This is a genomic window from Massilia sp. KIM (assembly GCF_002007115.1).
Classification (GTDB): Bacteria; Pseudomonadota; Gammaproteobacteria; order Burkholderiales; family Burkholderiaceae_D; genus Telluria.
Window position 1 is genome coordinate 57,672 of the sequence record NZ_MVAD01000004.1, and the last position, 113,941, is coordinate 171,612.

The 113,941-nt window shown below is 66.9% G+C and carries 95 protein-coding genes and 2 tRNA genes (2 of these 97 only partly in view); 36 read left to right on the forward strand and 61 right to left on the reverse strand.

Annotated elements, in window-relative coordinates:
* Positions 1-197, forward strand: partial view of a D-2-hydroxyacid dehydrogenase family protein gene (locus tag B0920_RS22820; RefSeq protein WP_078034991.1) — the 3' portion only. It extends 796 nt beyond the left edge of the window; 197 of the gene's 993 nt are visible here — the last part of the coding sequence; the start codon falls outside the window, past its left edge; its stop codon occupies positions 195-197.
* A 190-nt stretch (positions 198-387) separates the two neighbouring features.
* On the opposite strand, the gene B0920_RS22825 is transcribed toward B0920_RS22820, so the two are convergent.
* Positions 388-1,143: an L-asparaginase gene (locus tag B0920_RS22825; protein WP_078034992.1), complete on the reverse strand. Its 756-nt coding sequence runs from the start codon at positions 1,141-1,143 to the stop codon at positions 388-390.
* A gap of 137 nt (positions 1,144-1,280) precedes the next feature.
* Between B0920_RS22825 and B0920_RS22830 the strand changes: the two genes are divergently transcribed.
* Together B0920_RS22830 and B0920_RS22835 are read left to right on the forward strand one after the other, a co-directional pair.
* Positions 1,281-1,766 (forward strand): asparaginase domain-containing protein, encoded by a 486-nt coding sequence (locus B0920_RS22830; protein ID WP_078034993.1) that lies wholly within the window; start codon positions 1,281-1,283, stop codon positions 1,764-1,766.
* A gap of 90 nt (positions 1,767-1,856) precedes the next feature.
* Complete coding sequence (locus B0920_RS22835; RefSeq protein ID WP_078034994.1) at positions 1,857-3,482, forward strand: catalase; 1,626 nt, start codon at positions 1,857-1,859, stop codon at positions 3,480-3,482.
* 38 nt (positions 3,483-3,520) lie between these two features.
* On the opposite strand, the gene B0920_RS22840 is transcribed toward B0920_RS22835, so the two are convergent.
* The 3 genes from B0920_RS22840 to B0920_RS22850 form a co-directional block, all read right to left on the reverse strand.
* On the reverse strand, positions 3,521-4,417 hold the full coding sequence (locus B0920_RS22840) for a recombination-associated protein RdgC (RefSeq protein ID WP_078034995.1): 897 nt from the start codon (positions 4,415-4,417) through the stop codon (positions 3,521-3,523).
* Between the two features lie 88 nt (positions 4,418-4,505).
* Positions 4,506-5,651 carry a DNA polymerase IV gene (gene dinB, locus B0920_RS22845; RefSeq protein WP_078035331.1) on the reverse strand — a complete coding sequence of 382 codons (1,146 nt, stop codon included), beginning with the start codon at positions 5,649-5,651 and terminating at the stop codon, positions 4,506-4,508.
* 27 nt (positions 5,652-5,678) lie between these two features.
* Positions 5,679-6,731 (reverse strand): aldo/keto reductase, encoded by a 1,053-nt coding sequence (locus tag B0920_RS22850; protein ID WP_078034996.1) that lies wholly within the window; start codon positions 6,729-6,731, stop codon positions 5,679-5,681.
* An 80-nt stretch (positions 6,732-6,811) separates the two neighbouring features.
* Between B0920_RS22850 and B0920_RS22855 the strand changes: the two genes are divergently transcribed.
* Together B0920_RS22855 and B0920_RS22860 are read left to right on the forward strand one after the other, a co-directional pair.
* Positions 6,812-7,783, forward strand: a complete 972-nt coding sequence (locus tag B0920_RS22855; protein ID WP_179119270.1) for an AraC family transcriptional regulator — start codon at positions 6,812-6,814, stop codon at positions 7,781-7,783.
* 51 nt (positions 7,784-7,834) lie between these two features.
* Positions 7,835-8,827 carry a GlxA family transcriptional regulator gene (locus B0920_RS22860; RefSeq protein WP_078034998.1) on the forward strand — a complete coding sequence of 331 codons (993 nt, stop codon included), beginning with the start codon at positions 7,835-7,837 and terminating at the stop codon, positions 8,825-8,827.
* 8 nt (positions 8,828-8,835) lie between these two features.
* Here the strand turns inward: B0920_RS22860 and B0920_RS22865 are convergent, their stop codons facing one another.
* Both B0920_RS22865 and B0920_RS22870 read right to left on the reverse strand, forming a co-directional pair.
* A complete protein-coding gene (locus B0920_RS22865; RefSeq protein ID WP_078034999.1) occupies positions 8,836-9,261 on the reverse strand; it encodes a cupin domain-containing protein in 426 nt (141 codons plus the stop codon).
* Between the two features lie 49 nt (positions 9,262-9,310).
* Positions 9,311-9,793 carry a carboxymuconolactone decarboxylase family protein gene (locus B0920_RS22870; protein ID WP_078035000.1) on the reverse strand — a complete coding sequence of 161 codons (483 nt, stop codon included), beginning with the start codon at positions 9,791-9,793 and terminating at the stop codon, positions 9,311-9,313.
* A 262-nt stretch (positions 9,794-10,055) separates the two neighbouring features.
* Here B0920_RS22870 and B0920_RS22875 point away from each other — a divergent pair, with 262 nt between their 5' ends.
* The 4 genes from B0920_RS22875 (at position 10,056) to B0920_RS22890 (ending at position 13,185) form a co-directional block, all read left to right on the forward strand.
* On the forward strand, positions 10,056-11,102 hold the full coding sequence (locus B0920_RS22875) for a LysR family transcriptional regulator (protein WP_078035001.1): 1,047 nt from the start codon (positions 10,056-10,058) through the stop codon (positions 11,100-11,102).
* 178 nt (positions 11,103-11,280) lie between these two features.
* A complete protein-coding gene (locus B0920_RS22880) occupies positions 11,281-12,036 on the forward strand; it encodes an SDR family oxidoreductase (RefSeq protein ID WP_078035002.1) in 756 nt (251 codons plus the stop codon).
* A 4-nt stretch (positions 12,037-12,040) separates the two neighbouring features.
* Positions 12,041-12,532 carry an Ohr family peroxiredoxin gene (locus B0920_RS22885; RefSeq protein WP_078035003.1) on the forward strand — a complete coding sequence of 164 codons (492 nt, stop codon included), beginning with the start codon at positions 12,041-12,043 and terminating at the stop codon, positions 12,530-12,532.
* A 29-nt stretch (positions 12,533-12,561) separates the two neighbouring features.
* On the forward strand, positions 12,562-13,185 hold the full coding sequence (locus tag B0920_RS22890; protein ID WP_078035004.1) for a response regulator transcription factor: 624 nt from the start codon (positions 12,562-12,564) through the stop codon (positions 13,183-13,185).
* A 64-nt stretch (positions 13,186-13,249) separates the two neighbouring features.
* Here B0920_RS22890 and B0920_RS22895 read toward each other — a convergent pair whose 3' ends face one another.
* Positions 13,250-15,049: a S8 family serine peptidase gene (locus B0920_RS22895; protein ID WP_229455910.1), complete on the reverse strand. Its 1,800-nt coding sequence runs from the start codon at positions 15,047-15,049 to the stop codon at positions 13,250-13,252.
* 778 nt (positions 15,050-15,827) lie between these two features.
* Positions 15,828-18,041: a TonB-dependent receptor gene (locus tag B0920_RS22900; protein WP_078035006.1), complete on the reverse strand. Its 2,214-nt coding sequence runs from the start codon at positions 18,039-18,041 to the stop codon at positions 15,828-15,830.
* A 365-nt stretch (positions 18,042-18,406) separates the two neighbouring features.
* Here B0920_RS22900 and B0920_RS22905 point away from each other — a divergent pair.
* From B0920_RS22905 to B0920_RS22915, 3 genes are all read left to right on the forward strand, one after another.
* Positions 18,407-18,482 (forward strand) — tRNA-Val (locus B0920_RS22905).
* Positions 18,483-18,521: 39 nt separating this feature from the next.
* Positions 18,522-18,598, forward strand: a tRNA-Asp gene (locus B0920_RS22910).
* 473 nt (positions 18,599-19,071) lie between these two features.
* Positions 19,072-19,989 carry an MBL fold metallo-hydrolase gene (locus B0920_RS22915; protein ID WP_078035007.1) on the forward strand — a complete coding sequence of 306 codons (918 nt, stop codon included), beginning with the start codon at positions 19,072-19,074 and terminating at the stop codon, positions 19,987-19,989.
* 1 nt (position 19,990) lies between these two features.
* On the opposite strand, the gene B0920_RS22920 is transcribed toward B0920_RS22915, so the two are convergent.
* Complete coding sequence (locus B0920_RS22920) at positions 19,991-21,175, reverse strand: diguanylate cyclase (protein WP_078035008.1); 1,185 nt, start codon at positions 21,173-21,175, stop codon at positions 19,991-19,993.
* Positions 21,176-21,421: 246 nt separating this feature from the next.
* On the opposite strand from B0920_RS22920, the gene B0920_RS22925 reads away from it, so the two are divergent.
* Positions 21,422-21,907: a cyclic nucleotide-binding domain-containing protein gene (locus tag B0920_RS22925; RefSeq protein ID WP_078035009.1), complete on the forward strand. Its 486-nt coding sequence runs from the start codon at positions 21,422-21,424 to the stop codon at positions 21,905-21,907.
* Entirely contained in the window at positions 21,904-23,073 is a 1,170-nt protein-coding gene (locus tag B0920_RS22930; RefSeq protein ID WP_078035010.1) for an AI-2E family transporter, read from the forward strand. Before B0920_RS22925 ends, B0920_RS22930 begins: the two co-directional genes overlap by 4 nt.
* On the opposite strand, the gene B0920_RS22935 is transcribed toward B0920_RS22930, so the two are convergent.
* The 5 genes from B0920_RS22935 to B0920_RS22955 all read right to left on the reverse strand — a co-directional run bounded on the left by B0920_RS22935 (position 23,070) and on the right by B0920_RS22955 (position 31,632).
* Positions 23,070-24,131 carry a glycoside hydrolase family 43 protein gene (locus tag B0920_RS22935; protein WP_078035011.1) on the reverse strand — a complete coding sequence of 354 codons (1,062 nt, stop codon included), beginning with the start codon at positions 24,129-24,131 and terminating at the stop codon, positions 23,070-23,072. The genes B0920_RS22930 and B0920_RS22935 overlap by 4 nt on opposite strands.
* A gap of 201 nt (positions 24,132-24,332) precedes the next feature.
* Complete coding sequence (locus B0920_RS22940) at positions 24,333-26,552, reverse strand: YgiQ family radical SAM protein (protein ID WP_218669409.1); 2,220 nt, start codon at positions 26,550-26,552, stop codon at positions 24,333-24,335.
* Positions 26,553-26,716: 164 nt separating this feature from the next.
* Positions 26,717-27,001: a DUF4404 family protein gene (locus tag B0920_RS22945; protein ID WP_078035013.1), complete on the reverse strand. Its 285-nt coding sequence runs from the start codon at positions 26,999-27,001 to the stop codon at positions 26,717-26,719.
* A gap of 283 nt (positions 27,002-27,284) precedes the next feature.
* Positions 27,285-29,429 carry a M3 family metallopeptidase gene (locus tag B0920_RS22950; RefSeq protein ID WP_229455912.1) on the reverse strand — a complete coding sequence of 715 codons (2,145 nt, stop codon included), beginning with the start codon at positions 29,427-29,429 and terminating at the stop codon, positions 27,285-27,287.
* Positions 29,430-29,502: 73 nt separating this feature from the next.
* Positions 29,503-31,632, reverse strand: a complete 2,130-nt coding sequence (locus tag B0920_RS22955) for a M3 family metallopeptidase (RefSeq protein WP_078035015.1) — start codon at positions 31,630-31,632, stop codon at positions 29,503-29,505.
* 249 nt (positions 31,633-31,881) lie between these two features.
* Between B0920_RS22955 and B0920_RS22960 the strand changes: the two genes are divergently transcribed.
* The gene (locus B0920_RS22960; protein ID WP_078035016.1) at positions 31,882-33,174 is read left to right on the forward strand and encodes a GMC family oxidoreductase N-terminal domain-containing protein; all 1,293 of its coding nucleotides are present in this window, start codon (positions 31,882-31,884) and stop codon (positions 33,172-33,174) included.
* Here the strand turns inward: B0920_RS22960 and B0920_RS22965 are convergent.
* From B0920_RS22965 to B0920_RS22975, 3 genes are all read right to left on the reverse strand, one after another.
* Positions 33,168-33,371, reverse strand: a complete 204-nt coding sequence (locus B0920_RS22965; RefSeq protein ID WP_078035017.1) for a SlyX family protein — start codon at positions 33,369-33,371, stop codon at positions 33,168-33,170. The genes B0920_RS22960 and B0920_RS22965 overlap by 7 nt on opposite strands.
* 53 nt (positions 33,372-33,424) lie before the next feature.
* Positions 33,425-35,575, reverse strand: a complete 2,151-nt coding sequence (locus tag B0920_RS22970; RefSeq protein WP_078035018.1) for a DUF4214 domain-containing protein — start codon at positions 35,573-35,575, stop codon at positions 33,425-33,427.
* A gap of 135 nt (positions 35,576-35,710) precedes the next feature.
* Positions 35,711-37,780, reverse strand: a complete 2,070-nt coding sequence (locus B0920_RS22975) for a UvrD-helicase domain-containing protein (RefSeq protein WP_078035019.1) — start codon at positions 37,778-37,780, stop codon at positions 35,711-35,713.
* 204 nt (positions 37,781-37,984) lie between these two features.
* On the opposite strand from B0920_RS22975, the gene B0920_RS22980 reads away from it, so the two are divergent.
* Positions 37,985-38,470: an SRPBCC family protein gene (locus tag B0920_RS22980; protein WP_078035020.1), complete on the forward strand. Its 486-nt coding sequence runs from the start codon at positions 37,985-37,987 to the stop codon at positions 38,468-38,470.
* Between the two features lie 16 nt (positions 38,471-38,486).
* On the opposite strand, the gene B0920_RS22985 is transcribed toward B0920_RS22980, so the two are convergent.
* The 3 genes from B0920_RS22985 to hemE form a co-directional block, all read right to left on the reverse strand.
* Entirely contained in the window at positions 38,487-39,926 is a 1,440-nt protein-coding gene (locus tag B0920_RS22985) for a dihydrolipoyl dehydrogenase (protein ID WP_078035021.1), read from the reverse strand.
* 100 nt (positions 39,927-40,026) lie between these two features.
* Positions 40,027-42,036 (reverse strand): primosomal protein N', encoded by a 2,010-nt coding sequence (locus B0920_RS22990; RefSeq protein WP_078035022.1) that lies wholly within the window; start codon positions 42,034-42,036, stop codon positions 40,027-40,029.
* A 548-nt stretch (positions 42,037-42,584) separates the two neighbouring features.
* Complete coding sequence (hemE, locus tag B0920_RS22995) at positions 42,585-43,670, reverse strand: uroporphyrinogen decarboxylase (protein WP_078035023.1); 1,086 nt, start codon at positions 43,668-43,670, stop codon at positions 42,585-42,587.
* Positions 43,671-43,784: 114 nt separating this feature from the next.
* Between hemE and B0920_RS23000 the strand changes: the two genes are divergently transcribed.
* From B0920_RS23000 to B0920_RS23010, 3 genes are all read left to right on the forward strand, one after another.
* Entirely contained in the window at positions 43,785-45,731 is a 1,947-nt protein-coding gene (locus tag B0920_RS23000) for a S9 family peptidase (protein WP_078035025.1), read from the forward strand.
* Positions 45,728-49,864 carry a DEAD/DEAH box helicase gene (locus tag B0920_RS23005; RefSeq protein ID WP_078035026.1) on the forward strand — a complete coding sequence of 1,379 codons (4,137 nt, stop codon included), beginning with the start codon at positions 45,728-45,730 and terminating at the stop codon, positions 49,862-49,864. Before B0920_RS23000 ends, B0920_RS23005 begins: the two co-directional genes overlap by 4 nt.
* Positions 49,865-50,025: 161 nt before the next feature.
* Entirely contained in the window at positions 50,026-51,936 is a 1,911-nt protein-coding gene (locus B0920_RS23010; protein ID WP_078035027.1) for a DUF885 domain-containing protein, read from the forward strand.
* 350 nt (positions 51,937-52,286) lie between these two features.
* Here the strand turns inward: B0920_RS23010 and tatC are convergent, their stop codons facing one another.
* The 26 genes from tatC to B0920_RS23140 form a co-directional block, all read right to left on the reverse strand.
* Positions 52,287-53,042 carry a twin-arginine translocase subunit TatC gene (gene tatC / locus B0920_RS23015; RefSeq protein ID WP_078035029.1) on the reverse strand — a complete coding sequence of 252 codons (756 nt, stop codon included), beginning with the start codon at positions 53,040-53,042 and terminating at the stop codon, positions 52,287-52,289.
* Positions 53,042-53,572 (reverse strand): Sec-independent protein translocase protein TatB, encoded by a 531-nt coding sequence (gene tatB, locus B0920_RS23020; protein WP_078035030.1) that lies wholly within the window; start codon positions 53,570-53,572, stop codon positions 53,042-53,044. The genes tatC and tatB overlap by 1 nt, the downstream gene beginning before the upstream one ends.
* Positions 53,573-53,581: 9 nt before the next feature.
* A complete protein-coding gene (tatA, locus tag B0920_RS23025; RefSeq protein ID WP_078035031.1) occupies positions 53,582-53,815 on the reverse strand; it encodes a Sec-independent protein translocase subunit TatA in 234 nt (77 codons plus the stop codon).
* Between the two features lie 103 nt (positions 53,816-53,918).
* Positions 53,919-54,293, reverse strand: coding sequence for a histidine triad nucleotide-binding protein (locus tag B0920_RS23030; RefSeq protein WP_078035032.1), 375 nt, complete (start codon positions 54,291-54,293; stop codon positions 53,919-53,921).
* A 151-nt stretch (positions 54,294-54,444) separates the two neighbouring features.
* Entirely contained in the window at positions 54,445-54,783 is a 339-nt protein-coding gene (locus tag B0920_RS23035) for a phosphoribosyl-ATP diphosphatase (protein ID WP_078035033.1), read from the reverse strand.
* The gene (gene hisI / locus B0920_RS23040) at positions 54,780-55,190 is read right to left on the reverse strand and encodes a phosphoribosyl-AMP cyclohydrolase (protein WP_078035034.1); all 411 of its coding nucleotides are present in this window, start codon (positions 55,188-55,190) and stop codon (positions 54,780-54,782) included. Before hisI ends, B0920_RS23035 begins: the two co-directional genes overlap by 4 nt.
* Positions 55,191-55,193: 3 nt before the next feature.
* Positions 55,194-55,955, reverse strand: a complete 762-nt coding sequence (gene hisF / locus B0920_RS23045; protein WP_078035035.1) for an imidazole glycerol phosphate synthase subunit HisF — start codon at positions 55,953-55,955, stop codon at positions 55,194-55,196.
* A 298-nt stretch (positions 55,956-56,253) separates the two neighbouring features.
* Positions 56,254-57,030, reverse strand: coding sequence for a 1-(5-phosphoribosyl)-5-[(5-phosphoribosylamino)methylideneamino]imidazole-4-carboxamide isomerase (gene hisA / locus B0920_RS23050; RefSeq protein WP_078035036.1), 777 nt, complete (start codon positions 57,028-57,030; stop codon positions 56,254-56,256).
* 39 nt (positions 57,031-57,069) lie between these two features.
* Positions 57,070-57,711 (reverse strand): imidazole glycerol phosphate synthase subunit HisH, encoded by a 642-nt coding sequence (gene hisH / locus B0920_RS23055; protein WP_078035037.1) that lies wholly within the window; start codon positions 57,709-57,711, stop codon positions 57,070-57,072.
* Between the two features lie 7 nt (positions 57,712-57,718).
* A complete protein-coding gene (gene hisB / locus B0920_RS23060) occupies positions 57,719-58,309 on the reverse strand; it encodes an imidazoleglycerol-phosphate dehydratase HisB (RefSeq protein WP_078035038.1) in 591 nt (196 codons plus the stop codon).
* Between the two features lie 55 nt (positions 58,310-58,364).
* Positions 58,365-59,456: a histidinol-phosphate transaminase gene (hisC, locus tag B0920_RS23065; protein ID WP_078035039.1), complete on the reverse strand. Its 1,092-nt coding sequence runs from the start codon at positions 59,454-59,456 to the stop codon at positions 58,365-58,367.
* Positions 59,453-60,286 (reverse strand): site-specific DNA-methyltransferase, encoded by an 834-nt coding sequence (locus B0920_RS23070; RefSeq protein ID WP_078035040.1) that lies wholly within the window; start codon positions 60,284-60,286, stop codon positions 59,453-59,455. Before B0920_RS23070 ends, hisC begins: the two co-directional genes overlap by 4 nt.
* Positions 60,283-61,620, reverse strand: coding sequence for a histidinol dehydrogenase (gene hisD / locus B0920_RS23075; RefSeq protein WP_078035041.1), 1,338 nt, complete (start codon positions 61,618-61,620; stop codon positions 60,283-60,285). The genes B0920_RS23070 and hisD overlap by 4 nt, the downstream gene beginning before the upstream one ends.
* 2 nt (positions 61,621-61,622) lie before the next feature.
* Complete coding sequence (hisG, locus tag B0920_RS23080) at positions 61,623-62,294, reverse strand: ATP phosphoribosyltransferase (protein ID WP_078035042.1); 672 nt, start codon at positions 62,292-62,294, stop codon at positions 61,623-61,625.
* Positions 62,295-62,304: 10 nt separating this feature from the next.
* Positions 62,305-63,558 carry a UDP-N-acetylglucosamine 1-carboxyvinyltransferase gene (gene murA / locus B0920_RS23085; RefSeq protein ID WP_078035043.1) on the reverse strand — a complete coding sequence of 418 codons (1,254 nt, stop codon included), beginning with the start codon at positions 63,556-63,558 and terminating at the stop codon, positions 62,305-62,307.
* Between the two features lie 2 nt (positions 63,559-63,560).
* On the reverse strand, positions 63,561-63,797 hold the full coding sequence (locus B0920_RS23090) for a BolA family protein (protein WP_078035044.1): 237 nt from the start codon (positions 63,795-63,797) through the stop codon (positions 63,561-63,563).
* 19 nt (positions 63,798-63,816) lie between these two features.
* Positions 63,817-64,584 carry an ABC transporter permease gene (locus B0920_RS23095; RefSeq protein WP_078035045.1) on the reverse strand — a complete coding sequence of 256 codons (768 nt, stop codon included), beginning with the start codon at positions 64,582-64,584 and terminating at the stop codon, positions 63,817-63,819.
* Positions 64,584-65,501, reverse strand: a complete 918-nt coding sequence (locus tag B0920_RS23100; protein ID WP_078035046.1) for an ABC transporter ATP-binding protein — start codon at positions 65,499-65,501, stop codon at positions 64,584-64,586. Before B0920_RS23100 ends, B0920_RS23095 begins: the two co-directional genes overlap by 1 nt.
* Positions 65,502-65,649: 148 nt before the next feature.
* Entirely contained in the window at positions 65,650-65,925 is a 276-nt protein-coding gene (locus B0920_RS23105) for a lipid asymmetry maintenance protein MlaB (protein ID WP_078035047.1), read from the reverse strand.
* Positions 65,925-66,566 (reverse strand): phospholipid-binding protein MlaC, encoded by a 642-nt coding sequence (locus B0920_RS23110; RefSeq protein WP_078035048.1) that lies wholly within the window; start codon positions 66,564-66,566, stop codon positions 65,925-65,927. Before B0920_RS23110 ends, B0920_RS23105 begins: the two co-directional genes overlap by 1 nt.
* Positions 66,567-66,642: 76 nt before the next feature.
* Entirely contained in the window at positions 66,643-67,422 is a 780-nt protein-coding gene (locus tag B0920_RS23115) for a VacJ family lipoprotein (protein WP_078035049.1), read from the reverse strand.
* On the reverse strand, positions 67,419-67,892 hold the full coding sequence (gene mlaD / locus B0920_RS23120) for an outer membrane lipid asymmetry maintenance protein MlaD (protein WP_078035050.1): 474 nt from the start codon (positions 67,890-67,892) through the stop codon (positions 67,419-67,421). Before mlaD ends, B0920_RS23115 begins: the two co-directional genes overlap by 4 nt.
* A gap of 43 nt (positions 67,893-67,935) precedes the next feature.
* Positions 67,936-68,715 carry a lipid asymmetry maintenance ABC transporter permease subunit MlaE gene (gene mlaE / locus B0920_RS23125; protein ID WP_078035051.1) on the reverse strand — a complete coding sequence of 260 codons (780 nt, stop codon included), beginning with the start codon at positions 68,713-68,715 and terminating at the stop codon, positions 67,936-67,938.
* On the reverse strand, positions 68,712-69,515 hold the full coding sequence (locus tag B0920_RS23130) for an ABC transporter ATP-binding protein (protein WP_078035052.1): 804 nt from the start codon (positions 69,513-69,515) through the stop codon (positions 68,712-68,714). The genes mlaE and B0920_RS23130 overlap by 4 nt, the downstream gene beginning before the upstream one ends.
* A 414-nt stretch (positions 69,516-69,929) precedes the next feature.
* Entirely contained in the window at positions 69,930-70,547 is a 618-nt protein-coding gene (locus B0920_RS23135; RefSeq protein WP_078035053.1) for an FMN-dependent NADH-azoreductase, read from the reverse strand.
* A 110-nt stretch (positions 70,548-70,657) separates the two neighbouring features.
* On the reverse strand, positions 70,658-71,863 hold the full coding sequence (locus tag B0920_RS23140) for an NAD(P)/FAD-dependent oxidoreductase (protein WP_078035054.1): 1,206 nt from the start codon (positions 71,861-71,863) through the stop codon (positions 70,658-70,660).
* An 81-nt stretch (positions 71,864-71,944) separates the two neighbouring features.
* Here B0920_RS23140 and B0920_RS26410 point away from each other — a divergent pair, with 81 nt between their 5' ends.
* Positions 71,945-73,459 (forward strand): PLP-dependent aminotransferase family protein, encoded by a 1,515-nt coding sequence (locus B0920_RS26410; protein ID WP_078035055.1) that lies wholly within the window; start codon positions 71,945-71,947, stop codon positions 73,457-73,459.
* Between the two features lie 4 nt (positions 73,460-73,463).
* Here the strand turns inward: B0920_RS26410 and B0920_RS23150 are convergent, their stop codons facing one another.
* The 5 genes from B0920_RS23150 to B0920_RS23170 form a co-directional block, all read right to left on the reverse strand.
* On the reverse strand, positions 73,464-74,927 hold the full coding sequence (locus tag B0920_RS23150) for a glutamate synthase subunit beta (protein WP_078035056.1): 1,464 nt from the start codon (positions 74,925-74,927) through the stop codon (positions 73,464-73,466).
* A 168-nt stretch (positions 74,928-75,095) separates the two neighbouring features.
* Positions 75,096-79,817 (reverse strand): glutamate synthase-related protein, encoded by a 4,722-nt coding sequence (locus tag B0920_RS23155; protein ID WP_078035057.1) that lies wholly within the window; start codon positions 79,815-79,817, stop codon positions 75,096-75,098.
* 248 nt (positions 79,818-80,065) lie between these two features.
* The gene (locus B0920_RS23160; protein WP_078035058.1) at positions 80,066-80,776 is read right to left on the reverse strand and encodes a transposase; all 711 of its coding nucleotides are present in this window, start codon (positions 80,774-80,776) and stop codon (positions 80,066-80,068) included.
* A 335-nt stretch (positions 80,777-81,111) separates the two neighbouring features.
* Entirely contained in the window at positions 81,112-81,792 is a 681-nt protein-coding gene (locus B0920_RS23165) for a response regulator transcription factor (protein ID WP_078035059.1), read from the reverse strand.
* On the reverse strand, positions 81,789-82,991 hold the full coding sequence (locus B0920_RS23170; RefSeq protein ID WP_229455915.1) for a sensor histidine kinase KdpD: 1,203 nt from the start codon (positions 82,989-82,991) through the stop codon (positions 81,789-81,791). The genes B0920_RS23165 and B0920_RS23170 overlap by 4 nt, the downstream gene beginning before the upstream one ends.
* Positions 82,992-83,136: 145 nt before the next feature.
* Here B0920_RS23170 and B0920_RS23175 point away from each other — a divergent pair, with 145 nt between their 5' ends.
* Entirely contained in the window at positions 83,137-83,385 is a 249-nt protein-coding gene (locus tag B0920_RS23175) for a DUF3297 family protein (RefSeq protein ID WP_078035061.1), read from the forward strand.
* Positions 83,386-83,717: 332 nt separating this feature from the next.
* On the opposite strand, the gene B0920_RS23180 is transcribed toward B0920_RS23175, so the two are convergent.
* Entirely contained in the window at positions 83,718-86,840 is a 3,123-nt protein-coding gene (locus B0920_RS23180; RefSeq protein WP_078035062.1) for a DEAD/DEAH box helicase, read from the reverse strand.
* 234 nt (positions 86,841-87,074) lie between these two features.
* Here B0920_RS23180 and B0920_RS23185 point away from each other — a divergent pair, with 234 nt between their 5' ends.
* Together B0920_RS23185 and B0920_RS23190 are read left to right on the forward strand one after the other, a co-directional pair.
* Complete coding sequence (locus B0920_RS23185) at positions 87,075-89,438, forward strand: Tex family protein (RefSeq protein WP_078035063.1); 2,364 nt, start codon at positions 87,075-87,077, stop codon at positions 89,436-89,438.
* Between the two features lie 20 nt (positions 89,439-89,458).
* Positions 89,459-89,905, forward strand: coding sequence for a GNAT family N-acetyltransferase (locus B0920_RS23190; protein ID WP_078035064.1), 447 nt, complete (start codon positions 89,459-89,461; stop codon positions 89,903-89,905).
* A gap of 3 nt (positions 89,906-89,908) precedes the next feature.
* Here the strand turns inward: B0920_RS23190 and B0920_RS23195 are convergent, their stop codons facing one another.
* On the reverse strand, positions 89,909-90,187 hold the full coding sequence (locus tag B0920_RS23195; RefSeq protein ID WP_078035065.1) for a hypothetical protein: 279 nt from the start codon (positions 90,185-90,187) through the stop codon (positions 89,909-89,911).
* Between the two features lie 158 nt (positions 90,188-90,345).
* On the opposite strand from B0920_RS23195, the gene grxD reads away from it, so the two are divergent.
* On the forward strand, positions 90,346-90,663 hold the full coding sequence (gene grxD, locus B0920_RS23200; RefSeq protein WP_078035066.1) for a Grx4 family monothiol glutaredoxin: 318 nt from the start codon (positions 90,346-90,348) through the stop codon (positions 90,661-90,663).
* Entirely contained in the window at positions 90,656-91,249 is a 594-nt protein-coding gene (locus B0920_RS23205; protein WP_078035067.1) for a UbiX family flavin prenyltransferase, read from the forward strand. Before grxD ends, B0920_RS23205 begins: the two co-directional genes overlap by 8 nt.
* 53 nt (positions 91,250-91,302) lie before the next feature.
* On the opposite strand, the gene B0920_RS26100 is transcribed toward B0920_RS23205, so the two are convergent.
* The 3 genes from B0920_RS26100 to B0920_RS23215 all read right to left on the reverse strand — a co-directional run bounded on the left by B0920_RS26100 (position 91,303) and on the right by B0920_RS23215 (position 93,363).
* Complete coding sequence (locus B0920_RS26100; protein ID WP_179119271.1) at positions 91,303-91,476, reverse strand: hypothetical protein; 174 nt, start codon at positions 91,474-91,476, stop codon at positions 91,303-91,305.
* Positions 91,477-91,602: 126 nt separating this feature from the next.
* Positions 91,603-92,037, reverse strand: coding sequence for a hypothetical protein (locus B0920_RS23210; RefSeq protein WP_078035068.1), 435 nt, complete (start codon positions 92,035-92,037; stop codon positions 91,603-91,605).
* A 273-nt stretch (positions 92,038-92,310) separates the two neighbouring features.
* Complete coding sequence (locus tag B0920_RS23215; protein ID WP_078035069.1) at positions 92,311-93,363, reverse strand: MBL fold metallo-hydrolase; 1,053 nt, start codon at positions 93,361-93,363, stop codon at positions 92,311-92,313.
* 129 nt (positions 93,364-93,492) lie between these two features.
* Between B0920_RS23215 and B0920_RS23220 the strand changes: the two genes are divergently transcribed.
* The 8 genes from B0920_RS23220 (at position 93,493) to B0920_RS23255 (ending at position 102,643) form a co-directional block, all read left to right on the forward strand.
* Positions 93,493-93,894 (forward strand): MerR family DNA-binding transcriptional regulator, encoded by a 402-nt coding sequence (locus tag B0920_RS23220; RefSeq protein WP_078035070.1) that lies wholly within the window; start codon positions 93,493-93,495, stop codon positions 93,892-93,894.
* 121 nt (positions 93,895-94,015) lie between these two features.
* Positions 94,016-95,200 (forward strand): isovaleryl-CoA dehydrogenase, encoded by a 1,185-nt coding sequence (locus B0920_RS23225; protein WP_078035071.1) that lies wholly within the window; start codon positions 94,016-94,018, stop codon positions 95,198-95,200.
* A gap of 236 nt (positions 95,201-95,436) precedes the next feature.
* Positions 95,437-97,269, forward strand: coding sequence for a bifunctional isocitrate dehydrogenase kinase/phosphatase (gene aceK, locus B0920_RS23230; protein WP_078035072.1), 1,833 nt, complete (start codon positions 95,437-95,439; stop codon positions 97,267-97,269).
* Positions 97,262-98,461: an acetyl-CoA C-acyltransferase gene (locus tag B0920_RS23235; protein ID WP_078035073.1), complete on the forward strand. Its 1,200-nt coding sequence runs from the start codon at positions 97,262-97,264 to the stop codon at positions 98,459-98,461. The genes aceK and B0920_RS23235 overlap by 8 nt, the downstream gene beginning before the upstream one ends.
* Positions 98,462-98,516: 55 nt before the next feature.
* On the forward strand, positions 98,517-99,185 hold the full coding sequence (locus tag B0920_RS23240) for an SDR family oxidoreductase (RefSeq protein WP_078035074.1): 669 nt from the start codon (positions 98,517-98,519) through the stop codon (positions 99,183-99,185).
* Between the two features lie 25 nt (positions 99,186-99,210).
* Positions 99,211-100,338, forward strand: coding sequence for an acyl-CoA dehydrogenase family protein (locus tag B0920_RS23245; RefSeq protein WP_078035075.1), 1,128 nt, complete (start codon positions 99,211-99,213; stop codon positions 100,336-100,338).
* Between the two features lie 122 nt (positions 100,339-100,460).
* Complete coding sequence (locus B0920_RS23250) at positions 100,461-101,537, forward strand: MORN repeat-containing protein (protein ID WP_179119272.1); 1,077 nt, start codon at positions 100,461-100,463, stop codon at positions 101,535-101,537.
* Between the two features lie 14 nt (positions 101,538-101,551).
* Positions 101,552-102,643: an MORN repeat-containing protein gene (locus tag B0920_RS23255; protein ID WP_143745891.1), complete on the forward strand. Its 1,092-nt coding sequence runs from the start codon at positions 101,552-101,554 to the stop codon at positions 102,641-102,643.
* A 10-nt stretch (positions 102,644-102,653) separates the two neighbouring features.
* Here B0920_RS23255 and B0920_RS23260 read toward each other — a convergent pair whose 3' ends face one another.
* The 3 genes from B0920_RS23260 to B0920_RS23270 all read right to left on the reverse strand — a co-directional run bounded on the left by B0920_RS23260 (position 102,654) and on the right by B0920_RS23270 (position 108,840).
* Complete coding sequence (locus B0920_RS23260; RefSeq protein ID WP_078035078.1) at positions 102,654-103,715, reverse strand: LD-carboxypeptidase; 1,062 nt, start codon at positions 103,713-103,715, stop codon at positions 102,654-102,656.
* A gap of 281 nt (positions 103,716-103,996) precedes the next feature.
* On the reverse strand, positions 103,997-106,840 hold the full coding sequence (locus B0920_RS23265) for a TonB-dependent receptor domain-containing protein (RefSeq protein WP_078035079.1): 2,844 nt from the start codon (positions 106,838-106,840) through the stop codon (positions 103,997-103,999).
* Positions 106,841-107,043: 203 nt separating this feature from the next.
* On the reverse strand, positions 107,044-108,840 hold the full coding sequence (locus tag B0920_RS23270) for an ABC transporter substrate-binding protein (protein WP_078035080.1): 1,797 nt from the start codon (positions 108,838-108,840) through the stop codon (positions 107,044-107,046).
* A gap of 203 nt (positions 108,841-109,043) precedes the next feature.
* Here B0920_RS23270 and B0920_RS23275 point away from each other — a divergent pair, with 203 nt between their 5' ends.
* The 3 genes from B0920_RS23275 to B0920_RS23285 all read left to right on the forward strand — a co-directional run bounded on the left by B0920_RS23275 (position 109,044) and on the right by B0920_RS23285 (position 113,139).
* Positions 109,044-110,282 (forward strand): nucleoside recognition domain-containing protein, encoded by a 1,239-nt coding sequence (locus B0920_RS23275; protein WP_078035081.1) that lies wholly within the window; start codon positions 109,044-109,046, stop codon positions 110,280-110,282.
* A gap of 8 nt (positions 110,283-110,290) precedes the next feature.
* Complete coding sequence (dacB, locus tag B0920_RS23280; RefSeq protein ID WP_078035082.1) at positions 110,291-111,796, forward strand: D-alanyl-D-alanine carboxypeptidase/D-alanyl-D-alanine-endopeptidase; 1,506 nt, start codon at positions 110,291-110,293, stop codon at positions 111,794-111,796.
* 206 nt (positions 111,797-112,002) lie between these two features.
* On the forward strand, positions 112,003-113,139 hold the full coding sequence (locus B0920_RS23285; protein WP_078035083.1) for a diguanylate cyclase: 1,137 nt from the start codon (positions 112,003-112,005) through the stop codon (positions 113,137-113,139).
* 6 nt (positions 113,140-113,145) lie between these two features.
* Here the strand turns inward: B0920_RS23285 and B0920_RS23290 are convergent, their stop codons facing one another.
* Both B0920_RS23290 and B0920_RS23295 read right to left on the reverse strand, forming a co-directional pair.
* Positions 113,146-113,757, reverse strand: coding sequence for a M15 family metallopeptidase (locus B0920_RS23290; protein ID WP_078035084.1), 612 nt, complete (start codon positions 113,755-113,757; stop codon positions 113,146-113,148).
* Positions 113,754-113,941, reverse strand: partial view of a LysR family transcriptional regulator gene (locus B0920_RS23295; RefSeq protein WP_078035085.1) — the final stretch only. Its footprint extends 718 nt past the window's final position; 188 of the gene's 906 nt are visible here — the last part of the coding sequence; its start codon lies off the right edge, out of view; it ends in the stop codon at positions 113,754-113,756. The genes B0920_RS23290 and B0920_RS23295 overlap by 4 nt, the downstream gene beginning before the upstream one ends.

Consider the following 113,941-nt stretch of genomic DNA (forward strand, 5'->3'; position numbering starts at 1 on the left):
ATGTATTCACCAGCGAGCCGCTGGCCGCGGATGCGGAACTGCTGCGGATTCCGACCGTGCTGGCGACGCCGCACCTGGGCTATGTGGAGAAGGACAGCTACGAGATCTACTTCCAGATCGCGTTCGAGAACGTGCTGAAGTTCGCGCAGGGGCAGCCGGACAATATCCTGAATCCGGAGGCCTTGGGGAAGCGTTGAGCTCGGGGCCTCGTTTCGTCGACATGCTTGACGGCGGGCCGCCCAAGCCTTCGCCCGAACTCAGGCAGGTGGCGTTGAGATAAGCTTCGACTCTGTCGTCAGCCGCCATACCGTCGTTCCGGCGCAGGCCTGGGCGGCCCCGCCGTAACCCAAGTTCCTCGCGCAGTGAAAAGGCCGGCTTGCACCACCCTCAGCGCAGCTCGGGCTCTCCCGTCAGATTCGGCTTGCGCGCCGGCATGACGTGGGTGCCCGTCCACAAGCCCGCCCAGCCCGGCGGCCAGCCGATGTCCGGCCCCGCATAGACCTTCAGGCCCGCCCGCACCGGCACCACCGGCACCGGCGGCGCTTCGACCAGGCCGCCGCCCGCGGGCCGCTCCATGTTCAGGCTGTACATGTATCCCGGCAGCAGCAGCTCGCAGGCCTGGGCGAACCAGGCCGTGTGGTCCTCGTCCCTTCCCAGCGCCTGCGCCAGGCCCTGCGGGTCGAATTTCGCCAGGGCATGGATCAGCTCATCCGTGCTCGCCCCGGGCAGATCGCCCCAGCCCATCACCGGATTGTTGTTGTAGTCCGCCCCCGAGCCATACCAGCCTTCGCGCCAGGTGCGCTGCATCCAGTTGCGCGGCCCGGTGAACAGGTGCCAGCGCCAGTGCAGCCCCGAGGGCTTGGGCCAGGAATACAGGTAGAGCTTCTGGTAACCCGCCTTGTGCAGTTCGCGCACCACGGCCATCAGGCGCGCGTGCGGCATGCGGTCGGGCGGGGCGCGGCGGAACAGGATGGGTTCGCCATCCGCGTGCTGCACCTCGTCGCTCGAGAGGTTCAGGTCCAGGGTGCGCGCCTCGTTCCCGAACCGGGCCGAAATCCAGCCCGTCAGGAGGTTGACGTGGGTGATCACGCCATAGCCTCGATGGCGGTGGAAGATGACGGTTCCGGGTGCGACTGCTTTCATGGGGAAACGTAAGGGATGGAAGGAAAGACGAGCAGTGTACTCATCCGATCCGACCGATTCTAGCGCAGTCACATATGGATACACTACCGTTTGCGGCTATCATGAACGACCTTTTTTTACCGCGTTTATAAACGATCATGACTTTGCGACTCATCGCCACCGGTGGCACTTTCGACAAGCATTACAATGAACTGAACGGCGTGCTCGGCTTCGCCGACAGCCATTTGCCCGAGGTAATCAAGCGCAGCCGCATGACCATTCCGGTCGCGCTCGACGTGCTGCCCCTGCTCGATTCGCTCGACATGCAGGACGCCGACCGCCAGCGCGTGCTGGCTTCCTGCCAGGCGGCCACCGAGAAGGCGATCGTCATCATCCACGGCACCGACACCATGCGCGAAACCGCGGCGGTGCTCGGGGCGGCCAAGCTCGACCAGACCATCGTGCTGACCGGCGCCATGATCCCCTACGAGATCGCCAATTCCGACGCCCTGTTCAACCTGGGCTTCGCCTGCGGCGTGGCCCAGGCCCTGCCGGCCGGAGTCTACGTTGCCATGAACGGCCAGGTCTTCCCCTGGGATAACGTGCAGAAGAACCGCGCCGCTGGCGTGTTCCAGAACCTCTAAGCGTCCGGCTTGCCACAGGGCAGCCGCGCGCTGCCCCTTTCCCTGCCTTCCTATACTCGCCTCTCCGATCGAAGCAGCAAGGAGAGAACAATGAACGAGCAGCGCCCCACCCTGACCACCCGCCAGGGTCACCCGGTCCGCGACAACCAGGCCATGCGTTCCGTCGGCGAACGCGGACCGGCCACGCTGGAAAATTACCAGTTCATCGAGAAGATCACCCACTTCGACCGCGAGCGGATTCCCGAGCGCGTGGTGCACGCGCGCGGCACCGGCGCCCATGGCGTGTTCGAGGCCTACGGGACGATCGGCGACGAACCGGCCAGCAAGTACACACGTGCGCGCGTGCTCAACGAGGTCGGCGTGCAGACGCCGGTGTTCGTGCGCTTCTCGACCGTGATCGGCGCCAGGGAGTCGCCCGAGACGGCGCGCGACCCGCGCGGCTTCGCCATCAAGTTCAAGACCGTGGACGGCAACTGGGACCTGGTCGGCAACAACCTCAAGGTCTTCTTCATCCGCGACGCGATCAAGTTCCCCGACATGATCCACGCCTTCAAGCCCGACCCGGTCACCAACCAGCAGGAGCCCTGGCGCTTCTACGATTTCATCTGCAGCCACCCCGAGGCCCTGCACATGGTCACCTGGGTCAAGAGCCCCTGGGGCATCCCGGCCAATTACCGCGAGATGGAAGGCTCGGGGGTGAACACCTACAAGCTGGTCAACGACCAGGGCGTGGCCCACCTGGTGAAGTTCCACTTCCAGCCCAGGCAGGGCGTGCGCAACCTGACTGCCAGCCAGGCCGCCGGAATCCAGGCCCAGGACACCAGCCACGCCACCCGCGACCTGTACGAGGCGATCGCGCGCGGCGACTTCCCGGAATGGGAGTTCTGCGTGCAGATCATGAGCGATGGCGAGCACCCCGAGCTCGATTTCGATCCGCTGGACGACACCAAGCGCTGGCCGGAAGACCGCTTCCCGCTGCTGCCCGTGGGCCGCCTGGTGCTGAACAAGAACCCGGACAATGTGTTCGCCGAGACCGAGCAGTCGGCCTTCGGCACCGGGGTGCTGGTGGACGGGATCGACTTCTCGGACGACAAGATGCTGCAGGGCCGGACGCTCTCGTATTCCGACACCCAGCGCTACCGGGTGGGGCCGAACTACCTGCAGTTGCCGATCAACGCGCCGCAGGAAGCGGCGAGCGCGCGCACCAACCAACGCGACGGCCAGATGACCTACTACGTCGATGGCCGCGGCGAGGACAAGCACATCAACTACGAGCCCAGCATCGTGGGCGGCTTCCAGGAAGCGCCCACACCCGACAAGGATTACCACCAGTGGGTCGAGGGCCACCTGGGCCGCTACCAGACCACGCGCACGGCGGACGATTACCGGCAAGCGGGAGAGCGCTACCGCAGCTTCGAGGAATGGGAACGCGAGGACCTGGTGAACAACATCGGGAGCGACCTCGCGAAGTGCCCGAACGCGATCCAGCTGCGAATGGTGTGGCACTTCTGGCACTGCGACGAGGATTACGGCCGACGCGTGGCGCAAGTGGCCGGGATCGACCTGGAGCGCGCGAAAGCACTCGCGCCGCTGCCGGGCAAGCCGGCGCCGCACCAGGATCGGGAAGGGCCGACCTATTCGGACGGCAAGCCGGAACGCGGCGCTGCGGGCAGCAAGGAACCGGCCACCAGCGAGGAAGTCGCGGCCTCGAAGTGAGGCCGCGGGCGCCCGGCCGGCCGGGCGCTAGTGGCGGATCAGGCCTTGGCTTCGCCGCCCAGGGCCTCGACCACGTCGGCCAGCAGCTTGGCCAGTTCGCCGGTCATCAGGACGATGTCGTTGTCGAAACGCTCGTCGTCGCTGTAGGTCGGCGCTTCGCCTTCCTTGATCACGTCCAGCGGCTTGACGCCCTTGATCGCCAGCGACTCGGTCAGCACGAAGCTGATGCGGTCGTTCCAGGTCATGGCCAGGCGGGTGCACTGCTTGCCGGCCGCGATGTGGCGGCGGATGTCGTCCGGTTCCAGGGTGTGCTTCACGTAGCGCACCGCGGCGCGGCTTTCGCCGGTGGCGCGCAGTTCGGTGTCCTGGTCGATGGTGAAGCCGTAGGGCGCTTCGTCGGCTTCCAGCCAGCCGGTCATCACCGCCACCGGCGAGCGCTGCACGCGCAGCGATTCGAGCGGCATGCGGTCCACCGCCTTGAGCAGCAGCTTGATCACGTCGTCGGCCTTGGCCGGGCTGGCCGCGTCGACCACCAGCCAGCCGTTGACCGGGTCGATCCAGACCCAGACGTTGCTGCGGATCGAGAACGCGCGCGGCAGCAGTTCGTCGGCCACGCGCTCCTTCAGTTCCTTCATCGCCTTCTTGCCCGGCGGGAAGCCCTGCTGCTCTTCCAGCTCGGCCGCCTTGGCCTTGGCCACCTGGTTGATGACCGACGAGGGCAGCAGCTTCTTCTCGGTGCCCAGCATCATCAGCATCTGCTTGTTGACGACGTGAACCAGCTTGCCGTTATTGCGTGGCGAATCCCAGCCCTGGCGCAGCAGTTCGTTGCTGCTGGCGGGCGTGAAGGCCTGGGACTGCAGCGCCTCTTCCAGTTGTTCCGGGTTGAATGCCCAGGGAGCGGGCAGGCGATAGATCTGAAGATTCTTGAACCACATACGCTGTTATCCGATTGTTTCAGTATTTCAAGGGAACGACATTCTACGCTGCTCAGCCCAAAATTGCGCCAACGAAAAAGTCAAAAGCTCAAGTTGTTGTCGACTCGTCCACGCTGTCGTCGAACAGCCGGAGCTGCTCGACGATCTCGGTCTCGCTCAGGCGCACCCCCACGCCCAGCAGGCGCACGGGGCGGCTGGCGCGCAGCCAGCCGGTTTCCATCAGGCGGGCATAGGTCGGAATATGTGGCGCATAGCCAACACACTCGACGGTGGTCTGCTGGAAGTCGTTGAACTTGATCTTTACGAACAACTTGTTGATGAATTTTTCAGCATTGTTGCGCTTGATGCGGCCAAGCAGGTGCTCGACCAGTTCGGGCAGCAGCTTCAGGCAGGCGGCCAGGTCGGGCACGTCCGGGGTATAGGTTTCCTCGGTGCTGATCGACTTGCGCTCGCGCGAGGTGTTCACCTCGCGGTGGTCGATGCCGCGGCACAGGTCGTAGAGACGGGCGCCGAAGCTGCCGAAGTGCTCGTGCAGCTTGTCCAGGCTCCAGGTCCGCATGTCGCCGCAGGTCTGCAGGCCGAGCCGGTGCATCTTGTCGGCCGTGACCTTGCCCACGCCGTAGAGCTTCTTGACCGGCAGCACGGCGACGAAGGCATCCACTTCCTCGGGACGCACCAGGAACAGGCCGTCCGGCTTGTTCCAGTCGCTGGCGATCTTGGCCACGAACTTGTTGGGCGCCACGCCGGCCGAGGCGGTGATGCCCACGGTCTCGAAGATGCGGCGCCGGATCTCCTGCGCGATCAGGGTGGCGCTGCCCTTGCAGTGCGGGGAATTGGTGACGTCGAGGTAGGCCTCGTCGAGCGAGAGCGGCTCCACCAGCTCGGTGTAGTCGCGGTAGATGTCCATGATCTGGCGCGAGGCGATGCGGTACTTTTCCATCGCCGGCGGCAGCACCAGGAGCTCGGGGCAGAGCTTCATGGCCTGGGCCGTGGCCATGGCCGAATGGATGCCGTAGGCCCGTGCCTCGTAGTTGCAGGTGGCGATCACGCCGCGCTGGTCGGGACGGCCGCCCACCGCCAGCGGGCGTCCGCGCAGCGACGGGTCGTCCCGCATCTCGACGGATGCGTAGAAACAGTCGCAATCGCAATGGATGATTTTCCGGACCGGGGCGTTCACTCGCGGGAGCGCCCCGGGCGGGATGCCGGGGCCGACTACTGTAATTGCATACAGTATCGTCCGAAACGCGCCTCCTTGCAAGAATCATCGCCCTCCTGCGCCGCCCTCCCCTCGGCGCAGGAAGGCTTCGCGGTGGCTGTTGGTCATGGCGTGGATCCAGGCCGGGTAGGCCGCCGGCAGCGCGCTGGCGGCGTCCAGTTCGGCCAGCACCTCCGGTTCCAGCGCCAGCTCCAGCGCCTTGAGGTTGTCCAGCAGCTGCTCCGGACGGCGCGCGCCGACGATGGCCGAGCTTACGCCCGGACGCGCCAGCAGCCAGGCCAGGGCCAGCTGGGCCGGGGCGGCGCCGATGCGCCCGGCCACCGCGCGCAAGGCGTCGGTGACCCGGTGGCCGTGCTCCCGCTCCACCGGCGGGAAGTCGATGTGCACCCGCCGCGCATCCGGGTCGCTGCTGCCGCCGCGCCCGAACTTGCCCGACAGGAGGCCACCCGCGAGCGGACTCCAGGCCAGCACGCCCAGGCCGGCGTCCACCGCCTGCGGCAGGATCTCGCGCTCGATGTCGCGCACCGCCAGCGAATAGCAGTTCTGGACCGAGACGAAGGACGACCAGCCGTGCAGGGCCGAGAGGCCGAGCGCCTTCGCCACCTGCCAGCCGGCCAGGTTCGAGCAGCCGATGTAGCGGATCTTGCCGGCGCGGACCGCGTCGTCCAGGGCGCGCAGGGTTTCCTCCAGCGGCGTCAGGGTGTCGATGTTATGGATCTGGTAGAGGTCGATGTGGTCGGTGCGCAGGCGGCGCAGGCTGGCCTCGAGGGCGCGCATCAGGTGCGGGCGCGACTGGCCGGCGTCGTTCGGCCCCTTGCCGGTGGGCGCGTGGAACTTGGTGGCCAGGACCACGTGCTCGCGCCGTCCCTGCAGCACCTGCCCGAGCAGGCTCTCGGATTCGCCGTTCGCATACACGTCGGCGGTGTCGATGAAGTTGATGCCGGCGTCCAGCGCCACGCCGACCAGGCGATCGGTCTGCGCCAGATCCAGGCCCCCGACCTTGTCGTAGGGCGGGGTGGCGGCGCCGCCGAAGGTCATGGCGCCCAGGCAGAGGCGCGAAACGATGGTGCCGGTGTTGCCGAGTCGTCGGTATTGCATGAGGCGTGCTCCAGTGAGATCGATGGGGGAAAGTGTAGAATCGGCCCGTCTTCCCTACCATGCTGTCCCGTCCATCCTTCATGCGCGCGCGTCCCGACTTCGCCGGCGATCCCCTGTCCGACCTGCTGGCCCTGCTGCAGGTGCGCAGCGGCGTTCCGCTGCGCATGACGGCCGGCGGAGCGTGGTCGCTGCGCTTTTCCGGTGACGGCAGCCTGAAGTTCATCGCCCAGGTGCGCGGACGCCTGTGCGTGCAGGTCGAGGGCGAGCCTGCTTCGTTCTGGCTGGAGCCCGGCGACTGCCTCCTGCTGCGCGGCAGCCGCCCCTACGTCGCCGGCACCGACCCGGCGCTGGCGCCAGACGACGGCGCGGCCCACTTCGCCGCCCTGCGTGAGCACGCCGGCGCGGTCCAGTGGGGCGAGGGCGAGGAACTGGAGATGGTGGCGGGCCGCTTCGAGATCGATCCGGCCCAGCGCGAGGTGCTGGAACAGCTGGCGCCGCCCGCCCTGTACCTGCGCGCCGCCTCCAGCGCCGCGCCGGCCCTGCAGGCCCTGCTGCAGCTGTACCGGGAGGAAGCCCGTGCGCCCGCGCTCGGCCAGCGCGCGCTGGCCGACGGGCTGGCGCGCATGGCGCTGGTGCAGGCCCTGCGCGCCCAGGAGGCGCCGGCCGGCTGGCTGGGCGCACTGCGCGACCCGAAGATCGGCGCCGCCCTGCGCCTGCTGCACGCCGAACCGGCGCGGCGCTGGACCGTGCAGGAGCTGGCCGCCGGGGTGGCGATGTCGCGCTCGGCCCTGGCGCTGCGCTTTCGCCGGCTGGTCGGCTGCGCCCCGCTGCACTACCTGCAGCAATGGCGCATGCGCCTGGCGCGCCAGATCCTCCTTTCGGAAGAGCTGCCGGTCTCCACACTGGCTTGGCGGCTGGGCTATGCGTCGGAAAGCGCGTTCAGCGCAGCGTTCCGCAAGGCCACTGGCCATGCGCCCGGCGGCTATCGTGATGCGATGGCCGAGGCGCATGTGGAAAGCCCTGACTGGCAAGCCAGGGCGAAGTTCCTATAATGATTCAATGGGCGTCGTGTATGCCCGCCCCGTAATCCATTCCCGACCATCATGAGTGCTGTCCCCGCAACCGCAGCGGCGCTTGCGCCGCACCGCATCGTGTTCGCCGTCTACGAAGGCGTCTGCCTGCTCGACCTGGCCGGCGCCCAGACCACCTTCTGGTGCGCCTCGCGCCACCTCGAGCAGCGCGGATTGCCGGGCTATGCGCTGAGCACCGCCAGCATCGACGGCGCCAGCGTCGGCACCGCCGAGGGCCCGATGCTGGCCACGGAGCGCCTGGGCGCGCCGGACACCGTGGCGGACACGGTGCTGGTGCCGGGCAGCGCCGTGATCGACAAGGTCATGCAGGACCTGGGACCGCTGATCGACTGGCTGCGCGGGACCGAGGCGCGCCGCATCGCTTCGGTCTGCACCGGCTCCTTCGTGCTGGCCGCGGCCGGCCTGCTGGACGGCCGCCGCGCCACCACCCACTGGGCGCTGTGCGAGCGACTGGCCGCCCTCCACCCGCGGGTGGAGGTGCTGCCAGAAGCGGTCTACGTGCGCGACGACCCGGTCTGGACCTCGGCCGGGGTCACCACCGGCATCGACATGGCCCTGGCCATGGTCGAAACCGATCACGGGAGCGAGCTCGCGATGGCGGTGGCGCGCGAGCTGGCGGTGCACGTGCGGCGCGCCGGCGGCGAGTCGCAGCACAGCAGCCAGCTGGCGCTGCAGGCCGGCGACGGGGTCCAGTTCGACGGCCTGCACCGCTGGATCGCCGCCAACCTCGCCGACACCGAACTGAGCGTGTCCGTGCTGGCGCGCCAGGTCTTCATGAGCCCGCGCAACTTCGCGCGCGTCTATCGGCAGAAGACCGGCCTCACACCGGCCAAGGCGGTCGAGCAGTTCCGGCTGGAGGCCGCGCGCCGCCTGCTGCAGCAGTCCGACCGCAAGCTCGAGCAGATCGCCGAGGATTGCGGTTTCGGCGACGCCGAGCGCATGCGCGCCAGCTTCCTGCGCCACCTCGGACTGTCGCCCAGCGCCTATCGCCGCCAGCACGCCTGAAGCAGGGCCTACTTCTTGTCCTGCACGGGGATGAAGAAGTCCTTGCCGGTTTCCTTGACCAGGAAGACCAGGAACTTCGCCGGCTTGGTCTTGCTCGCGTTGCGGCCCACGGTGTGCAGGTCGTGCGGGCCTTCGTAGAAGGTCTGCCCGGCCTTGAGCAACTGCTCCTTGCCGCCCTTCACGCCCATGACGATCTCGCCTTCCAGCACGTAGATGAAGCCGTGGGCGTCGTGGCGGTGCACCGGGTCGGCCGCGCCGGGCGCATAGTCGACGGTGATGATCAGGACTTCCTTGCCGGGATGCTCGGCCAGGGCCTTGGTCATCAGGGACTTGACGGTGACCGGCTCCGCCGCTCGCGCGCTCTGGCTGAAGGGGCCGAGCAAGAGGCCGGCCATCAGGGCCAGGATAGTGCTGAAGCTGCCGATGAATGACATGATGTCTCTCCTGTATGGAAAAACCCGCGCGGATGCGCGGGCCGCCGGCTTACGCCAGGCCTGCCTTGTTCAGGCCGAAAGCCGCGTCGTAGGAGCCCGGCACCATGGTGAAGGCCACGTTGACGCGGTTCCAGGCATTGATCGCCATGATCTCGAAGGTGAGGTCGGAGAGCTCCTTCTCGGACAGCTGCCCGCGCACGCGGTCGTACAGCTCGGCCGGCACGCCCAGCGGGGCGAGCGTGGTCAGGGCCTCGGTCCAGGCCAGGGCGGCGCGCTCGCGCGGCGCGAACAGGGTCGATTCGCGCCAGATCGCCACGTGGTGCAGGCGCAGCTCGCGTTCGCCGTGCATGCGCGCGACCTTGACGTGCATGTCGACGCAGAAGCCGCAGCCATTGATCTGCGAGGCGCGCAGGGCCACCAGTTCGCGCAGGCTTTCTTCGATGCTGCTGGCCTGTTTCACGGTGTTGTTGAACTCAAGGAACTTCTTGAACAGCTCGGGCGACTGCTCCATGTAATTGATACGTTGGGTCATCGTGTTCTCCTGTGTCGGGCAGCGGCCCGCCCCCGGTTCGGTCCGGAGCGCCGTCTGCGTGTATCGCAAGACGAGGCCAGTGTAGAAAGCGGACCCGGTTCGCGGTAGATCCGCGCCAGGCCGCACACTGGTGCACATCAGGCACCAATCGGCGGCTGCTGGCATGAATGCGGGTTTTTTTGTCATTGCCGCGCCGCTTTCCGCTCATTACCATGATCTTGTCGAGCCGCCGTGGGCGGCGATCCAGGGAGAGAGCAAGCAGATGGAAGCCACGGTGCTCCACGCGGTCATCCGCGCCAACGCCCAACGGACAGGGCCACCCGCGCGCGAGCGCGGCGACGCCCTGGCATCCAGCTACGCCGCCACCTATGCCGGCGTGCTGGCCTTCATCGCGGTGGCCCACGAGGGCAGTTTCGCGCGCGCCGCCGAGCGGCTCGGAATCGGACGCTCGGCCGTCAGCCGCAGCGTGCAAAAGCTGGAAGACCAGCTCGACACCCGTTTGTTCCTGCGCACCACGCGCAGCACTTCGCTCACCAGCGAAGGCGCGCTGTTCTACGAGAACTGCCGGCCCGGCGTCGAACGCATGCTGCAGGCGATCGAGGAAATGCAGGACCTGCGCGCCGGCCCGCCGCGCGGCCAGTTGCGCGTGAGCGCACCGGTCGGCTTCGGGAGGAAGGTGGTGGCGCCCCTGCTGCGCGGCTTTCGCGAACAGTATCCCGACGTGGCGATCGACTTCCTGCTCGACGACGGCGCGCCCGACTTCATCGCCGACCGCATCGACGTCGCCTTCCGCAACGGGCGCCTGGACGACAGCCAGGCCATCGCGCGCCAGCTGATCCCGATGCAGATGCTGGTGTGCGGCAGTCCGGCCTACTTCGCGCGCCAGGGCGCGCCTCAACGGATCGAGGATCTCGAGGAACACCGCTGCATCAACTTCCGGCTCTCGCCCAATCGCATGCGCGACTGGGAATTCAAGGTGGATGGCCAGGCCAGGAACCTGTTGCCCAAGTGCGGCCTGAGCTTCAATGACGCCGAGCTGGTGCTGGAAGCGGTACTCCAGGGAGAAGGCCTGGCCCAGCTTCCCGGTTACCAGGCGGATGAGCACCTGCGCAGTGGCCGGCTGCGGGCCTGCCTGACGCCCTACGCCCCGGACGAACGCGGCCACTACATCTGCTACCAGAGCCGGCGCCACCTGCCGGCGCGGGTCCGGGTCTTCGTCGACTACATGATCGCGGCGGTGCGGGCGCTCAAGCTGCACTGCGTACCCGGCTTCGATCCCGAACTCGACGCCGCGCTCGACTGCGCCTGAGCCCGCGCGGCGGTCCGCTCGCATTGGTGCGCGGCGGACAACAAAGTGGGGACTGCCACGGGTCTACCGGCTTCGCCCCTTCCTGCCTACACTGAATGCATTGCGATCGCGTCGCAAACGGCGCCCTGGACGCACCCGGGCGCCGGCAACACCTCATCACTCCACAGGGAAGAAGATCATGAAAATCGTCGTCATCGGAGGCTCCGGCCTCATCGGCAGCAAGCTGTGCGCCATCCTGCGCGCTCGCGGCCACGCGGTGCAGTCCGCCTCGCCCGGCACGGGCGTGAACACGGTCACCGGCGAGGGCCTGGACGGCGCCCTGCGCGGCGCCGACGTGGTGGTCGACGTGGCCAATTCGCCCTCCTTCGAGACCCAGGCCGTGCTCGACTTCTTCGACGCCTCCGGCCGCAACCTGCTGGCGGCGGAAGCGCGCGCCGGCGTCAGGCACCACGTCGCGCTGTCGGTGGTCGGCACCGACAAGCTGGAAGAAAGCGGCTACTTCCGCGGCAAGCTGCTGCAGGAAAAGCTGATCCGCGAAGCCGGCATCCCCTACACCATCGTGCGCGCCACCCAGTTCATGGAATTCCTGGGCGGGATCGCGCATTCGGGCACCGAGGGCGGCACCGTGCGCATGCCGCCGGCCTCGCTGCAGCCGATCGCCGCCGACGACGTGGCCGAGGCGATGGCCGACGCGGCCCTCGCGGCGCCGGTCAATGGCGTGGTCGAGATCGCCGGCCCGGAGCGCCAGAGCATGGGCGAGATGATCGGCCGCTACCTGCGCGCCACCGGCGACGAACGTCCGGTGGTGACCGACGACGATGCGCGCTATTTCGGCGCCAGGCTGGACGACGATCAGCTGGTGCCGCATGGCCAGGCGCGCCTCGGCAAGATCGGGCTGGACGCGTGGCTGGCGCGCCAGGGCGCCGGGAACTGAGACGATGGCCCCCCTCAAGGCGCCGCCGCTCCAGCTGCTGGAGCGCTATCGGGGCGAGGAATTCCTGCCCTTGTACACGACCACGGTGGCGGTGACGGGGGGAGAAACCGGCCACGGTCGCGCGTCGGGCGTGGCGCGCTCGGATGACGGGCAACTGGAGCTGGCGCTGCGCCTGCCGGACGCGCTGGGCGGTCCGGGCACCGGCCCCAATCCCGAACAGCTGTTCGCCGCCGCCTACGGGGCCTGCTTCCACGGCGCGCTCAACCTGCTCGCCGAGCGCGCCGGCCTGAGCGTCGAGCAGGCGCGCGTCGACGTGCGGGTGGCCTTCGGCCGCGATCCGGTGGACGGCCTGTACATGCTGACGGCGGACGTCCGCATCAGCCTGCCGGGAGTCGAAAGGCGGGTGGCGGAAGGCCTGGTGCGCAACGCCGAACGCCTGTGCCCCTATACCAAGATGACACGCCAGGGCGCCGCAGGCACCGTAGCCCTGGTCTGAACGGCCGCAAGGCCATCGAGGACACGATCATGCAACAGCTTTCGCATCACGTTCATATCATGCACGCCGAACCGCTCGTGAGCGCAGGCCTGCATGCCTTCCTTGCCGGCCGGGACGACTGGACGGTCACGCTCGACGCCAAGACGCCCCAGGGGCGCCGCAGCGCCCGCGTATTGGTGTGCGACCACGCCACGGGCATCGCGCTGGCGCGCCAGGCAGTCCATGGAGACGCCTTCGTGCTGGTGGTCACCTCGCTCGACAAGGAGTGGGACGTCCAGGTGGCCCTCGCGAACGGCGTGCACGGCTACCTGCTGCAGGACTGCGACGCCGACGAGCTGGCGCGCGCCGTGCGCGTGCTGCTGCATGGCCAGCGCTACCTGAGCGCGCCGATCGCGGCCAAGGTGGCCGACAGCGCGCGCCGCACCAGCCTGACTGCGCGCCAGATCGACGTCCTGCAACTGCTGGGCGAAGGCTGCTGCAACAAGCAGATCGCGCGCCGGCTGGGGATAGGGGTAGGCACGGTGAAGACCCACGTCAAGGGCCTGATGGCGCGCCTGGATGCGACCGCGCGCACCCATGCGGTGGTGGTGGCGGCCCAGCGCGGGCTGATCACGCCGGGGCGGCGCGGGATCGTGCATCCTTATCCGATATAAAAAAAGCGCGGCCGGGGCCGCGCTTTTTTTCATCACCATGCGCCTGGCGGCGCCGTGAAGGGACTTACCAGCTCAGCTTCAGGGTGTACTTGCCGCTGGTCGCCCCGGTGCCGCCGCTGTAGTACACGACGCGCACGTAACGGGTCGAGGCCGCGGTGCCGGTGTTGGCCGAGCTGGTGCTGTCGACCGCGCCGGTGCCGTTCTCGCTGCTCGCCAGCAGGGTGCCGGCGCTGTTGTACACGTACAGGTCGTAGTCCGAGCTGGCGTTTGGCGTCATCACCGCGCTCAGGGTCTTCCCGGCGGGCAGGTCGACACGGAAGTAGTCGGTGTCGGTGCTGCTGCCGAAATAGCCGTTCACGGTGGTGCCGCTGGTGCTCACCAGGTTGGCGGTTCCCAGCGTGTTGTTCGACTCGGTCTCGTTCACGGTCGGGCCGGTCGGGGTGGTGCCGCCGCCGATCGCCGCGTTGACGGCGGCCGTGGCGTCCACGATGCCGGTGCCGCAGCCCGAGCAGCTCGCCGGGAAGGCGCGCGCGGTCGACTTGAGGCTCGATTCGATCTGGTCCGGGGTCAGGGTCGACTTCACCGACAGCATCAGCGCGGCCACGCCGGCCACGTGCGGGGTGGCCATCGAGGTGCCCTGGTAGCCGGCGTAGTTGTCCGAAGCCGGCGCGTTGGTGCCCGAGTTCAGGGTCGAGATCACGCTGTAGCTGCCGTCGCCGCCGGGCGCGGCCACGTCAATCAGGGTGCCGTAGTTCGAGTACGAAGCGCGGCCGCCGGTCTTGCCGGTGGCGGCCACGGCCACCACGCCCGAGCAGTTGGCCGGGCTGGCGTTGCTGACGTTCATGGCGTCGTTACCGGCCGCCACCACCACCACCGCGCCGCGCGAGCGGGCGCCGTTGATCGCGTTCTGGGTGGTCGCGTCGCAGGCGCCGGTGCCGCCCAGCGACAGGTTGAGCACGCGCGCCTTGTTGGCGTTGGCCGGCACGCCGCTCACGCTGCCGCCCGAGGACCAGGTGATCGCGTCGGCGATGTCGGAGGTGTAGCCGCCGCACTTGCCGAGCACGCGCACCGGCACGATCTTGGCGTTGTAGGCCACGCCGGCGACGCCGACGCTGTTGTTGGTGCGCGCTGCAACGGTGCCGGCCACGTGGGTGCCGTGCCAGCTCGAGTTCTGGGCGCGGGTCGGCTGGCCGCCGCCGCATTCGCCCACGGCGATGGCGTCGCCCGGGTCGCTGGCGTCGCTGTCGCGGCCGTTGCCGTCGTTGGCGATGAAGGTATCGGTGATGAAGTCATAGCCCTGCAGCAGCTGGCCGCTCAGGTCGGTGTGCGGACGGTAGCCGGTGTCGATCACCGCCACCACCACGCCGCTGCCGGTCGACTTGTCCCAGGCGGTGGGCAGGCGCAGGCCGCCCACCGAATCCGTGTAGTGCCACTGCTGGCTGTACATCGGGTCGTTGGCGGTCGCCATGTGGGTCATGATGCGGTCCGGCTCGGCGTATTCGATCGAGGGGTCGCGCGCCATCATCTCGGCGGCCAGCGCGCGCACGTCTTCGAGGCGGCGCTTGCCATTGAGCTTGAAGATCTGGGCGCCGGTCGAGATGACGTGGCTCTCGCGCACGGTCATGCCGAACTGCTGGCCGGCGCGGTCCAGCTTGGCCTTACGGTCGCCGCTGACGGCCGCGGCGCGCGCCAGGCCGCCCTTGGCGGCCGGGACCGCATCCTTGTACTTGACGATGATGCGGTCGGTTTCCATCAGCCCCACGGCCTTGGCCGAAGCCTGGGCGCCGTTGCCGTTGCCATTTCCATTGCCGACACCCGCCACGGCCGAGACCGAGGCGAGGGCCAGCGAGACTGCTGCACACATCTTCAACATTGCCGGATGAAACGAATGCGATTGCTTCATGGTTCTTCCTTATGTTTTCCGTCAAGCGATTGCTCGCCTGTGTAGTTGATGTAACCGGTCAAAGCCGGTGCCGTCTGAATGCGGCGAACCCAGCGTATCGTGAAAGGAAGAGTGCGCGCAGCGGAAAACGAGGCGAATTCGGCGTATTCACAACACCGGAAACGTCACCAAAATCAAAAACATGGTTTCTTCGGAAAAACGTAAAAGACACAAAATTTTTGATGCAACGTTTGTGCATATCTTGCACGTCACATGCCGCCTGATCTTAAAAGTCGGACAATATTTAGATGACACTATTGGTTGTCATCAGGCGCAAACAATGGTCTTCCCTCTGTTTGTGACGCAAATGAGATGCGCGGCACGGGAGCGTGGTAATGGGCGGGGGAGCGTGGCAATGGGCGGGGGAGCGTGGTAATGGGCGGGGGAGCGTGGTAATCGGCAAGGGACCGTGGTGACCGGCACGGAACCGAGGTAAACGGCACGGGAAAGAGGCAAACAGTACCGTACCCGATCAAGGTAAACAGCACGCGACCGTAAACGACGTCGTCCCCGCGCAGGCGGGGACCCAAGTGCTGTCAGCGCTGTCGCAGTGCCAGCAAACTTGGGTCCCCGCCTGCGCGGGGACGACGGTGATTTCACCAGCTCGTATCCCCGCTTGCGCGGAACGACGGTGACTTCACAAGCCCAGGTCCCCGCTTGCGCGGGAACGAGGGCTTACTTCGAGGGATGGTTCAGGAAATCAGAAATTGCCCTTGAACTGGACACCCCACTGGCGCGGCTCGTTGGTGAAGCCGGTCAGGTTGTTGAAGTCGATCGCGCCGGTGATGCGGCGCTGGTCGAGGATGTTGCGGCCGAAACCGGCGATCTCGTACTTGCCGTTGCCGAAGATATAGCCCACGCGCAGGCCGCCTTCGGTCAGGGGCGCGCCGGTGAACTCGGTGGCCTCGTACAGGAAGAAGTTGATCTTGGTGCGGTAGGACCAGTCGGTGAACACGTACAGCTCGCCATCGCGGAAAGGCACGCCGTAGCGGGCGGTCGCGTTGATGGTCCAGCGCGGCGCCTGCGGCAGCGGGTTGCCGTTGATGACGACGCGGCCGGCGGCGTTCAGCGGATCGGTCACGGTGCACTGGGCGCACTTGTTGACCGACAGGCTGCCGTCGCGGATCTGGGTGTAGTTGTAGCTGGCGCCGGCCGAGACACGCAGGGCCGAGCTCACCGCCGCTTCGAAGTCGAATTCGGCGCCCTTGCCCTTGGTCTTGTCGGCGTTGATCAGGCGGTTGACGTTCGAGTTGCCGCCCACCACGGTCAGCTGCTGGTCTTCGACGGTGTAGTCGTAGATCGAGAACGAGGTGCGTGCGCGGCGGTCGAACAGGTCGGCCTTCACGCCCAGCTCATACGACTTGATGGTCTCGGAATCGGCCACGGTGATCGGCACCGATGCCGAAGCGGCGGCCACGCTCGGGGCGCGGAAGCCGGTCGCTGCGCGGCCGTACAGGTTGACGTTCTCGGTCAGCTTGTAGGTGGCCGACAGGTCCCAGTTGACCTTGTCCTGGCTGGTCGACACCGAACCCGGGCCGATCTGGACCACGTTCTCCGAGAACACGGTGCGGAAGTCCTTCTCGTCCTTGGTGTAGCGGATGCCGCCACGGACGGTCCAGGCCGGGTTGATCACGTAGGTGGCCGAGGCGAAGGCCGCCCAGGCCTTGTTCTCCTGGTTCGAGATCAGGCGCGAGGTGCGGGCGCCGCTGTCGCTGTTGAAGTTGTCCTGGCCGCCGGTGGCGTCTTCGTTGAAGTAGTACACGCCTGCCTGCCAGTTGAACGGGCCGGTGCTCTTCGATTCGACGCGGAATTCCTGGGTGTACTGGTCGAGGTCGGAGAGGAAGCCGCCGGTTTCGACCTGGAAGGGGATGAAGCCCGGGCCGGCCGGAGTGCCGGCGTCGATGTCGCCGCGGCTATAGTAGTCGCTCACGTGCTCGAAGCCGGTGATCGAGAACAGCTTGACCGCGCCCAGGTCCCAGCTCAGGCGCAGGTTGGCGCCATTGGTCTTGAGGCGCTGGAAGTTCTGGGCGTTGGTGACGATCGAATCGAGGTCGGTGCCGTCGGCGAAGGTGTTGCTGCCCTTCTTGATCAGGTTGGCGCGGAACAGGCGCGCGCTGCCCTGGGTCTGGCGCTGGTGCACGTTGATCAGGGCGTTGAAGCTGCCGCCCGGGTTGTACAGGAACTGGACGCGCTCGGCGTGCTCGTTGTAGCCGTCGAGTTCGTTACGCAGACGGGTCTTGGCGGTGTCGCTGTAGTTCTTGACGTAGTCGTCGCGGTGCTGGCCCAGGACCGACACGCGCATCGCCCACTTGTCCGACAGCGGCACGTTGACGGCGCCGTCGGCGTTCACGGTGTTGTGGGTGGCGGCCGACAGGTTGTAGTAGCCTTCGGTCTTGCCCAGCTTGGGCTTCTCGGATTCAAATTTCACCACGCCGGCCGGGGTGTTGCGGCCGAACAGGGTGCCCTGCGGACCGCGCAGCACTTCGACGCTGGCCACGTCGAAGATCGGGTAGCCCTTCAGGATCGGGTTCTCCTGCACCACGTCGTCGTACACCAGCGAGACCGGCTGCGAAGCGAAGGTGTTGAAGTCGGTGTTGCCGTAGCCGCGGATGTAGAAGCGCGGGAAGGTGCGGCCATTGGACGATTCGACGTTCAGGCTCGGCACCTTGCCGGCCAGCAGGCGAATGTCCTGGCCGCCCGAGATCAGCACGTCGAGCTTTTCGCCCTTGAGCGCGGTGACCGACACCGGGACTTCCCGGATGTTCTCGGTACGGCGCTGGGCCGTGACCGTGACGGTCTGCAGTTCAGGAGCGGCGCTCTGCGCCACGGCCTCGGCCAGCGGCAAGGCCGACAGCGCCAGCACGGCGCCATGCGCGGCGATGACGCGCTTGTGCATCTTGGACATCTTGATCATGGATGTTTCCTAACGATGGTGAAAAAAGAACCGATGTCCCCGTTTCTCTTCTTCTTGGCGCCGCTGCTGTGGCAGCGCCCGGCGGGTATGCTCCCGCCCTTCGGGCATTGCATCTTGGCGATGTCTTAAGCTTGCCCACTTGGCAAAGGCGGTATTGTCCGCCATCGGCGTGACCCGCGGCAAGTAAATATCTGTAGCTTAGGTCTCCTTACAACACTCTTTCCGAGGGGGGATGACGGATCCGGCTAAGCGTTTTTCTAATTTTTTTCGAAAAACTCTTGCGCACCCCGAAAAGGAGCCTCTATAATTCGGGCCTCTTCGGACGCGATGACAAGCGTCAGACAGAAACCTCTGAAAGAGAGAGCGGGCGCTTAGCTCAGTTGGTAGAGCGGATCCCTTACAAGGATTAGGTCGGGAGTTCGACCCTCTCAGCGCCCACCAGCATCAGATGGTTGATCGAAGTAATGATCAGAGTAAAACGGAGCGGTAGTTCAGTTGGTTAGAATACCGGCCTGTCACGCCGGGGGTCGCGGGTTCGAGCCCCGTCCGCTCCGCCAGCATCAAAGAGAAAGGGTCCGATTCGTCGGACCCTTTTTCTTTTTCCGCGTCCGGTCGAAATTCCGCCAGTTATTCCTTGAGTTAGCCCTAAGACCGTCGTTCCGGCGCAGGCCGGAACCCAAGTTTGCGTGCGCGGCCGTGCAAATAAACTTAGGTTCCGGCCTTCGCCGGAACGACGGTTTTTCGGCTAACTAAGGACGTGGTGGTGCTACCTTAGCGCGCCTGGGGCAAACTCACGGCGCACCGGGACCAACTGCGGAACTGGGTGTTCCTCCTATACGCCAGTTCTATTCCTCAAGTTCCATCCCCTACCCCATCGGTGCCATTTGGTGCAAAACGCGCACCAGTGTGAGCCCGTCCGCATGCCTACCGCACAACCGGGCCCGTCTCTACCATGAAGTCATCCGGTGATCCCGCCGTGATCCCCGCCCGGCGCCAGTTTCGCGCCGGGCCGACTTCTGAGGAGAATCCCATGTTTCATCTCGACGATACCGTCCGTCCCGCCAACCAGCACCGCGAGGAACTGGTCCCGTCCCGTTACGCCCTGCAGATCGGCGAACTCGACGTGCTCGTGATCAGCGACGGCGTGCTGCCCCTGCCTGCGACCACCATGGCGACCAACGTCGACCCGGCCGAGCTGGCGACCTGGCTGGACAACAACTTCCTGCCGCACGAAGGCTTCGACTGGCCGCTGAACGTGATGGTCGTGCGCAGCGGTGAACGCATCATCCTGATCGACGCCGGCCTCGGCAACCAGTTCGCCGGCTTCCCGCGCGCCGGCCAGTTCCCGGCCCGCCTGGAGGCGGCCGGCATCGACCTGGCCAAGGTCACCGACGTGATCATCACCCACATGCACATGGACCACGTGGGCGGCCTGCTGGTCGAAGGCGTCAAGGAGCGCCTGCGTCCGGACGTGCGCATCCACGTCACCGAGACCGAAGTGAAGTTCTGGGACCTGCCGGATTTCAGCCAGACCGTCATGCCCCAGCCGGTGCCCGACGTGCTGCGCTCGACCGCGGCCGCCTTCATCAAGGCCTATCGCGACAAGCTGCAGGTCTTCAAGGACAAGGTGGAGGTGGCGCCCGGCGTGAGCGCGCGCCTGACCGGCGGCCACACCCCGGGCCACTGCGTGGTCGACCTGGAATCGGAAGGCGAGCGCCTGACCTTCGCCGGCGACGCCATGTTCCCGGTCGCCTTCGACAACCCGGAATGGCACAACGGCTTCGAGCACGATCCGGTGGAAGCGGCGCGCGTGCGCATCGACCTGTTCCGCGAAATGGCGGCCAACGGCGGCTTCCTGGTCGCCACCCACCTGCCCTTCCCCTCGGTGGGCCGGGTCGCCGCCGACGGCGACGCCTTCCGCTACGTCCCGGTGATCTGGGACTTCTGAGTCAGGCGCGGCGGCGGCCCGGCTCCCCGATCTCGACCCGGTCGCGGCCGTCGCGCTTGGCCGCATACAGCGCGTGGTCGGCGCGCGCCAGCGCCCCGCTCAGGTCTTCGTTCGGATCGAGCAGCACCACGCCGATGCTGACCGTCATGGTGTACGAGGGGCCGCTGGTGATCACGGTGGCCGCGCGCACCGCCAGGCGCAGGCGCTGCGCGGCCTGGACCGCCTCGTCCAGCTGGGCGCCGGGCAGGATCATCGCGAACTCTTCTCCGCCCAGGCGGCCGATGGTCTCGTGCTCGCGCAGCACGTCGCGCGCGGTGCGGGCGAACACCACCAGCGCCTCGTCGCCGCTGGCATGACCCCAGCGGTCGTTGAGCTGCTTGAAGTGATCGATGTCGATCATCATCAGCGCGAGCGGCTGGCGCTGGCGCTGCGCCGCCAGGCGCGCCTGCTCGGCGCGCTCCAGGAAGGCGTGGCGGTTGGGCAGGCCGGTGAGAAAGTCGGTGGTGGCCAGGCGCTCCATCTCGGCGTCGTCCTTCTGCTTGCACAGCAGCAGGAAGCCGAAGCCGTTGACGATCATCAGGAGGTAGCCCATCAGGTAGGCGAATTCGCCGGCCATGCCGGGGCCGAACAGCGCGTTCCCCCGCAGGCCGTCGAGGGCCGACAGCGCCACCGCAGCCGCGAACAGGGCGTCGTTGACGCCGATGATCAGCTGCAGCGGCGAGGCGCTGCGCAAGCCGGCCGCATGGCGGGTGGCGAAGCGGCGCGGACGCAGCAGGATCCAGGCCATGGTGGCGGCGTACAAGGCCACCACGCCCGCCACCATTCGGCTCAACTCGGCGTGGGTGGCGCCCATGCTGCCCGCCGCCAGCACGACCGCCGACGACAGGGCCGTGATCGGCAGCAGCAAGCGGCCCCAGCGTGTAAAACCGAAGAACACGCAATAGGCGGCCACCTCGACCGAGACCGCCAGGATCCAGGCCACTCCTTCCAGCCCGGGCGCCAGCGCCAGCCCCAGGTGGGGACGGGCCCAGCCCAGCAACTGGCTGATCCCCATGCCCAGGCGCGCCCACATCCACAGGCGCAGGCCCGGGCTGGGCGCGCCGCCGTGGGTATACCCGGCCATCAGCACGGCAAATGCAATATTGCCGATGCCCAGCGCCAGGGTAAAAGTCTGCGTATCGATCACTGCCCGTCCTTATGGGGGGTGTAGCCTGCCGTCACGCAGGGATAGCCACGCAACAGATAAAAATATGGCAATATGTGTTGCAGTAGGGAATTTATCTTACACGCTTTCCCTAGCAAGGTGCGCACGCCAGCCATATTTTGAACCGCTGGCAACAAGGGCGCCCCGCTGCGCACGTTTTCTAATGCGCAGCAGCATGCGATAGCGGATAATCAACAGACAACATTTCTTGCCCGCATTGGAGCGATCGTGATCTTCGGTTTTCTCAAGCCCCCTCAGATGTCGCCACGCCTGCACCGCCTGAAGAATTCGGCGTTGTTCAGCTCGTTGACACCGCTGGAACTGAAGATCGTGGACGGCCTGATGCACGAGCGCCGCTACCTGACCGACGAGATCGTGTTCGACGAGGGCGAGGAAGGCCAGGCGCTCTACCTCCTGATGAGCGGACGGGTGCGCATCAGCCGCCAGCACGAGGGCGCGACCCAGGTGGTGGCCGAGCTCGAGCCGGGCGGCTTCTTCGGCGACCTGGCCCTGCTCGACAACTCGCCGCGCAACGCCCAGGCGCGCGCCATCGAGCCCTGCGAGATGGCGGTGTTCTTCCGCAACGACTTCCTCGGCCTGATGGAAACCGACGCCGTGATCGGCTACAAGATCTCGCTGGCCCTGGCGCGCCACATCGGCCGCCGCCTGCGCGAATGGATGGGCACCGGCCGCCCTCAGCTGGAAGCGCTATGAACACCGGAGAGCGCGCCGGTCCGGTGGTCTGGACCGGCATCATCGCCGCCACCTGCCTGCTGCTGCTGGTGGTCCAGCAGATGCTGTGGCTGGCCCTGCCCTTCATCTTCGGCACGGTGCTGCACTACATCCTGCTCGGACCGATGCAGCGCATGGTGCGCGCCGGCTACGGCCGCAACGTCGCCGCCCTGTGGATGTGCGTGCTGTTCTTCGCGGTCGCCTCGCTGGCCCTGGCCGCGGCCCTGACCTGGAGCAGCGGGCCGGAAGAGGATTCCTGGGAAAAGACCGTCGGCCTCTACCTCGAGGGCGGCGTGGCCTTCGTGCACAACACCATGGCCCTGCTGGAGCGCAGGTTCCCGGTGCTGGCCGAGATGCACCTGACCTCGACCGTGAACCGCGCCTTCCGCACCTACACCGACAACTTCGCCCAGGAGCACCTGGGCGAGATCCTGGTGGGGGTGGCGACCTGGGTGCCCTCGCTGCTGCTGGCGCCCTTCCTCACCTTCTTCTTCCTGCGCGACGGCCTGCGCTTCAAGAAATTCCTGGCGCGCGCCGTGCCCAACGCCTACTTCGAGCGCACCCTCTACCTGCTGCACGAGGTCGACCAGACCGCGCGCCGCTACTTCGAGGGCCTGCTCAAGCTGACCGTGCTCGACACCGCCGTGCTGGCGCTCGGGCTGTGGACCATCGGCGTGTCCTCGCCCCTGCTGCTGGGGCTGATCTCGGCGGTGCTGGCCTGGGTGCCCTTCGTCGGCTCGGTGGCCGGCTGCCTGCTGGTGGTGATCGTGGCCTCCACCGACGCGCCCAACAATCCCTTCGTGGCCTATGGCGCGATCGGCGTGTTCGTGCTGGTGCGGCTGCTGGACGACTTCGTGTTCATGCCGCTGACCCTGGGCCGCAGCCTGCGCGTGCATCCCCTGGTGACGGTGCTGATGATCTTCGTGGGCGGCGCGCTGGCCGGCGTGGTGGGACTGATGCTGGTGCTGCCGCTGCTGGGCGTGGTGATGGTGGTGGGCGAGACCCTGGGCCGGCTGGTGACCAACCCGCGCCTGCGCGCGCGCCACCGCTACGCGCTCAAGCTGCGCGAGCGCCAGGCCAGCGTCGACCTCGACGTGTCCCACGAGCGGCGCGCCCGCCAGCCCAGGCCGGGCAAGTCCCAGGCCTAGCCTCCGGCGAGGGGCCGCGGCGGCACTGCTTCCTTCGTCATCACCACCGGACGGATCGTGCCGTCCGGGTTGAAGTGGAGCTGTTCGATGGCCATCTCGCGGTGGTGGCCGTTGTCGTCGCCCAGGGGGCGGCGGTGGTAAGCGATGACCCAGTCGTCGGTGCCGGGGATGTTGACCACCGAGTGATGGCCCGCCCCGCGCGCCAGCTTGCCGTCCTGTTCGAGGATGGTGCCGATGCGCTTGAAGGGGCCGAGCGGCGAAGGGCCCATGGCATAGGCCACGCGGTAGTCCGGACCGGTCCAGCCGCCCTCGGACCACATCAGGTAGTAGACACCCTTGCGCTTGACCATGAAGGAGCCTTCGACATAGGCCGGGTCGGGCGTGATCTCCTTGTAGACCTGGCCGTCCGGGAAGGGGACGAGGCTGAGCAGGTCCGGGGCCAGCCTCACGATGTTGGCGTGCTTCCAGCCGCCGTAGATCATGTAGATCTGGCCGTCGTCGTCCTTGAACACCATCTGGTCGATCGGCTGGGCGCCGTTGTGGATCTGGCCGATCAGCGGCTTGCCCAGCGCATCCTTGAACGGCCCTTCGGGACGGTCGCTGACGGCGACGCCGATGCCGCCCAGCTGCTCATTGCTCTTGATGTCGTTGGCGCCGAAGAAGAGGTAGTACTTGCCCCGGTGTTCGATCGCCGAGGGCGCCCACACCGCATAGGCGGCCCAGGAGACGTTTTCCACGTCGAGCACGCGCTCGTGCCTGGTCCAGCGCACCAGGTCGGGCGAGGAGAAGGCGTCGAGGAAGGTCTGCTTCAGGTACGGTTCCCAGATCAGCTTGGACTGGGCGCGCATGCGCTCCTGGGCGGGGGTGAAGGACGAGGGCCTGGGGGGCTTGCCGGCGTGGTCGGAATAGGTCGGATAGATCCAGTACTTGCCGCCGAAGATGCGGATTTCCGGGTCGGCGTACCAGCCGGGGACGATCGGGTTGCCGGCATGGGCGGCGCCGGCGGCGAGCATGAGGGACAACAGGGCCGTGCGCAGGGAAAGGCGACGCGTGTTCATCGGGCTCCTTTTAGGTAGTGTTAGCCTCCAAACGTCATCCCCGCGAAGGCGGGGATCCAAGTTCTGCATGCGTAGTCGAGACGCAAACAAACTTGGATCCCCGCCTTCGCGGGGATGACGGGTAGATGCTAACAAGGATGTCGCCGCTGCGGGTTTAGTAAACGTTGGCGTGCGGCGCCCCCCTCAAAGGCTGGCCCGAACTTACTTGCGCCCTGCCCGCGGCTTGGTCTTGATGGTCGCCAGGATCGACGGCTTGGACTTGGATGACGCCGCCACCACCGCCGCCGGCGCACGTTCGACCCTTACCTGCACCTTGTCCCGTCCAACGCGGCCGGCTTGCGGCCCGCGCTTGGCGATCTCGCGCTCCGACAGCGGCACGTTGCCCGGCACCGCGCGCTTGCGGTCGCGCGCGTTCGCTCCCTGCTCGAAAGCCGCTTCGGCGCCCGCCGGCGGAATCAGGTGGCGCTCGCCGGTGCCGATCAGGTCCGACCGCCCCATGCGCTTGAGCGCGTCACGCAGGATCGGCCAGTTCTCCGGATCGTAGTAGCGCAGGAAGGCCTTGTGCAGCTTGCGCACCTTGCCGCTCTTGGCGGTTTCCACCACTTCCGACTCCTCGGTCACCTTGGCCAGCGGGTTCTTCCCCGAGTGGTACATGGTGGTCGCCATCGCCATCGGCGTGGGCGTGAAGGTCTGCACCTGGTCGAGTTTGAAGTTGTTCTTCTTCAGCCACAGCGCCAGGTTGAGCATGTCCTCGTCGGTGCAGCCCGGGTGGGCCGCGATGAAGTAAGGGATCAGGTACTGCTTCTTGCCCGCCTCCAGCGAGTACTTGTCGAACAGGCGCTTGAACTCGTCGTAGGCGCCGATGCCCGGCTTCATCATCTTCGACAGGGTGCCCTGCTCGGTGTGCTCAGGCGCGATCTTGAGCAGGCCGCCCACGTGGTGGGTGACCAGCTCCTTCACGTATTCCGGCGAGCGCACCGCCAGGTCGTAGCGCAGGCCCGAGCCGATCAGGATCTTCTTGATGCCCGGGATGGCGCGCGCCTTGCGGTACAGCGAGATCAGCTTGCTGTGGTCGGTGCCCAGGTTGGAGCAGATGGTCGGATACACGCAGGACAGGCGGCGGCAGCTTTCCTCGATCTTCTTGTCCTTGCAGGCCAGGCGGTACATGTTCGCGGTCGGCCCGCCCAGGTCGGTGATGGTCCCGGCGAAGTTCTTGGTGGTGTCGCGAATGAGCTCGATCTCGCGCAGGATCGACGGCTCGGAGCGGCTCTGGATGATGCGCCCTTCGTGCTCGGTGATCGAGCAGAAGGTGCAGCCGCCGAAGCAGCCGCGCATGATGTTGACCGAGTAGCGGATCATTTCCCAGGCCGGGATGTGGGCCTTGCCGTAGCTCGGGTGCGGGGCGCGCGCATACGGCAGGTCGTAGACGTTGTCCATCTCGTCCATGGCCAGCGGCAGCGGCGGCGCATTGAGCCAGACGTCGCGGTCGCCGTGCTGCTGCACCAGCGCGCGCGCATTGCCCGGATTCGACTCGAGGTGGAACACGCGCGAGGCGTGCGCGTACATCACCGGGTCGACGCTCACGGTCTCGAAGGAAGGCAGGCGCACCACGGTCTTGCGCGCCTTTTCACGGGCGGCGGCCTGGCGCTCCTCGCGCGTCATGATGACCACCGGCTTGACTTCCGGCTCCGGCTGGGCGTTCTCGGTGGCGCAGGCCTTGGTGTCTTCCTGGGCCATCGCGTAGGGGTTGGGGTGCGGATCGACCCGGCCCGGCACGTCCACGCGGGTCGAGTTATGCACGCTCCATTCCTCGTCCGGCAGCCAGCCGTGGGGCACCAGGAAGGCGGTGCCGCGCAGGTCGCGGATGGTCTTGATGTTCTCGCCGGCCGCGATGCGGCGGGTGACGTCGACCAGCGCGCGCTCGGCATTGCCGAAAATGAGCAGGTCGGCCTTCGATTCGAACAGCACCGAGCGGCGCACCTTGTCCGACCAGTAGTCGTAGTGGGCGATGCGGCGCAGCGAGGCCTCGATGCTGCCGGCGATCACCGGCACGCCAGGGAAGGCTTCGCGGGCGCGCTGGCAATACACCGTCACGGCGCGGTCGGGGCGCTTGTTCGGCTCGGCGTTCGGGGTATAGGCGTCGTCGGAACGGATCTTGCGGTCGGCCGTGTAGCGGTTGACCATCGAATCCATGTTGCCGGCGGTAACTCCCCAGTACAGGTTCGGCTTGCCCAGCGCGCGGAAGGGCTCCACCGAGGTCCAGTCCGGCTGGCTGATGATGCCCACGCGATAACCTTGCGCTTCCAGCAGGCGGCCGACCAGCGCCATCCCGAAGCTCGGGTGGTCGATATAGGCGTCGCCCGTGATCAGGATGATGTCGCACGAATCCCAGCCCAGCGCATCCATTTCGGCGCGGGACATCGGGAGAAAGGGCGCGGCAGGGGCGCGGCTGGAACGCTTGGGGACGTTCGCGAAAAGGTTGGCTGGGGAGTTCATTGGCCGGTATTGTACCGGAAAACCGTTTTCGGGGCGTTCTTCGCCCCGAAAAATGGCTTACTTATCAATGACTTGTGGCATCTCGCGGCTTAAATTCCCATGTTCGCCAGGATATTGCCGAGCTCGCGCAGGCCGGTGGCGACCTTGGGATGGTTGGCGTTGAAGCGGGCCGCCAGTTCCTGCGAGCGTGAGGACAGGCCGAAGGTATTGGCGTCGAGCTGCTGCTCGGCGCGCCGTTCCAGCACCTTGTCGATATCGCCGTCGAGCTGGCGCAACAGGGTTTCGAGCTCGGGGTCGACGTCCTCGGTTTCCTGCAGGTGGCGGTGCAGGCTGCGCAGGCGGGTTTTCAGGTCCGCATCGTTGTCGTTTTGCATCGTGTCCTCCGGTGGTGAGCACGATTGCATTTTACGGCATGTGGGGGGTGGGGTTGGGGACGGGTGTGGATGAGTGGGGTTGCGGACGGCTGTGGATGAGTGAGGGTGGTGTGGCGTGGTGAAAGGAGACGTTGCAGGTTTGCAATGAACTTGGGTCCCGGCCTGCGCCGGGACGACGTTGTTCAAGGGTGCTGGAGAGTTCGTTACCGCTTTAGCCCGCTGCCCAAAGACCGTCATCCCGGCGGAGGCCGGGATCCAAGTTCTTTAACAAACCGATAACGCTTCAATTACCGGTCAACCCGCGCCGCTCCAGCAGCGGCTCGATCACCGCATCCTTGCCACGGAAGTTGCGATACATCTGCATCGCATCCATGGTCCCCCCGCGCGACAGCAGCATCTTGCGGAAATGGTCGCCGTTCTTGCGCGTCAGCCCGCCATTCTCCTTGAACCAATTGACGGTATCCGCATCCAGCTTCTCCGCCCACAGGTAGCCGTAGTAACCAGCCGAATACCCGCCCGAGAACACGTGCGAGAAATAGGTCGTGCGGTAGCGCGGCGGCACCAGGGCAAAGTCCACGCCCGCCTTCTTGAGCGCCTCCGCCTCGAAGGCCAGCACGTCGGTCGGGATCTGGTCGGGGCTTAGCTGGTGCCAGGCCTGGTCGAGCAGCGAGGCCGCCAGGTATTCGGTGGTGCGGAAGCCCTCGTTGAACTGCTGCGAAGCCTGGACCTTCTCCAGCAGCTCCTTGGGCATCGGTTCACCGGTCTGGTAGTGCTTCGCGTAGTTGGCCAGCACTTCCGGCCAAGCCATCCACATCTCGTTCACCTGGGACGGGAACTCGACGTAGTCGCGCGGCACCCGCGAGCCCGAGAAGCGCGGGTACTGCACGTTCGAGAACATGCCGTGCAGCGCGTGGCCGAACTCGTGGAAGGTGGTGCGCACTTCGTCGTAGGTCAGCAGGGTCGGCTCGCCCGCCGCCGGCTTGGCGACGTTCAGGTTGTTGGCGATGACCGGCTTCTTGCCCAGCAGCTTGTTCTGGCCCACCCATGCGTTGGCCCAGGCGCCGCCGCGCTTGTTCGGGCGCGCATACGGGTCGAAGGTGAAGATCGCGAGCTGCTTGCCGTCGGCGTCGAAGACGTCGAACACGCGCACGTCTTCGTTATAGGTCGGCAGGTCCTTGCGCTCCTTGAAGCTCAGGCCGAATTCCTTGTTGGCGGCGAAGAAGACGCCATCCACCAGCACGCGGTTCAGCTCGAAGTAGGGACGCAGCTGGCCGGCGTCAAAGGCGTAGCGCTGGGCGCGCACCTTGTCGCTGTAGTAAGCCCAGTCGTGGGCGGCGGCCTGGAAGCCACCGTTCTCCGCATCGATCACCTTCTGGATCTCGGCCGCTTCCTTGCGCGCGTTGTTCACGGCCGGCTTGGCGAATTCGGCCAGCAGCTTGTTGACGGCCTCGGTGGTCTTGGCGGTCTGGTCTTCCAGGTTGTAGGCGGCGTGGTTCGGGTAGCCCAGCAGGCGCGCGCGCTCGGCGCGCAGCTTGGCGATCTTCAGCACCACCTCGCGGTTGTCGAACTCGCCGCCGCGGCTGCCGCGCGCCATCGAGGCGGCCAGCAGCTTCTCGCGGGTGGCGCGCTTGCTCAGCACCGACAGGCCGGCCTGCTGGGTGGTGTTCACCACCGGCACCACGAACTTGCCGTCCAGGCCGCGCTTCCTGGCCTCGGCGGCGGCGGCGTCGATCGCCTTCTCCGACATGCCGGCCAGCTCGTCGCGGCTGTCGACCACCAGCGCCGAGGCGTTGGCTTCCTTCAGCACGTTCTGGGCGAACTGGGTCTGGAGCGCGGCCAGCTGGCTGTTGTAGTCGCGCAGCTTGGCCTTGTCGGCCTCGGACAGCTTGGCGCCGGCGCGCACGAAGTCGGTGTGGTAGCGCTCCAGCAGATAGGCCGATTCCGGGTCCAGCTTGAGCTGCTTGCGCTTGTCGTACAGGGTCTTGATGCGCTGGTAGAGCTTCGGATTGAGGCGGATCGCGTCGTTGTGCGCGGCCAGCTTGGGCGAGAGCTCCTTCTGCAGGGCGATGATGGCGTCGTTGGTGTAGGAGCCCGACAGGGTGCCGAAGACCGTGCTCACGCGGTCCAGGAGGCGGCCCGAGCGCTCCATCGCGACGATGGTGTTGTCGAAGGTCGGCGCAGCCTTGTTGTTGGCGATCGCCTCGACCTCGGCGGCCTCGATGCGCATGCCTTCGGCGAAGGCCGGCGCGAAGTGCTCGTTGCGGATCTTGTCCCAGGCCGGGTAGCCGTACTGCAGGCTGCTCTCCTGGGCGAAGGGATTGGAGGCCTCGAGCTGGACGGTTCGGTCGGCCGATGCGGGGGCGGCCCAGGCCGGGAAGGCGGCGGCGACGCTGGCGGCGGCGACCAGCATGATGTGTGGACGATTCATGGTGTCTCTTGGTGGTGTGGTATGAAATGGTGGCCACCGGACCGCCCTGCGTGGCGGCCGGTGGCGTGGCGCTTCAGTTGCCGGTCAGGCCGCGGCGTTCGAGCAGCGGTTCGATAACGGCGTCGCGGCCGCGGAAGTTGCGGAACAGGTCCATGGCTTCGGCGGTGCCGCCGCGCGACAGCAGGGTCTTGCGGAAGTGGTCGCCGTTCTTGCGGGTCAGGCCGCCGTTTTCCTTGAACCACTCGACGGTGTCGGCGTCCAGCTTCTCGCTCCACAGGTAGGCGTAGTAGCCGGCCGAGTAGCCGCCGTTCATCGAGTGCGAGAAATAGGTCGTGCGGTAGCGCGGCGGCACCGGCGCGAAGTCCACGCCCGCTTCCTTGAGCGCCTTGGCCTCGAAGGCCAGGACGTCGGTCGGGATCTCGCTCGGCGTCAGCTGGTGCCAGCGCTGGTCGAGCAGCGAGGCGGCCAGGTATTCGGTGGTCATGTAGCCCTGGTTGAACTTCTTCGAGGCGACCACCTTGTCCAGCAGCTCTTTCGGCATCGGCGCGCCGGTCTTGTGGTGCTTGGCGTAGTTGGCCAGCACCTCGGGCCAGATCGCCCACATCTCGTTGACCTGGGACGGGTATTCGACGAAGTCGCGCGGCACGTTGGTGCCCGAGAAGTGCGGGTACTTCACGTCCGAGAACATGCCGTGCAGGGCATGGCCGAACTCGTGGAACATGGTGCGGACCTCGTCATAGGTCAGCAGGGTCGGCTCGCCGGCCGGCGGCTTGGGGATGTTCTGGTGGTTGCCGACCACCGGGCGGCGGCCCAGCAGGTGCGACTGCGACACGTACTCGTTCATCCAGGCCCCGCCCTGCTTGTTGCCGCGCGCGTAGGGGTCGAACAGGAAGATCGCCAGTTGCTTGCCGTCGTGGTCGAAGACGTCGAACACGCGCACGTCCGGATCGTAGACCGGCAGGTCCTTGCGTTCCTTGAAGGTGATGCCGTATTCCTTGGTGGCGGCGAAGAAGACGCCGTCGACCAGCACGCGGTTCAGCTCGAAGTAGGGACGGAGCTGGTTCTCGTCGAAGTTATACCTGGCGGCGCGCACCTTGTCCTGGTAGATCGGCCAGTCCCAGGAGGCGACCTGGAAGCCGCCCTTGCTGGCGTCGATCACCTTCTGGATCTCGGCCGCTTCCTTCTTCGCGTTGTTGACCGCCGGGCCGGCCAGTTCGCTCAGCAGCTTGTTGACGGCGGCCGGGTTCTTGGCGGTTTCCAGTTCCTGCGAATAGGCCGCGTAGTTCGGGTAGCCCAGCAGCGCGGCGCGCTCGGCGCGCAGCTTGGCCAGGCGCAGCACCAGCGGGCGGGTGTCGAATTCGCCGCCGCGGCTGCCGCGCTGCAGCGAGGCGTTCATCAGGCGCTCGCGGGTGGCGCGGTTGGTGAGGGTGGCCAGCGGCGGCTGGCTGCTGGTGTTGACGATGGCGATCGCGTACTTGCCCTTCTGGCCGCGTTTCTCGGCTTCGGCGGCGGCGGCGCTGATCTCGGCTTCCGACATGCCGGCCAGTTCCTCGCGGGTGTCGACGATCAGGGCCGAGGCGTTGGCTTCCTTCAGCACGCGCTGCGAGAAGTCGGACTGGAGCGAGGCGATCTCGCTGTTGTAGGCCTTGAGCTTGCCCTTGTCGGCTTCGGACAGGTTGGCGCCGGCGCGCACGAATTCCTTGTAGTAGCGCTCCAGCAGGTGCTTGGCCTCGGCGTCCAGCTTCAGGCTGGCGCGCTTGTCGTGCAGGGTCTTGATGCGCTGCCACAGCTTCGGGTTCAGGTAGATCGCATCGTAGTGGGCCGCCATCTTGGGCGACATCTCGCGGTCCACCGCATCCAGGCGGTCATTGGTGTTGGCGGTCTGCAGGTTCGTGAACACCGGCACCACGCGGCTGAGCAGCTGGCCCGAGCGTTCCATGGCCACGATGGTGTTGTCGAAGGTCGGCGCGGCCTTGGCGTTGGCGATCGCCTCGACTTCGCGCAGGTGCTCGCGCATGCCGGCCGCGAAGGCCGGCAGGAAGTGCTCGTCCTTGATCTTGTCGAAGGCCGGGTAGTTCAGCGGCAAGCTGCTTTGCTTGGCGAAGGGATTGGAGGCTTCGAGGCTGGGCGCGGCCGGGGCCGCGACCGCCGCATGCGCGAGGGCGATGCCGGCGGCGACGATGAGCAGGTGTGGACGGTTCATGAGATCTTTCTCGGACTCGTAAGGGAGGAGCTGAAGGCTCGGGCTCGACAGCTATGCGCCGGGAATCATAGCAGGCTGTGTGCATGTCGTCACACGAAAAGATGTATGCATTTGCCGCGTCAAGACAGCCCGTATTTACGGGCGTAATGACGCGTATGGACGGGGCGGATGGCGCCCCGGCGTGGCCCCGGCGGCGCGCCCGCCGCCCGCCTGTGCTAGCATCCAGCGGCCCGCATCCCCTACTCCGGCATGGACTTTTCTTCGCATACCTTCGACGCCATCGTGGTCGGCACCGGCCCCGGCGGAGCCAGCGCCTCGCGCGAGCTGGCGCGCGCCGGCCTGCGCGTGCTGATCCTGGAACAGGGCGGCGCCGCGCCCCTGGCCGGCACCCTGGCCCAGATGGCGTCCATGGCGGCCCGCCCGGGCAGCGGCGCCTTCGTGCACCGCGACGCCTCGCTGCTGGTGGGCGGCACCACCCTGGGCGGCAGCACGGCCGTCAACTTCGCCACCGCCGCGCCGCCTCCCGCCGCCATGTTCGCCGCCCACGGCATCGACCTGGAACCCAGCCTGGCCGCCCTGCGCGCCGAGCTGCCGCTGGCGCCCCTGCCCGACAGCCTGGTGGGGCCGATGGCGGCCCGCATCGCCCAGGCGGCGCGCGCGCTGGGCCTGGACTGGCGCAAGCTGGACAAGATGATCCGTCCCCAGGCCTGCCGCAGCGGCTGCTGGCGCTGCGCCTACGGCTGCCCTTTCGGGGCCAAGTGGAGCGCGCGCGACCTCGTCGAGGAGGCGCGCGGCCACGGCGCCGTGCTGGCGCCCCATACCCGGGTGCTGCGCGTGCTGATGGAAGGGGGCCGCGCGCGCGGCGTCGAGGCGCTGCACGAAGGCCGGCTGCTGGCCCTGCGCGCGCCCCTGGTGGTGCTGGCCGGGGGCGGCATCGGCAGCCCGCGCATCCTGCATGCGTCGAACCTGGGGCCGCGCCACGCGCCATTCTTCAGCGATCCGGTGGTGGCGGTGATGGGCAGCGTGGCCGACATCGACGGCGGCGCCGAGGTGCCGATGGCGGCCGGCCTGCACCTGCCGGAGCAGGGCATCGCCCTGGCCGACCTGACCCTGCCGCGCCCGATGTACCAGGCCTTCGCGCTCCAGGTCGGGCGCGTCGACCGCCTGCTGGCGCACCGGCGCACCCTCTCGATCATGGTCAAGATCCGGGACGAGATCGGCGGCGGCGTGGGACCGCGCTGGGCCGACAAGCGCCTCACGGCCGGGGACCGCGCGCGCCTGGAGGAAGGCAAGGCGATCGCGCGCCGCATCCTGGCCCAGGCCGGGGCCAGGCAGGTGTTCGCGACCCATCACTTCGCCGCCCATCCGGGCGGCAGCGTGCGCATCGGCGCGGGCGTCGACGCCGACCTGCGCGCCGCTCCCGGCCTGTACGTGTGCGACGCCTCGGTGATCCCCGGTCCCTGGGGCCTGCCGCCGACCCTCACCCTGCTGTGCCTGGGCAAGCGCCTGGGAGGACACCTGGCCGGCGCCTCGAATCAGTAGTGCGGGGGTTTCTCGTTGAGCGGGGTCTGGCGCCCGTCCTGCAGGGTGCGCACGTGCTCGGCCAGCTTGGCCACCATCGCTTCGAGCTGGTCGATGCGGCGGCCCTGCTGGTAGATGGTCTGGTTCAGGGTCTCCACCAGGTCTTCCTGGTGGGCGAGCTTGATTTCGATGTCGACGAAACGGTCTTCGTGGTCCACGGCGGCTCCCGCGCAAAGCCGGCATTATGCCAGCCGCGCGCGGGAAGCAGCGTTCAGGCGGCCGGCAGCGGGAAATCGACGCCGTGCACGATGCTGCCGATCACCTGGGCCTGGTTCTCCGGGCTTTCGGAGAAGAAGGCCAGCACTTCGGCGCGCGTGGACTGCTTCAGGCCATTGACCCAGAAGTCGAAGCCCGCGCCCTCGGCCGGGCGGTGCAGCACGTGGGCATACAGCTTGGTCACGAAGTTCTCGTCCGACGGGTCCGACATGTACATGTCGATGAATTCTTTGTCGTTGATGAACAGCTTCGCGATGTCCTGGCCCGTGTAGTTGCCGGTGTCGAGCGCCTTGATCCAGAAGGCCATGCCGGCCTTGTCCGGTTCGCGGTCGAAAGCGGCGCGGTACAGGCGGTAGGTCAGGCCGGTGACCTCGCCCTCGCCGACGTCCAGGCCGACCATGGTGTCGTTGAAGCGGATGCGTTCGACGTTGACCAGGTTGTCGCTGCCCAGCGCGCCGGACTTGTCGGTCACGGTCACGCCGAACACCCCGCGCTGGACCGTGAAGTCGGCGCGGTTGCCGTTGTAGACCACGGTGTCCAGGCCGGCCCCGCCATTGATCGCGTTGTCGCCGGCGCCCGGGGTGAACACGTCGTTGGCCGCAGTGCCGTTGGCGTTCAGGGCGCTGTTGACCTGGAAGCTGTGGCTGGTCTGGGCGCTGGTGGCGTTGCCGGCGGCGTCCTCGGACGCGGCGCGCACCTGGTAGTTGGCGTTCGGCAGCAGCAGCTTGTCGATGCGCCAGCTGCCGTTGGCCTGGACCGTGGCGCGGCCGAGCTCGATGCCGGCGTTCACCTCGACCAGCAGGATCGTGCTGCCGACCTCGCCGGTGCCGGAGAAGCTCGCGGCATTGCTGCCGGCGGCCAGCGCCATCACCGAGGTCGGCGCGCTTGGTGCGGTGGCGTCGACGTGGAAGCTGGCCGGCTGGCTGACGACGGACACGTTGCCGGCGGCGTCGGTGGCGGTCGCGTACACGCTGTAGTTGCGGCCGTCGGGGAAGGCGGTGCTCGTCACCACGCTCCAGATGCCGCTTTCGTTGGCCTTGGTTTCGCCGACCTGGGTGGTGCCGGCGTAGATCTTGATGATGGCGTTGGCCTCGGCCTGGCCGCTCACCAGGGGCTTGTTGCCGGTGGCGAAGCCGGCCGCGTTCTTGGTCACGGCCAGGGTCGGCGCGGCCGGCGCCGTCTGGTCCGAGGTCAGCTGGGCGCGCTGGTAGCTGCCGTCCGTGAAGCGCAGCACTTCGACGCCCGAGAGGCGGATCGTGCCCTCGTTGGCGTTGAAGGCCAGCAGCTCCCCGCTGGCGTTCTCGCTGAAGCTGTAGGCGCTGCGGCTGCGGGCGAACACCGCGGTGTCCTCGCCGGCGCCGCCGACCAGCACGTCGTTGCCGCCGCCGCCCTCGAGCACGTCGTTGGCCGCGCCGCCGGTCAGCACGTCGGCGCTGCCGGTGCCGGTCAGGTAGCGCGCGCCGGTGGCAGAGTTGATCCCCAGGCCGCCCTTGAGCCCGTCGCCGCCGTAGAGCCAGTTCAGCGCCGCGATGTCGTAGGGGCTGAACTCGCTGTGCGGACCGCCGACGTCGCGGTAGGACATCAGGGTGTTGGCGGTGTTGTCCTGCGCCGTGGGCAGCCGGATGTCGTCGGTGAAGGGGTGCTTCAGGCCCAGCGCGTGGCCGAGCTCGTGCAACAGGGTCTCGTAGCCGTAGCCGCCCGGCCGCAGGTCGGCGTTCTGGGCCGCGTGCTCCCTGTTGTCCATGTAGATATAGGCGTCGGCGTCATAGGTGCTCAGGGTGCCGTCCGCGTAATGGCTGTATGGCGAGTTCCAGCTGCACAGGCCGGTCGTGGAGCGGTCCGCGATGTCCAGGTTGGCCAGGTGGATCTGGGCGTCGGTCCCGACCGCCGTCTCGACGAAGCGGATGCCGGTGATCTCCTGCAGGTAGCTGAACGCGGTGCGCGCCGAGACCTGCTGCGCGAAGCTGAAGGCTTCCTGTCCGGTCCTGTCCTTTTCGTTGCCCGAGGCAATCGAGAAGGTGTAGTAGATCGTGTTGGCGTTACCCGGGGCGGTCAGGTAGTTCCAGTCCGGACCTTCGTCCAGCAGGGCGTCGATATGTTGCAGCCCCGAGACCGGGGTCGTGGTGATGTCGGAAACTTTAGCCATGATGAATAGAGAATGAGCACCGCCGGGACGGCTTGGCGCTATTCCAAGAAGTATTTCCTGATGAACAGACTAAGTCAAATAGGAAATTCAATCGTGCGCCCCTCCGCCGCCCGGACCGGGGCGGCGGCGCAACGTTCAACCCGGCACGGGTTTCGGCGTCGCCAGCAGGGCTTTCAGGTTGGCCAGGCGTTCCTTGGGGCTGAGGATCTCGGATTCCTTGGGCGGGGCGTCGCCGACGTCGAGCTGCATCTCGGCGATGAAGCGCGACGGGTCGCAGTTGACCAGTTCGCCGGCGCGCTTGCGCCGCTTGCACCAGCTGATGTGCAGGGTGCGCTTGGCGCGCGTGATGCCGACATACATCAGGCGCCGCTCTTCCTGGATGCGCGAGGCGATCGCCTCGACCGAGTCGTCGGGGTCGCCCTTGTGCGGCAGGATGCCCTCCTCGCAGCCGACCAGGTAGACGTGCGGGTATTCCAGTCCCTTGGAGGCGTGCAGGGTCGACATGCGCACCGCGTCCTGCTCCTCGTCCTGGCCCTCGAGCATGGACATCAGGGCCACCATCTGGGTCAGTTCGAGCAGGTTCTTTTCCTCGCCGTCGCGGTCGCGCCCGCCGCGCCCGCGCTCCTTCAGCCAGTTGGTGAACTCGAGCACGTTCTGCCACTTGGCCTGGGCCGCGCGGTCGTCGAAGTTCTCGTACAGATAGTGCTCGTAGTTCATCTCCTTCATCATGTCGTCCAGCACCTCGGCGGCGTTGTCGCCGCTGCCGGACGGGCCCGGGCGGGTGGCGCGGTCTTCCAGCTCCAGCATGAAGCGGCAGAAGTCGCGCAGCGGGGCCAGCTGGCGGTCGGCCAGCTTGGCCTCGATCCCGCCCTTGGAGGCGGCCTCGAACAGCGAGCAGTTCCACTGCTTGGAGAATTCGCCCAGGGTTTCCAGGGTCGCCATGCCGACCCCGCGCTTGGGCGTGGTGACGGCGCGGATGAAGGCCGGGTCGTCGTCCTGGTTGGCGATCAGGCGCAGGTAGGCGATGATGTCCTTGATCTCGGCCTTGTCGAAGAAGCTCTGGCCGCCCGACATGGTGTAGGGAATGCGCTCCTTGCGCAGCGCCTGTTCGATGACCCGGGCCTGGTGGTTGCCGCGATAGAGGATGGCGTAGTCCGACCACTTGTTCTTGCGCTGGAAGTGGTCGGCCGAGATCATGATCGCCACCTGGTCGGCTTCCTGGTCGTCGTTCTGCATGCCCAGCACCTCGATCGGCTCGCCCAGGCCGTGTTCGGACCAGAGCGACTTCTCGAACAGCTTGGGGTTGTTGCCGATGACCGCGTTGGCCGCCTGCAGGATGCGGGTGGTGGAGCGGTAGTTCTGTTCCAGCTTGATGACGCGCAGGTCGGGAAAGTCGACCTGCAGGGTCTTGAGGTTTTCCACCGAGGCGCCGCGCCAGGCGTAGATCGCCTGGTCGTCGTCGCCCACGGCGGTGAACATCGGCTTCTTGCCCAGGCCCGTCACCAGCAGCTTGACCAGTTCGTACTGGCAGGTGTTGGTATCCTGGTACTCGTCCATCAGCAGGTAGCGCAGGCGCCGCTGCCAGCGGTCGCGGATCGGTTCGTTGTTGCGGAACAGCTCCACCGGCAGGCGGATCAGGTCGTCGAAGTCGACCGCCTGGTAGGCCTGCAGGGTGGCCACGTAGCTGCGGTAGACGCGGCCGGCCATGGCCTCGTCCTCGTCGCGCGCGTTGCGGATCGCGAGCTCCGGGTCGACCAGGCCGTTCTTCCATAGCGAAATGGCGTTCTGGATGCGGCGGATTTCCTGCTTGTCGGTGGACAGGGCCAGGTCCGAGACGATGGTGTAGCAATCGTCGCTGTCCATGATGGAAAACTTGTCCTTCAGGCCCACCCCGGCCGCCTCCTGGCGCAGGATCTTGACCCCAAGCGAGTGGAAGGTGGACACCGTGAGCTGCTTGGCCTGCTTGGGCTGCTTGAGCAGCTTGCCGATGCGCTCCTGCATCTCGATCGCCGCCTTGTTGGTGAAGGTCAGGGCGGCGATGGTGCGCGGATCGTAGCCGCGGTCCTCGATCATGTAGGCGATCTTCTGGGTGATCACGCGCGTCTTGCCCGAGCCGGCGCCGGCCAGCACCAGGCAGGGGCCGTCGAGATAGAGCACGGCTTCGCTTTGCGGCCCGTTCAGGCCGAATTTCGGTGCATTGGACATGGGAAAGTTTCGGAAGACAGGACGACATTCTAACGATGTGTCCGCTTCGATGGGGCGGTGCCACGCGGAAAAATCACCGGGCTGGTCAGGAATGCAACACCGGACCGCAGCGCCAAAGGGGTCAGGCAAGGGGAGCCCGCTTGGAGTACCATGCGGTCTTTGGGCTGCCGCGTTGCGGCGCCCCGTGTTATTGGGAATAAATCAATGAAATTCGAGCATCTTGTCGAGATTAACGATCCGATGAACCCGCTGATCGACACCCTGTCGCGCGAGCAGCTGTGGCGCGGCCTGGTGCTGCGCGCCGAGTCGCCCAAGATGTTCATGCCCCACCTCGACGAGGTCGAGATCGTGGACCGCGAGGCCGGCAGCTTCGGCCGCCGCCTGCGCTACGGCGAGCTGGTGATCGAGGACCGCGTGCACCTGACCCCGCTGCAGGAAGTGCGGGTCGAGGTGCCGGCCCAGGGCGAGATCGCGGCCTCGAGCCTGCGCATGATCATCGAGTCGCCCGCCAGCGCCATGCTGCTGGTGCGCTTCTGCTACGACGACGGCACCGGCGAGCATCCGGACGGGGTGGATGCGATGTACGACGAGTTCAAGAAATCCGCCTACCTGGAAGCCGACCTCGACACGGTGCGCGTGCTGCGCCAGCTCGCCGCCGACGGCAAGCTCGACGCGTCCCTGCTGAACTGAGCCCGGCGTCCCGGCTTCAGGTGCCCGGCTCGGTATCGGCCGGGTCGGTCCTGCTCTCCCCCTGCGTCAGGCAGTGCGCGAGGTCGCGCAGCGCGGTGCGCACGCCCTCTTCCACCACCGGGTGGTAGAAGGGCATCTCCAGCATCTGGTCCACCGTCAGCCGCATCTGCGCCGCCCAGGACAGCAGGTGGGCCAGGTGCTCGGCGCGCGGGCCGATCATTTCGGCGCCCAGGAACAGGCGCGAGCCGTACTCCGCGTACACCCGCAGCAGCCCCTTGTTCTGCAACATCACGCGGCTGCGCCCCTGCCCCTCGAAGGACACCTTGCCCACCGCGAACTTGCGCTGCCCCGGTTCGCACAGGGTGCGGTAATCCTTGCCCAGGGTGGCGATGTTGGGCTCGGTGAAGGCCACCGCGATCGGTGTGCGGCGCAGGCCCGGACGCACGTCCGGGTAGCGCCCGGCGTTGTCGCCCGCGATCTTGCCGTGGTCGGCGGCGTCGTGCAGCAGCGGGCGCTCGTCGTTGGCGTCGCCCGCGATGAAGATGTGGCTGGTCCCGCACTGCATGGTGCGGGCGTCGAACAGCGGAATGCCGTCCTCGCCGCGCGCCAGCCCGGTGTGTTCGAGGCCGATGCGGTCGACGTTGGGCACGCGCCCGGCCGCCATCAGCACGAACTGGAAGCGCTCGGTGTTCTCCTTGCCCATGGCATCGGCCACGGTCAGCGCCACCTCGTCCCCCTCCTGCACCGCGCCCACCACCTTCGACTGGAACTGGATGTCGAGTTCCTCGTTGAGCACCCGCCCGGCGGCGCGCAGCACCTCGGGGTCGGTGATCTGGGCGATGCTGCCGCCGCGCGCGAACAGCTTGACCCGCACGCCCAGCCGGTGCAGGGCCTGGCCCAGCTCCAGCCCGATCACGCCGGTGCCGATCACGGCCACCGAGCGCGGCAGCTCGTCCCAGTAGAACACGTCGTCGCTGGTGACGATGCCGGGGCCGACGTTCTCCAGCGCCGGCAGGCGCAGCGGGCGCGAGCCGGTGGCGATCACCACCCGCGCGGCCTGGATCTCGGTGTGCTCGTCGACCTGCAGCGTATGGGGGCCGGTGAAGCGCGCGTGGCCGCGCAGCTTGTCCTGCTCGGGGATGGCGTCCACGCCTTCGAGCACGAAGCCGACGAAGCGGTCGCGCTCGCGCTTGACGCGGTCCATCACGGCGCGGCCGTCGATGCGCACCTCGCCGGCGTGCACGCCGAAGGGCGCGGAGGAGTGCATGACGTGGGCCGCCTCGGCCGCCGCGATCAGGAGCTTGCTCGGCATGCAGCCGACCCGCGCGCAGGTGGTGCCGTACAAGCCGCTTTCGATCACCACGGTGCGCGCGCCCTGCGCCCTGGCCGCCCGGTAGGCCGTCAGCCCGGCGGTGCCGGTGCCGATGACGGCGACATCCACTTCCAGTTTCTTCATCCTGCTCTCCGCTTGTCGGGGTACTGCCGTGACGATACGCTATTTTCGCCGAGCCGGCAGGACGCCCCTCCGGCCTTGGACCCCGGCCTCGGGCCCCGCCTCAGATGTCGAGCGGATCGACCTCGAGCGACCACTTGACCCGGCTCTTCATGGCGCGCAGCAGCTCCACCCACTCGCGCAGGAAGGCCTGCAGGGCCGGGCGCGAGCTCGACTCCACCAGCAGCTGGGCGCGGTCGACGTTGTGCACCCGCGTCATGGTCATCGGAATCGGATCGTTGATCATCACCGCGTCCGAGGGCAGGCAATCGCGCGCCTCCTCCAGGAAGGCGAGCGCGGTGGCCAGCTCGCGCGCCTCGGCGCGCAGCAGGGCCTGGTACATGAAGGGCGGCAGGCCGGCTTCGCGCCGCTCGGCCAGCAGGCTGCCGGCGAAGCGCTCGTAGTCGTGGCGCATGACGGCCCCGTACAGCGGGTGGCTGGCGTAGCGGGTCTGGACCAGCACCTCGGACGGCGCCCCGCCGGCGCGCCCGGCCCGCCCCGCCACCTGCATCAGCTGGGCGAACAGGCGCTCGCTGGCGCGGTAGTCCTGGGAGAACAGGGCGGTGTCCGGATTGAGGATGCCGACCAGGGTCAGGTTCTTGAAGTCATGGCCCTTGGCGACCATCTGGGTGCCGATCAGGATGTCGACCTCGCCCCGGTGCACGCTGTCGAAGGCTTCCTGGGCGCTGCCCTTTAGGCGGGTGGAGTCGGCGTCGATGCGCAGCACCCTGGCTTCCGGGAACATGGCGTGCAGGCCCTCCTCGATGCGCTGGGTGCCGCGCCCCAGAGGCTGCAGGTCGACGTTGCCGCAGGTCGGGCAATGGCGCGGGATGCGCAGCTCCAGGCTGCAGTGGTGGCAGCGCAGCCGGTACTCGAGCTTGTGCAGCACCATGAAGGAGGTGCAGCGGGTGCAGTTGCTGACCCAGCCACAGGCGTCGCAGGAGATCACCGGCGCATAGCCGCGCCGGTTCAGGAACAGCAGCGACTGCTCGCCGCGCTCCAGGCGCGTGCGCAGGGCCTTCAGCAGTTCGGAGGTGAGGCCCTCGCGCGGCCGCTCGCGCTCGGTGTCCACCAGGCGCACGCGCGGCAGCACGGCGTCGCGCACCGCGCGCTCGCGCAGTTCGAGCCGCCGGTAGCGCCCGGACTGGGCGTGGTGCCAGGATTCGAGCGAGGGCGTGGCCGAGCCCAGCACGATGGGAATGCCGAGCTGGCGCGCGCGCCACACCGCCAGGTCGCGCGCCGAATAGCGCAGGCCTTCCTGCTGCTTGTACGAGGGGTCGTGCTCCTCGTCAATCACGATCAGCTTGAGGTGAGGCAGCGAGGCCAGGATCGCCAGGCGGGTGCCGAGGACGATGCGGGCCTGGCCGCCGTGGGCGGCCAGCCAGTGCAGCATGCGCTCGCCCTCCGACAGGCTGCTGTGCAGGGTGGCCAGCATCAGGCCCGGGAAGCGCGCGCGGATGTTCGCTTCCAGCTGGGGGGTGAGGTTGATCTCGGGGACCAGCACCAGGATCTGGGCCTGCGGGTCGCGCGCCAGCACCTGGGCGCAGGCCTGCAGGTAGACCTCGGTCTTGCCGCTGCCGGTCACGCCCCACAGCAGCATGGGGGCGAAGCCCTCGGCCGCGCCGATGGCGTCGGCGGCGGCCTGCTGGGCGGGGTTCAGCACCGGCATGTTGGCGGCGGCCACGTCCTGGGCCGGATCGAGTTTGGCCAGCTTCTTGAGCGCGCGGTCCAGGGCGACCGTCTTGGGCACGCGCAGGTTCTTGGGCAGGCCGGGCAAGGCCACCTCGCCCACCGGGCGCTGGTAGTAGTCGGCGGCGAAGCGCGCCAGGGCGATCCAGCGCTCCGGCAGCGGCGCCAGCTGGCTGCGCACGGCCAGCGCGTCCTTCAGCTTTTCCGGCGCCACCCCGGTCTCGCGCTTGACGGCCACGATCAGGCCCACCACCTCGCGCCGCGCGAAGGGCACCAGCACGAGCTGGCCCACCAGCGGCTCCTCCCCCGGCTGGCAAACCCAGCGGTAGTCGAAGCTGCTGTTGAGCGGCGTGTCGAGGACGACCTCAAGAATGCATTCTGCCAATCGGGACCCTGTGCAAATCTGTGGAAAACTTTGTGAATAGCGTGGGGCTTGACCCCGCCAAAGGTTTACGTTAGATCAAGCCCAAACTGAAAATTCCCTTGGTCAATCTTATTTTACGCTTTGTTTTCAATGACTTATATTATCAATGCGAGAGCTGTTAACAAGCTGGGCTGGAAATGCATTGTTGTGCATAAGTAGGGATGTCGGCGTGGAAAACTCGCTGCGTTGCATCAAAAACTTCACCCATTACTTGAAGTTTCACGCTAAGTGCCGGTAAACGCTGCACTTTTCATCACAAAACCGAGCCCTGTGCATAACTTTGTGAACAAGGACCCGAAAAACCGCGAATTCTTTTGGACAAACTTGCGCCCCTGAGGGCACTGCTGAGGAGGGAATGCGAAAAACGCTTATAAATCATCGCTTTACGCATCTCCTGCCAGGGAAGAGATGTCCACAGAATTTTTTGCCCGGTTTTACGAACTTGTGAACAAGTGAGACTTTCGGCGGCCGCCGCGCTGTCCTGCGGCGCCGCCCTGGGAGAAACCCCGTCAAGCGCCTGCGCGCTGCTTGCGGCTGAAGTCGTGCACCGCTTCCACCATGGCGCTCACGGATTCCGGCGGGGTGAACTGTGAAATGCCGTGGCCCAGGTTGAACACGTGGCCATGGCCGGCCGACGGGACGCCGTAGGCACCCAGCGAGCGCTCCACCTCGGCGCGGATCTGCTCCGGCGCGGCGAACAGGATGGCCGGGTCGAGGTTGCCCTGCAGGGCCACCCGATCGCCCACCAGGGCGCGCGCGCGGCCCAGGTTCACGGTCCAGTCCAGGCCCAGCGCGTCGGCGCCGATGTCGGCCATCTCGTCCAGCCACAGGCCGCCGCCCTTGGTGAACACGATCGCCGGGATGCGCACGCCGTCCTTCTCGCGCTGGAGGCCGGCCACCACCTGGCGCATGTAGCGCAGCGAGAATTCCTGGTAGGCGCCGTCGGCCAGCGCGCCGCCCCAGGAGTCGAAGATCATCACGGCCTGGGCGCCGGCATCGATCTGGGCGTTCAGGTACTGGGCCACGGCGCGCGCGTTGATGTCCAGGATGTGGTGCATCAGGTCGGGGCGCGCGTACAGCATCTTCTTGATGGTGTGGAATTCGCGCGAGCCGCCGCCTTCGACCATGTAGCAGGCCAGGGTCCAGGGGCTGCCCGAGAAGCCGATCAGGGGCACGCGGCCGTTCAGGGCGCTGCGGATCTGGGTCACGGCCTTGAACACGTAGTCCAGGGTTTCCATGTCGGGCACGGCCAGGGCTTTCACCTCGGCTTCGCTGCGCAGCGGGCGCTCGAACTTCGGGCCTTCGCCGTCGGCGAAATACAGGCCCAGGCCCATCGCGTCCGGCACCGTCAGGATGTCCGAGAACAGGATCGAGGCGTCCAGCGGATAGCGGTCGATCGGCTGGAGCGTGACTTCGGTGGCGAAGTCCGGATTCTTCGCCAGGCCCAGGAACGAACCGGCGCGCTCGCGCGTGGCGCGGTATTCCGGCAGGTAGCGGCCGGCCTGGCGCATCAGCCAGACGGGCGTGTACTCGGTCGGCTGGCGCAGCAGCGCACGCAGGAAGGTGTCGTTCTGGAGCGGGGCAAATTGTGGCATGACAGGCAATCCGGATCGAAGGGAAACTCCTATTATCGCATCTCGCGCCGACGGCGCCGCCAGTGCCTGCGGCAGGCCTCTATAATGCCGTTCCACCCAAGGAAGGACACCGCCATGACTGTTGCCAACAGCAAACAAAGCGCGCCCTGCGGCGCCTGGATTTCCCCGATCGTCGCGGCCCGGGTCGCGGCCGGCGCCACGCCCCTGTCCGGCCTGATGCTCGATGGCGGCAACCTGTACTGGCTGGAAGGGCGCGCCAGCGAGGCCGGGCGCAGCACCCTGGTCGCCGGCCGTCCCGACGCCGGCGCGCACGCCGAACTCACGCCCCTGCCCTTCAACGTGCGCAGCCGGGTGCACGAATACGGCGGCGGCGCCTATGCGGTGGCGGGCGGCGAGGTCTGGTTCTCCCACCATGGCGACAACCGCCTCTATCACGTCGCCCCGGGCGGCCAGCCGGTCGCCTTGACCGCCGAAGGCGCCTGGCGCTACGCCGACTTCGTGGTGGACGCGGCGCACGCGCGCCTGATCGCAGTGCGCGAGGACCACACGGGCGGCGGCCCCTATCCCGAGAACAGCTTGTGCGCGATCGGCTTCGACGGCGCGCAGACCGTGCTGGTGGACGGCAACGACTTCTACGCGGCGCCGCGCCTGTCCCCGGACGGCAGCCAGATGGCCTGGCTGTGCTGGGACCACCCGCGCATGCCCTGGGAAGGTTGTGAGCTGTGGCTGGCCGACGTGCTGGAGGACGGCAGCCTGGCCGACGGCCGCCTGATCGCGGGCGGGCCGCAGGAATCGATCTGCCAGCCGGAGTGGTCGCCGGACGGCGTGCTGCACTTCGTGTCCGACCGCAGCGGCTGGTGGAACCTGTATCGCTACGAGCACGGCGTGGTCCACCCCCTGTGTCCGCGCGAGGCCGAATTCGGCGCGCCGCACTGGAATTTCGGCGGCTCGCTCTACGGCTTCGCCTCGAAGGACGAGATCGTGTGCGCCTACGTCGAGGCGGGCGTGAGCCGGCTGGCGCGCCTGTCGTTGCCCGCCGGGGAGCTCACCCCCATCGCCACGCCCTACCAGGAGATCCGCGAACTGCGGGTCGAAGGCGACACCGTCGCCCTGCTGGGAGGCGCGCCCACGATCGCGCTGGAACTGGCCTGCATCGATCTCGCCGGCGGCGCGCGCCGGGTGCTGGCGCGCTCGATCGAGGAGCTGCCCGACGCCGGCTATCTGTCGGCGCCCCAGGCGATCAGCTATCCGAGCGCGAACGGGCGCAGCTCCCACGCCTTCTACTACCCGCCCACCAACGCCGGCTTCGCGCCGCTGGCGGGCGAGCTGCCGCCCCTGATCGTGATCGGCCATGGCGGCCCGACCGGCATGGCGGCCAGCACCCTCAAGCTCTCCACCCAGTTCTGGACCAGCCGCGGCTTCGCCGTGCTGGACGTGAACTATGGCGGCAGCACCGGCTTCGGTCGCGCCTACCGCGACCTGCTCAAGGAACAATGGGGCGTGGTCGACGTCGAGGACTGCGTGGCAGGCGCGCGTTACCTGGCGCGCCAGGGCGTGGTCGATCCGCAGCGCCTGCTGGTGCGCGGCAGCAGCGCCGGCGGCCTGACGGTGCTGAGCGCCCTCGCCTTCCACGACGTGTTCCAGGCCGGCGCCTGCTACTACGGCGTGTCCGACCTGGCCGGGCTGGACGCGGACTCGCACAAGTTCGAGTCGCACTACAACCAGTACCTGATCGCCCCGCCCGAGCGCGCCCAGGACGTCTACCGCGCGCGCTCGCCGATCCACCACGTCGACAAGCTGCGCCACCCGATGATCTTCTTCCAGGGCCTGGACGACAAGGTGGTGCCGCCCCAGCAATCGGAGAGCATGGTGGCGGCCCTGCGCGCGCGCGGCACCCCGGTGGCCTACATCACGCTCGAAGGCGAGGGCCATGGCTTCCGCAAGCCGGAAAGCATCGTGCGCACGCTGGAAGCGGAGCTGTACTTCTACCTGCGCGTGTTCGGCGTGCCGGCGCCGGCCGGCCTGGCCCCGGTGGCGATCGAGAATCTCGGAGACGCATGAGGGAAGACGAGCTGCGCGCGCGCCTGGCCGCCTGCCGGCCGGAAGAAACCATGATCCTGGCGCTGCTGGCCGTGGCCGGCGAGCCCATGGGACGCCAGCGCATTCTGGAACACATGATGGCGGCCGGCGTGCCGCTGCCGCCCGGGCAATGGGCCGATGAGCTGGCGCGCCTGCGCGAGCGCGGCCTGGTGACCGAGGCCGGCGAACGCGGCATGGGGGTCGCGCCGGAGGCCGCATGGCCGGTGCTGGACGCGGCCCTCGACGACGGCCTGTTCGGGCGCGTGGCCGCGGCCTATGCCCAGGTGACGCCGGTGCGGCGCGACTGGCAGGGCCACGTCATGCTACGCAGCTACCGCCAGGGCCTGGCCCTGCTGCGCATCGCCCTGTTCGGCGGCGAGGACGCCGGCGTGGTGACGCCGATCCTGGCCGCCTGCCTGCGCTGCCACGAGGCCAGCTACCTGCATCCGCTGGTCGACGTCTGCGCCCGCCCCGTCTTCGCGCCGGGCGCGATCGCGCGCATCCACCGCGGCCTGCGCGACGGCGTGCTGGCCACCCTGGTGGCCCACGCCCAGCGCGAGCCCGCCACCGCCCCCGCGATCCGCGAGGCGGCCGAGCGCCACGCGGCCCAGGGCCATCCCTCGACCTCGCTGCGCATCGCGCTGGCCGAGCACTTCCTGCTGTGCGGACGCCTGGACGACGCGGTGGGCCTGCTGGCCGAGCTCGAGGACGCGGCGGCCCTGTTCCTGCGCAGCGTCGCCGCCCTGCTGCGCGACGAGCTGGAAACCGGCCTCGAAGGCGGCGAGGCGGCCCTCAAGCTGCTGCGCCGCGAGACCGGCAAGCGCAAGGCGATCTTCGAGGGCTTCGGCGCCCACCTGTACGTGGCGGCCCTGCTGCGCAGCAGCCAGCCGGCCCACCAGAAGCTGCTCGACGCCTGGCTGGAGACCGCCACCCGCGCAGTGCAGCGCCCGGACAACGCGGTCTGGTTCCAGCTCTCGATGCTGCGCGAGATCCGGCGCGGCACGGTCGACACCGAGGTGCTGGCCTCGCGCAGCTGGGAGATGGCGCTCGAGCCCTTCACCTTCCGCGCCCTGCTGCACCACTGGCTGGGGTTGCCGCAGCTGGCGGGCAAGCGCGCCCAGCTCGAGGAGATGCTGGCCCAGTCCGAGGCCGCCGGCTTCGACTTCCTGTCGGCCCAGCTCGCGGGGCTGCTGGGGCAGCTCGGCTACGTCGGCCACGAGGCCAAGGCGGGGGAGCTGCGGCGCCGCCACCGCTTCACCGACATGGCGCTCTGGTTCGAGCGCGAAGAGGCCTGGGAGCGCCAGCTCAACGCCCTGATCAACCTGCAGCCGGCGGTGAACGCGGAAGTGGTGCGCGAATCGCGCCTGGTGTGGATGATCCGCTACGACCCGCACCTGGGGGTGCAGGAGATCGAGCCGCGCGAGCAGAAGCGCGACGCGCAGGGCGGCTGGACCCGCGGCCGCGCCGTGGGCCTGAAGCGCCTGGCCGAGGAAGGCCGGGAGCTCGACTGGCTCACCGCCCAGGACCTGCAGGCAATCGGCGCAATCGCCGGACGGCGCTACTACGGCAGCAGCAGCGTGCGTTTCGAGTTCGAGCTGGACAAGGCCTTGGGCGCCCTGGTCGGCCACCCGCTGCTGTTCTGGATGGATGCGCCCGGCACCCGGGTGGAGCTGCTGCCGGGCGAACCCGAGCTCTTGGTCAAGGCGCGCGCCAGCACCGTGCTGATCGCCCTCCAGCCGCCGGTGCACGAACAGGAGGGCGAGGTGATCGTGACGCGCGAGACCCCGACCCGCCTGCGCTTGGTGCAGGTGAAGGAGGAACACCGCCGCATCGCCGCCATCCTGGGCGAAGGCCTGGAAGTGCCGCTGGCGGCCGAGCGCCGCGTGCTGCGCGCGATCAGCGCCATCTCCGCCATCGTCACCGTGCAGTCGGACATCGGCGCCAGCCCGAGCGACATTGAGCAGATAAAGGCCGACCCGCGCCTGCACCTGCACCTGCGGCCCTACCAGCAGGGCATGCGCATGCAGGTGCTGGTGCGCCCGCTGCCGGACGCCGGCGCTTACTATGCGCCGGGCGAAGGGGCGGAAAACGTGATCGCCGACCTCAATGGCGTGCGCACCGAGGCGAAACGCGACCTGAACGCCGAGCGCGAGGCCGAGCGCCAGCTGATCGCCGCCTGCCAGGCCCTGGAACACGCGGAACTCGACCACGGCGAATGGCTGCTCGGCCAGCCCCTGCTGTGCCTGGAGCTGGTCGACCAGCTGCGCGCGCTCGACCCGGCGAGCGTGGTGGTGGCCTGGCCCGAAGGCGAGAAGTTCCGCGTCACTAAAAAAGCCACCACCAAGTCGGTCCGCATCCAGATCCGGCGCGACCGCGACTGGTTCGCGGCCGACGGCGAGGTGGTGATCGACGAGGGCCGGGTGATGAAGCTGCGCGAGCTGCTGGAGCGCCTGCGCGAGGGCGGCAGCCGCTTCGTGGCCCTGGGCGACAACGAATACCTGGCCCTGAGCGACGAGCTGCACCGGCGCCTGAACGAGTTGTTCTCCTACGGCGAGCTGCATGGCGAGGAAGTGCGCCTGCACGCGCTGGCCAGCTTCTCGCTGGAGGAGCTGGCGCGCGAGGCCGGCCAGGTCGACACCGACGCGGCCTGGCGCGCCCACCTGGAGCGCATCGCCGCCATCGAGGCCTATACCCCGGAACTGCCCTCGACCCTGCAGGCCGAGCTGCGCGACTACCAGCGCGAAGGCTTCGAGTGGCTGGGCCGCCTGGCCCACTGGGGCGTGGGCGCCTGCCTGGCCGACGACATGGGCCTGGGCAAGACCCTGCAGGCCCTGGCCCTGCTGCTCACCCGCGCCAAGGACGGCCCGGCCCTGGTGGTGGCCCCGACCTCGGTCTGCCTGAACTGGATCGCCGAGGCGCAGCGCTTCGCGCCGACCCTGAACCTGAAGCTGTTCGGCCCCGGCGAGCGCGAAGCCCTGATCAAGGAGGTCGGCCCCTTCGACGTGGTGGTGGTGAGCTATGGCCTGCTGCAGCTGGAAGCGCCGCTGTTCGCCGGGCGCCGCTGGCGCAGCATCGTGCTGGACGAGGCCCAGGCGGTGAAGAACATGCACACCAAGCGCTCGCAGGCGGTGATGGCCCTGCAGGGCGACTTCCGCATGGCCGCCACCGGCACCCCGCTGGAAAACCACCTGGGCGAACTGTGGAACCTGTTCCGCTTCATCAACCCTGGCTTGCTGGGCAATGCCGAACAGTTCCAGCTGCGCTTCGCCGGCCCGATCGAGAAGGCCCAGGACAAGCGCGCGGAACTGGCCGCGCGCCACCGCCTGCGCCGCCTGACCCAGCCCTTCATCCTGCGCCGCACCAAGTCCCAGGTGCTGACCGAGCTGCCGCCGCGCACCGAGATCGTGCTGCCGGTGGAGCTGACGGCGGAAGAAGCGGCGCTCTACGAATCGCTGCGGCGCGAAGCCCTCGACACCCTGGCCGCGCTGGAAGCGCCCGAAAGCCAGAAGTCGATCGCGATCCTGGCCGAGATGATGCGGCTGCGGCGCGCGGTCTGCAATCCCGAACTGGTGGCGCCGGGCGCCGGCATCGCCAGCAGCAAGCTGGCGGCCTTCGCCCGCCTGCTCGACGACCTGCTGGAAAACCGCCACAAGGTGCTGGTGTTCAGCCAGTTCGTCGACCACCTGAGCCTGATCCGCCAGTACCTGGACAGGAAATCGATCCCCTACCAGTACCTGGACGGCGCCACCCCCATGCAGGAGCGCAAGCGGCGGGTCGACGCCTTCCAGGCCGGCGAGGGCGAGCTGTTCCTGATCAGCCTGAAGGCGGGCGGGGTCGGCATCAACCTCACCGCGGCCGACTACGTGATCCACATGGACCCGTGGTGGAACCCGGCGGTGGAAGACCAGGCCTCGGACCGCGCCCACCGCATGGGCCAGCAGCGGCCGGTCACCATCTACCGCCTGGTGGCGCGCGGCACCATCGAGGAAGGGATCGTCGAGCTGCACCACCATAAGCGCGACCTGGCCGACAGCCTGCTGGAGGGGACGGAAATGGCGGCGCGCATGTCGCCCCAGGACATGCTGGCGATGCTGCGCAGCGGGATCGGCAGCTAGGCTATCATTGCGCCTTTTGCCGAAGAGGCAACAGCGCTTTCCCGCCGCGTGACGGTTTGTTTCAGGCGCCCGCAAGCGCGGTGAATGGTGCTACTCTTCCGTGGCTCCGGGCCTCACGGGCGCGGCGTCCCGACTCTTTTTTTGTTACAGGGCCGAATACGATGATGAAAACGAAGATCGCGCTGGCGGCACTGCTGGCGTGTTTCGCACTGGCGCCGGCCAGCGCCAAGCAGTCCAAGCCCGCCAAGGGCAAGGCCAAGAGCAGCAAGGTGGTCAAGGCGAAAAGCGGCGACAAGCGCAAGAAGGCGCCGCTGAAGGCCGCCGCCGCCACCGCCGCAGTCGCTGCGGCCACCAGCGCCGCCGCCACCAGCACCGCCGCGCCGGCCACCCAGGCCCCAGCCTTCCGTCTCGACCGCCGCATGGAGACGCTGAGCATGCAGTTCCTGACCGCGCTCTGGCGCGTCGATCCGGAAGGCGGCATCTATGTCGGCAAGTTCGACCAGGCGGCCAGCCTGACCATTCCCGACGAGGCCACCCGCGCCAAGAAGCTGGCCTTTGCCAACGAATGGCTGGAGAAGTTCGGCAAGCTCGATCCGAAGCAGCTCTCGCCGCGCCACCGCACCGACCTGGCCCTCCTGGTGAACAAGCTGGAGAAGGACCGCTGGAGCTTGAACACCTGGCGCGAGTTCGAGTGGAATCCCTCGCTGTACAACGTGGCCCAGCCGCTCGACCTGATCCTCAACACCGAATACGCCGCCAAGCCGCAGCGCCTGCGCACCATCCTGCGCCGCCTGGCCAACGTGCCGGCCTATTACCAGGCGGCCCAGGCCTCGATCACCAAGCCGACCATCGAGCACACCCAGCTCGCCATCACCCAGGCCCCGGGCACCATCGCGGTGCTGGCGGACCTCGGCAAGGCGGCCCAGGAATCGACCCTCACCGCGCAGGAAAAGGCGATCTTCGCCCAGCGCATCGCCAACGCCGGCACCGCGGTGCTGGGCTATGTCGACTTCCTGGTGGGGCTCGAGAAGAACCTGCAGGCCAACAAGGACGCGCGTCCCTTCCGCATCGGCAAGGAGCTGTACGAGCAGAAGTTCGCGCTCGAGATCCAGTCGGCCAGCAGCGCCGAGCAGACCTACCGCAAGGCCCTGGCCACGCGCGAAGAGCTCCTGACCCGCATGAACGCGATCTCGGACGCGCTCTGGCCCACCTACATGGCCGGCACGGCCAAGCCGAACGACCGCTTCCAGAAGATCGGCATGATGATCGACAAGCTCTCGGCCCGCCACGTCGCGCGCGAGAACTTCTTCGCCGAGATCCGCCGCCAGATCCCGCTGCTGCAGGACTGGGTGATCAGGAACGACCTGCTCACGCTCGACCCGGACAAGCCGCTCGAGGTGCGCGAGACCCCGATGTACCAACGCGGCATCGCCGGCGCCAGCATCGACGCGCCAGGTCCCTACCGTCCCAAGGACAAGACCTATTACAACGTCACGCCGATGGACAATCTCACGCCGGAACAGGCGGAGAGCAGCCTGCGCGAGTACAACGAGTGGATCTTGCAGATCCTGAACATCCACGAGGCCATCCCCGGGCACTACGCCCAGCTGGTCCATGCCAACAAGTCGCCCTCGCTGATCAAGTCCCTGTTCGGCAACGGCGCCATGGTCGAAGGCTGGGCGGTGTACGGCGAGCGCATGATGCTGGAATCGGGCTATGGCGGCAACGCGCCCGAGATGTGGCTGATGTACTCGAAGTGGAACCTGCGCAGCGTGACCAACACCATCCTCGACTACAGCGTGCACGTGCTGGGCATGCAGCAGCAGGAAGCGCTCGACCTGCTGACCCGCCAGGCCTTCCAGACCCGCCAGGAAGCCGAGGAAAAGTGGCGCCGCGTGAACCTGACCTCGGTCCAGCTGACCAGCTACTACAGCGGCTACGAGCAGATCCTGGAACTGCGCGAGCGCCGCAAGCAGCAGTTGGGCGAGCGCTTCAGGCTGAAGGAATTCCACGACCAGTTCCTCAGCTATGGGAATGCGCCGGTGAAGATGATTGCGGAGTTGATGCAGTAAGAAAGGTAGGGTGAACGCGGCGGTATCTCCACCGCCCGGTCTCCCCCTTCAACCAACAACGTCATCCCCGCGCAGGCGGGGATCCAAGTCCTCAGCGCGTCCGCGGCCTATGCATGGGCCTCGGGCACGCGAAGAAACTTGGATCCCCGCCTGCGCGGGGATGACGTTGTTCGTTTGTGGGGGTGAAGCGAAGCTGCGGCTTCGAAGGATGCCGCCTTGGGCCGTCTCTCTTCCAGCGCCTTAGGCCGTCTCTTACGGCGCCCTACGCCGTGTCCTACGACGCCTTACGCCGTGTCCTACGACGCCTTACGCCGTCTCTTCCGACGCCCTACGCCGTGTCTTACGACGCCTTACGCCGTCTCTTCCGGCGCCCTGGTCGCACGCACGAAGATCGGGGCCAGGAGCAGGCCCAGCTCGTACAGCAGGCACATCGGAATGGCCAGGGCCAGCTGGCTGACCACGTCCGGCGGCGTGACGATGGCCGAGATCACGAAGGCCCCGACGATCACGTAGGAGCGGATCGACTTCAGCTTCTCGATGCTGACCACGCCCATGCGCGCCAGGATCACCACCACCACCGGCACCTCGAAGGAGGCGCCGAAGGCCAGGCACATCGACATCACGAAGTCGAGGTAGTTCTCGATGTCGGGCGTGACCGAGATCGATTCCGGCGCGAACTCGCCGATGAAGTGGAACACCCGCCCGAAGACGAAGAAATAACAGAAGGCCACGCCGGCGATGAACAGCAGCGAGGACGAGATCACCAGCGGCAGCACCAGGCGCTTCTCGTGCGCGTACAGCCCCGGCGCGACGAAGGCCCAGGCCTGGTAGAACACCCAGGGCAGGGCCAGGATGAAGGCGAGCAGCAGGGTCACCTTCATCGGCACCAGGAAAGGCGCGATGACGCCGGTGGCGATCATCTTCGAGCCGGCCGGCAGCGCGGCGATCATGGGCGCGGCCAGGATGTCATAGATGTGCGAAGGCCCCGGCCAGGCGAACAGGCCCGCGCAGACGATCGCGATCCCGATCGACGCCTTGACCAGGCGGTCACGCAGCTCGACCAGATGGGAAATGAAGGTCTCTTCGCCGCCAGCTTGCTCAGTCATCAGAAGAAGGATTTAGAGGAGGTAGTTGCACTTGCCGGGCGGTACTTGCGCACGCGCGCGGCGCCCGACATCACATGGCGTTTGGTGCCATGGCGGTTCTTGTACCAGGCCGGCACGCTCGAGGTGCGCACCAGCTTCTTGCGGCGGAAATCGCGCGCCTTGCGCTCAAGGTCGTCGGTGGTCGGCAGGATGGTCGGCATGCCGTCGTAGGCGCCGGGATCGTAGGAGGCGGTGTCCTTGCCCTCCTGCCCGTCGAACAGCGCCTCGACCTCCTGCACGTGGCCGTGGACGGTCTGGTGGACTTCGTCGCGGAAGGAGGCGGCGCTGTCCTGCACTTCCTTGTGCAGGTTGCGCAGCTCTTCCAGCTCGATCTCGCGGCTGACTTCGGTCTTGACGCTGTGCAGGTAGCGCTGGGCGCGCCCGTACAGGGTGCCCGCCATGCGCGCCACCTTCGGCAGCTTTTCGGGGCCGATCACGATCAGCGCGACCACGCCGATGATGGCCAGCTTGGACAGTCCGAGATCGATCATGCCCGCAGATTACGAACGGGTCTTGTCGCGGGCTTCCACGTCGATGGTCGTCTTGTCGGCGACCTGCTTCGCCTGGGCGCTGGCGCTGGCCTCGTCCTTGTCTTCCTCGCCCTTCACGCCGTCCTTGAAGCCCTTGACCGCTTTACCGAGATCGGAACCCATGTTGCTGATCTTCTTGGTGCCGAAAATCAGCATGACCACGACCAGAACGATCACCCAGTGCCAAATACTCATCGAACCCATAATTTTCTCCTTGCAAGGCGCAGCGCGCCTGTAGATCGGGAAGCGTATTCCACAGTATACGCCATGCGGGAGCACTTGCTCCCTTTAATCGCTTAGTGCGGGCTTAAGTACCCAGCCCACGCCAGGGGCGCGGACCGCCATACATGTGCAAGTGCAAGTGATAGACTTCCTGGCCGCCATCCGGACCTGCATTGATCAGGGTCTTGTAGCCGCCGGTACGTTTGCCACCGGCATCGACTTTGACCGCAACACCGTGTTCCGCAGCAAGCTTCGGCGCGAGCGCCAACATCTTGCCCAGCACGGCGGCATGCTCGTCGCTGCAGTCGGACAGGGTGTCCACGTGCTGCTTCGGGATCACCAGGAGGTGGACCGGAGCGGCCGGGTTGATGTCCTTGAATGCCAGCACGTCATCGTCTTCGTAGACGATGCTGGCCGGAATCTGCTTGGCGACGATTTTGCAAAAAATGCAGTTGTCCATCTTTTCTCCAGATTGTTACATCGCTTCCCTGTGGAAACCTGCGTACTCTAGCAATACCGCGTGACACGGTAATGACGGAACAGGGCGAATTATGACATCCGAGCGCAAGGTCCATGTAACGAACAGGCGCGGGTTTCGCCGCCTGCTTCGCCTATTCCTTTCGAGAGGCTTTTTCCTCGAGGCCGGACACGCCCTCGCGCCTTGCCAGTTCGTCCAGCACCTGTTGCGGGGTGAGCTTGAACTGGGCCAGCAGCACCATCGAATGGAACCACAGGTCGGCGCATTCGTACAGGACCTTGGAGGCGTCGCCCGAGACGCGCGCGTCCTTGGCGGCCATCACGGTCTCGGTGGCTTCCTCGCCGATCTTCTTGAGGATGGCGTCGTCGCCCTTGGCGAACAGCTTGGCCACATAGGATTTGTCGGGATCGCCGCCGTTTTCCGGCTTGCGCGATTCGATCACCGCCGCGAGGCGGGCCAGGGTCTGGCTCATGGGGTTTTCTTTTCTGCGGAGTAAATGGTGTCGGCATCCTTCAGCACCGGCTCGACCGTCTGCCAGTCGTTGCCGTCGAACTGCTGGAAGAAGCAGGAATGGCGTCCGGTATGGCAGGCGATGCCGCCGGCCTGCTCGACCTTGAGCAGGACCACGTCCTCGTCGCAGTCCAGGCGCATGTCCAGCACCTTCTGCACGTGGCCGGATTCCTCGCCCTTGTGCCAGAGCTTCTTGCGCGAGCGGCTCCAGTAGACGGCCTCGCCCAGCTCGGCGGTTTTCGCCAGCGCCTCGCGGTTCATCCAGGCGAACATCAGGATGTCGCCCGTGGCCGCTTCCTGGGCGATCACCGGCACCAGGCCGTGCTCGTCCCAGCGCACCTTGTTCAGCCATTTGGCATTGGTAACCATGGCTTACTCCAGGCGCATCGGGATGCCGCGCTCGGCCATGAAGCGCTTGGCTTCGCCGACCGTGTGCTGCCCGTAGTGGAAGATGCTGGCCGCCAGCACCGCATCGGCATGGCCTTCGAGGATGCCGTCGGCCAGGTCCTGCAGGCCGCCGACCCCGCCCGAGGCGATCACGGAAATGCCGACCGCGTCCGAGACGGCGCGGGTCAGGCCCAGGTCGAAACCCGATTTGGTGCCGTCGCGGTCCATCGAAGTGAGCAATAACTCACCGGCTCCCAGGCTCTCCATCTTGCGCGCCCATTCGACCGCGTCCAGGCCGGTGGGGTTGCGGCCGCCGTGGGTGAAGACTTCCCACTTGTCGGGGGCAACCTGCTTGGCGTCGATCGCGACCACGATGCACTGGGAACCATGCTTTTGCGAAGCCTCGAACACCAGCTGGGGATTGGTCACGGCCGAGGTGTTCATGCTGACCTTGTCGGCGCCGGCATTGAGCAGGCGGCGCACGTCCTCGACCTTGCGCACCCCGCCGCCGACGGTGAGGGGGATGAACACGGTGGAGGCCACGGCTTCGATGATCGGCAGGATCAGGTCGCGGCCGTCGCTCGAGGCGGTGATGTCGAGGAAGGTGATCTCGTCGGCGCCCTGGCCGTCGTAGCGGCGGGCGATCTCGACCGGGTCGCCGGCATCGCGCAGCTCGGTGAAGTTGACGCCCTTGACCACGCGGCCGCCGGTGACGTCGAGGCAGGGGATGATGCGTTTTGCGAGCATAAGAGTGTTTGCGTTTGCGTGTGCCTTAAAGGCGGCCATAAAGTGCGCACCGTGGCTCCTATTATCGCCACTAGCGCCAGCACGTCATCCCCGCGCAGGCGGGGATCCAAGTTTGTGCGCACGCCGGTGAAGCACACGTTCACACTGTACTGCGAAATTGGGTCCCCGCCTTCGCGGGGACGACGTTTTATATGGTGCGGGTCCTACCTTTTATATGGTGCGGGCCCTACCTTTTATATGGTGCGGTCCTGCATTTATATGCCGCGGGCCATGCGTCATATGACAGGGCCCGGCGGCCTCAGGCGTCCGCGCCTTCCGTCAGTTGATCGGCCCGCTCCTGCGCCGAAGCCAGGTCCAGCGTGCCCTCGTAGATCGAACGCCCGCAGATCACGCCTTCGATGCCTTCGTCCTGCACCGCGCACAGCGCTTCCACGTCGGCCAGGTTGTGCACGCCGCCGGAGGCGATGATCGGCACCCGGACCGCCTGCGCCAGCTTGACCGTGGCTTCGATGTTCACGCCCGCCATCATGCCGTCGCGGCCGATGTCGGTGTAGACGATCGATTCCACCCCATAGCCTTCGAATTTCTTGGCCAGGTCGATGACCTCGTGGCCCGACATCTTGCTCCAGCCGTCGGTCGCCACCTTGCCGTCCTTGGCGTCCAGGCCGACGATGATGTGGCCCGGGAAGGCGCCGCAGGCGTCGTGCAGGAAGCCCGGGTTCTTCACCGCGGCGGTGCCGACGATGATGTAGGTGATGCCGTCGTCCAGGTAGCGCTCGATGGTGTCGAGGTCGCGGATGCCGCCGCCCAGCTGGACCGGAATCTCGTCCAGCTCGTTCTCTTCGGCGTAGTCCTGCACCACCTGCAGGATCGATTTGATCGCCTCTTCGTTCTTCGGCTTGCCCGCGAAGGCGCCGTTCAGGTCGACCAGGTGCAGCCGGCGCGCGCCCTTCTTCAGCCAGTGCAGCGCCATCTCGGCGGGATCTTCGGAAAACACGGTGGCGAGGTCCATATCGCCTTGTTTGAGGCGAACGCAGTGACCGTCTTTCAGGTCGATGGCGGGGATCAGCAGCATGGTCGTAGTCGGTTGGTTGACGGCGAAATGTGGCGGAACTCAGGGGTTCCAGTGGATGAAATTGCGGTACAGGCGCAGCCCGGCGGCGGCGCTTTTCTCGGGGTGGAACTGGGTGGCGACGATGTTGTCGCGCGCCACCGCGCAGCAATACGGCCCGCCGTAGTCGGCTTCGCCGATGGTGTCGAGCGGGTCGCCCGGCGCCGCGTAATAGCTGTGCACGAAATAGAAATAGCTGTTGTCCGCGACGCCTTCCCACAGCGCGTGGGGGCGCGCCTGGCGCACCCGGTTCCAGCCCATCTGCGGGACCTTGAAGCGCGAGCCGTCGGCCTGCAGCTTGCCGTCGAGCCGGAAACGCACCACCTTGCCCGGCAGGATGCCCAGGCCGGGCGTGCCCTCGTTCTCCTCGCTGGCCTCGAACAGCATCTGCTCGCCCACGCACACGCCCATCACCGGCTTGCTGCGGAAGGCGCGCAGCACGGCCTCCTCGGCGCCCGATTCGCGCAGGCTGGTCATGCAGTCGCGCATCGCGCCCTGTCCCGGCAGGACCAGGCGGTCGGCGCTGTCGATGTCGGCGGCGCTGCTGGAGACCAGCACCTCGGCTTCCGGGGCGGCCGCGCGCAGGGCCTGCGCGACCGAGCGCAGGTTGCCGAGGCCGTCCACCACCACAATCTTGGTCGTCATGGTCGTTTTACAGGCTGCCTTTGGTCGAGGGAATGATGCCGGCCGCGCGTTCGTCCAGCTCGGTGGCCATGCGCAGGGCGCGGCCGAAAGCCTTGAACACGGTTTCGCACTGGTGGTGGGCGTTCACGCCGCGCAGGTTGTCGATGTGCAGGGTGACGCCGGCGTGGTTGACGAAGCCGCGGAAGAATTCGCCGGTCAGGTCGACGTCGAAGGTGCCGATCATGGCGCGGGTGAAGGGAACGTGCAGTTCCAGCCCCGGACGGCCGGAGAAGTCGATGACCACGCGCGACAGCGCCTCGTCCAGCGGGACGTAGGCGTGGCCGTAGCGGCGGATGCCCTTCTTGTCGCCCACGGCCTTGGCCACCGCCATGCCGAGGGTGATGCCGGTGTCCTCGACGGTGTGGTGGGCGTCAATGTGCAGGTCGCCCACGGCCTCGACCTCGAGGTCGATCATGCCGTGGCGGGCGATCTGGTCCAGCATATGGTCGAGGAAGGGAACGCCAGTGTTGAGCTTCTGGCGGCCGGTGCCGTCGAGGTTGATCGAGACGCGGATCTGGGTCTCGTTGGTGTTGCGCGTGATGTCGGCGGTGCGGGTCATTACAGGATGCTCGTCAGTGGGTGCGGGACACCGGAAATTAGGAAACCGTTGAAAGTCACTTCAGGGCCGCTTTCAGGGCAGTCAGGAATTGGTCGTTCTCTTCCGGTGTGCTGACCGTGACGCGGATGCAGTTGGCCAGCAATGCATGCATTTTACTCAAATTTTTGATCAATACCTTCTCCGCGTGGAGTCGCGCGCAGGTCCGGTCGGCGTCCGGCACCCGAAGAGAGATGAAATTGGCCGCCGAAGGGAAGACCTCGACGCCCGGCAGGGCCGCCAGCGCGGCCGCCAGGCGGGCGCGCTCGGCGTTGATGCTTTCGGCCTGGCGGTCCAGGATGGCGATATGGTCGAGCGCGAACTCGGCCGCCACCTGGGTCAGCACGTTCACGTTGTAGGGCGGACGCACCTTCTCGAACTGCTCCAGCAGGGCGGCGTGGCCGGACAGGTAGCCCAGGCGGATCCCGGCCAGGCCCAGCTTGGACAAGGTGCGCATCACCACCAGGTTGGGAAACTCCGGCAGGCGACCCATGAAGCTCTGCTGGGCGAAGGGCTGGTAGGCCTCGTCCACCACGGCGATGCCGTCCTCGCCCAGGGCGCGGATCAGCGCTTCCATGTCGTCGGCGTCGAACAGGTTGCCGGTCGGGTTGTTGGGGTAGGCCAGGAACACCAGGGACGGCTTGTGCTTCTCGATGGCGGCCAGCATGGCCTCGCGGTCAAGCGAGAAGTCGGGCTTGAGCGGCACGCCGACGAAATCGGCGCCCGCGAACTGGGCCGAGCGGTAGAACATCACGAAGCCGGGCACCGGCGCCATGACCACGGCGCGCCGGTCCTGCCGGGCCACCGCGGTGGCCATGATGGAAATCAGCTCGTCCGAGCCGTTGCCGAGCAGGACGTCGTAGCCCGCGGGCACGCCCATGCGCTCGCGGATCTTGTCCTTGACCGTGCGGTAGGACGCCACCGGATAGCGGTTCAGGGCCGCGTCGGCCAGGCGCGCGCCCAGCTCCAGGCGCAGCGCTTCCGGCAGCTGGTAGGGGTTTTCCATGGCGTCGAGCTTGATATAGCCGCTCGCGTCCGGGACGTGGTAGCTGCCGATGGCGCGCACGTCTTCCCGGATGGTGTTGGCGATCAGCTGGTCGATGGAGCTCATGGGCTTTCCTCAATGATGATGGGAGCGGACTTGGCCGCCTTGCGCTTCTTGGCCGCGACCTTGGCCGCGACCGGCACCTCGGGCGCCGCCAGGCGGGCCTGGATGATGTCGCAATAGGCCGGGTTCAGTTCGAAACCGGTGAAACGGCGCCCCAGGCGCCGGGCGGCGATGGCCGTGGTGCCGCTGCCCATGAAGGGGTCGAGCACCACGCCGCCCGGCGGGCAGGAAGCCTTGACCATGCGCTCGATGATCTCGAGCGGCTTCTGGGTCGGATGGTCGGCGCGCTCGGGATGCTCGCGGTGCAGGCGAGAGACGCTCCACACGTCCTTGGGGTTGTAGCCGACCTCCAGCCACTTGGCGCCGACGAAGATCGAGCGCGAACGCGCCTTCTTGGTCTCGGCGTCGTAGGGGATGCGCACCGCGTCGAGGTCGAAGTAGTAGTCCTTGCGGTTGACGAAGAAGCCGATGGTGTCGTGCACCGAGCTGAAGCTGCGCACGCTGCCCCCCATCGAGGGCACGCGGCGGTCCCAGATGATCTCGTTCATCATGGTCATGCGCTTCTTCAGCATGACGAAGATCTCGGGCGCGAAGCGCCAGGTCAGGAAGACGTACAGGCTGCCGTTGGGCTTGAGCTTGGGCAGCGCGGCGTCGATCCACTGCCCGGTCCAGGCCAGGTAGGCTTCCACGCTCTGCTGGTCGGAGCTGTTGCCGTAGTCCTTGCCGAGGTTATAGGGCGGGTCGGTCAGGATCAGGTCGATGGACCCGTCCGGGATGCGCGCGAGACCCTCGAGCGCATCCTCGCAAAAGACCTGGTCGACCCAGTCCGTCATGATGCCATCGGGGGCACGGGTTGCAGCCGCAGCTCCGCGCTGCGGGCGTGGGCCTGCAGGCCCTCGCCGTAGGCCAGCACCGCCGCCACCTTGCCCAGGGTCTGGGCGCCCTGCTCGCTCACCTGGATCACCGAGGAGCGCTTCTGGAAGTCGTACACGCCCAGCGGCGAGGAGAAGCGCGCGGTGCGCGAGGTCGGCAGCACGTGGTTGGGGCCGCAGCAATAGTCGCCCAGCGATTCGGACGAGAAGCGGCCCAGGAACATGGCGCCGGCGTGGCGGATCCTGTCCGCCCACTGCAAGGGTTCGGCGGCCGAGATCTCGAGGTGCTCGGCGGCGATGGCGTTGGCGATCTCGCAGGCCTCCTCCATGTCGCGCACCTTGACCAGGGCGCCGCGGTCCGACAGCGAGGTGGCGATGACGGCCGCGCGCGGCATGCTCGGCAGCAGCTTGTGGATGCTGGCTTCGACCTGGGCGATATAGTCCGCGTCGGGGCACAGCAGGATGGCCTGGGCCAGCTCGTCGTGCTCGGCCTGGGAGAACAGGTCCATCGCCACCCAGTCCGGGTCGGTCGTGCCGTCGCACAGCACCAGGATCTCGGACGGGCCGGCGATCATGTCGATGCCCACGGTGCCGAACACGCGGCGCTTGGCCGCGGCCACGTAGGCGTTGCCGGGGCCGACGATCTTGTCGACCGCGGGAATGGTCTCGGTGCCGTAGGCGAGGGCGCCCACGGCCTGCGCGCCGCCGATGGTGATCACGCGGGTCACGCCGGCGATCGCGGCGGCGGCCAGCACCATGCGGTTCTTCACCCCGTCCGGGGTCGGCACTACCATCACGATCTCTTTCACGCCCGCCACCTGGGCGGGAATGGCGTTCATCAGCACCGAGGACGGATAGGCGGCCTTGCCGCCCGGGACGTAGATGCCGACGCGGTCGAGCGGGGTCACGCGCTGGCCCAGCACCGTGCCGTCAGGCTCGGTGAACGTGAAGCCCTTCAGTTCCTGCTTCTGGCGCTCGTGGAACACACGGATGCGTTCGGCCGCGGTGCGCAGCGCATCGCGCTGGGCCGCCGGCAACGAGGCCAGGGCCTCGTCCAGTTCGGCCTGCCCCACGTCGAAGGCCGCCATGGAACTGGCGCCGCCATTCGGAATGCGGTCGAACTTGTTGGTGTACTCGAGCACGGCGGCGTCGCCGCGCTTCTTCACGTCGGCGAGGATCCTGGCGACGCTGGACTCGATGGCGTCGTCGGTCTCGGCCTCGAAGGCCAGCAGCGCATCCAGGGTCTGCCTGAAGTCGGGCGCGGTGGAATCGAGTTTGCGGATCTGTACTGCCATGGTCAGCCTTTGTGCGAGGCGCGCTCAAAGGCCTCGAGGATGGGTTGCAGGCGCTCGCGCTTGAGCTTGAGCGCTGCCTGGTTCACCACCAGGCGCGAGGAGATGTCCATGATTTTTTCGACTTCGACCAGGTTGTTGGCGCGCAGGGTGCCGCCGGTCGAGACCACGTCGACGATGGCGTCCGACAGCCCGACCAGGGGCGCCAGCTCCATCGAGCCGTACAGCTTGATCAGGTCGACGTGCACGCCCTTGGCCGCGAAGTGCTCGCGCGCGGTGTTGACGAACTTGGTCGCCACCCTCAGGCGCGCGCCCTGGCGCACCGCGCTGTCGTAGTCGAAGCCGGCGTTGACCGCCACCGACATGCGGCACTTGGCGATCTGCAGGTCGATCGGCTGGTACAGGCCCTCGCCGCCATGCTCGAGCAGCACGTCGCGGCCGGCCACGCCGAAATCGGCGGCGCCGTGCTGCACGTAGGTCGGCACGTCGGTGGCGCGCACGATCAGCACGCGCACGCCCGGATCGCTGGTCGGGAGGATCAGCTTGCGCGAGGTTTCCGGGTTTTCCAGCACCTCGATGCCCGCCGCCGCCAGCAGCGGCAGGGTGTCCTCGAAGATGCGGCCTTTGGACAGCGCCAAAATCAGCTGCTGGCCCTGGGCCTGTAGAGTCGAATTCATGTCCTTGCCGTTATTTGAGACGCTGGATGTCGGCGCCGACGGCCGACAGTTTCACTTCCATCCGGTCGTAGCCGCGGTCGAGGTGGTAGATGCGGTCCACCACGGTGGTGCCCTCGGCCGCCATGCCGGCGATCACCAGCGAGGCCGAGGCGCGCAGGTCGGTCGCCATCACCGGCGCGCCGACCAGGCGCTCCACTCCCTTGATGAAGGCGGTGTTGCCCTCGGTATGGATGGCCGCGCCCAGGCGGTTCATCTCCTGCACGTGCATGAAGCGGTTCTCGAAGATGGTCTCGGTCACGCGGCTGGGGCCCGAGGCGATCGTGTTCACGGCCATGAACTGGGCCTGCATGTCGGTCGGGAAGCCCGGGTATTCGGTGGTGCGGAAGGACACCGGGTTCGGCCGGCCGTCCATTTTCGCGCGGATGGTGTTACCGGCCACGGTGAGCTGCACGCCCATCTCGCGCAGCTTGTCGAGGGCCACGTCGAAGATGTCGGTGCGGGTGTTGGTCAGCACGATCTCGCCGCCGGTGGCCGCCACCGCGCACAGGAAGGTCGCGGCCTCGATGCGGTCCGAGATCACGGCGTGCTCGGCGCCGTGCAGCGCGGCCACGCCCTGGATCACCAGGCGGTCGGTGCCGATGCCTTCGATCTTCGCGCCCATGGCTACCAGCAAGTTGGCCAGGTCGGTCACTTCCGGCTCGCGCGCGGCGTTTTCCAGCACGGTCTCGCCCTCGGCCAGGGTGGCGGCCATCAGGAGGTTCTCGGTGCCGGTCACGGTGATCATGTCGGTGTGGATGCGCGCGCCCTTGAGCTTGCCGTCGGTCCTGGCGTAGATGTAGCCGCCCTCGATGGTGATCTCGGCGCCCATCGCGCGCAGGCCCTTGATGTGCTGGTCGACCGGGCGCGAGCCGATCGCGCAGCCGCCCGGCAGCGAGACCTTGGCTTCGCCGAAGCGCGCCAGCAGGGGGCCCAGCACCAGGATCGAGGCGCGCATGGTCTTCACCAGCTCGTAGGGCGCGACCAGGGAGGTGATGCTGGCGCCGTTCAGGACCACGTTCTCGTCGTCCTGGTCGACCTTCAGGCCGGTCTGCTCGAGCAGCTTGAGCATGGTGCGCACGTCGTGCAGGCGCGGCACGTTCGACAGGCGCACGTCGCCCGCCGTGAGCAGGCCTGCGCACAGGATGGGCAGCGCCGCGTTCTTGGCGCCGGACACCGGGATTTCACCATTCAGGCGCTTGCCGCCGACGATCTGCAGTTTGTCCATGCTTATCCTTGGTACTCTTCAGGGGTGAGGGTTTTCATCGACAGCGCGTGGATTTCCTCGCGCATGCGGTCGCCGAGCACGGCGTACACCATCTGGTGGCGCTGGATCGGGCGCTTGCCGGCGAAGGCGGCCGAGACGATGACGGCGTTGAAGTGCTGGCCGTCGCCTTCCACTTCGAGGTGGGTGCAATCGAGGCCGGCCTTGATGTAGCTGTGGATCAGTTCAGGTGTGGTTGCCACGGAAACTCCAGTAAATACTTTAGTGGCGCAGCTTGTAGCCGCGCTTGAGCAGGTTGATCGCCACTGCCGCCAGCACCGCGAAGAACACGGCGACGATGGCCAGGCTGGTCCACGGCGACACGTCGGACTTGCCGAAGAACCCGTAGCGGAACCCGTCAATCATATAAAAGAACGGGTTGAAATGCGAGACGGTCAGCCAGAATGGCGGCAGTTTTTGGATGGAATAGAACACCCCGGCCAGGAAGGTCGCCGGCATGATCAGGAAGTTCTGGAAGGCCGCCAGCTGGTCGAACTTCTCGGCCCAGATGCCGGCGATCACGCCCATGGTGCCGAGGATGGCGGCGCCGAAGAAGGCGAACACCACGATCCACCAGGGCGCGACGAAGCTCAGGTCGGCGAACCAGGCGGTGACCAGGAACAGCACCGCGCCCACCACGATGCCGCGCAGGACCGAGGCCAGCACGTAGGCCGACAGGATCTCGACGTGGGACAGCGGCGGCAGCAGGATGAACACCAGGTTGCCGGTGATCTTGGACTGGATCAGCGAGGACGAGGAGTTGGCGAAGGCGTTTTGCAGCACGCTCATCATCACCAGGCCAGGCACCAGGAAGGCGGTGTAGGACACGCCGTCCAGCATCTCGACCCGACCGTCCAGCACGTGGCCGAAGATCAGGAGGTAGAGCATGGCGGTGACCACCGGGGCGGCCACGGTCTGGGTCGCGACCTTCCAGAAGCGCAGCGACTCCTTGTAGAACAGGGTGCGGAAGCCGACGGAGAACAGGCTCATTATTTGCCCTCCATGATCTGGATGAAGATGTCCTCGAGGTCGGCCTGCTCGAGCTGCATCTCGTCGATGACGGCGCCTGATTCACGCAGGCGCGCCAGGATGCCCTCCACTTCCGCGTAGTCGTTCACGCGCAGCGTGTATTTATTGCCGCCGCCGTTGTTCTGGTCATGCTCGTCGTGCGAGACGAGGTGGCGCAGGCCTTCCGGCAGCACGCCGCTTCTCAGGTGCACCACCAGCTGGGAGCCGGACACCCGGCGCAGCAGGTTGGGCATGGTGTCCAGCGCCACCACCTGGCCCAGCTTGAGCATGGCCACGCGCTGGCACATGGCCTGGGCTTCTTCCAGGTAGTGGGTGGTCAGGACCACGGTATGGCCTTCGCGGTTCAGGCGCGAGATGAACTTCCACAGGGTCTGGCGCAGCTCGACGTCGACGCCGGCGGTCGGCTCGTCGAGCACGATCACGGGCGGCTTGTGCACCAGGGCCTGGGCCACCAGCACGCGCCGCTTCATGCCGCCCGACAGGGCGCGCATGTTGACGTCGGCCTTGTTGGTCAGGTCGAGGTTGTGCATCACTTCGTCGATCCAGGCGTCGTTGTTCTTGATGCCGAAGTAGCCGGACTGCAGGCGCAGGGTCTCGCGCACGGTGAAGAAGGGGTCGAACACCAGCTCCTGCGGCACCACGCCAAGGCGCGTGCGCGCCTCGCGGAAGTCGCGCACCACGTCGTGGCCGTGGATGCTGACGCTGCCGGCGTCCGGGCGGATCAGGCCGGCGATGGTGGAGATCAGGGTGGTCTTGCCGGCCCCGTTCGGGCCGAGGAGGCCGAAGAATTCGCCTTCCTCGATGCTGAGGGAGACGCCCTTCAGGGCCTTGAAGCCCTTGTAGCTCTTCTCGACGTTGCTGATTTGGATCGCTGTCATTCTTCTTGGATGGCGCGCGGGCGCCGGGAACGGGCGGTGAAACGGCCCATTATAGGTGAATTCGCTTTGTCAAGAGCGCGGCGAAGGATTCGCCTACAGGGGGCTGGGAGAGGGAGATGACGGCGACGGGCGCGCGGCCCGCCGCCATTCAATGATGGGACAGCAGCGTGTCGACCCCGTACAGGGCCGCCAGCTTGTGCACGTTGTCCGGCACGTTGACGAAGGTGAGGCGCTGGCCGGCGGCCTGGGCGCGGCGCTGCCAGGCCAGCAGCAGGGCGACGCCGGACGAGTCGGCGGCCTTGACGCCGCCGAGGTCGAACACGGTTTCGCCGGCCGCGATGGCCTGCACGCCCTGATCCAGGGCCGCGTGGGCGGTCTGGAAGGTCAGGGCGTCGAGCGAGAGCATGGGATTGGCTTCGGCCATTACTTCGGCGCCTTCAGCGGCTTGCTGGCCAGCTGGGCGTTGCGGTCGGCCAGCGACTTGATCAGGCCGTCGATGCCGCCCTTGTTGATCTGGCTGGTGAAAGTCGACTTGTAGGTCTCGACCAGCCAGGCGCCCAGCACGTTCACGTCGTAGATCTTCCAGCCCTGGGCGCCCTTGGACAGGCGGTAGTTCAGGGTGATCGGCTCGCCGCGGGTGACGTTGACCTGCGAGCGCACTTCCACGTCGGTGGCGCCGGCTTCGGCGCGCATCGGCTTGAATTCCACGGTCTCGTTCTTGATCTGCGAGAGCGCGCCGGCGTAGGTGTAGACCAGCAGGGTGCGGAATTCCTCGGTCAGGCGCTTCTGCTGTTCCGGGGTGGCCTGGCGCCAGAAGCGGCCAGCAGCCTGCTGGGTCATCTTCTCGGCGTCGACGAAGGGCAGGATCTTGGTGTTGACCAGGTCCATGATCTTGTTGCGGTTGCCGGCCTGGATGTCCTTGTCGGCCTTGACCGACTCGATCACGTCGGCGGTGATGCGCTTGACCAGCGCGTCCGGGGCTTCGGCCGGGGCCTGGGCCAGCACACTGGTGGAGAAGGCGACGGTCGCCGCCGCGGTGGCGATCAACTGAATGACTGGCTTCATATAAAAATCTTTCCTTTCGTTGTAGGCCGCGCAAAACGTCGGGGGAGCGCCCGCGGCCCTGACCGGTTAACTCTTCTTACTGCTTTTCGGATGACACCGGTTGCGGCACGACCTGCGAATTCGCGCCTTCTTTCGCTTCTTCCGCTGCGCCGGCATCGGCGCTGGGCGGCGGATTGCCGTCGTACACCTGGCTCTGGCGGCGCTGCAGGTAGCCGTCGCGGATGAACTCGTAGCGGTCCAGGGCGGCGTCTTCCAGCAGGCTGGAGGCGTCGAGCAGGCTGGCGCGCTTGTCGATCACGCGCACGCCGGCGCCGATGTTGCGCCAGTTGGCCGGTTCCTTGTATTTCCAGATGTCACCGCCGATGTCGGCCGGCAGCGCCGCGGTGTCACGCACCGTAGATGGGCCCAACAGCGGCAACATCAAGTAGGGGCCGCTAGGCACGCCCCACACGCCCAGGGTCTGGCCGAAATCCTCGTTGTGCTTGGGGATGCCGGCTTCGGAGGCGATGTCGAGCAGGCCGAAGATGCCGAAGGTCGAGTTCACGGCGACACGGGTGACGTCGCCCATGCCGGCCTGGCCCTTACCCTGCAGCAAGTTATTCACTGCGCTCCAGGCGTCGGACAGGTTGCCGAAGAAATTGCTGACGCCGGTCTGGACAAAGCTCGGGGTCACGTTCTTGTAGGCGGTGGCGGTCGGCTTCAGGACGGTGCGGTCGACCGCGTCGTTGAAGCTGAACACGGCGCGGTTATAGCCTTCCAGCGGATCCTGGGGATTGTTGGTGGTGGCGCAGCCGGTCAGGACGAGGGCGGCGGCGGCGGCGGCCAGGCCGCGGGCGGATTTCGACACGGGAATCATTCGCTAGCTTCCTTTCCATCAGCGGCTTTGCTGTAGATAAATTGGTTAATCAAGTCTTCCAGCACCGCAGCCGACTGGGTGCGGTTGATCCGGTCGCCATCGACCAGGTTCTGGGTGTCGCCACCCGCTTCGATCCCGATGTATTGCTCGCCCAGCAGGCCGGCGGTCAGGATCTTCAACGAACTATCTTTCGGGAACTGGAACTGCTGGTCCAGGTCGAGGCGCACCTGGGCCTGGAAGGTCTTGTCGTCGAAGCGGATCTCGCCGACGCGACCGACCACCACGCCTGCGCTCTTGACGGGCGCCTGCGGCTTGAGTCCGCCAATATTGTCGAACTTGCCAGTGACCGAATAGGTCTTGGTGAAAGACAGCGAGCTCAGGTTACCTGCCTGCAGGGCAAGGAACAACAGGGCTGCGGCGCCCAGCAGGACGAACAGGCCGACCCAGACATCGATGATTTTACGGTGCATAGTATTTCCTAGTATTCAGGCCGTCTGTGCGCGGCCAAACAATTTATTGCGTGAACATCAGGGCGGTCATGATGAAGTCCAGCCCCAGAACCAAGAGCGAAGCGATGACGACGGTGCGGGTGGTGGCGCGCGCGACGTCGGCCGGGGTCGGCTTCACGTGATACCCCTGGAAAACGGCGGTGAAGGTCACGGCGATACCGAACACGAAACTCTTGATCACGCTGCTCAACACGTCGCGCTGCACGTCGACGCCGGCCTGCATCTGCGACCAGAAGGCGCCTTCGTCCAGGCCCAGCAGCTTGACGCCGACCAGGTAGCTGCCCATGATGCCGACCGCCGAGAACACGGCGGCCAGGATCGGCATCGCCACCACGCCGCCCCAGAAACGGGGCGCCAGCACGCGCTGGACCGGATTGACTGCCATCATTTCCATCGCCGACAACTGCTCGCCCGCCTTCATCAGGCCGATCTCGGCCGTGAGCGAGGTCCCGGCGCGGCCCGCGAACAGCAGCGCGGTGACCACCGGCCCCAGTTCGCGCACCAGCGAGAGCGCGGTCAGGGGACCGAGTTTTTCCTCGGCGCCGAACTGGATCAGGTTGACGTAGAACTGCAGGCCCAGCACCAGGCCGACGAACAGGCCGGAGACGATGGTGATGACCAGCGAATAATTGCCGATGAAATGGATCTGCTCGCTGATCAGGGCCGGGCGGCGGAAGGCCCCCGGCGAGAAACGCAGCAGGTTGAAAAAGGCGCGGGTGGCGAAGCCCAGGCTTTCGACGCCTTCGCGCACATTGCAGCCGATGGCGGCCAGGAAACGGATCATCGCTTGCCTCCCAGGCCCAGGTCGTCGCTCAGGGACTTGCCGGGATAGTGGAAGGGCACCGGACCGTCCGGCTCGGCGTTGACGAATTGCTTGACGTAGGGGTCGGTCGAGACGCGCAGCTCGGCCGGCGTACCTTCGGCGACGATCTTGCCCGCCGACATGAAGTACACGTAGTCGGCGATGGCGAAGGTTTCGTTGACGTCGTGCGAGACCAGGATCGACGTCGAGCCGAGGGCGTCGTTCAGGTTGCGGATCAGGTTCGCGGTCAGGCCCATCGAGATCGGATCGAGGCCGGCGAAGGGCTCGTCGTACATGATCAGTTCGGGGTCGAGCGCGATCGCGCGCGCTACCGCCACGCGGCGCGCCATGCCGCCCGAGATCTCGCCCGGCTTGAGGCGGTGGGCGTTGCGCAGGCCGACGGCGTTGAGCTTCATCAACACCAGGTTGCGGATCAGTTCTTCGGGCAGGTCGGTGTGTTCGCGCAGGGGGAAGGCGACGTTGTCGAAGATCGACAGGTCGGTGAACAGGGCGCCGAACTGGAACAGCATGCCCATGCGGCGGCGCAGGCGGTAGAGGCCCTCGGTATTGAGTGCGTGGACGACCTCGCCGTTGACACGGACTTCGCCGCGCTGGGGACGGATCTGCCCGCCAATCAGGCGCAGGACCGTGGTCTTGCCGCAGCCCGAACCGCCCATGACGGCGACCAGCTTACCGCGCGGGAAATCCATGCGGAGATTCGACAAGATGGAACGCTCTCCGTACGCAAAGTGCAGATCGCGAATTTCGACTAGGTTCGACACAGCGTAAGTAATAATTGGGGAATCCGGTATTGTAGTGCAGAAAGGGCAATCCCTGCTTGAGACGGCCCGGATCTGAAGGGAGACACGACGTACTATTACAACAAAAATAACTCGCCGGTCAATAATTTTAGTTTCTAAGTGCTTGTTTTTTCAGAGATATGTATATCTCGCAAGATTGGTTTTGTTGAATCATATCAACAAATTCCTTGTGGAAACTACCCTCTGCGATGGGGTCATTGCCCGCCCAAAAGGGTGGCAAAAGTTACAATGTGAAACCGACTTTACGACTTGTCACAACTCGTCACCGGTCTGGCTGTCACTTTGGTCATAGCGCTGGTGTCGGGAACGGCTTGGCCCGCGGGGTCTGCATTGAAATACTGCTTCCCTGCGCGACTGGATGCAGACGCGGCAGTATCAGGCCGCTCGCGCCAGGCCGAAGTGCCGGTCCACCGCCGCCAGCGCCTCCTCGCGCGCCTGCACCGCCCGCTCCGCCCCGAGCGACATTCCTTCCATCGAAAACACGGTGATGTCCTTCAAGCCGATCATCGGCAGCACCGCGCGCAGGTAAGGCTCGAGAAAGTCCGGCTGGCGCGCGCGTTCGCCGGTGCGCCAGCCGCCGCTTGCGATGGCGATGTAGACCGGCCGGTCCGGCAGATTGCCGACCTTGCCCTGCGGGCTGGGACGCATGGTGCGGTGCATGCGCACCACGTGGTCGATCCAGGCCTTCAGGGTCGACGGCACCGTCAGGTTGTGCATGGGTGTGCCGATCACCAGGATGTCGGCCCGCACCAGTTCGGCGATCAGGCGCTCGGAGCGGCCCAGTGCCCCGTGTTCGCCCGGCTGGTCGACGCCGCTGCCCAGGGCGAGGGCGTACTCGGCGTCGACGTGTTCGAGGGCGTCCTCGTCCAGGGCGCGCAGGGTGACGCTGGCGCCGGGGTGGCGCGCCAGCAGGCGCTCGACCACGCGGCTGGACAGCAGGTGGCTGTTGGCCTGGCCGCCGCGCGGGCTGGCCGTGATGTGCAGGATGTTCATGGATGCTCCGTTAAGTAGCGATGGTAGGCGAGGCCGCGCCGGCCGTCATCCCGCGAAGTGCAGACGCAGGCCGCACTTCGCCGGGACGGCGCTCCCCGGTTTGCGCCGGTTCAGGGCACGATCACGTGGTCCGGCTTGGCCAGGGCAAAAGCGGCTTCGCGGTCCGGGGCGGGCGGGTAGATCCATTGGGTATTGATGGCGCGCTTGAGGGCCTTGCCTTCCTCCCGGGTCAGCTTCACCTGGCGATCCCAGCCCTCGGTATAGAGCGCCCCCCAGGGGCCGAGGTCGAGACAGGTCACGTACTTGGGCTGGCTGTAGGGGTGCAGCGGCAGGCCGACCAGTTCGGCGACCGCATTGTAGCCGGCGACCCGGCCCAGGCTCAGCGCGTGCTGGCAGGACATTGCCGCCACGTTGCCGATGTCGTCGGCGGCGGCGCGCGCCACGTCGCCGGTCACGTACACGCCCTCCACCGGCGAACGCAGGTAGGGGTCGGCGACCACCCGGCCGAAGCGGTCGTGTTCGGCGCCGATCTGGGCGGCGAGCGGATTGGCGCGCATGCCGGCGGTCCAGATCACGGTGGCGGCCGGGATGCGGCGGCCGTCGGCCGTCACCACGCCTTCGGCGTCGATCGCGGCCAGGGCGGCCGAGGTGATCACCTCGACCCCGGTCTCGGCCAGCGCTTCCTCGATCACCGGGCGCGGCACCGGGCCCAGCTCGGGGCCGACCACCTCGGCCTGTTCCAGCATGACCACGCGCAGCTTGGCGTCGTGGCCGAGGATGGCGCGCAGGCGCTCCGGCATTTCGGTGGCGGTCTCGATGCCGGTGAAGCCGCCGCCCACCACCACCACGGTGTTGCGCGCCGCGCTTTCGGGCTGGCTGGCCAGGCCGGCCAGGTGGCGGTTCAGCCTGTCGGCCTCGTGCAGCTGGTCGACGTTGAAGCTATATTCTTTCAGGCCGGGCAGCGGCGGATTGAGCACCTGGCTGCCGGTGGCCAGGATGAAGCGGTCGTAGGCCAGGTGTTCGCGGCTGCCGTCGTTGCGCAGCACCTCCACGCTGCGGTCGGCGGCATGAATGCGCTCGATGCGGCCGGCCAGGTGGCGCACGCCCACGGCGGTGAACAGCGGGCCCAGTTCCGGGGCCATGCCCTCGAGCGAGGCTTCGTAGAGGCGGGGACGCATGTGCAGGGCGGCCTCGGGCGAGACCACGGTGATGGCGACTTCATCCGACTTGCCGGCGACGAAAGCGGCGCGGGCGGCGGCCAGGGCGGCCCACAGGCCTGCGAAACCGCTGCCGGCGATGACGATGTTCTGGTTCATGGTTCTCTCCTTCAAGGTAAGTGGCGATGGAGGCATTCTGCGGCTACACTGGACCGATGTATTGAGCCGGTTTCCTCACAAATGACTGATCCACTTCCCTCACCGGCGCGCAGCAGGAGCGTCCCCTGGTCGCTGTCCCTGGGCCAGCCGGCTCAAGGCGAGACCCTGCAGCGCTGGCTCTACCGCAGCCTGCGCCAGGCCATCCTCGACGGCCGCCTGGCCGAAGGCGCGCGCCTGCCCGGCTCGCGCGCCCTGGCCCAGCAGTACGGCACGGCGCGCGGCACCGTGCAGCTGGCCTACGACCAGCTGCTGTCCGAGGGCTATCTGCTGGCCGAGCGCGGCAGCGGCACGCGGGTGAGCCGGGTGCTGCCGGACGCCAGCCTGCAAGCCGGGCCGGCCCCAACGCGCGTCGAGCGGGAGGCGGCGCCGCAATCGGACGGCCCCTGGATGCAGCGCGTGGGCCAGCTCGCGCCGGCGTTTCCCCTGCGTCCGCCAAATTCGCTGCCGACCGCCTTCCACCCGCACCGCTGCGACGTGCGCGGCTTCCCGGTCGACCTCTGGCGGCGGCTGCACGGCCGCCACCTGCGCAGCTCGAAGCTGGCGATCCTGTCCGAGACCGAGGCCGCCGGCCTGCCGGCCCTGCGCGCCGCCATCGCGCGCCACCTCGACCTGGCGCGCGGCGTCGCGGTCTCGCCCGACCAGATCGTGGTGCTGGGCAGCGTGCAGCAGGCGCTCGACATCAGCCTGCGGCTTTTGGTCTCGCCGGGGGAAGCGGTATGGATGGAGGACCCGGGTTATCCGGGGGCGCGCCAGGCCATGCTGGCCCACGGCGCGCGGGTGGTGGACGTGCCGGTCGACGCCGACGGCCTGCGGGTGGTGGATGCGGAGCGCGCCGCGCCGGATGCGCGCCTGGCCTACGTGACCCCGGCGCGCCAGGCGCCGCTGGGCATGGCCTTGTCGCCGGAGCGCCGCCTGGCCCTGCTGCGCTGGGCGCACGAGCGCGGCGCCATCGTGTTCGAGGACGACTATGACAGCGAATACCGCTTCTCGGCCAAGCCGGTGCCGGCCCTGCGCAGCATGGAGGGCGGAGACAGCCACGTGGTGCTGGCGGGGACCTTCAGCAAGCTGCTGTTCCCGGCGATCCGGATCGCCTTCGTGGCCCTGCCCTGGCAACTGGTCGAGCCCTTCCAGCGCGCCGCCTCGCTGGCCGCGCGCAACGCCAACGCGCTGACCCAGGCGGTGCTGGCGGACTTCCTGGACGAGGGCCACTTCGACCGCCACGTGCGGCGCATGCGGCGCGTCTATGCGGCGCGCGCCGAAGCCTTCGAGGACGCCGCGCGGCGCCATTGGGAGGGATTGATCGAGGTGCCGCCGATCACGGCGGGCCTGGACGTGGTGACGCGCCTGCTGGCCCACGAGGAGCGCGCGGCCTGGCAGCGCCTGGCGGCGGCCGGGCTGACCGCCTTCCCGCTGGAGCGCTACACGGCGCGGGCCGTGCAGCCGCCTTCGCTGACCATGGGCTTCGCCGCCTTCGACGAGCGCGCCATCGAATCCGGCGCGCGGGCGGTGGCCGCGGCGATGCGCGGCCCCGCTTGAGGGCTCAGCGCGGCAGGACCGAGCTGCCCATCAGGAACTCGTCGACGGCGCGCGCGCACTGGCGGCCTTCGCGGATCGCCCACACCACCAGCGACTGGCCGCGGCGCATGTCGCCGGCAGTGAAGACCTTGGGCACCGAGGTCTGGTAGCAGCCTTCGCCGTCGGTGCTGGCGCGGGCGTTGCCGCGCGCGTCCTTCTGCACGCCGAAGGCGTCCAGCACGTTCTGCACCGGCGAGACGAAGCCCATGGCCAGGAACACCAGGTCGGCCTTGAGTTCGAATTCGGAGTCCGGCACTTCGACCATCTTGCCGTCCTTCCATTCGACCCGGCAGGCGATCAGCTTCTCGACCTTGCCGCCCTTGCCTTCCAGGCGCTTGGTGGCCACCGCCCAGTCGCGCTGGCAGCCTTCCTCGTGCGAGGACGAGGTGCGCAGGCGGGTAGGCCAGTAGGGCCAGACCAGGGGCTTGTTCTCCTGCTCGGGCGGCTGGGGCAGCAGCTCGAACTGGGTGACCGAGGCCGCGCCGTGGCGGTTCGAGGTGCCGACGCAGTCGGAACCGGTGTCGCCGCCGCCGATCACGATCACGTGCTTGCCGGTGGCCTTGATCTGGTCCTTGAGCTTGTCGCCCGCGTTCACGCGGTTCTGCTGGGGCAGGAAGTCCATCGCGAAGTGCACGCCCTTGAGCTCGCGGCCCGGGACCGGCAGGTCGCGCGGCTGCTCGGCGCCGCCGGCCAGGATGACGGCGTCGAAGTCCTTGGCCAGGTCTTCCGGGAAGATGGTGTCGCGCGCCATGTTGTTGACGCTGGCCGGGAAGTCCTTGCCGACCAGGACACTGGTGCGGAAGGTGACGCCTTCGGCCTGCATCTGTTCGACGCGGCGGTCGATCAGCTGCTTTTCCATCTTGAAGTCGGGGATGCCGTAGCGCAGCAGGCCGCCGATGCGGTCGCTCTTCTCGAACACCGTGACGTCGTGGCCGACGCGCGCCAGCTGCTGGGCGGCGGCCAGGCCGGCCGGACCGGAGCCGATCACGGCGACTTTCTTGCCGGTCTTGGAGGCCGGGGGCTGGGGCACGATCCAGCCGCGTTCCCAGCCGGTGTCGGCGATCTTGCGCTCGATCGACTTGATGCCGACCGGCTCGTTGTTGATGCCCAGGGTGCAGGCGGCTTCGCAGGGGGCCGGGCAGATGCGGCCGGTGACTTCGGGGAAGTTGTTGGTCGAGTGCAGGTTGTCCACCGCCTGGCGGTAGTTGCCATGGTAGACCAGGTCGTTCCAGTCCGGGATCATGTTGTTGACCGGGCAGCCCGTGTTGCAGAAGGGGATGCCGCAATCCATGCAGCGCGCGCCCTGCACCTTGGCCTGGCCGTCGGTCAGGGTGACGACGAATTCCTTGTAGTTCTTGACGCGAACGGCGGGTTCGAGGTGATCCTCTTCCTGCCGTGCGAATTCCATGAAGCCGGTAATTTTGCCCACGTTGTTTTCCTTTTGTCCTTCGGGTGACGCAGCCTGCTGCCCCGCCACCACCATCGTCGTTCGCCCACCGCCGTCATCCCCGCGTAGGCGGGGATCCAAGTTTGCATGCGTATCGTGAGCGCACGCCTAACTTGGGTCCTCGCCTCCGCGGGGAGGACGTTGTGTTGGTCAGGCCGCCATCTCGATCTTGTCGTTCGCCTCTTCCATGCTCGAGTTGTGCATCTCTTCGAGCGCCCGCTTGTAGTCGGTCGGGAAGACCTTGACGAACTTGGTGCGGCTGTTCGCCCAGTCGTCCAGCAGGTTGCGCGCGCGGGTCGAGCCCGTGTGCTTGAAGTGGCGTTCGATCAGGCGGCGCAGGATCATCTCGTCCGATTCGCGCTCGCCGTCGCGGGTCTGGCTGTGCCAGCCGGATTTGTCGCCCTGCTGCTTGGTCGGCAGCACCGGCTCCAGGTTGACCATCGCCGTGTTGCACTTGCCCTCGAACTCGCCCTTCGGATCGTAGACATAGGCCACGCCGCCCGACATGCCTGCCGCGAAGTTGCGGCCGGTCTCGCCCAGCACCACCACGGTGCCGCCGGTCATGTATTCGCAACCGTGGTCGCCGCAGCCTTCCACCACGGCGGTGGCGCCCGAGTTACGCACTGCGAAGCGCTCGCCGGCCACGCCGTTGAAGAAGGCTTCGCCCGCGATCGCGCCATACAGCACGGTATTGCCGACGATGATGTTGTCCACCGCCCAGCCGCGGAACTCGGTGTTCGGACGCACGATGATGCGGCCGCCCGACAGGCCCTTGCCCACGTAGTCGTTGCCTTCGCCGACCAGGTCCATCGTGATGCCGGCCGCCAGGAAAGCCGCGGCCGACTGGCCGGCGGTGCCCTGGAGCTGGATGTGGATGGTGTCGTCCGGCAGGCCGGCATGGCCGTAGCGCTTGGCCACTTCGCCCGACAGCATCGCGCCCACGGTGCGGTTGACGTTCTTCACCGGCGAGATGAAGGAGACCCGCTCGCCCTTCTCCAGCGCAGCCTTGGCCTGGGCGATCAGCTTGTGGTCGAGGGCCTTGTCCAGGCCATGGTCCTGGGCGTCGGTGTGGAACAGCTGGCGCGGGGCGTCGGTCTTGGGCTGGTAGAAGATGTTCGAGAAGTCCAGTCCCTGGGCCTTCCAGTGCCCGATCGCCTTCGACTTGTCGAGCAGGTCGGCGCGGCCGATCAGTTCGTCGTAGGTGCGGATGCCCAGCTGGGCCATCAGCTGGCGGGCTTCCTCGGCCACGAAGAAGAAGTAGTTCACCACGTGTTCCGGCTTGCCCTGGAACTTGGCGCGCAGGACCGGGTCTTGCGTGGCCACGCCCACCGGGCAGGTGTTCAGGTGACACTTGCGCATCATGATGCAGCCTTCCACCACCAGCGGCGCGGTGGCGAAGCCGATTTCGTCGGCGCCCAGCATGGCGGCGATCACGACGTCGCGGCCGGTGCGCATCTGACCGTCGGCCTGGACGCGGATGCGGCTGCGCAGGCCGTTGAGCACCAGGGTCTGCTGGGTTTCGGCCAGGCCCAGCTCCCAGGGGGTGCCGGCGTGCTTGACCGAGGACAGCGGCGAGGCGCCGGTGCCGCCGTCATGGCCCGCCACCACCAGGTGGTCGGCCTTGGCTTTCGAGACGCCGGCGGCGACGGTGCCGATGCCGACTTCCGACACCAGCTTGACCGAGATCGAGGCGCGCGGATTGGCGTTCTTGAGGTCGTGGATCAGCTGGGCCAGGTCTTCGATCGAATAGATGTCGTGGTGCGGCGGCGGCGAGATCAGGCCCACGCCCGGCACCGAGAAGCGCAGCGACGCGATGTACTCGGACACCTTGTGGCCCGGCAGCTGGCCGCCTTCGCCCGGCTTGGCGCCCTGGGCCATCTTGATCTGGATCTGGTCGGCCGAGTTCAGGTACTCGGCGGTGACGCCGAAGCGGCCCGAGGCCACCTGCTTGATCTTGGAGCGCAGCGAATCGCCCTCTTCCAGCGGGATGTCGGCGACCACGCGGTCCGCGCCCAGGATCGAAGCCAGGGTCTCGCCCTTGCTGATCTTGATGCCCTTGAATTCGTTCACGTAGCGCAGCGGGTCTTCGCCGCCTTCACCGGTGTTGCTCTTGCCGCCGATGCGGTTCATCGCGATCGCCAGGGTGGCGTGGGCTTCGGTCGAGATCGAGCCGAGCGACATGGCGCCGGTGGCGAAACGCTTGACGATTTCCTTGGCCGGCTCGACTTCCTCCAGCGGGATCGCCTTGCTCGGGTCGATCTTGAACTCGAACAGGCCGCGCAGGGTCAGGTGGCGGCGCGACTGGTCGTTGATCAGCTGGGCGTACTCTTTATAGGTCGAGAAGTTGTTGGCGCGGGTCGAGTGCTGCAGCTTGGCGATCGCGTCAGGAGTCCACAGGTGGTCTTCGCCACGCACGCGGAAGGCGTATTCGCCGCCCACGTCGAGGGCGTTGGCCAGCACCGGATCGTCGCTGAAGGCCAGGGTGTGCAGGCGCAGCGCTTCCTCGGCCACCTCGAACAGGCCGATCCCTTCGACGGTCGAGGAGGTGCCCTTGAAGTACTTGTCGACCAGCGACTTGTTCAGGCCTACGGCCTCGAAGATCTGGGCGCCGCAGTAGGACATGTAGGTCGAGATGCCCATCTTGGACATCACTTTCAGCAGGCCCTTGCCGATCGCCTTGATGTAGTTGTAGATCGCGGTGTCGACCGACATCTCGTGCGGCAGACCGTGGGCCAGGTCGGCCAGGGTTTCCAGCGCCAGGTAGGGGTGCACGGCTTCCGCGCCGTAGCCCGCCAGCAGGGCGAAGTGGTGGGTCTCGCGGGCCGAGCCGGTTTCGACCACCAGGCCGGTGGAGGCGCGCAGGCCGCGCGCCACCAGGTGCTGGTGGATGCTGGAGGTGGCCAGCAGCGCAGGGATCGCGACCATGTCGGGCGAGAGCTTGCGGTCCGAGACGATCAGGATGTTGTGGCCGGACTTGACCGCGTCCACGGCTTCGGCGCACAGCGAGGCGATCGAGGCTTCGATGCCTTCCTTGCCCCAGCTGGTCGGGTAGCAGATGTTCAGCTCATAGGACTTGAACTTGCCGCCGGTGTGCTGGCCGATGTGGCGCAGGCGCGCCATGTCGTCGAAGTTGAGGATCGGCTGCGAGACCTCGAGGCGCATCGGCGGGTTGACGTTGTTGGTGTCCAGCAGGTTCGGCTTGGGGCCGATGAAGGACACCAGCGACATCACCATGCTTTCGCGGATCGGGTCGATCGGCGGGTTGGTGACCTGGGCGAACAGCTGCTTGAAGTAGTTGTACAGCGGCTTGAGCTTGTTCGAGGTGACGGCCAGGGGCGAGTCGTTGCCCATCGAGCCGGTGGCTTCCTCGGCCAGCACCGCCATCGGCGCCATCAGGAACTTGAGGTCTTCCTGGGTATAGCCGAAGGCCTGCTGGCGGTCGAGCAGGGTCACGGGCGCCTTCTCGCCCTGGGCGGCGGCGTCCTTGGCGCGATGCAGCGCGAGCTGGGACTCGGACAGCTTGATTTCGTTGAGCTTGATGCGCACCGACTTGATCCAGGCCTTGTAGGGCTTGGCGTTGGAGTAGGTGTCCTTCAGTTCCTTGTCGTCGATGATGCGGCCGGCTTCGAGGTCGATCAGGAACATCTTGCCCGGCTGGAGGCGCCATTTCTTGACGATGCGCGATTCGGGAATCGGCAGCACGCCCGATTCCGAGGCCATCACCACCAGGTCGTCCTCGGTCACGACGTAGCGCGCCGGACGCAGGCCGTTGCGGTCCAGGGTGCCGCCGATGTGGCGGCCGTCGGTGAAGGCCATGGCGGCCGGGCCGTCCCAGGGTTCCATCATCGCGGCGTGGTATTCGTAGAAGGCGCGGCGGTTGTCGTCCATCGAGGTGTGGTTTTCCCAGGCCTCGGGGATCATCATCATCATCGCCTGGGCGATCGGGTAGCCGGCCATGACCAGCAGTTCGAGCGCGTTGTCGAAGCAGGCGGTGTCGGACTGGCCTTCGTAAATCAGCGGGAACAGCTTGTTCAGGTCTTCGCCCAGCACGGCCGACTTGAGCATGCCTTCGCGGGCGCGGGTCCAGTTGAAGTTGCCCTTGACGGTGTTGATCTCGCCGTTGTGCGCGATCAGGCGGTAGGGGTGGGCCAGCGGCCATTCCGGGAAGGTGTTGGTCGAGAAGCGCTGGTGCACCAGGGCCAGGGCCGAGATGCAGCGCGGATCCTGCAGGTCCTTGTAATAGACGCCGACCTGGTCGGCCAGCAGTAGCCCCTTGTACACGATGGTGCGCGCCGACATCGAGGGCACGAAGAATTCCTTGCCGTGCATGAGCTTGAGCGCCTGGATCGCGTGGCCGGAGGACTTGCGGATCACGTAGAGCTTACGCTCGAGGGCGTCGGTGACCATGATGTCCGGGCCGCGGCCGATGAAGATCTGGCGGATCACCGGCTCCTTGGCCTTGACGAAGGGCGACATCGGCATGGTCTCGTCGACCGGCACGTTGCGCCAGCCGAGCACGACCTGGCCCTCGATGCGCACGGCGCGCTCGATTTCCTGTTCGCAGGCGATGCGCGAGGCATGCTCTTTCGGCAAGAACACCATGCCCACGCCGTACTCGCCGGGCGGCGGCAGTTCGACGCCCTGCTTGGCCATCTCGTCGCGGAAGTACTGGTCGGGGATCTGGATCAGGATGCCCGCACCGTCGCCCATCAGCGGATCGGCGCCGACGGCGCCCCGGTGGTCGAGGTTCTTCAGGATCATCAGGCCTTGCTCGATGATCGAGTGGCTCTTGTTGCCCTTGATGTGGGCGATGAAACCGACGCCACAGGCATCGTGCTCATTGGCGGGATCGTACAAACCTTGGGCAATCATGAGGCGTTCTCCACGTCGTGTACTGCGAATTCGGGGGGTTGAATGCCGAGAATAGTGCAATGCAGCAGAATCAGCAACAAGAAAAATTAGGGTCGGAGTCGAATTTTTTGACAACTTTTTAAAAGCTCTTAAAATTGGGGACAGAGTCATTCGCCGCCGAGCTGCACGCCTATTTCCTTGATTTGAAAAGAAAAAGCCAAAATGAAAACGGCACGGATAACCGTGCCGCAGATAGGGGATTGAACCGTTCAGGCCGCTGGGAGGGGCGGAATCGGCTGCTTGCGGGGGCGCCCGCGCTTGGCGGGGAGGATCTGGCGCTGGGTCTTGCGCTCCAGCTCGGCCTTGAAGGTCTGGGAAGCCAGCGGCGAATTCTTGAGCACCGAGCTGGTAATGAAGTCGACCTCGGTTTGCGGCATGCCCTGCTCCACCAGGCCCATATAGGCGGCCTCGCGCTGGAAGGGCGTATTGCCCAGGCTCCAGAACAGCGTGTGGTCAGTGATCAGGCTGTCGGGACGGATGCCGGCGTGGTGCGCATAACTGGACCAGGAATAGTCGGCCGCCGAACTGACGAGCTCGGCGCGCACCGGGTTCAGTTCGATATACCGGCTGCAGGCCAGGAAATAGCTGTCGGTATCGATCAGCGAGGTGCGGAAACGCCCCTCGAACAGGCCGCCCGAGCGCTCGTACTTGTGATTGAACCAGGGCACGTAGAGGCGGCCGAGCTTCTGCATCATCTGGGCCAGACCGGTATCGTTGACGGGCGTTGCCAGCAGATGGATGTGATTCGGCATCAGCACATAGGCATGAATCGCCACTTCGTAGAAGCGCGAGATTTCCTTGAGCCAGGACAGGAAGCGCTGGTAATCCGCCTCTTCACGGAAGATGGTCTGGCGGTTGTTGCCACGCTGGATCACGTGGTAGGGCTGGTTCGGAACGATGAGTCGGGGAAGGCGGGCCATGGTTCTTCTCGAGGACAAGCGACTATTGTAGCCCAGGCCGATGACTCTGTCCCTAATTAAAATCAATAAGGCCTGAAATCGCCTCGACTCTGTCCCTAATTATTTCGCGAAGTGTCCCAAACACCATTGACTCTGTCCCTCTTTTTGCAAAAAGAGCAAAAAATCCACGGCGCCAGCGGGAAATTGGCCAATAAATCGACTCCGACCCTAGTTTTATACTCTGTCCCTCTTTTTGCAAAAAGGGCAAAAAATCAACGGCGCCAGCAGTAAATTGGCCAATAAATCGACTCCGACCCTAGTTTTATAGGGCCGAGAGGCAAGCGCGGCAGTCGGAATCAGGCGAGGTTGAAGCCGGCCGAGAGGGAGTAGCCCTCGCCGTAGGCGCTGCGCAGCGGCAGGTCCTGGCCCAGGCCGGAGCGCGCTTTCTTGCGCAGGCGGTAGACCAGCATGTCGACCCGGCGGCTGGCATCCGGATCTTCACCACCCATGCCGGCCACGATCACGTGACGCGGCACCGGGCGGGTATTGATGGTGAGCAGGTGCAGGAAATTGCACTCTTTTTCGGTCAGGTCGATCACCTTGCCCGAGAGCTCGAGCTGGCGAGCGCTCACGCGCAGGGTCCACTTGCTCGGCGTCGGCGCGGTCTCGGGCGGACGCACGCGGCGGTCCAGCGCCTCGATGTGGGCGGCCAGTTCGGGGAACTTGATCGGCTTGGTCAGGTAGTGGTCGGCGCCCAGGCGCAGGCCGAGGATGCGGTTGTCGAAGGCCACCCGGCCGGTCAGCACCAGCAGCCCGATCTCGGGATACAGCTGGCGCATGCGCGGGATCACGTTGAAGCCATCCTCGTCCGGCAGGCCGAGGTCGAGCACCACCACGGCGGCAGGGGTGCGCGTGAGCGCGGCCCACATCTCGCTGGCGGTGCGGGCGATCGTGACCTCATGATCGAGTTCCCGGAGGAACTCGGCCATGTCGTCGGCGTATTCGCCATTGTCTTCAACAATCAGTATCTGCGTCATGGGTTGGCCATGTTATTCGTGTCTTGCCCAGCGTTACTATCGGAAACGCCGGACCGATTATCACTGCTGGGGCGGTCAGAGGCAAGCTGTTGTTGCCCTAAGCCATCACCGGCGGGTAGCCAGAGACGGAATTCGGCGCCCTCCCCGATTGGCGCCAGGTGCAGGCTGCCGCCGTGGACGTCGAGGATGGAGCGCGCCATATATAAACCGAGGCCGCTGCCCGGCAGGCCGGCCGCGTTGCTTCCCCGGTAGCCTTTGTCGAAGATGCGCGCGGCATCCTGGGCCGGCACGCCGGCGCCGCGGTCGCGCACCGCGATCTCGACGCCGCCGCCGCCGGGGCGCGCGTTCAGGCTCACCGGCGTGCCAGGTGGCGAGAAGGCCAGCGCATTGTCGACCAGGACTTGCAGCGCCAGCCGCAGTCCGGCCGGTTCGCCGCGCAGGCGCAGGGCGGCGCCGGCGACTTCCACCTCGGCCTCGCGCCCGGCCGCGCGCACGCGGGCGGCGCCCCCCTCGACCAGTTCGCCGAGCGTGAGGGTGCTGGCCTGGCGGGTTTTGCCGATGGCGGCCATGCGGTCGGGCGACAGGTAATCGTCGAGCATGCCGATCAGGCGGTCGACCGCGCCGGCGATCTTGCGGTAGCGCTGGCGGGTAGCGTCGTCGGCGCCGACGGCGGTCGCCTCGAGGCGCTGGATGGCGCCGTCGATGGTGGCCAGCGGCGTGCGGAATTCGTGATTGAGCATGCTGGCGACGCGCTTCTGCTCGGCCAGGTGGGCGCGCTGCGCCGAGCGGTCGCGCAGCAGGCCGACCAGGGCCACATTCGACGGGCCCTCGTCCACCACGGTGGCCAGCACCTCGAGCGGCAGGGGGCGGCCCTGGGCGTCGGCCACTTCCAGTTCCCGGGCCGTGCGCTCGCCCGGCGCGCGGCTGGCCGCCTCGCGCAGGCAGGCCGCCAGCATGGCGAGCGGCGCGCCGGCGGCGGGAGCGTTCAGGGCTTGCTGGAGGACGGTCGGCGGATGGCCGAGCCGGCCGACGAAGGCCGGGCTGAGGTAGCGCAGGGTGAAGGAAGGCAGGGCGATGCTAAAAGCCACGTCGCCACCCAGTTCGGCCATGGTCCGGAACTGCGCGGCCGGGATCCCGGCGCCGGGCGCCGCTGCGGCTTCGGCGAGCTCAACGGTGGGATCTTGCGGCTTTCGGTTCACGGGCGTTCCAGGGAACATACAGGAACGTCAGTATATAGCCGGCATCCTGTATTTGCACGTATGAGCGGATGAATGGGCCGTCGCGACACGGAATACGTGAACAAATGCGCCACAAGTCGGGGAGTTGCGCGATAATTCTGCCACTATGAACGATACCGCAACCCTCCCCCCGCTCCCAGACCGGCTCTCGATCGACCCGAGCAGCCCTTTTCACAACCCGGACGTGTTCAAGCGCGAAATCGGCATCCGTTTCAACGACAAGGATCGCCATGACGTCGAGGAATACTGCCTCAGCGAAGGCTGGATCAAGGTCGCGGCCGGCCGGACGCTGGATCGCAAAGGCAAGCCGATGCTGATCAAGCTGAAGGGCAAGGTCGAGGCGTTTTACAAGTAATCCCCGGTTTAACAGGGCTGCCGTTGGCGGCCCTTTTTATTTGGTCGTGGTGTGCGGGCAAACTTGGGTTCCGGCCTTCGCCGGAACGACGGTTTTGTAGCGTGCCACTACGTTATGCGTTGACAAGTAGCGTACGCACGTCGTTCCGGCCTTCGCCGGAACGACGGTTTTATACCGTGCCACTACGTTATGCGTTGACAAGCAGCGTACGCACGTCGTTCCGGCGCAGGCCGGAACCCAAGTTTCCCCGCACACCGCCAACGCGTCCTCGCACCGCAAGCACAAACAAAAATGGCGGGCATCGCCCGCCATCTTCACCAGCCCTCCACCGCTCACTCGTCCAGCGGCGCGAAGATCGCCTGCAGATCTTCCTGCGTCAGCGCCATCTTCTGCGACTCGCCTTCCGACAGGATCGACTGCGCCAGCTCCGACTTCTTCTGCTGCAGCAGCTGGATCTTCTCTTCCAGCGTGCCCTTGGCGATCAGCTTGTACACGAACACCGGCTTGTCCTGCCCGATGCGCCAGGCGCGGTCGGTGGCCTGGTTCTCCGCCGCCGGGTTCCACCACGGGTCGTAGTGGATCACGGTGTCGGCCGCGGTCAGGTTCAGGCCCACGCCGCCGGCCTTCAGGCTGATCAGGAAGATCGGCACCGCGCCCTGCTGGAAGGCGGCCACCTGGGCCGAACGGTCGCGCGTCTCGCCGGTCAGGATGGCGTAGGGAATGTCGCGCGCGTCCAGCTCTTCCTCGATCAGGCCCAGCATGCTGGTGAACTGCGAGAACACCAGAATCTTGCGGCCTTCCTGCAGCAGGTCTTCGACCATCTGCATCAGGTCGAGCAGCTTGGCCGACACCGCCGCCGTGTTCTTCTTGGCCGGCATCGCCTTCACCAGGCGCGGGTCGCAGCAGACCTGGCGCAGCTTGAGCAAGGCCTCGAGGATGACGATCTGGCTGCGCGCCACGCCCTTCTTGTCGATCTCCTCGCGCACCTTCTTGTCCATCGCCAGGCGCACGGTCTCGTACAGGTCGCGCTGGGGGCCGGACAGCTCGATGCGGCGCACCATCTCGGTCTTCTCCGGCAGCTCCTTGGCCACGTGGTCCTTGGTCCGGCGCAGCAGGAAAGGACGGATGCGGCGGTTCAGCAGGGTGCGGCGCACCGGGTCGTCCTGGCGCTCGATCGGATGGCGGAACTGGGTGTTGAAGCTCTTCTCGTCCCCCAGCAGGCCAGGCAGCAGGAAGTGGAACTGCGACCACAGCTCGCCCAGGTGGTTCTCGAGCGGGGTGCCCGACAGGCAGAGGCGGTGGCGCGCGTTGAGCGAGCCGGCCGTCTGCGCCGCCTTCGAGCGGGTGTTCTTGATGTAGTGCGATTCGTCCAGGATCACCAGGTGATAGTGGTGCTCGCGCAGCTTTTCCTCGTCGCGCGGGAGCAGCGCATAGGTGGTCAGCACCAGGTCGGCCCCGTCGATCTGGTCGAACAGGTCGACCCGCTCCTTGCCCTGCAGGAGCAGCACCTTGAGGCTGGGCGCGAAGCGCGCGGCTTCGTCCTGCCAGTTGGTCATCAGGCTGGTCGGGGCGATCACCAGGGCGGGGCTGGTCAGGCGTCCGGCCTCCTTCTCGGTGAGGATGTGGGCCAGGGTCTGGACCGTCTTGCCCAGGCCCATGTCGTCGGCCAGGATGCCGCCCAGGTCGTACTCGCGCAGGAACTGCATCCAGGACAGGCCATCGAGCTGGTAGTCGCGCAGGGTCGCCTGCAGGCCGGCGGGCGCAGCCACCTTCTTGACGGAGCCGAACTGGGCCAGCTTGCGGCCGGTCTCGCGCAGCTGCTCGCCGCCGGTCCAGCGCAGCTCCAGGCCGCGCGCCAGTTCTTCCAGGCGCGCCGCGTCCAGGGTCGAGAGGCGCACGCGGTTCTTGATCTTGTCGTTGAAATACAGCTCGCCCAGGGTGGCCAGGATGGGCTTGACGCGTGCCCAGGGCAGGGCCACGCGCACGCCGTCGGGCAGCACGGCCAGCATCTGGTCGGATTCGCCGTGGGCCGCCAGCACCGCCGGGTCGAAATCGGCCGGGGCGCTGCGGATCAGCTGCACCAGCACCGGCAGCAGCGGCACCGGCTTGCGGTTGACCACGATGCCCAGCTCCAGCTCGAACCAGGCCTTGCCGGCTTCCTCGGGCTCGTCGATCTCGGCATACCAGTCTTCGACCGGCACCACGTCGTAGCGGTACTTGGCCGACTTCTGCACGTGCCAGCCGGCGTCGGACAGCGCGTCGAGGTCGCCCTCGGCGAAGCGCAGCCAGTGGGCCTGGCTGTCCAGCTGCAGGGCGCCGGCCATGGCGTTGAAGGGCGCGCTGGCGGGCTTGCGGAAGCCCAGTTCGTTCAATTTCGCGAGCGCGGCGCTTTCGGCCTTGGGGTCGCGTTCGATGATCTCGGTGAGGTCGCCGATCTGGCGCACCACGCGCTGCGAAGGGTCGAACGAGACGCGCTGGCCGTCGTAGTCATAGGCCAGCACGGCGAAGTCGTGCCAGCGCTGGGCGCCGTTGTCGGCCAGTTGCACCGCGTCGAGCAGCAGGTGCGGGATCGGCTTGACGTCGTTGCGCAGGCGCTGGGTGAGCGGCTGCGGCAGCGGCATCAGCTGCTGCAGGCCGTGCGCCAGCAGCAGCTGCGAGACGCGCTTCTTGTCGTTGCCGGCCAGCGCCGGGGCCTGGGCCACCAGGGCCTGGAGCTCGGCCAGCGAGATGTCGACGCCGCCGCGATTGAGGTCCAGCGGCCCGCAGGACAGGTTGTCGATATACCACGGCGGGTCGGTCGGCAGCATGTAGTCGATCTGGTCGGCCGCGCTGTGGGTGGCGCCCTTGGCCGGCTCCACCGACCAGCCCAGCTTGGCGAAGCGGCCTTCGTCGCGCCACGCCAGGTTGGCCTTGCGCACCGGGCCGGCCTGCAGCGGGTAGACCAGGCCATTGGCCATGTCGGACCAGGAGTTCGCCCACAGCAGCTTTCCCTGCTCCAGCAGCATCTGCAGCAGGATGGCGCCGACCTTGCCCTTCGGTTCGGTGGCGCTGGTGCCCTGGGAGGAGCCGCTGCGCATGGCGATGAAGAAGCGCACCAGGTCGACGTCGTCGCCCTCGAGGTAGGCCGGCGGCGCCGACAGCAGCGAGAACACCTCGCTCACCGGGCTGGCCGCGGCCACGTCGCCGTTCGGGCGCAGGCGCGCCTTGCACAGGCAGACGGCCACGTGGCGCCCGCCGCTGGTCGGAGCCATCACGTAGACGAATTTGTATTGCGCGGCCTTGGGATCGGGGACCTCTTCGGTCAGCTTGGGCTGCGGATGCGCAGCCGCTTCGACCCGTTGCAGCCAGCTCACCACCGGCGCGGGCAGGGCGGGAGCGCGTGCGGGGGCGCGGGCGGGTGCTGCGTCGCCAGCGTTCTCGCGGGGGTGATCGACGGCGTGATCGGCTGTGTGCATGGGTCTCGTGATGTACGTATCAAAAACGACAATAAGCTGCATTATCCGTCATACGAACGCTTCCGTTTTGTTCGGAATCGCACGTAGCGGCCAATTCTCATTCATGCGGCATCGGCGTGTGAAAAACGCGGACGCATAACCGGTTGTTCTCTCATGTTCGGCAGGCGCTGTCAAGACTGGCGTATCGTTCGCGTTTGCGTATCATTGACCGCTTGACTTTGAAGTTTCACTCCCATGCTGCCATCCATCGAACAACGCCTCGCCCTCGAACTCTCCGCCAAGCCCGCCCAGGTGGCGGCCGCCGTCGCCCTGCTCGACGAAGGCGCCACCGTGCCCTTCATCGCGCGCTACCGCAAGGAGGCCACCGGGGGCCTGGACGACGTCCAGCTCCGCCTTCTGGAAGAGCGCCTGCGCTACCTGCGCGAGCTCGAAGAGCGGCGCGCCGCGATCATCGCCTCGGTCACCGAGCAGAACAAGATGACCCCGGAGCTGCTGGACGCCCTCGCCCACGCCGAGGACAAGACCCGCCTTGAAGACCTCTACCTGCCCTACAAGCAGAAACGCCGCACCAAGGCCCAGATCGCGATCGAGGCCGGCCTGGCCCCGCTGGCCGAGACCCTGCTGGCCGATCCGTCCCAGGACCCGGAAGCCGTGGCCGCGAGCTACCTGCGCGAGGCCTTCACCAATGCCGACGGCGGCGCCAACCCGGGCGTGCCGGACACCAAGGCGGCCCTGGACGGCGCGCGCCAGATCCTGATGGAGCGCTTCGCCGAGGACGCCGAACTGCTGCAGTCGCTGCGCGAATACGTGCAGGAGCACGGGGTGGTGGAATCGAAGGTGGTGGCGGGCAAGGAGGACGAAGGCGAGAAGTTCGCCGACTACTTCGATTATTCGGAGCCCCTGGCGAGCGTGCCCTCGCACCGCGCGCTGGCCCTGATGCGCGGCCGCCGCGAAGGCGTGCTGGACGTGAACCTGCGCCTGGATACGGAACCGGAAAAACCCAAGTGGGACGCGCCCCACAACCCCTGCGAGGGCCGGATCGCGGCGCGCTTCGGCATCAAGGCCGCCGGCCGCCCGGCCGACAAGTGGCTGCTCGACACCGCGCGCTGGACCTGGCGCGTGAAGAGCTTCATGCACCTCGAAACGGAACTCATGGGCGCCCTGCGCGAGAAGGCGGAGCTGGACGCGATCCAGGTCTTCGCGCGCAACCTCAAGTCGCTGCTGCTGGCCGCGCCGGCCGGTCCGCGCGCCACCATGGGCCTGGACCCGGGCCTGCGCACCGGCGTCAAGGTGGCCGTGGTCGACGCCACCGGCAAGGTGGTCGACACCGCCACCGTCTACCCGCACCAGCCGCGCAACGACTGGGACGGCGCCCTGCACGTGCTGGGCCAGCTCGCCGCGAAGCACAATGTGTCCCTGATCTCGATCGGCAACGGCACCGCCTCGCGCGAGACCGACAAGCTGGCCCTGGACCTCATCAAACAGAATCCTGAGCTCAAGCTCCAGAAGATCGTGGTGTCGGAAGCCGGCGCCTCGGTGTACTCGGCCTCGGAATTCGCCTCGCGCGAGCTGCCCGAGCTCGACGTCTCGCTGCGCGGCGCGGTCTCGATCGCGCGCCGCCTGCAGGACCCGCTGGCGGAACTGGTCAAGATCGATCCGAAATCGATCGGCGTCGGCCAGTACCAGCACGACGTGTCCCAGACCCAGCTCGCGCGCTCGCTCGACGCCGTCGTCGAGGACTGCGTGAACGCGGTCGGGGTGGACGTGAACACGGCCTCGGCCCCGCTGCTGGCGCGCGTCTCGGGCCTGTCCTCGAGCGTGGCGCAGAGCATCGTGTCCTACCGCGACATGAAGGGCGCTTTTGCCTCGCGCGCGACCCTGAAGCAGGTGCCGCGCCTGGGCGAGAAGACCTTCGAGCAGGCGGCCGGCTTCCTGCGCGTCATGAACGGCGAGAACCCGCTGGACGCCTCGGCCGTGCACCCGGAATCCTATCCCGTGGTCGAGAAGATCCTGGCCGACATCAAGCGCGACATGAAGACCGTGATCGGCGACAGCGCCCTGATCAGGAACCTGAACCCGGCCAAGTACGCGGACGAGAAGTTCGGCGTGCCGACCGTGACCGACATCCTGAAGGAGCTGGAAAAGCCGGGACGCGACCCGCGTCCGGAATTCACCACCGCCACCTTCAAGGAAGGCGTGGAAGAGCTCTCCGACCTGCGCCCGGACATGATCCTGGAAGGCGTGGTGACCAACGTGGCGGCCTTCGGCGCCTTCGTCGACATCGGCGTGCACCAGGACGGCCTGGTGCACATCTCGGCCCTGTCGAACACCTTCGTGAAGGATCCGCACACGGTGGTCAAGGCCGGCCAGGTGGTCAAGGTCAAGGTGCTGGAAGTGGACGTCAAGCGCAAGCGCATCGCGCTCACCATGCGCCTGAACGACAGCGCGCCGGCAGCTGGTTCGCGTCCGGAACAGCGCGGCGACCGCGTCGACGGCAAGCGCCTGGCCGAACACCAGCACCAGCGCCAGCGCCAGGAACGCGCGGCCCCGCCGTCCAACAATGCGATGGCGGCGGCCTTCGCCAAACTCCGCAAATAGCGGCACGCAGGGAGGCTCTCATGATCACCCTCGGCAACGCAGACCCCGACAGCCCTGAAGCCCAGGTCCTGCTTGCCGAGCTGGGCGCGACGCTGAGCGCCATCACCGGCGACAGCGGGGCCGCCTCCTTCGACCCGGCCGAGGTGCGCGGCCCGCGCTCGGTGTTCCTGCTGGCGCGCGACGCGCAAGGGGTGGCGGTGGGCTGCGGCGCGCTGCGGCCGATCCGCGACGACGTGGCGGAACTCAAGCGCATGTATGCGCGCCCGGGCAGTGGCGCGGGCAAGCACATCCTCGCCGCGCTCGAATGGCATGCGGTGATCTTCGGTTATGGTGAGATCTGGCTGTCGACCCGGCGCATCAACCGGCGCGCCATGGACTTCTACCGGCGCAACGGCTACGTGCCGGTGCCGGCCTACGGGAAATACGTGGGCAGCCAGGTCTCGGCCTGCCTCGGCCGCTGGCTGTGATGCTTACTTGATCGCGATCCCGACCAGGTAGACCGCCATGCAGGCGAAGCCGGCCTGGAGCATGCGCTTTTGCGGCATGGCCGGCATCCCGGTCTTCTTGACGTGGATGGCGTCGCGCACCAGCAGCACCGCGTAGACGATGGGCGCGATGCCCGACAGGATGGCGCCGATGCTGCCGTAGCGGAAGCCGCCGATCAGGTTGAGCGCGCCGGGCACGGCGAGCAGGGCGGCGATCAGGAGGTTGGCGACCGGCGAAGGGACGCGCTTGCGGGGTTCTTGCATCGGGGATTCCGGGGAGCTGTCAAAACCGCACGATCATACCCCAAGCCGTCCCCCACCGCCGCATGCCGTAAAGCCCCTGTCGCGGGGGCCCTGCGCCCGCCGGTGCGAATTCTTATAAAATGTCGCCATCCAACCCATTACCACCAAAGGCAGACCAAATGAGCGACGTACAAACCTGGATCAAAGAGACCGTGACCAATACCCCGGTCGTGCTGTTCATGAAGGGCACCGCCCAGTTCCCGCAGTGCGGCTTCTCGGGCCGCGCGATCCAGATCCTGAAGGCTTGCGGCGTTGACAACATCGCCACCGTCAATGTGCTGGAAGACGCGGAAGTCCGCCAGGGCATCAAGGATTACTCGAACTGGCCGACCATCCCCCAGCTGTACGTGAACGGCGAGTTCGTCGGCGGCTCGGACATCATGACCGAGATGTACGAATCGGGCGAACTGCAGGCCCTGCTGCAAAAGAATGGCTGATCGTCCGCGCCGATTCGTCGTCGCCATCACCGGCGCGACCGGCGCGGCCTACGGCGTCCAGCTGCTCAAGCGCCTGGGCGCCGCTCCCGGCGTCGAGACCCACCTGGTGGTGTCCGACGCCGCCTCCCTCACCCTGCACCAGGAGCTCGGCCTGCAGCGCCGCGACGTGGAAGCCCTGGCGCACGTGGTGCACCGCAACCGCGACATCGGCGCCTCGATCGCCAGCGGGTCCTTCCAGACCGACGGGATGGTGATCGCGCCCTGCTCCATGAAGACCCTGGCGGCGGTGGCGCATGGCTTGTCCGACAACCTGGTGACGCGCGCGGCCGACGTGATCCTGAAGGAACGCCGGCGCCTGATCCTGATGGTGCGCGAAACGCCCTTCAACCTGGCCCATTTGCGCAATATGACGGCCGTGACCGAGATGGGCGGCATCGTGTTCCCGCCCCTGCCGAGTTTCTACCACCGGCCGGCGTCGATCGAGGAAATGGTCGAGCACACGGTCGACCGGGTCGTGGATCTGCTTGGGCTGGAGAATGCCCAGGCCGCCCGCTGGGGCGGCATGAAAGCGGCGCCGGACGCCTAGCGGCGCGCTGGCACGGCGCAGGTGACCGGCCGGGGCTGGCTGCCCCGGGACGCTCAGCGTTTTTCTTCGAACAGGTTGTCGTCGGCCTTCTTGAGCTCGCGTGCTTCCTCGAGCATCCGCCGCCGGGCATTGCGTTCTCGCATGACCTCGGCATGGCGCGCCGCCGTCATCGGCGGGGCGGTCATCAAATCTTTGAGCTGGGCGGTGTTGGCGTAATTGTTTCGCATGCGGCAGCTGCTCCTTGATGTGACCGGTGGCGGCGAACCGCTACCACCGGAACAGATTATGAACCAGTCTCGCCTGTTTGTGCGGACGCGGTGTCAAAAAGTGCAGTGCGACAACTTCAGCCGGATTTATTTGGCTTCGGCGTGCTTGGCGTCCGCCTTCTGGTGATTCATGCGCACGAGCATGCGGATGAATTCGCGCGCCAGCTGGCGGTGGTGCTCGTCCAGGCGCTGCAGGTCGGCGATCAGCTTGACGTCGGCCGATTCGAAACGCGCCGCCGGGCTGCCGCCCGACTCGGTGCTGGCCGCGTGCTCGCTGCCGCCGAAGCGCAGCCAGTCGGCGGGCACGCCCAGCCACTGGGCGATCATGCGCAGTTTTTCCTGGGTCGGAATGGCTTCGCCCACCAGCCATTTGCGGGCGGCGTGGACCGTGATCGGCCGTCCCTCGAAGCGGATATTAAATTCCCGCGCCAGACGGGTTGGGCTGTCGGGCGAGTAGTGAGCGTTCTTGAGGGCCTGCTGCAGTCGCTCGCTGAAGCTCTCCCGTTCATTCGTTGAATTCATTTATCAAACTACTTATGTGTGGCGTGAGCGGACGGCCGGCTTCTTACGGATGAGAAGCCTCGGAACAATCATACATCCAAAATGTAACAAAGATGTGATTTTTTAAGAGTTTTTTCAAGTGCACAAGTAATTACGTGGGGCAACTAGCAAGAGGATATTCCTCCCATAAAAATCAGCCTAACGAAGATATCTCCTTGGCACACTCCATTTTGCAGCTTGTTACATAGGATGGTTCTACTATGAAACTACAATACAACTGATTACATATTCTTGTCATCTTACGCGGAAACGGAGCACGCCATCCTCACTGTTGACGCGAAGCAAGACACTATCTTTCCACAATTTATGAAGATGCGCCAGCGCTTCGCCTAAAGCGAAGCTCAGCTGGTGGGCATCGAGCTGGCGCCGGAACATCAGCGGCACGATGTCCATGGCCGATTTCGGCTCGGCGCAGGCCGCGACCACCTCGGCCAGGCGGGCCGCATGGTGCTCGCGCAACTGGCGAATGCGGGTGTGCAGGCCGCGGAAGGGCTTGCCGTGGGCGGGCAGGACCAGCACGTCCTCGGGCAGGCCGGAGAATTTATCCAGCGAATCCAGGTAGAGCTGGAGCGGATTGCCTTCCGGCTCCACCGCGAACACCGAGACATTGGTCGAGATGCGCGGCAGGACCATGTCACCGGAGATCAATATATTGAGTTCCTCCGAGTACAGGGACGCATGTTCCGGCGAATGGCCGAAGCCGGTGATCACCCGCCACTGCCTGCCGCCGATGTCCACCCGTTGGCCATCCTGCAGGCGGGTATAGGCTTCGGGCACGGCCGGGACCAGGGACGGATAGTAATTGCGGCGGCTGCGCATCTGGTCCAGCAGCGCCGCGTCCTTCAGGCCGTGGCGCTCGAAGTGGGGAATGGCCGAGGGGCCGTCCACGCCCGGCAGCGCTGCCGCCATCATGCGGGCGAAGGCGTACTCGCCGGTGGTCGTCCAGAAAGGCGCGTCGAAGCGCGCGCAGAGCCAGCCGGACAGGCCCACGTGGTCCGGGTGGCAATGGGTGGCGAATACGCGCAGCAGCGGCGCGCCCTCCAGGCCCTCGGCCAGCACCTGTTCCCAGGCGGCGCGGGTGGCGTCGGTGCCGGCGCCGCAGTCGACCAGGCTCCAGCCCCCTCTTCCCTCCCGGGCGTCCTCGATCAGCCACAGATTGATATGGTCGAGGGCGAAAGGCAGGGGCATGCGCGCCCAGCGCAGCCCGGGCGCCACCGTGTGCAGGCTGCCGGAAACGGGGATGGTGTCGCCAAAAGGATAGGCGAGCTGCAATTCGAGGGGATTCATGGAAATCTTTCGTGATCGTGGCAGGCGGGCGCGCTACAATGTGCTTGACGTTGACGTAAACGGAAAACATCAGCTGCGTCTGATTTTAAGCGATTCAGAGTTTTGCCACTTTTTTAGCCACCGAACACCATGGCCACCTATACCATCGCCGAACTGGCGCGTGAATTCGACATTACCGCCCGTGCGATCCGTTTCTACGAAGACCAGGGCCTGCTCAGCCCCAAGCGCGAAGGCGTGGGCGGTCGCAACCGCGTCTATACCCCGCGCGACCGCACCCGCCTCAAGCTGACCCTGCGCGGCAAGCGCCTCGGCCTGACTTTGTCCGAGATCAAGAGCATCGTCGACATGTACGAGTCGCCGAAAGACACGGTGGCCCAGATCAACCGTTTCCTGGGCGTGCTGGCCCAACAGCGACTTACTCTTGAGCAACAGCGCGCCGACATCGAGATGGCGCTCGAAGAAATCTCGGCCCATGAAGAGGAATGCCGCCGCCTGCTGGCCGAGAACGAGCCCAGCAAGAACGCGGCCTGAGTCGGCCACCGGGACGCCGCCGCGTCCCCTTTTTTCGGGTTTTAGTTGACGTTTACGTTAACGTCACAAGTGAGTATCATGCAGGCTATCCTGCTCAACCACCGTTCACCGTGAGGACGACATGCTGCATCTCCCAGGCTTGACCTTTGATCATGGCGAGGACATCGCCGCGCTGCGCGAAGCAGTCCAACAGTTCGCCGAGGCCGAAATCGCCCCGCGCGCCGCCGAGATCGACCGCACCGACCAGTTCCCGATGGACTTGTGGAAGAAGATGGGCGAACTGGGCCTGCTGGGCATCACGGTGAGCGAGGAATACGGCGGCGCCGACATGGGCTACCTGGCCCACATCGTGGCCATGGAAGAGATTTCGCGCGCCTCGGCCTCGGTCGGCCTGTCCTACGGCGCCCACTCGAACCTGTGCGTCAACCAGATCAAGCGCAACGGCAACGAGGAACAGAAGCGCAAGTACCTGCCCAAGCTGATCTCGGGCGAGCACGTGGGCGCCCTGGCGATGTCCGAGCCGAACGCCGGTTCCGACGTGGTCAGCATGAAGCTGCGCGCCGACCTGAAGGGCGACCGCTACGTGCTGAACGGCACCAAGATGTGGATCACCAACGGCCCGGACGCCGACACCCTGGTGGTCTACGCCAAGACCGACCTCGAGGCCGGCCCGCGCGGCATGACCGCCTTCCTGATCGAGAAGGGCTTCAAGGGCTTCTCGATCGCCCAGAAGCTGGACAAGCTGGGCATGCGCGGCTCGCACACCGGCGAACTGGTGTTCCAGGACTGCGAAGTGCCGGTCGAGAACGTGCTGGGCGGCGTGGGCAAGGGCGTGAACGTGCTGATGTCGGGCCTGGACTTCGAGCGCACCGTGCTGTCGGGCGGTCCGCTGGGCATCATGTCGGCCTGCATGGACGTGGTGGTGCCCTACATCCACGAGCGCAAGCAGTTCGGCCAGGCGATCGGCGAATTCCAGCTGATGCAGGGCAAGATCGCGGACATGTATTCGACCATGATGGCTTGCCGCGCCTATGTGTACGCCGTGGGCCAGGCCTGCGACCGCGCCACTTCGCCGGAACAGGTCCGCGCCCTGCGCAAGGACGCCGCCGGCGCCATCCTGTACAGCGCCGAGAAGGCGACCTGGATGGCGGGCGAGGCGATCCAGACCCTGGGCGGCAACGGCTACATCAACGAGTACCCGGTGGGCCGCCTGTGGCGCGACGCCAAGCTGTACGAGATCGGCGCGGGCACCAGCGAGATCCGCCGCATGCTGATCGGGCGCGAGCTGTTTGGCGAGACGATGTAATGCGCGTCTTGAGGTCAACTCTTGATACATTGTTGACCTCACGACCGTCATTCCGGCGAAGGCCGGAATCCAAGTTTGCCGGCATGCCGACAACAGTCAACCTTAGTGGTATGCGAGAAACTTGGATTCCGGCCTGCGCCGGAATGACGTGCCAGAGCCAACACTGCCACAAGGTTTACGCCCCGCACCACCGGTCTTGGAATGTCCGCACCCCGTCCTGACGCGCGAGACGAACGATGACACAAGCGTTCCCCAAACTGCTGTCTTCCCAGATCGCATTCGACATCGCGCGCACCATTCTGGACGGCTTCGACAAGCACTACCGCCTGTTCCGCCAGGCCAGCCAGCAGGCCAGGCGCCTGTTCGAGCGCGCCGACTGGCCCGCGGCCCAGCAGGCCGCGCGCGAGCGCATCGACTACTACGACCGCCGGGTCCAGGAATGCGTCCACGCCCTCGAGGACGAATACGCGCCCGAGGACCTGCTGGGCGGCGTGTGGCGCGAGATCAAGCTGCACTACATCGGCCTGCTCTCCGGCCACAAGCAGCCGGAACTGGCGGAAACCTTATTCAACTCGGTTTCCTGCCAGATCCTGCACCGCAGCTACTACCACAACGATTACATCTTCGTGCGCCCCGTGGTCTCGACCGAATACATCGACACCGAGGAACCCCAGCCCACCTACCGCGTCTACTACCCCGCAGCCGACGGCCTGCGCGGCGCGCTCGCGCGCATCGTCACCAACTTCCAGCTCGCCCCGCCCTTCGCCGACCTCGAGCGCGACGTGCAGCTGGTCGAAGCGCGCCTGAACGCGGCCTTCGGCCTGGACCAGCCCGAGCCGAACCAGCAGCTGCAGGTCCTGTCCAGCCTGTTCTTCCGCAACAAGGGCGCCTACGTCGTCGGCCGCGCCATCAACGGCGCGCGCGACTACCCCTTCGTGATCCCGGTGCTGCACGGCGAGCAAGGCCGGCTGGTGCTGGACACCGTGCTCACCGACGCCGAACAGATCGTGATCCTGTTCTCGTTCACGCGCGCCTATTTTTTGGTCGACATGGAAGTGCCCTCGGCCTATGTGCAGTTCCTGCGCAGCCTGATGCCGCGCAAGCCGCGCAGCGAGATCTACACCCTCCTAGGCCTGCAAAAACAGGGCAAGACCCTGTTCTACCGCGACTTCCTGCAGCACCTGAAGCACAGCTCGGACGCCTTCCGCATCGCGCCCGGCATCCGCGGCCTGGTGATGCTGGTGTTCGAGCTGCCGTCCTTTCCCTATGTGTTCAAGGTGATCAAGGATTTCTTCCCGCCGCCCAAGGAAACCACGCGCGCCCTGGTGAAGGAAAAATACCTGCTGGTGAAGCACCACGACCGCGTCGGCCGCATGGCCGACACCCTGGAATACTCGGACGTGGCCTTCCCGCTGGCGCGCTTTTCCGAGGAATTGCTGGCCGAACTCAGGCAGCATGCGCCCTCGCTGGTCGAGATCGAGGGCGAACGCATCGTCATCCGCCACCTCTACATCGAGCGCCGCATGGTGCCGCTCAACCTCTACCTCGGCGAGGCCGAACGCCAGGGCCGGCAAGACCTGGTCGAGCATGGCATTATCGAGTACGGCAATGCGATCAAGGACCTGGTGGCCGCCAATATCTTCCCTGGCGACATGCTGTACAAGAACTTCGGCGTGACCCGCCACGGCCGGGTGGTGTTCTACGATTACGACGAAATCGAATACCTGACCGACTGCAACTTCCGCGACATCCCTGCCGCGCGCAACGAGGAGGACGAGATGGCTTCGGAACCCTGGTACCCGATCGGCAAGCATGACGTTTTTCCGGAACAGTTCGAGCGTTTCCTCCTTGGAAATCCGAACATCCGCCGTTATTTTATGCAGCACCACGCGGATCTCTTGACCCGCGACTACTGGCAATCCCACAAGGATCGCATCCTGGAGGGCGTCGTCGCCGACGTCTTCCCTTACCCCCAGCAGATCCGTTTCTGCAAGCAGACGAACCCCACCGTGGCGCCGCACCCTACCCCTGTTGCGCCACCCAATTTGGAGAACCTACACAATGAATGATCCAGTCGTTATCGTTGGCGCCGCCCGCACCCCGATGGGCGCCTTCCAGGGTGATTTTTCCTCGAAGTCGGCGAGCGACCTCGGCGCGGTGGCGATCAAGGCCGCGGTGGAGCGCGCCGGCGTGACGCCGGATGCGGTCGAACACGTCTACTTCGGCAACTGCCTGATGGCCGGCCAGGGCCAGGCCCCGGCGCGCCAGGCGCTGATCAAGGCCGGCCTGCCGCTGTCGACCGGCGCCGTGACCCTGTCCAAGATGTGCGGCTCGGCCATGCAGGCCGCGATCTTCGCCCATGACCAGCTGGTGGCCGGCAGCGCCGACATCGTGGTCGCCGGCGGCATGGAATCGATGACCAACGCGCCCTACCTGATCCCGAAGGCGCGCGGCGGCTACCGCATCGGCCACGCGCCGATGTTCGACCACATGATGTACGACGGCCTGGAAGACGCCTACTCGCGCAACGAGAAGACCGGCGAAGGCCGCTCCATGGGCACCTTCGCCGAGGAGTGCGTGGCCACCTACCAGTTCTCGCGTGAAGACCAGGACGCGTTCGCGATCGAATCGGTCAAGCGCGCCCAGGCCGCCACCAGCGAAGGCTGGTTCAACTGGGAAGTCGCCCCGGTCAGCGTCGCCACCCGCACTGGCGAACTGGTGGTCGAGAAGGACGAAGGCCCGCTCAAGGCCAAGGTCGATAAGATCCCCTCGCTCAAGCCCGCCTTCAAGAAGGACGGCACCGTGACCGCCGCTTCGTCGTCCTCGATCAACGACGGCGCCGCCGCCCTGGTGATGATGCGCGAATCGAAGGCGAAGGAGCTGGGCCTCACCCCGATCGCGCGCGTGCTGGGCCACGCCACCCACGCCCAGGAACCGAACCTGTTCACCACCGCCCCGATCGGCGCGATGCAGAAGCTGTTCAAGAAGACCGGCTGGAAGGCCGCCGACGTCGACCTGTTCGAGATCAACGAAGCCTTCGCCGCGGTGCCGATGGCCGCCATGCGCGATCTCGACATCCCGCACAACAAGGTCAACGTCCACGGCGGCGCCTGCGCCCTGGGCCACCCGATCGGCGCCTCGGGCGCGCGCATCATCGTCACCCTGCTGGGCGCGCTCAAGCGCACCGGCGGCAAGCGCGGCGTGGCCTCGCTGTGCATCGGCGGCGGCGAAGCGACCGCGATGGCGATCGAGCTGGTGTAAGCTCGCGGGGCGGACGGGAGACCGTCCGCCCCACCCTCACCGACAAGGAGTTCCCATGCCCACCGCTTTGATCATCGGCGCCTCGCGCGGCATCGGCCACGAGATGGTGCGCCAGTACAAGCGCGACGGCTGGCGCGTGATCGCCACCGCCCGCAAGCAGGAAGACTGCGACCAGTTGGTCGCGATGGGCGCCGAGGCGCATCCGCTCGACGTTCTCAACCTGGATTCCATCGCCGCCCTCGGCTGGCGCCTGGACGACGAGAAGATCGACTGCGCCTGGCTGGTCGCCGGCGTCTACGGCCCGGAGCATGCGAGCTTCCCGACCGAGCAGGAATTCGACGCCGTCATGCACACCAATGTGCTGGCCCCGATGCGCCTGATCCCGATCGTGGCGCCGCTGCTCACCGCGACCCGCGGCAAGCTTGCGGTGCTGTCCTCGCGCATGGGCTCGATCGGCGAGCGGACTGCGAACCAGGGCACGCTCTACCGCGCCAGCAAGGCCGCGCTGAACTCGGTGCTGGCCGACGCCGCCCTCGCCTGGGGCCCGCAGGGCGTGACCTGCATCGCCTTCCACCCCGGCTGGGTGCAGACCGACATGGGCGGCGCGGGCGCCACCCTGACGCCGGAACACAGCGTGCGCGACCTGCGGGCCACGCTGGCCAAGGCCGACACCTCGCACAACGGCGCCTTCCTGAACCACGACGGCAGCCCGATCGCGTGGTAAACCGACGATAACGATACGAGACACAATGATTCTGAACGAAGAACACCAGATGATCCGCGACGCCCTGCGCAGCTATGCGCAGGAGCGCCTGGCCCCGAACGCCGCGCGCTGGGACCGCGACCATTATTTTCCGAAGGAAGAGCTGAAGGAGCTGGCCGGGCTGGGCGCCTTCGGCGTGGCCGTGCCCGAGCAGTACGGCGGCGCGGGCCTGGACTACGTGGCCCTGGCCCTGGTGCTGGAAGAGATCGCGGCCGGCGACGGCGGCACCTCGACCATCATCTCGGTGAACAACTGCCCGGTCTGCAGCATCGCCATGATGTATGCGAACGAGGAGCAGAAGGAGCGCTTCCTGCGCCCGCTGGCCCAGGGCGAGATGCTGGGCGCCTTCGCCCTCACCGAGCCGCATACCGGCAGCGACGCGGCGGCCCTGCGCACCACCGCCGTGCGCGAAGGCGACGAGTACGTCATCAACGGATCGAAGCAGTTCATCACCAGCGGCAAGTACGGCGACGTGGCCATCGTCATGGCGGTCACCGACAAGGCGGCCGGCAAGAAGGGCATCAGCGCCTTCTGGGTGCCGACCACCACGCCCGGCTACATCGTCGCCGGCCTGGAACAGAAGATGGGCCAGCACTCCTCCGACACGGCCCAGATCGTGTTCGAGAACTGCCGCGTGCCGGCCGCCAACCTGATCGGCGAGGAAGGCATGGGCTACAAGATCGCCCTGTCCGGCCTGGAGGGCGGCCGCATCGGCATCGCCTCGCAGTCGGTCGGCATGGCGCGCGCCGCCTACGAGGCCGCGCTGGCCTACGCCAGGGAGCGCGAGAGCTTCGGCAAGCCGATCTTCGAGCACCAGGCGGTGCAGTTCCGCCTGGCCGAGATGGCGATGCAGATCGAGGCGGCGCGCCAGCTGATCCTGCACGCGGCCTCGATGAAGGACGCCGGCCTGCCCTGCCTCAAGGAGGCAGCGATGGCCAAGCTGTTCGCCTCCGAGATGGCCGAGCGGGTCGTGTCGAGCGCGATGCAGGTCTTCGGCGGCTACGGCTACGTGGCCGACTTCCCGGTCGAGCGCATCTACCGCGACGTGCGCGTGTGCCAGATCTACGAAGGCACCAGCGACATCCAGAAGATCCTGATCGCGCGCGCCCTGTGACGGAGGCGGGGCCCCTTGGCCATGCGCTGTCGCAAATAGTGCGCGGATCATGCCGTATGCATTGAAGGACGAAGGGGCGGCCACCTATACTGGCCGTCATTCCTTTAATGCAAGCTTTTCTCATGCCGCGATTCAGCGTCTGCCTCGTATCCACCCTGGGCCTGCTCACCGCCATGCAGACGGCCGTGCAGGCGGCCGACATCTCCTCCTACCTGGGCCCTGCGGACTGCCGCATCGCGCCGGTGCGCCCGGCTCCCGCCGACGGAAAGCTCGCCTGGAGCGGCGCCTGCAAGGAAGGCTACGCCGAGGGCAAGGGCACGCTCGCGTGGCAGGCCGGCCCGGAGCTCGGCTTGTTGAAGCTGGAGGCGACGCTGGCGCGCGGCCTCATCATCGGCGAAGCCACCCTGACCGGCAAGCGAGGCCTCTACATCGGCAGTGTCGATCGCGGGCTGCCCCATGGCGCCGGCTATTTCAGGAGCAGCGACGGCGTCCAGTACGAGGGCGGCGTGGTCGACGGCAATCGCGAAGGAAAAGGGGTGCTGGTCGAGCCGGACGGTTCGCGCTACGAGGGCGAATTCAAGGGTGGAAAACGCTCCGGCGCCGGCAAGGCCAGCTTCGCCCTCGGCGGCAGCTATGAAGGCGAATGGCGGGACGACGCTTTTCACGGCAAGGGCAGGATCGTCTACGCCGGCCAGGGCCACGTCCACGAAGGCGAGTTCGTCGATGGCAGGCCGGCGGGCGCCACGCCGCTTGCCAGCGAATCCCGCCGTTTCGGCCTGAAGTTCGAGCGCTCATCGAGCGCCTCGCAACTGCTCGACGACATGACGATCAGCGCGCTGCCTCCAGGCGCGCGATGGCGCGACCTGACGCCTGGCCAGCAAGACCTCGTCCGGTCGGCCTACCCCGCGCTGGAGCCGGGCGACGAACCGCCTTACCCGCTGAATGGCCTGCGCGTCTTCTACCAGGCGCTGTCGAAAGTCGCCGAGCTGTTTTCGGACTACAAGGGCGAGGTGCAGCTGCTCATCAGCGTGGACGCCCAGGGCGTGCCGACCAAGGTGCAGACGGTCGGCGTCACCAACGCCGACCTGAACCGCGCCTTGTCGGTGGTCGCGATCTCCCTGCGCTTCAAGCCGGCCCTGTGCCGCGGACTGCCCTGCGCGATGATTTATCCAAGCAAGATCGCGATGAACGCCGAATGATGTCCTCCTCCACCATGAAACCGACTCACGCCCTGCTCGTATCCACGCTCGCGTTCGCCGGCCTTGCCCAGGCCTCCCCATCCGCCGTCATGCCTGCCTATCTCGGCGATGAACAATGCCGCATCGCCCCCGTCCAGCCGCCGCCCGCCGACGGCAGGATCTCCTGGAGCGGCGCCTGCAAGGACGGGTATGCCAGCGGCCAGGGCAAGCTCGCCTGGCGCGCCGGCCCGGACAAGGACAGCTTGAAGCTCGAAGGCGCGCTGGTGCGCGGCGAGATCGACGGCGTCGCCACGCTGGCGTCCGACCAGTGGACCTACACCGGCAGCTTCCACAAGGGTGTGCCGCATGGCAGCGGCTACATGAGGATGGCCAACGGCGACCAGTACGAAGGCGGCATCGTCGACGGCCTGCCCGAAGGCCCGGGCCAGTTCGTCGGCCAGGACCGCACGACCTATGACGGCAACTGGAAGCGCGGCAAGCGCGATGGCTTCGGCAAGGCGGTCTTCGCCACCGGCGGCAGCTACGAAGGAGAATGGCAGCAAGGCGTCTTCCACGGGCAGGGCAAGATCGTCTACGCCGGCGGCAACACCTATGAGGGACGGTTCGTCGGCGGGCGCGCCGCCCACCATGCGGGCGTCGCCGAAGCGGCTCCCGCGGCCGCGCCGGCCCGGCAGTTCGACACCAAGGGCGAAGAGCCGGAGCTCGGCTCGCACATGCGGATCCGGACCGGCACCAGTCCCTTGCCGCCCGAAGCCACATGGGAACAGCTGACGCCGGAGCAGCAGGCCATGGTCCGCGCCGCCTATCCGGCGCTCGAAACCGGCGACGAGCCGCCCTTTCCTTTGACGGGCAACCGCGGCTTTTCCCGCGCGATCGGCGAGATCTACAGCCACTATCCGGGCCACACCGGGATCGTGACGCTGTTCGTGGTGGTCGGCGCGGACGGTGCGCCCAAGTCGGTCAAGACCCTGGGCGCCACCCATCCCGAGATGGGGCGCTACCTCGGCAGGGTCGCCATGGCGCAGCGCTTCAAGCCGGCGCGCTGCCGCGGCCAGGCCTGCGAGATGATCTACCGCTACGCCGTCAACTTCACCACCCGCCTCTGAGCGGCCGCGCTCAGGACACGGCGCTGTCGAGCAGGGTCAGGGTCTGCGCTCCCGTGTCGAGCGTGGCGCGCACGCCCATCGGCAGGGTGAACTGATTGCGGATGTGACCGATGGAATAGCCGCTCACCGCCGGGATCGTGAGCGGTTTCAGGTGCAGGTCCAGGGTCTGGTCGAGGGTCAGCGAAATCTCCTCGTGCTCCGGGCCGCAGTTCTCGCAGATGCCGATCACCAGGGCCGCGGCCTTGTCGAAACCGAGCGCCAGGTCGAGCTGGGTCATCCAGCGGTCGATGCGGTAGGGCGCCTCGTTCACCTCTTCCAGGAACAGGATGCAGTCGCGGTAGTCGCAGGCGTAGGGCGTGCCGCTCAGGGCCGCCACCAGCGACAGGTTGCCGCCCATGAGCGCTCCGGTGGCCACGCCCTGGGTCACGGTGCGGATGCCGTAGTGCGGCTCGCTCAGGGCGCGCTCGGCGTTCTCGCGCGCCATCGGGATGGTGTAGCCGGCGCGCGGCTCGGTCAGGACCGCCATCATGTGCTCGCGTGAATAATCGGACATCGTGGACGAGGCCACCGGGCCGTGGAAAGTCACCAGGCCGACGCGCTGGTAGATCGCGAGATGCAGGGCGGTGATGTCCGAATAGCCCAGCAGGACTTTCGGGTTACGGCGGATCAGCTCGTAGTCGAGGCCGGACAGCAGCGAGATGCAGCCGGAGCCGCCGCGGATCGGCCAGATCGCCTTGACCTCGGGATCGGCAAAGGCGGCGTGCAGGTCGGCCAGGCGCTGCTGGACCGAGCCGGCGTAGTTGCCGAACACCTCGCGCAGGTAGCGTCCCGGCTTGACCTTGAAGCCGAGGCTTTCGATATTGCGCACGGCCTTCTCGATCGCGCGGTCGGAGGTGTAGCCGCCGGGGGCGATCAGGGCGACGGTGTCGCCCTGGCGCAGGCGTGGGGGTTTGATCAGCTGTTTCATGGGGCGGGAGGGCGAGCGGCGGCGCGCCGCGAAGGCGGGGCCGGGAAGGGAGCCGGAGAGAATGGCTGCGAAGAGCGTGCCGAAGCCACGACGATCGATCTTCATGAAGACTTCATCAACGTCGTCCCCGCGCAGGCGGGGACCCAAGTTCTGCAAGCACCGACGGTACGCGAACAAACTTGGATCCCCGCCTTCGCGGGGGAGTCATTTCCGGCAGTGCCGGGGAGTCATTTCCGGCAGTGCCGGGAATGACGGGTTGAGGTCGCGGGACGACGTTCTTGCGCCGCGGGGAGAAATGGAATGTCACGGTCTGCTTATCAATGAAAAACGGCCCGCGCCGCCGGAGGCGTCGCTCCGGGGACAACGGGCCGCAAGGCTCAAGGCTATCAGAAGAACTTGTAGGTCGCCATCAGGGTGAAGGAACGGCCACGCGGATCGGCCACGCGCGGCTCCCAGGTGCTGCCGGCGCCGGTGCTGCTGTCGTAGGTGATGGCGAACGGCGGATCCTCGTCGAAGATGTTCTTCACGCCGGCGGTCAGGCTCAGGTTCTTGAAGCCGCTGTAGGTCGCGGTCAGGTGGAAGATCGAGTAATCGTCCACCTTGCGCTCGTAGTTGGCCGGCTTCACGAGGCCATTGGCCACACCCGGCAGGACCTGGTCGTCATAGCCGGAGCGGTAGATATTCTGCAGCATGCCGCTCCAGTTGCCGTACTTGTAGGTCACGTAGGCGCTGTGCTTCCACTTCAGGCCCAGGTCGCCGGTGAACACGAAGCGGCCGACTTCGCTCTCGCCGAACGGAGCATTGACCGTGGCGCGCGACTTCTTCTCGAGCAGGCGCGAACCGTCGATGCCCACGCCCCACACGGCGCCGGTGCTGAACTTGCCGTTGAGGCGCGCGCCCACCTCGACGCCGCGGGTGATGCGCTCACCGGTGTTGATCCAGCGCTGGTCGATCACCACCAGGTTGCCGGCCGCGTCGCGGATGAACTGGTCCTGGAACAGGTCGTAGTTGGCGACCATGGTCGTCAGGTTGAAGGAATCGATGGTGTTTTCCTTGCGGATCTCCCACAGGTCGGCATTCGCCGAGAACATGGAGGAGGGCTCGAACACCACGCCCAGGCTGCCCTGCTTGGCCGTCTCCGGACCGAGTTCGCGACGGCCGCCGGTCACGGTCACCGGGGTGACCGCCTCGCAGCCCGGCTTGCTGCTGTCGACCCGACGGTCCGGGCACTTGGCCGGGTCGGCCAGGTCCTTGCCGGCATAGGGAGACTCGGTCAGGCCGTTGAACAGCTGGTTGAAGGCCGGCGCACGGAAGCCCTCGTTATACGAACCGCGGAAAAGCAGCTGCGGGATCGGCTGGTACCGGAACGAGACCTTCGGATTGGTGGTGGCGCCGAAGCCGGTGTAGTTGTCGCGGCGGACAGCGAGCGTGACTTCCAGCGACTTGGTGACCGGCACCAGCACCTCGGCGTACACGGCGCGGATGTAGCGCTGGACCTTGTCGAGCGCGTTGACATCGTCGAAAGGCGCGTTCAGGATCGCGCGGCGGTCGCTGAGCGAGCGCACGTCGCCATTGAACTTGTATTCCTCGCGGCGCAGGTCGGTGCCGACCGCGGCCAGCACGGAACCGGCCGGCAGCTTGAAGATTTCACCGGACAGGGCGGCGTCGAACTGGGTCAGGATGCTGCGGCCGCCGTAGAGCACGACGCCGGCGGCCGAAGTCGAGCGGATCAGGTCGATCGCCTCCTGGGTCTGGGTCTCGCCCGGCAGCAGGAAGGGGTTGATCTTGCCGGTGCCGAGCGCACTGGCCAGGGCGGCCGTGTAGTTGTAGCCGGTGCCGAGCGTCGAGTCGGACTGGCTGTAGGCGCGCGACAGGCCGACACGGTAGTCATAGCGGCGGCCGAACAGGTTCAGCGGGCCGTCGGCGCCGACCAGGATACGGCCGGCCTTGGTCTCGGTCTCGATCTCGCGGTTGCCGCATTCCATGCAGCGCCAGCGGTAGGCGATCGGCAGGCCGTAGTTGGCGGCGATGCCCGGGAACTGCTTGACCAGCGCGTTGTACACGGTGTTGTAGGCAGCGCCGGTGCTCGGATAGAAGGAAGTCGGGCCGAAGGTGCTGGCCGAGGGCGAGATCTGGTTCGGCGAGAAGCGCTTGGCGACTTCGACGCGCGAGCCCACGCCTTCGATGAACATCTGGTGCTCGCCCGACTGGAAGGTGGCGCGCGCCAGCGCATTGCTGTTCTTGACCGGCTGCTGCAGCACGGCCGCGCGCCCGGTATCCCAGGCGCAGCCGTAGGCGGCGCTCGGCGTGTCCCACAGCTTCTCGTCGTAGGCGCCCATGCCGTCGATGCTGCCGCATCCCGGGCCGCCCGGAAGGTCGAGAATGCTGATGCCGTTGTAGGCGACGCTGCTGCCCGGCAGGGTCGGGCCGGTGCCGGTGCGCGACAGCAGGGTCGGCGCCAGGGTGGTGGCGAATACGTTGGCGTGCGGTGCGCCGCGGGTGTCGACCGAGACGCCGCGGTTGGGCTGGAAGGTGTTGACGAAGTCGCGCTGGTCGCCGCGCAGCGCCTTGTTCTCGCTATGGGCGGCGGTCACCAGCACGTTCCAGCCGTCGGTCTCGAGGTCGCCCCAGCCGCCGGTCAGCGATGCGCGGCCGATTTCGCCGCCGGCTTCCTCGGCCACGTCGATGAAGGACTGGGCTTCCAGGCCCTTGTAGTTCTTGCGCAGGATGAAGTTGATCACGCCGCCGATTGCGTCGGTGCCGTACACCGCCGAGGCGCCGTCCTTCAGCACTTCGACGCGCTCGACCGCCGCCAGGGGGATCGAGTTCAGGTCGACCGCCGAGCCCTTCATGCCGTGGGTCGCGATGCGCCGGCCATTCAGCAGGACCAGGGTCGAGTCGGCGCCCTGGCCGCGCAGGTTGGCCGAGGATGCGCCGTTATTGCCGCGCTGTGCGCCAGAGGTGACGTCGGCGTTCGAGGCCAGGTTGTCCGAGCCGTTGCCGTTCACGTTCAGGGTCGCGATCAGCTGCTCGGCGGTGACGATACCCTGTTCCTCGATCTGCTTGCGCGAGATAATTTCCACCGGCAGCGCGCCTTCCTTGGCGATGCGCTTGATGCTCGAGCCGGTGATTTCCACCCGCTGCATCCCCGACACCGGCTGCTCCTGTGCGACTGCCGGGCTCATGACACCGATCAGTGCGATCAATTGGGCGAGCTTCTTTACCTTCACGCGTTTCTCCTAAAACTGTTTTCCCTGGGCTCGTCGACCCGCGTCCAGGTGGCGCAGGCCTGCTTTTTATGTGCGCAATGTCTTAGCATTCCGCTATGTTCCGATTCAGAGTACGCCTAAAAAATTGGCGTTATCCAATGAATATTCCGGCGGCCAGTATAACTAAGGGGAATGTTTGCTCCGGGAAAAACTAACGGATTCTCTCATTTCGCTCTGAGAGAGCGTGCCCTTTCTACAACATCGACGTCCAGATAACGCCAGGTCGTAAATTCGACCGGATGACGTTTGTAGTTTTTCAACCACGGATGGCGCAGGTCGCCCGAAAGCACGTGGGTCAGCGGCACCCAGGGGTTGTAGGCGTGGATCAGCTGGTTCATCTCAAAATACAGCTTCTGGCGCTCGGGACCGTCGCTGAGGCGGCGCGCCTGCTCGTAGCGCTCGTTGTAGGCCGGCAGGTTGAAGCGCGAATAGTTGGCGCGGCCGGCGTTGGGACCGTAGAGCAGCTGGTAGAAATTGTCACCGTCCGGGAAGTCGGCGATCCAGTTACTCTCGAACATCTGGACCGTGCCCAGGCGCGAGGCCTTGATGATCTCGGTCTTCTTGTCCGACTTGAAGGCGACGCGCAGCCCGATCGCGTTCAGGCACTTGCGCCACAGCTCGTCGCGCAGGCGGCCGCTGACCGTGGCTTCGCTGTGCATGACCAGGGTGAGCGGCTTGTCGTCCGGCGTGCGGCGAAAGCCGTCCGGGTCGCGCCGGGTGTAGCCATGGCGGTCCAGCAGGGCGTTAGCCAGGCGCGGGTCGTAGGGCACGGGGCTGCGGTAAGCGGGGTCGTAGCCCAGCACGTTGGGCGGCAGCGGCGACTCGGCCTTGATCGCGAAGCCCTTCTTGAGCAGGGCGATGTCCTCGGCATTGTTGTAGCTGAGCGAGATCGCGCGCCGCAGCGCGACCTTGTCCTTGCCGTAGCCGCCGACCACCGGGTCATTCATGTTCATCCACATGTAGTAGGTCTGCAGCACCGGGAAGCGCGACAGCACGATGCCGCGCGCGGCCAGCTCGGGCTTGAGCTTCCCGTCGCGCACCACCATGTCGGTCATCGACTCGGGAATCTGCTCCAGGTAGTCGTATTCGGCGTTCAGGAAGCCCAGCATGCGGCCCTGGAACTCCTCGGCGATCTTCACCTCGACCCGGTCCACGCGCGGCAGGCGCTTGCCGTCCAGGGCCGCGGCGATGGCGCGGTCTTCCGGGTCGTCGCCGGGAGTGGCTTGGAACACCGCGCTCGAATACGGGTTGGCCAGCAGGACGATGCGGTCGCTGCGCTTCCAGTCCCCGACCATGAAGGGGCCGGTGCCGACCGGGTGGTTGCCGGCCTGGCCGGGATAGGCCTCGATCACTTCGCGCGCCACCACGCCGGTGGCCGGGGTGGCGAGGTAGAACAGGAAGTTGTTGTCCGGCGCCGCCAGGCGGATACGCAGGGTGTAGCGGTCAAGCGCCTGCAGGCCGGCCACCGGCACGTCCTGGCCGAAGCGGCGGCGCAGGGCCTCGTCGCCGGCGATCTTCCCCTCGAACATATAGGCCCAGGGCGACTTGATGGCGGGGTCGTAAAGACGCTTCAGGCTGTAGACGTAGTCCGCCGCGGTGACTTCGCGCTTGACGCCCTTGAAGGCCGGGTCGGGGGTGAAGTAGACGCCGGGCCGGATGCGGAAGGTGTAGCTCAGGCCGTCCGGGCTCACCTCGGGCATGGCGGCGGCCGTGTTGGGGCGCAGCCTGGCGGGACGGGCCAGGTAGTCGTAGCGCAGCAGGGGGTCGAACAGGTTCTCCAGCAGCGACAGGGTGGCGTTGTCCGAGGCGACCGCCGGATCGAGCCCGGTCTCGCTGGTGGACAGGAACATGCGCAGCACCTTTTCCTGCTTCGGCGCGCCGGCCTGCGGCGGCTGGGCCAGCGCGGGGCCGAGGCACAGGAGCGGGAACAGGAAGGCGGCGGCGTGTCGGCGGATCGGCATGGCGGGAAGTCCTCTGGAGCGTTGCGTATCATATGCGCGCCGGCTCCCGGCGGGCAACCCGCGCGCGCCGCGCCCGATCCGCCACGGCGAGAGAGGCTCATAACTTTTTCGCATGGCGCGCTTGCATACTTTCATCATAAGTGCCTGAACCCGGCCTATACTCTCCGCTGCACAATTGGCGCTACCTCTGCGGCACAACGAACATGGCACTCAATTACATCTGGACCGGCTTCTTTCTCGTGGGCTTCCTGGCGGCGCTGGCGCAATGGCTGTTCCTCGGCGACACCGAGATCTTCAAGCGCATCATCGACGGGACCTTCGACTCGGCCAAGATGGCGGTCATGGACATCGCCCTGCCGCTGGCCGGCGTGATGACCTTCTGGCTCGGGATCATGAACGTGGGCGAGAAGGCCGGCGCCATCAACGCCTTCGCGCGCGTGATCGCGCCCTTCTTCTCGCGCATCTTCCCCGGCGTGCCGCGCGACCATCCGGCCAACGGCCACATGGTGATGAACTTTTCGGCCAACATGCTCGGCCTGGACAACGCCGCCACGCCTTTCGGCCTGAAGGCGATGGAGAGCCTGCAGTCGCTCAATCCGAACAAGGACGAGGCCAGCGACGCCCAGCTCATGTTCCTGGTGATCCAGACCTCGGGGCTGACCATCATCCCGCTGGCGGTGATGGCCCAGCGCGCGGTGCTGGGCGCGGCCAACCCGGCCGACATCTTCATCCCGACCCTGATCGCCACCTATACCGCCACCATCGCCAGCATCATCGCGGTCGGCCTGCGCCAGCGCATCAACCTGCTGCATCCGGTGGTCTTCGCCTGGATCGGCGGCACCGCCGCCTTCATCGCGGCCATCGTGGCCTGCTTCACCTGGTTCCTCGACAAGGCCCAGATCCAGCTGGTGTCCACCGTGGTGGCCAACCTGGTGCTGTTCTCGGTGATCGCCGCCTTCATGACGGCCGCCCTGGTGAAGAAGGTGAACGTGTTCGAGAACTTCATCGAAGGCGCCAAGGCCGGAGTCGAGACCTCGATCAAGATCATTCCCTACCTGGTCGGCATGATCGTGGCGATCAGCGTGGTGCGCAATTCTGGCGTGCTTGGCCTGATCGTGAGCGGCTTCGCCTGGGTCTTCAACGCCCTCGGCCTGCAGACCGACTTCGTCGGCGCGCTGCCGACCGCCCTCATGAAATCCCTGTCGGGCAGCGGCGCGCGCGCCATGATGATCGACGCCATCAAGACCTATGGCGTGGACTCCTTCGTCGGCCGCCTGGCCAGCATCCTGCAGGGCGCCTCCGACACCACCTTCTACATCATCGCCCTGTATTTCGGCTCGGTCGGCATCCGCAAGACCCGCTACGCGGTCAGCTACGGCCTGCTGGCCGACCTGATCGGCATCATCGCCGCGATCTTCGTGGCCTACCTGTTCTTCGGTTAAGGAGTCCCATGTTCCGCCGCCTCAGCCTCAGCCTCGCCGCCGCTCTCTTCGCCGCCTCAGGCTTCGCCCACGCCCAGCTGCCCGACGCGGTGGCTCAGGCGCTGGCGCAGAACGGGCTGCCCGAGGACGCGCTCGGGGTGCTGGTGCTCAAGGGCGACCAGGTGCTGCTCTCGCACCAGTCGGCGCTGCCGATGCAGCCCGCGTCCACCATGAAGCTGGTGACCACCATGGTGGGCCTGGAGCGTCTCGGCCCGGTGTTCCGCGGCCGCACCGAACTGCGCACCACCGGGGCGATCGAGGGCGAGGTCCTGCGCGGGAACCTGATCCTGAAGGGCGGCGCCGACGCCGACCTGTCCGGGGAGGCGCTGGAGAACATGCTGCGCGCCCTGCGCTACCAGGGCGTACGGCGCATCGAGGGCGACCTGGTGCTGGACCGCGAACTGTTCCAGCCGGCGCGCATGGACCTCGGCCTGCCGCCCTTCGACGAGGCGCCGGAAGCCTATTACAACGTGATTCCCGACGCCCTGCTGGTCAACAAGAACATGGTGCAGCTCGACATGCGCTCGACCGGCAAGCGCCTGCAGCTGCGCATGCAGCCCGAGTTGGAGCAGGTCAGCATCGGCTCCGAGATGAGCCTGGTCGACGCCGACTGCGCCAAGTGGGAGGACGGCTGGAAGCTGCCCGAGGCGCGCCGCCAGCCGGACGGCCGCATCCGCATCGTCCTGCGCGGGACCTTCCCCAGGAACTGCGTGCGCAGCTACGGCATCAACGTGCTGGACCGCGACGATTACGTCGGCCGCCTGGTGCGCCAGAAGTGGAAGGAGCTGGGCGGGCGGATCTCGGGCAAGACCGTGACCGGGGCCACGCCGCCGGCATCGACCCTGCTGGCCGAGCACAGCGCGCGCATGCTGCCGGAGCTGCTGCGCGACATCAACAAGCCCTCGGACAACGCGCTGGCGCGCACCCTGTTCCTTAGCCTGGGCAGCCTGCAGCCCGACCCGGCAACCGGCAGCGCCGCCCTGCCCGCCAATGGCGAGCCCACCGCCGCGCGCGCCGAAGCCGCGGTGCGCGAGTGGATGCGCGCCCAGCGCATCGACGACACCGGCTTCGTGATCGAGAACGGCTCTGGCCTGTCGCGCATCGAGCGCATCAGCCCGCAGCAGATGGCCTACCTGCTGCAGGCCGGCCTGCGCAGCCCCTGGGCGCCCGAATTCCAGGCCAGCATGCCGATCGCGGCCATGGACGGCACCCTGCGCCGCCGCCTGCAGGGCAGCGCCGCTGCCGGCCGCGCGCGCCTGAAGACCGGCACCCTGCGCAACGTGACCGCCCTGGCCGGCTACGTGCCGGACGCCAACGGCAGCCTGTGCGTGTTCGTCGCCATGGTCAACAGCGAACAGGCCGGCAACGGCCGCGGGCGCGCGGTGCTCGACACGCTGGTGGACTGGGTGGCGCGCTCGGGAGCGCCTGCAAGCGCCCTGCCGCCGGGAGGCGCGACAGCCCAGACCGCGCCCTGAGCCGAGGGGCGGCGGCCCTCCTTCGACGCTTCCAGTATGGTCGACGGTAACATGCATATCGCGTCGGATCTTGCAAAAACGTTACCTTTCGTGACACTTGATTAACGGCAAAAGTGTCAGAATGGCCGGGTTGGCGTATATGCGCCCAAGTCCAACCTTCCGATCCAGCTGCGCGCCTACGGCGGCCGCAAGTTCATCCGCCTGCCATGAAGATCCATCCCCTCACCGGTGAATTCGCCGGGCCTGCCGTCGAATCGGCTTTTCTCGAACACAAGCTGGCCTCGACCCGGGCGCTGCTGGGTTTTACCCTGCTGTTCTGCACTTTTTTCTTCCTGTCTTTTTTTGCCACCGACATCGCGGCGCTCGGCGTCGAGGCGGCCGTGGCCGCGACCTTCCCTGCGCGCCTGCTGGTTGCCGTCACCGCCGGGGCCTGCGCCTGGCTGGCCTACCGGCGCCCCCTGTCGGTGCGCGCCACCCGCATCGCGGCGACCCTGGCAGAGTCCGTGGCCCTGGCCAGCTTCATGCACATCGCCGTGCAGCGCCCGCACGAGTTCCACTGGCACGCGATGTCGCTGGCAATCATGCTGGTGGTGATCTACCTGTACATCCCGAACCGCCTCATCTACGCGATCCTGCTGGCCACCGCCGCCACCGCCGCCTTCCTCGGACTGGTGCTGGCGCTGGCCCCGATGCCCTTCCGCGACATGCTCACCATGGGCATGCTGCTGGTGCTGGTGAACACCTTCGGCGCGCTGGCGGCGCGCCGCTTCAACCAGGTCTCGCGCGAGGAATTCCAGTTGCAGTCCCACCTCAAGACCATCGCCGAGCGCGATCACCTGACCGGCTGCTACAACCGGCGCTACCTGCACGAGCACCTGCTCGAGGCCGAGCTGACGCGCGCCCGGCGCCTGGGCCACCCGCTCACGGTGGTGCTCTGCGATATCGACAACTTCAAGCTCATCAACGACAACTTCGGCCACGAGAAAGGAGACGATGTGATCCGCGCCTTCGCGTCCCTGCTGGAGCGCCTGACGCGCGACAATGTGGATTCGGTGGTGCGCTACGGCGGCGAGGAATTCCTGCTGATCCTGCCCGGCACCAGCCTGGAAGGCGGGGAGCGCCTGGCCGAGCGCCTGCGCGAGGCCTTCGCGGCCACCCCGCCGGTGCTGGAGCCGAATCCCTTCGGCCTGCGCACCACGGCCAGCTTCGGCGTGGCCAGCTTCGATTACGCCAACCAGGCGGTGCGCTACAGCGTGCCGGACCTGATCTCGGCGGCGGACAAGCTGATGTACGAGGCCAAGCGCAAGGGACGCAACCGGGTGGAGTCGATTGAACTCAGGTAGCCGGGCCTAGAGCACGCGCCGAAAGCTGCTGCGCACCAGTTCACGGTCGCCGCAGTCGAAGTGCCACCACTCGGTATTGATGCCCAGGAAGCCTGCCTGCAGCATGGCTTCGCGCAGCAGGCGGCGGTTGGCCACCTGTTGCTCGGTGAGCTTGCCGGCGCGCAGGAAACCCTCTTCCAGCGCCGGGTGCGACAGGTCGGTCATGTCGTCGAAGCCGGTGCCCATGTCCAGCTCGCGCCCTTCGGCGTCGAGCAGGGTGATGTCGAGCGCCATGCCGTAGGAGTGGATCGAACCGCGCTCCGGATTAGCCAGGTACATCTGCAGGCCGGTGCCGGCCAGCGCGTCCCACAGCTGCTGCTGCACCCGCTGCGGGCGCAGGGCGTCCAGCACCAGGGGCTTGAGGTCCGGCCGGCGCGCGGCCAGCCAGGCGACCACCTTCTCGAGCGCTTCGGCGGCCTGGACGTGCAGCCAGGCGCAGTCGAAGGGCGAATACAGGTCGCGTCCGACGAAGTTGTTGTCCGTGGCGTAGCGCAGGTCGATCCCGATGCCGGCGATACTGGTCAGGTGGCGAAATTCAGGGCTGCCGGCGATCTCTTCGCTGGCCACGGTGAGACTCATGGACTTCCTTTTTCCAGACAGGCGCGCGCGGTCGCGCCGATACAATTGGCCAGCTCGCGCGCCCCGTGCGAGAGCGGGGAATGGCTGGCGGTCAGCAGATACAGGTTGACCGGAATCTCCGGCTCCCAGGTGCGGCGCTGGACCTTGCCGACGGCCGCCGAAGCGGCCGTGAATGGGTCGAGCA

Excerpts from the sequence above, each read along its gene's own strand:
- B0920_RS22830 (WP_078034993.1), top strand. The coding sequence starts at position 1,281 with ATGACTTTGCGACTCATCGCCACCGGTGGCACTTTCGACAAGCATTAC.
- hisD (WP_078035041.1), bottom strand. The coding sequence starts at position 61,620 with ATGGCAGTACAGATCCGCAAACTCGATTCCACCGCGCCCGACTTCAGG.
- B0920_RS22980 (WP_078035020.1), top strand. The coding sequence starts at position 37,985 with ATGAAATTCGAGCATCTTGTCGAGATTAACGATCCGATGAACCCGCTG.
- hisB (WP_078035038.1), bottom strand. The coding sequence starts at position 58,309 with ATGACCCGCACCGCCGACATCACGCGCAACACCAACGAGACCCAGATC.
- B0920_RS22870 (WP_078035000.1), bottom strand. The coding sequence starts at position 9,793 with ATGACCCAACGTATCAATTACATGGAGCAGTCGCCCGAGCTGTTCAAG.
- B0920_RS22840 (WP_078034995.1), bottom strand. The coding sequence starts at position 4,417 with ATGTGGTTCAAGAATCTTCAGATCTATCGCCTGCCCGCTCCCTGGGCA.
- B0920_RS22950 (WP_229455912.1), bottom strand. The coding sequence starts at position 29,429 with ATGAATCGTCCACACATCATGCTGGTCGCCGCCGCCAGCGTCGCCGCC.
- hisI (WP_078035034.1), bottom strand. The coding sequence starts at position 55,190 with ATGGTTACCAATGCCAAATGGCTGAACAAGGTGCGCTGGGACGAGCAC.
- B0920_RS23115 (WP_078035049.1), bottom strand. The coding sequence starts at position 67,422 with ATGATTCCCGTGTCGAAATCCGCCCGCGGCCTGGCCGCCGCCGCCGCC.
- B0920_RS23215 (WP_078035069.1), bottom strand. The coding sequence starts at position 93,363 with ATGAATCCCCTCGAATTGCAGCTCGCCTATCCTTTTGGCGACACCATC.
- B0920_RS23005 (WP_078035026.1), top strand. The coding sequence starts at position 45,728 with ATGAGGGAAGACGAGCTGCGCGCGCGCCTGGCCGCCTGCCGGCCGGAA.
- B0920_RS22895 (WP_229455910.1), bottom strand. The coding sequence starts at position 15,049 with ATGTGTGCAGCAGTCTCGCTGGCCCTCGCCTCGGTCTCGGCCGTGGCG.
- B0920_RS23155 (WP_078035057.1), bottom strand. The coding sequence starts at position 79,817 with ATGATTGCCCAAGGTTTGTACGATCCCGCCAATGAGCACGATGCCTGT.
- tatB (WP_078035030.1), bottom strand. The coding sequence starts at position 53,572 with ATGATCGATCTCGGACTGTCCAAGCTGGCCATCATCGGCGTGGTCGCG.
- B0920_RS23255 (WP_143745891.1), top strand. The coding sequence starts at position 101,552 with ATGAAACCGACTCACGCCCTGCTCGTATCCACGCTCGCGTTCGCCGGC.
- B0920_RS23225 (WP_078035071.1), top strand. The coding sequence starts at position 94,016 with ATGCTGCATCTCCCAGGCTTGACCTTTGATCATGGCGAGGACATCGCC.
- B0920_RS22935 (WP_078035011.1), bottom strand. The coding sequence starts at position 24,131 with ATGAACACGCGTCGCCTTTCCCTGCGCACGGCCCTGTTGTCCCTCATG.
- tatC (WP_078035029.1), bottom strand. The coding sequence starts at position 53,042 with ATGACTGAGCAAGCTGGCGGCGAAGAGACCTTCATTTCCCATCTGGTC.
- mlaE (WP_078035051.1), bottom strand. The coding sequence starts at position 68,715 with ATGATCCGTTTCCTGGCCGCCATCGGCTGCAATGTGCGCGAAGGCGTC.
- tatA (WP_078035031.1), bottom strand. The coding sequence starts at position 53,815 with ATGGGTTCGATGAGTATTTGGCACTGGGTGATCGTTCTGGTCGTGGTC.
- hisG (WP_078035042.1), bottom strand. The coding sequence starts at position 62,294 with ATGAATTCGACTCTACAGGCCCAGGGCCAGCAGCTGATTTTGGCGCTG.
- grxD (WP_078035066.1), top strand. The coding sequence starts at position 90,346 with ATGAGCGACGTACAAACCTGGATCAAAGAGACCGTGACCAATACCCCG.
- B0920_RS22970 (WP_078035018.1), bottom strand. The coding sequence starts at position 35,575 with ATGGCTAAAGTTTCCGACATCACCACGACCCCGGTCTCGGGGCTGCAA.
- B0920_RS23035 (WP_078035033.1), bottom strand. The coding sequence starts at position 54,783 with ATGAGCCAGACCCTGGCCCGCCTCGCGGCGGTGATCGAATCGCGCAAG.
- B0920_RS23135 (WP_078035053.1), bottom strand. The coding sequence starts at position 70,547 with ATGAACATCCTGCACATCACGGCCAGCCCGCGCGGCGGCCAGGCCAAC.
- B0920_RS23260 (WP_078035078.1), bottom strand. The coding sequence starts at position 103,715 with ATGAAGATCGATCGTCGTGGCTTCGGCACGCTCTTCGCAGCCATTCTC.
- B0920_RS23290 (WP_078035084.1), bottom strand. The coding sequence starts at position 113,757 with ATGAGTCTCACCGTGGCCAGCGAAGAGATCGCCGGCAGCCCTGAATTT.
- B0920_RS23160 (WP_078035058.1), bottom strand. The coding sequence starts at position 80,776 with ATGGCCCGCCTTCCCCGACTCATCGTTCCGAACCAGCCCTACCACGTG.
- hisC (WP_078035039.1), bottom strand. The coding sequence starts at position 59,456 with ATGAGCTCCATCGACCAGCTGATCGCCAACACCATCCGGGAAGACGTG.
- B0920_RS23100 (WP_078035046.1), bottom strand. The coding sequence starts at position 65,501 with ATGACAGCGATCCAAATCAGCAACGTCGAGAAGAGCTACAAGGGCTTC.
- B0920_RS22975 (WP_078035019.1), bottom strand. The coding sequence starts at position 37,780 with ATGTCCAATGCACCGAAATTCGGCCTGAACGGGCCGCAAAGCGAAGCC.
- B0920_RS23270 (WP_078035080.1), bottom strand. The coding sequence starts at position 108,840 with ATGCCGATCCGCCGACACGCCGCCGCCTTCCTGTTCCCGCTCCTGTGC.
- B0920_RS23000 (WP_078035025.1), top strand. The coding sequence starts at position 43,785 with ATGACTGTTGCCAACAGCAAACAAAGCGCGCCCTGCGGCGCCTGGATT.
- B0920_RS23240 (WP_078035074.1), top strand. The coding sequence starts at position 98,517 with ATGCCCACCGCTTTGATCATCGGCGCCTCGCGCGGCATCGGCCACGAG.
- B0920_RS23185 (WP_078035063.1), top strand. The coding sequence starts at position 87,075 with ATGCTGCCATCCATCGAACAACGCCTCGCCCTCGAACTCTCCGCCAAG.
- B0920_RS22930 (WP_078035010.1), top strand. The coding sequence starts at position 21,904 with ATGAACACCGGAGAGCGCGCCGGTCCGGTGGTCTGGACCGGCATCATC.
- B0920_RS22860 (WP_078034998.1), top strand. The coding sequence starts at position 7,835 with ATGAGTGCTGTCCCCGCAACCGCAGCGGCGCTTGCGCCGCACCGCATC.
- B0920_RS22875 (WP_078035001.1), top strand. The coding sequence starts at position 10,056 with ATGGAAGCCACGGTGCTCCACGCGGTCATCCGCGCCAACGCCCAACGG.
- B0920_RS26410 (WP_078035055.1), top strand. The coding sequence starts at position 71,945 with ATGACTGATCCACTTCCCTCACCGGCGCGCAGCAGGAGCGTCCCCTGG.
- B0920_RS22900 (WP_078035006.1), bottom strand. The coding sequence starts at position 18,041 with ATGATCAAGATGTCCAAGATGCACAAGCGCGTCATCGCCGCGCATGGC.
- B0920_RS22940 (WP_218669409.1), bottom strand. The coding sequence starts at position 26,552 with ATGTCCCGCGCCGAAATGGATGCGCTGGGCTGGGATTCGTGCGACATC.
- B0920_RS23105 (WP_078035047.1), bottom strand. The coding sequence starts at position 65,925 with ATGGCCGAAGCCAATCCCATGCTCTCGCTCGACGCCCTGACCTTCCAG.
- B0920_RS22955 (WP_078035015.1), bottom strand. The coding sequence starts at position 31,632 with ATGAACCGTCCACACCTGCTCATCGTCGCCGCCGGCATCGCCCTCGCG.
- B0920_RS22945 (WP_078035013.1), bottom strand. The coding sequence starts at position 27,001 with ATGCAAAACGACAACGATGCGGACCTGAAAACCCGCCTGCGCAGCCTG.
- B0920_RS22850 (WP_078034996.1), bottom strand. The coding sequence starts at position 6,731 with ATGCAATACCGACGACTCGGCAACACCGGCACCATCGTTTCGCGCCTC.
- B0920_RS22885 (WP_078035003.1), top strand. The coding sequence starts at position 12,041 with ATGGCCCCCCTCAAGGCGCCGCCGCTCCAGCTGCTGGAGCGCTATCGG.
- B0920_RS22915 (WP_078035007.1), top strand. The coding sequence starts at position 19,072 with ATGTTTCATCTCGACGATACCGTCCGTCCCGCCAACCAGCACCGCGAG.
- aceK (WP_078035072.1), top strand. The coding sequence starts at position 95,437 with ATGACACAAGCGTTCCCCAAACTGCTGTCTTCCCAGATCGCATTCGAC.
- B0920_RS22865 (WP_078034999.1), bottom strand. The coding sequence starts at position 9,261 with ATGTCATTCATCGGCAGCTTCAGCACTATCCTGGCCCTGATGGCCGGC.
- B0920_RS23210 (WP_078035068.1), bottom strand. The coding sequence starts at position 92,037 with ATGAATTCAACGAATGAACGGGAGAGCTTCAGCGAGCGACTGCAGCAG.
- B0920_RS23010 (WP_078035027.1), top strand. The coding sequence starts at position 50,026 with ATGATGAAAACGAAGATCGCGCTGGCGGCACTGCTGGCGTGTTTCGCA.
- B0920_RS23110 (WP_078035048.1), bottom strand. The coding sequence starts at position 66,566 with ATGAAGCCAGTCATTCAGTTGATCGCCACCGCGGCGGCGACCGTCGCC.
- B0920_RS22835 (WP_078034994.1), top strand. The coding sequence starts at position 1,857 with ATGAACGAGCAGCGCCCCACCCTGACCACCCGCCAGGGTCACCCGGTC.
- B0920_RS23285 (WP_078035083.1), top strand. The coding sequence starts at position 112,003 with ATGAAGATCCATCCCCTCACCGGTGAATTCGCCGGGCCTGCCGTCGAA.
- hisF (WP_078035035.1), bottom strand. The coding sequence starts at position 55,955 with ATGCTCGCAAAACGCATCATCCCCTGCCTCGACGTCACCGGCGGCCGC.
- hemE (WP_078035023.1), bottom strand. The coding sequence starts at position 43,670 with ATGCCACAATTTGCCCCGCTCCAGAACGACACCTTCCTGCGTGCGCTG.
- B0920_RS23195 (WP_078035065.1), bottom strand. The coding sequence starts at position 90,187 with ATGCAAGAACCCCGCAAGCGCGTCCCTTCGCCGGTCGCCAACCTCCTG.
- B0920_RS23030 (WP_078035032.1), bottom strand. The coding sequence starts at position 54,293 with ATGGACAACTGCATTTTTTGCAAAATCGTCGCCAAGCAGATTCCGGCC.
- mlaD (WP_078035050.1), bottom strand. The coding sequence starts at position 67,892 with ATGCACCGTAAAATCATCGATGTCTGGGTCGGCCTGTTCGTCCTGCTG.
- B0920_RS23165 (WP_078035059.1), bottom strand. The coding sequence starts at position 81,792 with ATGACGCAGATACTGATTGTTGAAGACAATGGCGAATACGCCGACGAC.
- B0920_RS23235 (WP_078035073.1), top strand. The coding sequence starts at position 97,262 with ATGAATGATCCAGTCGTTATCGTTGGCGCCGCCCGCACCCCGATGGGC.
- dacB (WP_078035082.1), top strand. The coding sequence starts at position 110,291 with ATGTTCCGCCGCCTCAGCCTCAGCCTCGCCGCCGCTCTCTTCGCCGCC.
- B0920_RS22855 (WP_179119270.1), top strand. The coding sequence starts at position 6,812 with ATGCGCGCGCGTCCCGACTTCGCCGGCGATCCCCTGTCCGACCTGCTG.
- B0920_RS22825 (WP_078034992.1), bottom strand. The coding sequence starts at position 1,143 with ATGAAAGCAGTCGCACCCGGAACCGTCATCTTCCACCGCCATCGAGGC.
- murA (WP_078035043.1), bottom strand. The coding sequence starts at position 63,558 with ATGGACAAACTGCAGATCGTCGGCGGCAAGCGCCTGAATGGTGAAATC.
- B0920_RS23220 (WP_078035070.1), top strand. The coding sequence starts at position 93,493 with ATGGCCACCTATACCATCGCCGAACTGGCGCGTGAATTCGACATTACC.
- B0920_RS22880 (WP_078035002.1), top strand. The coding sequence starts at position 11,281 with ATGAAAATCGTCGTCATCGGAGGCTCCGGCCTCATCGGCAGCAAGCTG.
- B0920_RS23205 (WP_078035067.1), top strand. The coding sequence starts at position 90,656 with ATGGCTGATCGTCCGCGCCGATTCGTCGTCGCCATCACCGGCGCGACC.
- B0920_RS23175 (WP_078035061.1), top strand. The coding sequence starts at position 83,137 with ATGAACGATACCGCAACCCTCCCCCCGCTCCCAGACCGGCTCTCGATC.
- B0920_RS22985 (WP_078035021.1), bottom strand. The coding sequence starts at position 39,926 with ATGAAGAAACTGGAAGTGGATGTCGCCGTCATCGGCACCGGCACCGCC.
- B0920_RS23275 (WP_078035081.1), top strand. The coding sequence starts at position 109,044 with ATGGCACTCAATTACATCTGGACCGGCTTCTTTCTCGTGGGCTTCCTG.
- B0920_RS23250 (WP_179119272.1), top strand. The coding sequence starts at position 100,461 with ATGCCGCGATTCAGCGTCTGCCTCGTATCCACCCTGGGCCTGCTCACC.
- B0920_RS23070 (WP_078035040.1), bottom strand. The coding sequence starts at position 60,286 with ATGACGGACTGGGTCGACCAGGTCTTTTGCGAGGATGCGCTCGAGGGT.
- B0920_RS22890 (WP_078035004.1), top strand. The coding sequence starts at position 12,562 with ATGCAACAGCTTTCGCATCACGTTCATATCATGCACGCCGAACCGCTC.
- B0920_RS23095 (WP_078035045.1), bottom strand. The coding sequence starts at position 64,584 with ATGAGCCTGTTCTCCGTCGGCTTCCGCACCCTGTTCTACAAGGAGTCG.
- B0920_RS23140 (WP_078035054.1), bottom strand. The coding sequence starts at position 71,863 with ATGAACCAGAACATCGTCATCGCCGGCAGCGGTTTCGCAGGCCTGTGG.
- B0920_RS23180 (WP_078035062.1), bottom strand. The coding sequence starts at position 86,840 with ATGCACACAGCCGATCACGCCGTCGATCACCCCCGCGAGAACGCTGGC.
- hisA (WP_078035036.1), bottom strand. The coding sequence starts at position 57,030 with ATGCTGCTGATCCCCGCCATCGACCTGAAAGACGGTCACTGCGTTCGC.
- B0920_RS23245 (WP_078035075.1), top strand. The coding sequence starts at position 99,211 with ATGATTCTGAACGAAGAACACCAGATGATCCGCGACGCCCTGCGCAGC.
- B0920_RS26100 (WP_179119271.1), bottom strand. The coding sequence starts at position 91,476 with ATGCGAAACAATTACGCCAACACCGCCCAGCTCAAAGATTTGATGACC.
- B0920_RS22960 (WP_078035016.1), top strand. The coding sequence starts at position 31,882 with ATGGACTTTTCTTCGCATACCTTCGACGCCATCGTGGTCGGCACCGGC.
- hisH (WP_078035037.1), bottom strand. The coding sequence starts at position 57,711 with ATGACGACCAAGATTGTGGTGGTGGACGGCCTCGGCAACCTGCGCTCG.
- B0920_RS23190 (WP_078035064.1), top strand. The coding sequence starts at position 89,459 with ATGATCACCCTCGGCAACGCAGACCCCGACAGCCCTGAAGCCCAGGTC.